This is a genomic window from bacterium Scap17 (assembly GCA_013376735.1).
Lineage (GTDB): Bacteria > Pseudomonadota > Gammaproteobacteria > Pseudomonadales > Halomonadaceae > Cobetia.
Genome location: VINJ01000001.1, coordinates 1,091,941 through 1,207,283 on the forward strand (window position 1 = coordinate 1,091,941; position 115,343 = coordinate 1,207,283).

Consider the following 115,343-nt stretch of genomic DNA (forward strand, 5'->3'; position numbering starts at 1 on the left):
AGTTGCGCTCGGACGAGCCGCGTCGCATCGTCGATGTCGACTGGGGCCAGCGTTCGCGCAACCAGTATCCGGTGGATATTGAGATCCAGGCCTGGGACCGCTCCGGCCTGCTGCGTGATGTCACCAACGTGCTGAGCGGTGACAAGGTCAATGTGCTGTCGGTGAACACGCGCACTGATCAGCTCGACAACATCGCCACGCTCAAGATCACGCTGGAAGTCGAGAATCTCGATGTGCTGGGGCGCGTATTCGCCCGCATCCAGCAGCTGCCCAACATCATCGACGTCAAGCGGCTGCGGGTCGGGGGCGACAAGGCATGAGTCGCCGATTCGATGCCAGTGTCGATGTCGATGCAGGCAGGCAAGCCGATACGCGCTACACCCTCGATGACTTGCTGACCCTGATGGCCGTGCTGCGTGATCCGCAGTACGGCTGCCCCTGGGACAGCCGCCAGGATTACGCGAGTCTGGTGCCGCACACCCTGGAGGAGGCCTATGAGGTCGCCGATGTTATCGAGCGTGCCGCGGCCGATGCCAGCGTGCTCGATGAGCTGCCGGCGGAACTGGGTGACCTGCTGTTTCAGGGCGTCTTCTACGCCCAGATCGCCAGTGAGCAGCAACACTTCGATTTCCACGACGTGATCCATGTGCTGACCGAGAAGATGCTGCACCGCCATCCGCATGTCTTCCCGGATGGCACCCTCGCGTCGCGCCGCGAGGGTATCGCCACTCATGAGGTCGATGAAGGCTCGCTCAATGCCCAGTGGGAGTCGCTCAAGCAGCAGGAGACCGCTGACGCGCCTGTCAGCCAGACTGCTGGCGACAGCGTGCTGGATGGCGTGCCACTTGGTCTGCCGGCGCTGACGCGGGCGGCCAAGCTCTCGAAGAAGGCCGCGAGTTCGGGCTTTGACTGGCCGGACACGAGTGGCGTGCTGGCCAAGATCCGTGAGGAGCTCGGCGAAGTCGAGGAAGCGCTGGCCGAGGGCGATACGGCCCATGCGCGTGAGGAGGTCGGGGATCTGCTGTTCGCGGTCGTCAATCTCGCGCGCACCCTCAAGGCGGACCCGGAGCAGATGCTGCGCGCTACCAATGCGCGCTTCGAATCACGCTTCCGCCATGTGGAAGCCGCGATCGCAGGGCAAGGGCGCACGCTTGATGAGGCGTCGCTTGCCGAGATGGATGCGCACTGGGATGAGGCCAAGCGCCAGGAGCGTGCGGCTGAGCAGGCGCGGCAGGGCGAGGGTGCGACGTCAGCCGCACGTCCGGTGACGCCGCTGGTTCGGTGATGGAGCGTCGTCGCAGCGTATTGGGAAAAGGGCATCTGGAAAAATGTAGTAAGTTTACGCGATAGTCGGATTGTGGAGCCGAGGCCCGCGGTCGTATGCTGAGGGGAAGCGATCAGGACGCGAGTCTTGTCCTGCTTTCCGGTCTGCTGCGCCGCGGGTCTTTCCGTTTCGCGCCAGTGTCTTCACCAGCGCCAGGCCGGTGTCTTCCCTCAGCCGGTTGTCATCAGGTGTCTTTGCGCAATGAGGGAATCTGTTGTCAGCTATCTGACTGTGTGCCCCTGGTGACAGGGGAAGATGACCGCGGCAGCACCGTCACTCCCAAGGAGGGTTTCATGAGTCACGACTTGCATGAATCGTTGCGCGATAACGTGCGTATTCTCGGTGACAACCTCGGCCAGACCATCGCGGCCGACCTCGGCGATGACTTCGTCGCACGCATCGAGCGCATCCGTGCCCTGGCCAAACAGGGCCAGCAGGGCGATCAGGCCGCCCGGCATGAGCTCATCGACTATCTGCGTGATCTGCCGGACGCCGATCTGCTGCCCGTCACCCGGGCGTTCAACCAGTTCCTGAACCTTTCCAACATCGCCGAGCAGCACTACCGTGGCCGCTTCAAGCGCGTCGAGGATTATCGCCCCGGCAGCCAGCCGGACCTCGGCGAGCTGATCACGCGCATTCGCGAGCGGGGCTTCAGCGCGCAGAAGATCGTCGAGGAGCTCTCGGCGATGCGTGTCGAGCTGGTGCTGACGGCGCATCCGACGGAAGTCATCCGTCGCACCCTGATCCAGAAATACGATGCCATCGAGGGCTGCCTGACCCAGATGGAAGGGGCCTGCGATCGTCCGGAACAGGCGACCCTCGCGCGTGCGCGCCTCACCGAGCTGATCAGTCAGGCCTGGCATACCGACGAGATCCGTCACGAGCGTCCGACCCCGGTGGATGAAGCCAAGTGGGGCTTTGCCACCATCGAGAACTCGCTGTGGCAAGCGGTGCCGGACTTCCACCGTCAGCTTGACGAGATGACGCTGAACGCCGCCGGTGAGCGTCTGCCGCTGGACGCCGCACCGATCTGCTTCGCCTCCTGGATGGGGGGTGACCGCGACGGTAACCCCAATGTCACCGCCAGCGTGACGCGGACCGTGTTGCTGCTGGGTCGCTGGATGGCAGCGGATCTCTACCTTCGCGACCTCGAACAGCTCAAGTCGGAGCTGTCGATGTGGAAGTGCACGGCCGCCCTGCGTGCCGAGGCCGGCGATGTGGCCGAACCCTATCGCGAGATCCTGCGCCGCCTGATCCTGCGCATGGAAAGCACCCGCGACTGGGCCAAGGCGGGCCTGGACGGCAAGCGCCACGAAGGTGTCGACATCATCGAGACCCGCGAGCAGCTGTATACGCCGCTGCTGGCCTGCTACCGCTCACTGTGCGACGTGGGGCTGGACACCATCGCCAATGGCGCTCTGCTCGACACCCTGCGTCGCGTGGCCTGTTTCGGTGTCACCCTGACCAAGCTCGATATCCGCCAGGAAAGCACGCGCCACGCGCAGGTCTTCGACGAACTGAGTCAGACGCTGGGGCTGGGCAGCTATTTCGAATGGGACGAGCAGCAGCGCTGTGACTTCCTGAGCAAGGAGTTGGCTAGCCGTCGCCCGCTGATCCCGCGCCATTGGGAATGCTCCACCGACACGCGCGAGGTGCTGGATACCTTCAAGGTCATCGCGCGCGAGCATCGCGAGGCGCTGGGCACCTACATCATCTCGATGGCCGGTCAGGCCTCCGATGTGCTGGCGGTGGCACTGTTGATGAAGGAGATCGGCGGTGATGTGCGTCTACCGATCGCGCCGTTGTTCGAGACGCTGGATGATCTGGACCGCTCAGGCCCCGTCATCGACACGCTGCTGAGCATGCCGATCTATCGCGAGCAGGCCGGTGACCGTCAGGAAGTGATGATCGGTTACTCCGACTCCGCCAAGGACGCCGGTCAGCTGGCGGCCGCCTGGGCACAGTACCGCGCCCAGGAAACGCTGGTGGAAGTCACCAAGCGTCACGGTGTCGAACTGACTCTGTTCCACGGCCGTGGTGGTACGGTCGGTCGTGGCGGCGGCCCGGCGCATGCGGCGATCCTGTCCCAGCCACCGGGCTCGGTGACCGGCTCGCTGCGTGTTACCGAGCAGGGCGAGATGATTCGTTTCAAGTTCGGTCTGCCGGACATCGCCAGTCGCTCGATGGAGATCTATGTCTGCGCGGTGCTGGAAGCCAGCATGCTGCCGCCGCCGGCGCCTAAGCCGCAATGGCGAGACGAGATGGATCGCCTGGCCGGTATCGCGCACAAGGCCTATGTGGGCGTGGTGCGTGAAGACCCGAACTTCGTGCCGTACTTCCGCTCGGTAACGCCGGAAACCGCACTGGCACGCCTGCCGCTGGGTTCGCGCCCCGCCAAGCGTCGTCAGGATGGTGGCGTCGAGACGCTGCGTGCGATCCCGTGGATCTTCGCCTGGACCCAGATTCGTCTGATGCTGCCCGCCTGGCTGGGCAGTGGCGAGGCCTTCGCCACGCGCATGCAGGAAGAGGGCGGCCTGGAAGTGCTGCGCGAGATGATGAACGACTGGCCGTTCTTCTCCACCTATGTCGACATGCTGGAGATGCTGCTCTCCAAGGCCGATCTCTCGACGGCGGCCTACTACGAGCAGCGTCTGGTCGATGAGCCGGCCCTGAAGACGCTGGGGCAATCGCTGCGTGATCGTCTCGAGCGCCTGGAGAAGGTGGTGCTGGAGATCCGCGATCAACAGGCACTGCTTGAGCATATGCCGTTGATTCGTCAGGCCATCGATGTGCGCAATCCTTACATCGACCCGCTGCATGGTCTGCAGGCCGAGCTGCTGCAGCGTAACCGCGACGCCGATGGCGCCATCTCCGCCGAGCTGTCACGCGCGCTGATGGTGACCATGGCCGGTATCTCGGCTGGTCTGCGCAACACCGGTTGAGGAGCGATTGACGCCATCGCACGTTGGCGAGTCGCTAATCACCCGCACGAAAAAAAGCCCCGACAGGCTGGCCTGTCGGGGCTTTTCGTTGTCATTAAGACAATGAGGTCATCTCGCTACAGCAGGCCGCTCGCACGCTCGCCGACCAGTGGCATCAGGAAGCGCTCGCGCTGCCAGCCTTCATTCTGATCGAGCGCCACCAGATGCAGCAGTTTGGTGAAGGCCGCCTCCAGCGTCATGTCATCGCCTGACAGCACGCCGACGGTGGCCAGACCTGCACCGGCCGCATAGTGACCGATAGTGGCCGGCCCATGCGGACATTGACTGATACCGGCCAGCAACTTGCCTTCGCCGCGTGCATCGGCCAATACCTCCAACAGCTCGCTGTCCTCCGGCAGATTGCCGCTACCCCACAGCTCCAGCACGGCGCCCTTGACCTCCGGGCGCATCAACTGCACACGCACGCTCTCGGCGCTGATGCCGGGGTAGAGCGGCAGGCGAATGATGCTGTCCTTGCCGAGGCGGGCATAGTCGGGCAGCTCGAAGGCGGGGCCTTGGTCATCCATCAGGCGGCCGGGGTAGAGCACGACACGGTCATCGACCCATTCGCCCAGCAGTGGCGCATTGGGCGTGGTGAAGCCGCGGTGGTCCTGGGTGTACCACTTGCGGGTGCACACGCCACGCAGCAACTGTCCGCCAAAGGCGACCACGACTTCATTGAGGGTCGGCTGGGCGGCGGCGGTGAGTGCCAGCTCGACATTGCCCAAGGCGTCACTGTGCTCGGCTTCCAGCGGCAACTGTGCACCACTGATGATCACCGGACGCGCGGTGCCCTTGAGCTGGAATGCGAGGCTGGAGGCCGTCCAGGCCAGAGTATCGGTGCCCTGCAGCACGACGAAGCCATCGAAGCTGTCGTAGGCATCCGCGATCTGGCTGGCGATGGTGTGCCAGTCCGCCGGTGTAGCGGAGGAGGAGTCGATCAGCTGCGGAAATTCGCGCAGGGTGAAGGCGGGCAGACGGCTACGACGGCTGGGAGGCAGCTGTTCCAGTGCTGCACGCAGACGTGCATCGAAGTCACCGGCAGGCACCAGTCCTTGCTCACTTTCCACCATGCCCAGCGTGCCGCCGGTATACAGCACCAGGATGTGCGTCTCGGGAGTCATCGTGTCCACCTGCCAGAAATGGGAAAGCCGGCATTGTAACGCATGCCGGCTTGCAGGGGAGCTGTCGGAGTCGGGCGTTCAGCCGCGACGCACGGGAGGTGCTCAGCTGATATTGCCGCCGCCGATACGCGCATCCTCCTGATGGGACATGGCGCTGACGCACATCACCCGTACGCCTTCGAGCATGCTTTCAAGGCTCATGGTCGGCAGGCGGCCATCGATACTCTGCTCGGGCAGCGCCGGGATATGCACGAAGCCGGAGCGGATGGGGCTATCCGCCAGATGGCGCTGCACCCCATAGAACAGGTGGTTGCAGACGAAGGTGCCTGCCGTGTAGGAGACGCTGGCGGGAAGGCCCGCTGCCTGGAGGTCGTTGACCATCGCCTTGATCGGCAGGGTGGTGAAGCAGCCATCCGGGCCGCCAGCTTCGATGGGCTCATCCACCGGCTGGTGGCCGCCGTTGTCCTTGATGCGATAGTCATCCAGGTTGATGGCGACCCGCTCCGGGGTGATGGCGCTGCGACCACTGGCCTGGCCGAGCATGATCACGGTGTCAGGGGCGTGCTGGCCGATGGCCTCGATGACGCTGTCAATCGCGGCGTAGCGTGTCACCGGCACCCGGCAGGTGATGATCTCGAAGCGCTCATCGGGCTGGCCTTGCATGGCCAGTCTCTGGCCATCCAGTTGCTCGATGATCTTTAGGGCAGGATTGACGCTATCCGTGCCGAAGGGCTCGAAGCCGCAGAGTAGCAGACGACGCATGATGAAATTCCTTGGCTGGCATCGATCACCGCGGGTCACTGCTGGCGGTGATCGATGCGCGGGTAAGAGTGGGAGATCAGAAGGCCAGCAGCAGCATCAGGCTGATGTTGGCGGCCAGCATGACCAGCGCAGGCAGTATCTGTGCGCGAATGATGTGGTAGCGGTCATCCAGTTCCAGCAGGGCGGCCGGCACGATGTTGAAGTTGGCGGCCATGGGCGTCATCAGCGTGCCACAGTAGCCGGACAGCATGCCCAGCACGCCGACGATGGCCGGGTTGCCGCCATGCAGCGCGATGACCAGCGGATAGCCGATGCCGGAGGTGATGACCGCAAAGGCTGCGAAGCCGTTGCCCATCAGCATGGTGAACACGGCCATGCCGACGCAGTAGGCAATCACACAGGCGATCAGGCTGGTATCCGGCACCACGCTCGAGACCAGCCCGGCGATGGTCTGGCCGACGCCGGCCTGATCGAACAGCAGGCCAAGGGCGGCCAGGAATTGCGGCAGGATGGCGGCCCAGCCGATGGCATCGGCCAGGCGGCGACCTTCCTGCATGCCGGTCGCCGGGCTCTCGCGCAGTAGCAACAATGCCACGGCAAAGGCCAGTACCGTCGCGACGCCAAGGCCGACCAGCGCACTCTGGCCTGTCGTGAGGGTGTAAAGGAAGGTGCCGACCGGAATCACCAGTGCGGGGATGAACAGGCGCGACCCGAGACGCTTGCGGCGCGCCTGACGCGCCTCATCGCTCAACTGGCCGTAGTGGCCGAACCCGAGCTGGCCGGTGGCGGCCAGCAGCGCCAGCGCCAGCATGGCAAGCCCGACCACGACATCGGGCAGCCACTGACCAAATGCCAGGCTGATGCCGAAGATCAGCCAGAAGGCACTGGTGCCGAGTCGGCGCGGGTGATCACGATCGGTGAGCGTCAGGACGGCAAAGGCCATGATGGCGAAGCCGGTAATCAGGTAGAGAGCGTCGATACCGTTCATGAGTGGCTCTCCGTTGCAGAAGTGGTGAAGGTGTCCTTGCCCGGTGTCGCGTTGGCCTGGCCGAAGGGCTGGGGGTATTCCTCGTGCAGCAGCTGTTGTTCACGGCGAATGCGCGCGTCCAGCCGGCGGCAGAGCACGAAGACCACCACCAGTGACACCAGCGCGGTGGGAATGGCGTACATTGCCATGTCGGCCAGGCTGACACTGGCGCCACTCTTGTCGAGCACGCTCTTGATCAGCAACAACCCGCCTGAAGCCACGAAGATCAGCTGACTGAAGAAGTTGCCGAAGTTCTCGCTGACGGCATTCAGAACGCGTATGCGCTGGCTCAGGGCCTTGAAGCGTGGCGAGCTCAGTGCCTCTTCGGGGAGATCACGTTCGGCGGCGCCGACTGACATCGGGGCGACCAGCGGCCGGATCATCGCCGGGTGGCCACCGAGCTGCAGGCCGAAGGCGTTGGTTGCCTTGCGCAGCACCAGGTAGCTGAAGGAGATGCGCCCGGCGCTGGCGGCCCGCAGTTTCTGGACCAGATGCTCGGCCTGATCGCGCAGGCCATTGCGCTCGAGCAGCCCGATCACCGGCAGGGTGATGATGAACAGCGAGACGGCGCGGTTGTCGGTAAAGGCCTGACCGAGCGCGGCAAGAATTTCAGTCGGTGACATGCCGGCCACCAGGCCGGAGGAGAAGCCTGCCACCAGCACCACCAGCAGCGCATTGAGGCGCAGTGCCAGGCCGATGACGATGATGGCAACGCCGATCAATGACAGCATGAGGTGTCTCCCGAGCAGGGGGAGGACAATCGGATCCTTTCGAAGGACATGAGCCTGTGCCTCTGGGTGTGAGCTTGTTGTTATGCGGGGCTCGTTGCGAAGCGGGTCGAACATTGCCTGGCCGGTTGACCATTGCCGAGCAGTTCGACATGGCGAGCTGTTCGAACATGGCGGGGCGCAATGTTCGTTGCTTTACAAAGAGAGCTCAAAGGGTAGAGCGACACCAGAGGAATCCAAATGAGACATTCGGAATATATAAATTTCAACGACATGTAGTATCGACAAAATCCATCATGCAGGCGTGAATGACAGATAATATTGATACCTTGGTGGGCCTTGCCTCACTCTGTGGGGAGATGTCAGCCGTCGACCACTTCGGTGCTGCCATCCTCGCGCAGGCAGATACGGCGACGTCTGCCGACCTGGAAGCCAAGCATGGCGGCACTCAGCAGGATCAGCGCGAACAGCGACGCGATCACGCGCAGATCGGCCGTGATTTCCAGCAGAATGCCGACGGCGAGTGGCCCGAGAGCGGCCAGCATGTAGCCGGTGCCTTGTGCCATGCCGGAGAGGGCGCCTGCCAGACGTGCATCGGAGGTGCGCAGCACCAGCAGCGTCAATGCCATCGAGAAGCTGCCCCCCTGGCCGAAACCGAGCAGCACGGCGAACAGCCAGCGCAATGACAGCGGCCCGATCATCAGTCCCAGCAGGCCGATGGCGGTACAGGACAGCAGCAGCAGGATGGCGGGGCGCTGGTCGCGCCCCATGCGGCCGATCACGGGGGCCAACAGGGCGGTAAGCACCTGTGCCATCACCGAGGCGGCCATCAGCCAGCCGGATTCGATATCGCTCAGACCGCGTTGCTGGAGCAGGAAAGGTAGCCAGCCAAAGACGATATAGGCCAGGGAAGACTGGCAGCCCATGAAGAAGGTGACCTGACGGGCCAGCGATTGATGCCACAGGCGAGGGGTAGCCTGCTGATGGCTGGTGGTCATCTCTGGCCACGGGTGGGGCATGCTCAGGCGCCAGGCGGGAAGCGCGATCACTACAAGCAGCGCCCAGCAGGCCAATGAGGCTTGCCAGCTGTCGAGAAGATTGGCCAGTGGCACGCTGAGTCCTGCGGCCAGCGCTGCACCAAGACATAGCGCCATGGTGTACACGCCGGTGAACAGATCGGCTCGTTCAGGATGCTCACGCTTGACGATGGCGGGCAGCAGGGTGCCGGCGACGCCGATGCTGCCGCCACATAACAGGGTGCCGAGATAGAGCAGCAGTGCCATGTCACTGGCCCGCAACCACAGGGCGATGCCGAGAGTGACCAAGGCAAGGCTGAGGGTGCGCTCAACCCCCAGGCGGCGGGCCAGGCGCGGGGCCAGTGGGGCGAACAGCCCCAGGCAGACGACGGGCAGTGTGGTGAGAAGGCCCGCTGCCAGCGTGCTCAGGCCCAGGTCCTGGGTGATGCGATCCAGCAGGGGTGCCAAGGATGACAGCGCCGGACGCAGGTTCAGGGCGACCAGAATCAGGATGAGCAGGAATAGGAATGCTGGCATTCGGCGCATGAGGAAACCTGAACGAGAGGACAGGTCTGTGAGAATACCGGCATATGCTCAAGCTGTCTTGCCTCGAATCGGTGCGCTTCCAGCAGGTCTTTCTCAAGCCGGGCTCTGGACAGCAGAACGCCCGGCAATTGCCGAGCGTTCTGTCTCAATGTATCTGCCTTGAGGTGCTTGCGCTCAATGCCCCGTGGTGATGGGCCGCTTGCCGGTACCGGAACGATCAGTATTTGGGTTCAAGCTCCAGCTCGTGTGTCGGGCTATCGATCCTTTGTGCTGCCGCGCGTTGACGCGTCATGGCACCGTCGGCATGCACGTCGTGGCCGCGGGGAGCGACATTGCGCCATGCGGGCGTCTTCTGCAGGCGCCCGGTATTGGCGCGTGCCGTATTGGAGACCGGCCGGCGACTCGCCTTGGCGCGAATCAGGGTCATGTCCTCGGTGCTCAGCAGCATGCCCTGGGGCGTGCGCTCCAGCACGAGGTGGCCACTGAAGTGCCAGCAGCGCATGGGGGTATGCGCGACGCGATAGCGATGACCCGCCACCTCCAGTGAGATGGCTTCCTTCGGCTGGCAGCCAAGGGGGTGCAGCGTCACTTCCTCCAGCAGCACCAGACGATTGAAGTCGTCCGGCTGAAGTACCTGGTTGCCATCATGCATGCGCACCGGGAAGGCATGGTTGTCACGCTGCAGCTCACGCCGCTTGTGACTGACGCTGCCGTTGCCTTCCAGGATGCCAGCACCACACACATGCACGAGCTCGCCATCAATCTGTTTGATGACAAGCACCTCGACGTGTCGCTGCTTGAAAAGATGATCACGCAGTGAGCGTAATGGCATGGCTGAAATCCTCATCTACACCATCCGTTGGCTGAGCATATCCGTCAGAGCCCGAGTCATCTCTCTGACTGACAGGCGCTGCCATGCTGCCTGCCAAGTGATATCTCGCTCTGATAGCCACATCATACGCCGTCTGTGAGCATTTTTCCCGAATCAAGCTCCAGCCCGAGGATAAATCATCTTGTCATGGCACGTTTTCATGACAGCTCGGTCAGGCAGATGACTGAGAACACTGCATCCCCGAGTCGGGTCACTCATACTTGCCCAGCACGGCCCGGCAGATATCAGCGAAATTGCGTGCTTCCGGCGGATGTTCCAGATCGAGCCCCAAGGCCTTGCCGACGCGGGAGGCGGCGACCAGACCGCGCACGCTCGGCTTGCCATCGTCGCCCTGCTCGGTCACCAGCAGGTGGGATTCGCCGCTCTGACGCAGCGTCTCGACCAGGTCCCCGACGCGGGCGCGCTTGAGCACGGCGAGAGGAATGCCCTGCAGCTCCGCGCGAGGTATCTGCACCATGTCGGTAGTGACTTCGTCGCGCTGGACATTGAAGCGGGTCATGGCGCGCATCACGACTCGGCCACCCTGCAGCTCACGCGAGGTCACCACACCGGTGAAGGTGCCATCATGATCGTGTACCAGCAACAGGCGCACCCCGGCCTGTTTCATGGTCGCCAGTGCCTGACCGATGGAGGCGCTGCCCTGAATGCTGCGACCGGCGGTAATGGCAAAGTCCGTCACCAGCTCACTGGCCGGGCTATCCATGGTGATGTTGCCGATCGGCTGCAAGGGCAGACGAGCGGAGGTGACATGAGAGAGCGTTTCGACGTCGAGGGTGTGGTAAGCCGACGGTGCAATGGCATTCATGGACTGACTCCTGTAACCAGATAACGAGCATATTCTGCGTACTATGAGTCAGGTGAGGGCCAGGAGTTTTCTGCACGATGGGTAACTTCAGGTTGCTACTGTCGCAACAGTGACAGGAATTTCGATCTATCAGGTCAATATCTGCCGCTGTCGGTGCGAGGTAGGAAATAAATAGATTCCATTTCGGAAACAAACACTCCTCCGGCAGGCCGGAATTGGCATGAGTCAGCAGTTTCCTTGCTCCTGACGGTAATGATGCCCACTGCACGAGGCGAGTGGGCATCATTGAGCCGATTCAGGGAGTTATCCCTTCATCAGGGGCTGGCGTACACGCCCGGGTGCGTCACACCCACTGCTTGAGGTCGCCGCGTACGGCATCCAGGAAGGTGATGAAGTCCGTCTGGTCATCGGCGTCGCAACGGTCCACCTTGCAGGCCAGCTTCATCTTGGTGCCGGCGACGATTTCGTCATACACCTCGAGCGTGAGTTTCTCGACGCTGGCATCGGCGGGTTCCTGCTCGCCATCCAGCAGGCTGAACGTCGTCATCAGCGTGCCGCGAAGACGCGTGGTGCCGCCTTCCGCGACCACTCGACGCACCTTGAGCCAGCCTTCGCGCACCATGAGCTCCCCCTGTGAATCGCGTTGCTTGTAGATGGTGCGATAGCATGCATTCTCGGAGACGCCCTTGGCGGCCATGCTTTCATAGGCCTTGATCATGCGTGTCGCCATGGTGCCAGCTTCGGCGATCTTGCGGCGGGCAGCACGATGTTCACGTTCCAGGCGGTCTTGCTTGGAGAAACGCTGCCACAGGTGGAAGTCGCGTGTCAGAGTGGTCGCGTCCATTACAGTCTCTCTTCTCTAGAAGCGGCGGGGAAAAGTGGGTGGCGGCTATTGCCATGTCCAGGCGCCGATGGTGTCACGAAGGCGGGCGATTGTCTGCCCGGTTCTTGCTTCAGACGTCAAGGAGGGCCCGAGTGCCAAGTGGTGTGGGGCATGCAGGCTGGCGACGAGATGTCAGTATTGCCATGCTCAAGAGTACCATTGACTGGTCACGGGCTTTTTCCAGCCCGGTCATCATCACGACTGAATCTAGGGCTTAAATCTTCTCTGAACTACTCTGCAAGTCACCCACAAGGCCCGCTTTGTGAGAATCTGCGACTGCTGATCCTCGAGATTGCTTATCCTCGAGATTGCTGATGCTTCACGCTCAGGCGCCTGCTGCGTGAGCCACGTCGCCGTGATGGGATTGCCAGTCTCGCAGGGGAGAATGCCTAGTATGCGTGAATCATATGCCTGACTGCGCTGCATGCCTTGAAGGATACGCAATGAAAAAGGCCGTCACGTTTCATACAGCAGCGTGAGATAGAATAGACAGGCAATATCATCAGGTAGAGCACAGCGGAGGCACACGGGAAGTGCCGTAAATGAGGAAGGAATCATGGCGAAAGCAGATCGCCGTCGCAAACCGGGAAGTCGGCTGGGTGTCTTGCGCACGGTCAACATGAAGTGGCGGTGGCCAGCTCCGGCGGGGCTGGCCGAGCGGCACCTCGCGCTTTATCAGTTGTTCATGTGGATCTATATCAGTGCGCTCGGCTGCCAGCTGGGCTACTTCGCTCTGCTGGGGCTGCAGCCTTATCCGCAGCCAGTGGTGATCAATGTCATCGGCGTCCTGCTCAACGTCCTGGCCATCCTGTTCCACCGCAAGGGCTACATGAATTCCGCGTTGCTGTTGCTGGTGGTGCCGATGTCAGCCAAGGCGGCATGGTGGGAATACCAGTTCGGCGCCGAGGGCGGCTTCGAGTATTTCCATATCGTCGCCATCTTCTTCATCTGTATTGCGTTCCTGTCACGCATTCAACGGCTATTGTTCAGTGGCGTCCTGCTGCTGTTCTATATCGGCTCCCAATATCTCACCAGCCCGGTCTATATCGTCTCCTACGAGTTCATGTCGCTGGCCAGTGTCGTCAACCTGATGATTTCCGTCACCTTCATCGCGGTGGTGGCCGTTCAGATCGGGTGGGAGGCTGAGCAGCGCGAGAAGCGCTACCGTCGTGACTTGCGCCATGACCAGTTGACGGGGGCACTGTCTCGTTTTGCCTTGCTGGAAGAGGGGCCGCGTCTGTTGAGCCGTGGTGGCCTGGGAGTGTTGATGATCGATGTCGATCACTTCAAGGCCATCAATGATACCCAAGGGCATGCGATTGGCGATGAGGTGCTGATAGAGCTGACGCAACGACTGCGTCACCATCTGCGCGGCAGTGATCAGCTGTGCCGCCAGGGGGGAGAAGAGTTCGTGGCGCTGTGCCCGACAGATGACAGGGATGGTCTCAAGCACGTCGCCGAACGTCTGCTGCTATCGATCAACAGTCGTGCCTTCACGCTGAGCAATGGACAGTTGTTGCGGGTCACCATCAGTATCGGAGCGGCCCAGGGCGGGCCAGCGGCATGTGCGGAATCGCTGTTGCCTGATCTTCTGCAGCGTGCCGATCAGGCCATGTACCGTGCCAAGCGCGAAGGGCGCAATCGGGTGGTCACCGTCTGGGATGCGCCCGATCACGGCGCAGCCAGCCTTGATCAGATCGAGCCGTCTGATCACGACCACCGCCCCGACCGCGACAGGCTGGCCATGCCAGGCATGCTGCCACCGGACACTTCAGGCGATGGATCAGGCGAAGCAGCCTCGATCCCCAGCCGCTCTGATGTCAATGACCATGACGATGTGCAGGCCGCCGATGAGGTCTATCAGTGGAAGCGCTGACGCAAGGATGATGGCTTTGCCATTTCACCTGATTGGGCGTGATATCCATGCATGATCCACGCTCTCACCAAGCGGAGAGACAAGCTGATGATGGATTCCTGTGGCAGCGTTTCACGCCGGTTGTCGCGCCGGCTCTTGCGGGGACTGCTGGTGACGGCGTTGGTCAGTGGTATGCCGCTTGCGGCGGTTCAGGCGGAGGAGTCGCCGAATGCTGCAGCGTCTTCGAGTGACGGGCAGGCGCCTCGGGCGCAAGTGATTGCCGACCCGGCGACACCCTCTCTGCCGCCTGCCGCCAAGGCCAGCAACAGCATCTTTCGCTGTGTTCAGGCAGGGGTGCCCACCTGGCAGCAGCAGCCTTGTCAGCAGGGCGATGCCCCCGTCACGCTGGATGATTCGCTGACGGTGGTGCCCGCCGCTGACGTGATAGAGAACGCCTCTGGCGAAGACCCGACCGCACAGCGCCTGGCGCGTGAGAAGGAGCGTGCCCTGGCTGCACGTGAGGAGAGCCAGCGTCAGTACCGCATCCGTTCAGCGCTGGATGATGGCTATCTGGTGCAGGGCATGAGCGAGGCTCAGGCCATCTCGTTGCTGGGCAAGCCCAGTGATATCAGCGAGACGATTGCCGATGACACATCCTGCCGTCTGCTGAATTGGTGGGAAGATGTCCGCGTGCAGTTCTGCAACGATGAAGCCGTGTCCATCACGGCCAATCAGCGGGACTGAGTGACTTGCGGTCTGGGCCATCAAGGCCAGGGCCGGTGCGAGCTGAAACGCTCGCACCGGCCCTGTTCGTTCTGTCCGACTCGTACAGTCCGAGTCAGCGCCAAAGCGGTGAGCGGAGTTTTCTCGCCGCATGTCTACTTGCCAAGAAATTGCTAATATAAGGCATGATCTAGCGTAGAAATCGGCTTTTCCACGTCCAATGTTGCGAAATGGCGACGGCCGGGTGGTGAAGTTGCCACATTACCGAGTTTATCGAACAGTGTTAGATTACTCTCCGAACGCAGCGGCAGGCCCTAGGTGTCATCCAGGGGCATGGCTGACTGGCCGACGAGCCAGGCTGCAACACTATTCGGTGAGGAGAACACGCATGAACAAGTCCATCCTGATTGGCGCGATCGTGGCTGCACTGGGTATTGGTGGTGGAGTGGCGATCGGCAGCTATACGGCCAGCAACTCAGGCCCTGAATATGCCGATATCGTGGCGGTGGATGCCGTGACGGAAACCGTGACCACTCCGCGCGAGGTCTGTCACAACGAGACCGTGACGCATCAGGCGCCCAGCAAGGACACCCATAATATCGTCGGCACGGCCGTCGGCGCGATCGTCGGCGGTGTGGTGGGCAATCAGTTTGGCGGTGGCAATGGCAAGAAGGTGCTGACAGCCGCGGGTGCCGTGGGTGGCGGTTATGCCGGCAACCAGATACAGAGCCAGATGAAGAAGGGCGACACCTACACCACGACCGAGCAGCGCTGCGAAACGGTGCAGGACGCGTCAGACAAGGTGGTCGGCTACGACGTCAAGGTCGACATGGGGGATGAGACCCGCACCGTGCGTCTCGAGGCCAAGCCGGACGTGAAGCGCTTCGAGATCCGTGATGGTGAGCTGGTGCTGCCCCAGCAAGGCTGAGGCCAGATAGCCGCCAGACACGAAGCCCCCCGACGGAATCCGCCGGGGGGGCTTCTTTTTTTGGATATTCAGCTTTCTGGGTATCTGACCGTGCTCTTTTCTATCAGGCCGTCGGGTCGTCAGCTGGCATCCGCCGTGGCGGGCAGTGCCTTGGCGATCTCACGCGCCAACTGCTCGCCGGTCACACGCCAGCCTTCGCCCAGACTATTGACCAGCGCTGGATAGCCGTCATCCGTCAGGGGAGTCAGCGTCTGGATGTCGCCTTCCTCCAGCACGCTGCCATCTACGCCGCGCAGGCGCCAGCGACCGGTGATGACGGACTGGCCATCATGGCGGCCGATGAAGCGATCCAGGCTGACTCTCAGGCGTGCGCCCTTGAGGCCGCTCAGGCTGGTATCCGCGATACGGTACTGGCTCAGCGGCTGGGCGGGGCTGGCCTTGAGCTGCGTCAGCAGCTGGCGGGTCAGCATGTCCTGCAGATCATCGGCCCACAGGTTCTGGCTGGCCTGTACCAGCGTGATGTCGTCTGTCTGATAGACCAGACTGCCGCCTTCCAGGTAGCTGGCCAGTTGCACCGGCATCACTTCCAGCACGGGGGCATCTGCGGCAACACTGCGCTGGGCGGCACTCGCCTGTGTCGTTTGTGGTAGCAGATAGGCGCCACCGGTGGCGGCAGTCGTGCAGCCCGCCAGTGTGCCGAGCATCAGCAAGCCTGCCAGCAGGCCGCCGAAGCGGCCCTTGTGGGACATTGAAGTGCGCGGCGAGGCAGACGCGCTGCACGCTTGCGGCATGGCGGCTGTGCGGGTCGAGAGACTCATGGCTGTCGTCATCATTGGGCCCTTGGAATCGGATCGCGAGTGGTCGGCTTGTCGAAGATCAGGCTGGAGGGATTCTTCTCCAGCGTATCGAGCAGCGGTTCTGCCTTCTTGAGCACACGATCCAGTCGTTCGAGATCGCCTTCCAGCTTGCGGTAGGCGGAAGAATCCGGCGTCAGGCCATCCAGGGTGCGATTGAGGTTGTCGATGCTGGTGCTGATATCGCCCGGCAGCTTCTGCACCTCGTCGGAACCCAACAGGGCATCGACATGGCCGGCGGTCTTGTCGAGACGCTTCACCAGGCTCTCGGAGGCCGACAGCGTCTTGTTCAGGTTGCTCAGTACCGGCTCGACATCGAGTGCATTGAGCTTGTCGAGCAGCGCATTGAGCTTGGCTTCCATCTGCGCGAGGCCGCCTGACACGCTCGGCATGACGTCAATATCATCGAAGGTGTCGGCCTTGTAGGGTGGCGGGTTGTCATAGAAATCGAGATCGACAAACAGGGCACCGGTCAGCAGGTTGCCGGATTTCAGCGTTGCGCGCATGCCACGCTTGAACAGTCGCTCGAGTCGCTTCTCCCACTGCTTGACGCCTTCGTCATCGACCTGCCCCTCGAGGCGTTCGGGCTCGATGCGAATCAGCACCGGAATCTCGAAGCTCGACAGCGTCCGCACGCGCTGGTGGGTCAGACGATAGGGCACGCTGACCACGGTGCCGAGACGGACGCCGCGGAATTCCACCGGCGCGCCACGCGACAGGCCACGCACGGTATCGTCGACCATGATCACGTAGTCGATGGCCTGGTGGAAGCTGCCTTCACGGGCCTCTTCCTGATCGGAGTACAGCGTGAAGGAGGTGTTCTCCACCACAGGGCGGCCACGCGGCAGGTCTTCGGGAATGCCGAAGGCCACCCCGCCGCTCAGTACGCTTTCCAGTGACCCGACATCGACCTGCAGGCCCTGGGAATCCAGGCGCAGGCTGACTCCGCTGGTGGACCAGAAACGTGTGGTGGAGGTCACCAGCTCGTTGTAAGGCGAGTCGATATAGAGGGTGTAGTGCATCTCCTTCTCGCTGGGGCTGAACTCGCTGGATTCCACGCGCCCGACCACGAAGCCTTCGTAGGTGACGGGGTCACCGTCGGAGAGCACGCTGCCATCGTTGCTGGTGAGGTCGATGCGCAGCCCCTTGGCGTCCTGCGTGGTCACCGGCGGTTGTTCCAGCGCCACGAAGTGATCCTCCTCATCGCGACTGTCGCCGGGCTGAAGCTGGATATAGGCCCCCGACAGTACGGTGTTGAGGCCACTGATCCCCTCGCGACCGATGCGCGGTTTCACGACCCAGAGCCGCGAGTCGGCATTGAGCATGCGCTCGCTGTCCCTGGACATGCGCGCGGTGACGATGGTCTTGTCGAGGTTGTCCGACAGACGCACGGATTCGACCTTGCCGACCTCGACGTTACGGGTCTTGATCAGTGTCTTGCCCGCTTCGATGCCTTCCGCCGTCTCCATTTCGATCGTGATCAGCGGGCCACGGCTGGCGTAGTTGTGCCACACCATCCAGGCGCCGATCAGCAGGGCCACGATCGGGACTATCCAGATTGGCGAAAGGCGGCGTCGGCTTTCACGACGAGCGCGAGAATCATCACTCATAAGTCATCCTGTGAGGCGGCAGCGGAAGGGGGAATGCGGGAGGCATTCGGGGTCGTGAATGGCGTCGTGAACGGAGGCGTGGCCTGCGAGGATGAGGCAAGAGACGCGGAGCCCGTCAGCGGTGTCAGCGGCAGATCACCGAACAGCGTGTTCGCCATCATTGTCTTCTCCGTCTCGGTGTCCCAGACAAGGCGCGGGTCAAAGCTCAACGCCGACAGCATCGTCAGCACCACCACGCAGGCGAAGGACAGCGCCGCAGGCCCCGGGTGCACCGACATCAGCGCACCCAGCTGGATCAACGCGGCCAGCAGCGCCACCACGAAGACATCGACCATCGACCAGCGCCCGATATATTCGGTGATGCGGTACAGGGTCACCCGCGCTCGCGCATGTTGCACCTCGGGGCGCTGGGCGCTGATGCACAGCCAGGCGATGGCGATCATCTTCGAGGCCGGCACGAGGATGCTGGCGATGAAGATGACCATCGCGATGGGCCAGTCACCATGTGACCAGAGCACCACGATGCCACCGGCAATCGTCTGCGGGTCGTTCTCCCCGAGGCTGACCGTGGTCATGATCGGGAAGACATTGGCGGGGATGTACAGAATCGCCGCCGCGATCAGCCAGGCCCAGGTGCGCTGCAGGCTCTGTGTCTTGCGCTGATGGACTGGGTCGCCACAGCGGCGGCAGTGGGTGTGCGCCTCCCGTTCGCCGCAGGCATTGATCAGGCCGCAGCTATGGCAACTGGCCAGTCCCTGCAAGGCGGCACCGATGCCCGGCAGCGTACCGCTGGGGGCGGCTGGCTCGCCCGCCAGCGCGAACCACATGCGATCCCCATCGATGCTGGCCAGCGTCTTGGTCATCAGCAGGGCGAAGGCGCAGAACGCCCAGAAGGAAGGACCGAAGCTGATATCGGCCATGCCGGCGATCTTGACCAAGCTCACCATCACGCCGACCAGAAACACATCTGCCATCATCCACGGGCGCAGGTGGCTCAGGGTGCGCGCAATGCCGCGAATGCCCGGCAAGGGCAGTTTCAGTCCGATGGCCGCATGGGTGTAGATGACACCCAGCAGGTAGAGTGCCGGCAGCATCACGATGGTCAGGATCAGCAGCACGGCCAGAGAAGGATAGGACTCGGCCGTCAGGGCGGCGGGTGTATCGATCAGGCTGAGACTTGCCGAGATGCCACTGGTAGCAAAGGCGATGAACTCGAAGGGCAGCGTCAGCACCAGCATCACCAGGCACGCCATCGCCAGTGCCAGGGTGCGTTGCACGGCATGGGCGTGGCGCTGGGCAAACAGATGGTCGCAACGCGGGCAGCGGGCGCGCTCGCCGGCCTTGAGCGCCGGCAGCGCCACGACGAGGTCGCAGCACTCGCAGGCACGCATCCGCCGCCGTGACACGCCAGACGTGACAGGCGCGAACACCTGCGGTGGATCACGGGTTTCAAAGGTACGCCGAGTGTAGCGGCGCAGGGCAGCAAGGGGTCGAGGCATGTCGCTCCAGCGGGATCGGGTGGTGTATCGCCGTGCCGCGCGTGTTCGGGGCATGCCCAGAGGCGTTGTCAGCCGCGGCTTGACCACGCCTGCGGCTGCGCTCTTGGGACAGCGCTCTCGGGGATGCGCTCTCGGGGATGCGCCGTCAGCGGCCTGGCCCCATGCACACGCGGACCTGCGAAGGTATGGGAGCTGTGGAAGCACCAGGCCTGCGCAGGCAAACAGTGTTCGATAGTAGCATGATGCCGCAAAAGGCTGATGGCACTCAATGCTTGCCGCGTGAGCGCGCCTTTTTTTGCCAGCCTGCAAACAGGCACGCCGCCCGGAGAGGGCGGCGTGCAGGGCCGTCACGCAATGTGACAGCAATGAGGCTTCTGTCGTGATCAGAGATCAGACAAGGTCATCCTCCAGGCGGGCCGCTTCGTGGGCTCGCTTGAGGTCTTTCGGCTCACCGAAGAGGCGGCGCACGACCACATAGCAGACCGGCACCAGGAAGATCGCCAGCACCGTGGCCGAGATCATCCCGCCGATCACGCCGTTGCCGATGGCGTGACGGCTGGCCGCACCCGCACCCGTCGAGATGGCCAGTGGTACGGCACCCAGGGTGAAGGCCAGCGAGGTCATCAGGATCGGGCGCAGGCGCATGCGCACGGCTTCCATGGTGGCATCGATCAGCGAGCGACCTTGCACTTCAAGGTCCTTGGCGAACTCGACGATCAGGATCGCGTTCTTGGCCGAGAGCCCGATGGTCGTCACCAGGCCGACCTGGAAGTAGACGTCATTGTCGAGTCCGCGCATCCAGGTGGCGAGCAGGGCACCCAGCACCCCCAGCGGTACCACCAGCATGACGGAGAACGGAATGCTCCAGCTTTCATACAGCGCGGCCAGACACAGGAAGACGAAGACCAGCGAGATGGCATACAGATACGGTGCCATGCCGCCACTCTGGGATTCCTGCAGCGAGATGCCGGTCCATTCCAGCGCGACGCCATTGTTGAGCTGGCTGACCATCTCTTCCATGGCCTGCATGGCCTCACCGGTGGAATAACCCGGTGCCGCCTGCCCCAGCAGTTCCATCGAGGAGACGCCATTGTAGCGTTCCAGCTGCGGCGACCCGTAGGTCCACTCGCCGTTGATGAAGGCGCTCAGCGGCACCATCTCGCCGGAGGTGTTGCGTACGTACCACTTCTTGAGGTCTTCCGGCTGCATGCGGGCACTGGCTTCCGCCTGCACATAGACCTTCTTGGTGCGGCCGTTGTCGAGGAAGTCATTGACGTAGGTCGAGCCCCACGCCGTGGAAAGCGTCGAGTAGACCTCTGACAGCGAGACACCCATCGCCGTCGCCTTGAGTTCGTCGATGTTGAGCGTGAACTGCGGGCTGTCTTCCAGACCATTGGGGCGCAGGCCGGTCACGGCCGGATTCTGGCCCGCCATGCCCAGCAGCTGGTTGCGCGCGTCGGTCAATGCCTTGTGGCCGATGCCGCCACGGTCGACCAGCATCATGTCGAAGCCGCTGGCGTTGCCCAGCTCCATGATCGGCGGCGGGTTGATGGCGAAGACCAGGGCTTCCTTCAAGGTGCTGAAGTAGCTCTGTGCTTCACTGACCACGCTGAAGGAATCGCGCTCGCGCTCATCCCACGGCTTCAGGTTGATGAAGGCCAGACCCATGTTCTGACCGCGACCGGCGAAGCTGAAGCCGGCGACGTCGAACATTTCCTGAACCGCATCTTCCTGATCGACCAGGAAGTGATGCTCGACCTTTTCCAGCGTCTCGAGCGTCTGCTCCTGAGTAGAGCCCACCGGCAGGATGACCTGGTTGAACAGATAGCCCTGATCCTCATCCGGCAGGAAGCCGGTCGAGATGCGCGTGAATACCACGCCACAGCCGACGACGATCAATGCATAGACCAGCATCGAGCGACCGGTGCGCTTGAGCATGCCGCCAACGCCTTTCTGGTAACGCGCGTTGGAGCGATCGAAGACCCGGTTGAAGAGGCCGAAGAAGCCGGTGGTCTTCTCCTTGGTCGGCTTGAGCAGGGTGGCGCACAGGGCCGGCGTCAGGATCAATGCCACCAGTACGGACAGCGTCATCGCCGAGACGATGGTCACCGAGAACTGACGGAAGATCGCGCCGGTGGTGCCGGGGAAGAAGGCCATCGGAATGAACACGGATGACAGCACCAGGCCGATACCCACCAGTGCGCCGGTGATCTGGCCCATCGACTTGCGAGTCGCTTCCAGTGGCGAGAGCTTCTCTTCGTGCATGACGCGTTCGACGTTTTCCACCACCACGATCGCATCGTCGACCAATAGCCCGATGGCGAGCACCATGGCGAACATCGTCAGGGTATTGATGGAGAAGCCCAGCACTTCCAGCACCCCGAAGGTGCCCAGCAGCACGACCGGTACCGCGATGGTCGGAATCAGGGTGGCGCGGAAGTTCTGCAGGAACAGCAGCATCACCAGGAAGACCAGTGCCACGGCTTCCAGCAGTGTCATCACCACTTCTTCAATGGAAATCTTGACGAAGGGCGAGGTGTCGTACGGGACCTTGAAGCTCATGCCCGGCGGGAAGTAGGCGGACAGTTCATCGAGGCGGTCCTTGACGGCCTCGACGGTGTCCAGCGCGTTGGCGCCCGAGGCCAGCTTGATCCCCAGACCTGCAGCAGGCTTGCCGTTGTAGCGGCTGACGGTGCTGTAGGTCTCGGCACCTTTCTCGACGCGGCCGACGTCACGCAGATAGACCTGAGAGCCATCTTCCTGAGTCTTGAGCAGGATGTTGCCAAACTGCTCCGGCGTTTCAAACAGGGTCTGCGCCACGATGGTGGCGTTGAGCTGCTGGCCTTCTTCCGCCGGCAGATTGCCCAGCTGGCCCGAGGCGATCTGGTTGTTCTGCGTGCTGATGGCCGTGGTGACGTCGCTGGTGGTCAGCTTGAAGTTGTTGAGCTTCTGCGGGTCGAGCCAGACACGCATGGCCCCCGGCGCGCCGAACAGCTGTGTCTCGCCGACACCCTGGACACGTGAGACCTCATCCTGGATGTCGGAGGCGACATAGTCGGTCAATTGCTGCTTGGTCATGCTGCCGTCGTCAGAGACGAAGGCCGCGACCATCAGGAAGCTGCCGGAGGACTTGGTGACCGAGACACCCTGGTTCTGTACGGATTGCGGCAGACGCGGAGTGGCCAGCTGCAGCTTGTTCTGTACCTGAACCTGAGCGATGTCGGGGTCGGTGCCGGTGTCAAAGCTCAGCTCGATGCTGGCGTTGCCCTGGGAGTCCGAGGTCGAGCTCATGTACAGCAGATTGTCGATGCCGTTCATCTGCTGCTCGATGACCTGGGTCACCGTGTCTTCCACCGTCTGGGCAGAGGCACCGGAGTAGGTGGCCTGAATGGTGATGCTGGTAGGGGCCAGCGAGGGGTACTGCTCGATCGGTAGCTTGAGGATACTGAAGATACCCCCCAGCATCACGATGATGGCGAGCACCCAGGCAAAGATAGGGCGATCGATGAAAAATCTGGCCATGACGTTTGAGGCTCCTGGAACGTCGTTCGGGACGGTCGCCAGTCACACGAGAAGCGTCTCTCGTCTGACTGGCGACAGTGGCGCGAAAAGCGGGGGCAGGCTTACTGGCTATCGCCGGTCCTGGCCTGTTCACTTTCCGAGGAGTCGCTGCTGGCAGCAGTCCGCGACTGAGGTGCGGCGTTCTGGTCAGTGCCTGTCTCATCCGAGGCGATCTCGACCGTGACACCCGGCTTGATCTTCTGCAGACCGCTGACGATGACTTTGTCATTGCTGTCGAGGCCGCTGGTCACCAGCCACTGATTGTCGATGGCCTGACCGATCACGACCTGCTTGGCCTCGACCTTGTTCTCGGCATTGACCGTCATCACGCTGGCCTGGCCCGTGCTGTCACGGCTCACGGCCTTCTGCGGAATCAGGATGGCATCCTTGGCGACGGCTTCGGTCAGGCGGGCACGCACGAACATGCCCGGCAACAGCAGCTCATCTTCGTTGGGGAACAGTGCGCGCAGCGTGACCATGCCGGTCCCCTGGTCGACAGTGACATCCGCGAACTGCAGCTTGCCCTTGGCGCCGTAGACGCTGCCGTCTTCCATCACCAGCTCGACTTCCGTCTGGACCGGAGCGGTGGCGGCATCGCGATTCTCGCCCAGCTCACGCTTGAGACGCAGCACTTCGGTGGCGGACTGGGTCAGATCGACATAGATGGGGTCCAGCTGCTGGACGGTGGCCAGGCTGGTTTCCTGGCTGGCCGTGACCAGTGCGCCCTTGGTGACGTTGGACTTGCCGATACGACCACTGATCGGTGAGGTGACCTTGGTGTAATCCAGGTTGATCTGCGCGCTGGATACCGCGGCCTTGGCCGAGGCGACATCGGCACGGTCTTCGCCGACGGTAGCCACGGCATCGTCGTAATCCTGCTGGCTGACCATCTTGCGCGCGACGAGGTTCTTGAAGCGCTTGGCCTTGAGGCTCGAGGTGTTGAGGCTCGCCTCGGCACGCGCCAGGCTCGCCTTGGCGCTCTCGACATCGGCGCGATAGGTGCGCGAATCGATGTGATAGAGCACCTGACCTTCCTCGACGTCACTGCCTTCGGTGAAGTCGCGCGATTCGATGATGCCGCCGACCTGCGGACGCACTTCCGCGATCTGATAGGCGCGCGTGCGGCCCGGAAGTTCGCTGGTGAGCGGTACATCCTGGGCAGTGACGGTGACGACATCGACCTGAGCGGCCTGGCTGGCACCTGCGGCGGGGCCTTGGCCAGCCTCCTCCTTGTCGCCGCTACAGCCGGCCAGCAGGGCACCGACCAGCAGCAGGCTTGCCGGAAGCAGGCCGAGGCGGCGGGCATTGAAAGCCAATGGGTGTCTCTGCAAGCGGGATTGACTGGGGGAAGTCGGGGCCATGGAGCGTCCTTTACGAAATTCAGGGGCTGAAGTGCGCCATTATCGCCACATTGTGACTCACCGCAGGTGCGGCGCGTCAAAGCAACGATGTCATGAAGAGGAAGATATTTAGCCCGCTATTCTATCGGAATGGCGAGGCGACTGTATGGTTGTTTTGTGCAGTTATTGCGCACCCTGTTGCAACAGATTGTTGCCATGTGAGCTGCATTCTGAACGTCATGGAGGGGGATGCAAGACGATGCAATTCGCTTGCCATGCCCGCAGGCGTGCACATGCCTTGCCTCACTCAAGATGCGTGCACAAGTCAGGTGAGACGAGGTCAGTGATGGTGCATCAATATGCGCAAATTCTGAATAAGTTATCAGATCGAAGTGTCTGAATGATGAACTCCCCGGCCCTGTACGCAAACGCATGTTGCCAGCACAGGGCGGATCCGAATGAGAGCGTGAGGGCGGAAGTGCTGAGGAGCATAAGAGCTTAAGAGCAGGGCAGCCTCTCGAGTCATCTGGCGCGAGCAGCGAAACCGCAAGAGGGCGCGGTAGGGACGGGTGACCAGGGGCGGAACGCCGTGAATTGCACCACCAATGGGGCAAGGCTTGCGCGGTCCTCCGGCAGCTGTGGTTGGCGCAGCAGGCGCAGGCAGGGGCGATCAGCGAAGGCCTCCTCCAGTCTGGCGGCCCAGCGTTGCTGCTGTTCTCGCCAGGTCGCGACCCAGTCAGCCTGCGGCTCGTGGGTCGCTGAGAGGGTCTTGCCAGCCTCTTGCGCGGCGGGTTCCGGCAGGCACTGATTGATGATCAAGCCGCCGACGGCCAGGCCATGAGCTTCCAGCGCCTCTCGTGTTCGAGTCGTCTCCAGACACGGCAGCTTCTCTGGCGTGCTGACCAGAATCACGCGCGCCCGGCGGGTATCGCTCAAGCGCTGACGCAATGCTGCGTAGCGCGTACGGCGTTGCTCCAGCGCCTCGCTGATCGGGTCTTCCGGCGCTTCTCCGCCTGGCGTCTCTGACGCCTGCTGACTGTCCAGCCACAGGCTGCGTTCGGCGACGGCGCGCCTGCGCTGACCCAGCATGCCCTCCAACCAGCCGCCAAGCACTTCGGGCAGGCTGAGCAGGCGAATGGTGTGCCCGCTTGGTGCCGTATCGAACAGGATGTGGCGATAATGTGAAGCTTCATCTTCCAGCGGGGCTGGCGGAGTCAGGATGATCTCCACCAGCGCATCGAAGAGCGCCGCTTCACTGGTGCCGGGAGCGTGGCGTGACAGTTCGAGCTGGCGCATCACGGTGGCACTGCGCTCGCCACTTACCAGGGGGGCGATCCGCTGGCGGACCGCCTCCAGGTAGCGGTCGCATTCCCGCTCGGGGTCCAGTTCCATCACGTCGAGTCGCGGCGCGATGTTGCAGGGCTTGCCACCGACAGCACCGAACAGATCGCCGAGATTGTGCGCGGGGTCCGTCGATACCAGCAGGGTCGCTTCGCCTTTCTCCGCCAGTGCCAGCGCCTGGGCCGCCGCGCAGCTGGTCTTGCCGACACCGCCCTTGCCACCGAAGAACCAGATCTCGGGGCGGGGGATGGCGCCTTCCTCTTGCGTATCACGCGCCATGCCGGGGTCGGAGCGGCCTTCGGCTGCATGCGTGCGGCGGGCCTCATCCTGTCGGCGACGCCGTCTGAGCCAGTTCAGCAGCATTTGATCCCTTCCAACGGTGAATGCTCGAGCCCCTGACGCAGGTGCCAGTCATGCATGCGTTCCAGCATCAGTGGCAGCATCTCCAGCGAGACGGCCGGCGCCGGATTGGGGATGCCCATCAGCTCCGCGAAGCTCATCATCATGAAGATGTCTTCCTCCTCACGGGCAAGCTGCGCCAGATCGCGCTGCTGGTTGACGCGCAGCATGGCCTCCCAGCCATCCCGCAGCTGAATGGCGCCTGTCAGCAGGCGCCTTGTTAGACTCGGCAGGCGTGGTGATGACGCCAACAGGGTATCGTCATCAGCTCTCATGAGCGCTCACCCGGGCGGGAGACGTCAGGCTGCGGCTGGCCTCGAGCAGAATCCACAGCGCAAACACCATGATAAGGCTGCCGAAGGTGAACAACAGCCATTGTGGGTCATTGCTGCCCATGCCCGACCAATCCAGCACCACCTGCTGCACCATCGCCCACAGCGTCATGATCATCAAAAAGACCATCGGGGCCAGGGTATAGATGACAGGGCGGCCCTGACGCTTGAGCCAAACCGACACCAGCATCAGCGAGATGCCCGCCAGCAGCTGATTGCTGGTGCCGAACAACGGCCACAGCAGATAGCCGCCGGAACCGAAACCCTTGGGCCCCTGCGGCAGGATGACCAGCGCGGCACTGGCGATGACGGCGATGCTGGTGGCGACATGCTTGTGGCTGAGCGCTGGCATGCCGTATTCGCTGCCCAGTTCCGCGATGATGTAGCGCATCAGGCGCACAGCGGAGTCCAGCGTCGTCGCCGCGAAGCTGACCACGATGACCGCGACCAGCGTACTGCCGACATTGGCGGGCAGGCCGAGATGCGAGATCAGCTGACCGGACCCCTGAACGAAGCTCGAGAGCCCATTGGCACCCGCCGCGGCGAAGCTTGAATAGGTCGCGCTGAAATCGGCCTGGGTGGCGAACAGGGTCGCCACCGAGATGATGGAAATCAGCGCCAGCATGCCTTCGCCCAGCGCGCCGGAGTAACCGATCAGGCGCGCATCCGGTTCATGGGACAGCTGCTTGGAGGTGGTGCCGGAGGCGACCAGCCCATGGAAGCCCGAGATGGCGCCGCAGGCGATAGTGATGAACAGCAGCGGGTAGAAGGACATCTCGGCCTCGGCGTTGAAGGCCGGTGCCGTCAGCTGTGGGCCACCCACGGCCAGCCCCAGATACAGCAGTACCAGCCCGACCACCAGCTGGTGAGAGTTGATGGTGTCGCGTGGCTGCAGCAGCTTCCAGACCGGCAGCACCGAGGCGACATAGACATAGGCCATGAGTGCGATGATCCACACCAGGAAGGCGCTGGAAATGGGCGAAAGGCCGAACAGCAGGGTGGCATCCTCGCCACCGGCCATGGCGGTGAAGGCACCGACCAGATCGATCTGCAGGAACTCGAACTGGCCAGCCAGCAGCGCGGCGGCATACATCACCATCAGCGCGAGCAGTGAGGGAATCAGCATCTTGCCGCCGCGACGATAGACGCGATGGCCGATCCATACCGCCAGCGGAATCTGGATCAGTACCGACAGCACGCTGGCCGGGAAGTTGATGAACAGATTGGCGATCACCCAGGCGAACACCGCGTTCAGCATCAGGACCAGAATCAGGATGATGAACAGAAACAGCAGCTTGGCACGCTTGCCGATCAGCTTGTCTGCCAGGGTGCCCACCGACTGGCCGCGATGGCGCGCCGATAGCGTCAAGGTGCCGAAATCATGCACGCCTGCCGCGAACAGACTGCCCAGCACGACCCACAGCACGGCCGGCAACCAGCCCCAGTAGACGGCGATCGCCGGGCCGACGATGGGGGCTGCGCCCGCCACCGAGGTGAAATGGTGGCCCCACAGCACCCAGCGATTGGTCGGCAGGTAATCGGTGTCATCGCGCAGCGCGTGGGCTGGTGTCACGAAATTCGGGTCGAGGCGGAAGATGCGTTCGGCCAGAAAGCGGGAATAGATGCGATAGCCGATAGCGAAGGCAACGCAGCCGAACAGGGCAAGCCAGATGGCGTTCATGGCAGATTCCGAGGGGCGTGGTGATGGATTGAGTAGAGCGTGCTGGCGTGTGCCGGTTGTCAGCTCGACATGCCGCTGTCGAGCGCCCGCCGAGCAAGACCTTCCGTCAGGGTTTTCAAGCAAGACTTTCAACACACTGGTGCAGATCGGCGTGACGCTAACATCGATAAATGCGCATATAACTTCGCCATTGGTCGCCCCGACGCGCGCCGGCATGTCGCCAGCAAACCTGCAGGACATTCCTGAAACGCCGCCTCTCTGCGTGGACTGAACGCAGAAGCGCGCCGCTGCCTTGTGCTCAGGCGGCATCACGCGCGGGGTAGCCGTTTTTGCCTCGCTCTGCCTTGCGACCAAGGAGTATCAGTGGGTTGATCCACGCGACCTTGTGTTCCGCCAAGCTCTTCTATACTCGAAGCAAGTCGGAGCACGGGGAGCCGCTCAGCGCCGTCACCTGGGTGAGGCTCTCGATAACAATGACAAGGAGGCGCCGATGTCATGGATCGCGGAATGCCTTTCCCGTGTCACCAGGCCAATGCGTCTGCGCTTGCGGCGTACAGTGACGCCCCTGTCACTGACGACCTTGTCACTGACAGCCCTTTCCCCTTCGGTGCTGGCAGTCGAATACAACATGCCGGTCGGGGTCACCGCGGTCAGCCGCGAGATCCACTCGCTGCACATGATCATCTTCTGGATCTGTGTGGTCATCGGCATCGTGGTGTTCGGTGTGATGGGCTACGCGATGATCAAGCACCGCAAGTCACGCGGTGCGGTATCGGCAAGCTTTCATGAAAATACCCGTATCGAGATTCTGTGGACTGCCATCCCGCTGCTGATCCTGGTGGTGATGGCGGTGCCTGCCACCGCCACGCTCAAGGACATGTACGACGCCTCCGAGTCGGCGCTGGACGTGAAGATCACCGGCCATCAATGGCGCTGGCAGTACGAGTATCTGGGCGAGGATGTCGCCTTCACCTCAAGCCTCGCGACCCCGCGCGAGCAGATCAACAACACCGCCGCCAAGGGCGAGCATTACCTGCTGGAAGTCGACAACCCGCTGGTGTTGCCCATCAATCGCAAGGTGCGCTTCCTGACCACCTCCGCCGATGTCATCCACTCCTGGTGGGTGCCGGACTTCGGCGTCAAGAAAGACGCCATCCCCGGCTTCATCAATGAGGCCTGGACGCGTATCGAGACCCCCGGCACCTATCGTGGCCAGTGCACCGAGCTGTGCGGCAAGGACCACGGCTTCATGCCGGTGGTCGTAGAGGCGTTGCCGGAGGCCGAATTCGACGAGTGGCTGATCGCGCGCAAGGCCGAAGCCGAGGCCGCGCTCAACGATGCCGGTCGTGACTGGAGCATCGAGGAGCTGATGGAGAAGGGCGAGAAGACCTACGCCACCATCTGCGCCTCCTGCCATCAGCCGGACGGCCAGGGCATGCCGCCGGCGTTCCCCTCGCTGGTGGGCAGCGCCATCGTCACCCAGGACATGCAGGCGCACATCGATATCGTGGTCAACGGCAAGGCGGGCACGCCCATGGCGGCCTTCGCCGATGTGCTGAGTCCGGTCGAGCTGGCGGCTGTCATCACCTATGAGCGCAACGCCTGGGGCAACGATACCGGTGAGCTGGTGCAGCCAGCCGTCATCAAGGAACAGCTGTCTCAATAGCGTGCAAGCGACGCATTCAGGAGGCGTGTCATGGCCAGCGAACAGCCACGCAAGGCGGTACTTCAGGCCAGCGAGAGCGAGGGGGCCACCGCAGGTGGTGCTCATGTGGGCGAGGGCCACGGTAGCGCGCCACGCGGCATGCTGCGCTGGCTGTTGACCACCAATCACAAGGATATCGGCACCCTTTATCTGATCTTCTCGCTGAGCATGCTGTTCATCGGCGGCATCATGGCGCTGGTGATCCGCACCGAGCTGTTCCAGCCCGGCCTGCAGATGGTGCAGCCGGAGTTCTTCAACCAGATGACCACCATGCACGGGCTGATCATGGTGTTCGGCGCCATCATGCCGGCCTTCACGGGACTGGCCAACTGGATGATTCCGCTGCAGATCGGTGCGCCCGACATGGCACTGCCACGCCTCAACAACTTCAGCTTCTGGCTGTTGCCGGTCGCCTTCCTGTTGCTGCTTTCCACCCTGCTGATGGAGGGCGGTGGCCCCAACTTCGGCTGGACCTTCTACGCGCCGCTGTCCACCACCTATGCGCCGCCTTCGACCAGCTTCTTCATCTTCTCGCTGCACATCGCCGGCATCAGCTCGATTCTCGGCGCCATCAACATCATCGCCACCATCCTCAATCTGCGTGCCCCGGGCATGCGCCTGATGGACATGCCGCTGTTCGTCTGGACCTGGCTGATCACCGCCTTCCTGCTGATCGCGGTGATGCCAGTGCTGGCGGGCGCCATCACCATGATGCTGTTCGACATCAACTTCGGTACCAGCTACTTCAATGCCGCCGGGGGTGGCGACCCGGTGCTGTTCCAGCATCTGTTCTGGTTCTTCGGGCATCCCGAGGTCTACATCATGATCCTGCCGGCCTTCGGCATCGTGTCCGCCATCGTGCCGACCTTCTCGCGCAAGCGGTTGTTCGGTTACGCCTCGATGGTCTACGCCACCGGCTCCATCGCGATCATGTCCTTCCTGGTCTGGGCGCATCACATGTTCGCCGTCGGCCTGCCATTGGTGGCGGAACTGTTCTTCATGTATACGACGATGCTGATCGCGGTGCCGACCGGGGTGAAGGTCTTCAACTGGATCGCCACCATGTTCCGCGGCTCCTTAAGCTTCGAGCCCCCGATGCTGTTTGCGATCGCCTTCATCGTCCAGTTCACCATAGGCGGCTTCTCGGGCCTGATGCTGGCCATCGCCCCGGCGGATTTCCAGTATCACGACACCTACTTCGTGGTGGCGCATTTCCATTATGTGCTGGTGCCCGGCGCGCTGTTCGCGATTCTCGCCGGAGCCTACTACTGGCTGCCCAAGTGGACCGGCTTCTATCCCCACGAGGGGCTTTCCAAGTGGCATTTCTGGCTCTCGGTCATCGGCGTCAACCTGACCTTCTTCCCGATGCACTTCTCGGGGCTGGCCGGTATGCCGCGCCGCATTCCGGATTACGCGCTGCAATTCGCCGACTTCAACATGCTGTCCAGCATCGGCGCCTTCCTGTTCGGTATCTCGCAGCTGCTGTTCCTGGTCGTGATCGTCAAGTGCGCGCGCGGCGGCGTCAGGGCGCCGGCGTGTGCCTGGGAGGGCGCGGTGGACCTGGAGTGGAGCGTGCCGAGCCCGGCGCCGCTGCATACCTTCGAGATTCCTCCGCAGACCCGCGATGGCCAGATCATCCGCTGAGCGATGGACAGCGGCCAGGAGAGTGACATGCCCTCACGCGATCACGCAGCACAGCAACAGGCAGTGGCACGTACCGTGCGGCGCACGCTGCTGGCGCTGGTCGCGATGCTGGGCTTCGCCTTCGCGCTGGTGCCGCTCTATGACGTCTTCTGCAATCTCACCGGGCTGAATGGCAAGGCCGCCAGTCAGGCCAGGGCCGCGGTGGCGATGGAGATCGACGAGAGCCGCTGGGTGTCGGTGCGCTTCATCACCCAGCAGGGGCAGGGTCTGCCGTGGACACTCGAGGCGCTGGATGAACAGTTCCGCATCCATCCCGGTGGCCAGTACCGCGCGCGCTTCGTGTTCACCAATCACGCCGATCATCCGGTGCGTGGCCGCGCGGTTCCAAGTGTCAGTCCTGCCGAGGGCTCACTGCATCTGCGCAAGATCATGTGCTTCTGCTTCCAGGAGCAGACGCTGGCAGCAGGCGAGCGGCGCGAGCTGCCGCTGGTCTTTCAGGTCGACCCTGACCTCCCGGAGGGCATTCGTGATCTGACCCTGGCCTACACGCTCTATCCGGTCACGACGCCGTCATCCGCGGGGGACGATGGTGCAGAGCATTCTGCAGGAGGTGAAACATGAGCAGTGGCAGCTATTACGTCCCGGCCCATAGTGCCTGGCCCATCTTCGGCGTGCTGGCGGTGGGCGGCATGATGATCGGCACCGGAATCTGGATGGTGCACGGCAGCGCCGCCTGGTTGTCAGGCATCGGTCTGCTGGCCGTGGTGCTGGTGATGGCGGGCTGGTTCCGGGATGTGGTGCGCGAGTCGATGGGCGGCCTCTACGATGATCAGATGGACCGCTCGTTCCGCTGGGGCATGGCCTGGTTCATCTTCTCGGAATTGATGTTCTTCGCGGCCTTCTTCGGGGCGCTGTTCTATCTGCGAACCTTCGCGCTGCCTTGGCTCGATGGTGAGGGCGCCAAGGGAGTGACGGCGCTGCTGTGGCCGGACTTCACTGCCAGCTGGCCCCTGATGACGCCGCCGGATGCCAGCATCGCCGGGCCCAGAGAACTGCTGTCGCCCTGGCAGCTGCCGCTGGCCAACACGCTGTTGCTGGTCAGTTCCAGCGTTACGCTGACGGTGGCGCATGAAGCGCTGAAGATGGAGTTTCGGCGCACCGCGCGCAACTGGCTGGCGGGCACCGTGGTATTGGGGCTGTGCTTTCTGACCCTGCAGGGCATCGAATACTACGAGGCGTGGCACCACCTGGGGCTGACGCTGCAGGCGGGGGTCTATGGCGGCACCTTCTTCCTGCTGACCGGTTTCCATGGTCTGCATGTCACCATCGGTACCCTGATTCTGATCGTGATGCTGGTGCGCGTGATGCGCGGCCACTTCTCGAGTGAACATCACTTCGCCTTCGAAGCGGCTGCCTGGTACTGGCACTTCGTCGATGCGGTGTGGATCGGTCTGTTCCTGTTCGTCTATGTGTTCTGACAGCACGCGGTGTGATGTCAGTCCAGCATTCCGGTGGAGAAGCCAATGACCAGCAGAATCACCAGACACACTGCCAGGCCAACCCGCCATTTGAGAGAGGTCAGCAGGCGTCGACTGCGGCTGCCATCGCGCAGCAGAAAACCGGCGCCGGCGACCAGGCTTGCCAGCATGCCGATGAAGACCAGTGCGATCAGCGATTTGAGCAGCATGTCACCTCCCGGGGCGCAGACAGTGGCGGGTGAGCACGGCGCGGCACTCGCTTGTGACAGTCGAGCTCATCCGGCTGACAAGCGCAAGTCAGCGCCAGCGGCGCAGGTGCCATCCACAGCGGCGCAGGCGTCTTCAACGGCGGCGACGCAGGAGCGCCAAGTCGGACGTGCCTGGTGGCTGTTCTGGGGATGCCTGATCGTGCTCGGCCTGTGCCTGTGCAGCTGGCAGGTGATGCGTGGCCAGGCGCGTGCCCAGCATCTGGAGGACACCGCCAGCGCGCCGGAGCTAGTGATGCCGACGGCACCGCCTGCCAGTGCCAGCCTGATCGAGCTACGCGGCGAGTGGCTCGCGGAGCACAGCCTGCTGCTGGACAACCGAACGCTGGACAAGCGCCATGGCGTGGCGGTGCTCACGCCCTTTCGAACGCTGGATGGCCGCTGGTGGCTGGTGGAGCGTGGCTTCGTGGCATCGCCGGCCCCGCGCAGCGACCCGGAATTCACGACCCCGACAGGCGCCGGGGTGATCAGTGGTCGCTGGCAGTGGCTGAACGGTCAGGGCAACAGCGGTGGCCCACTGTTCGGCCCCAACCGCGAGGGGCAGCGCCTGCAGCAGGTCGATCTGAGCGCCTGGCAGGCGCTGGGCACACCGGCCTTTGCGGGTGTCCTACACCAGACGAGCGGGGAGGGGCGATTCCTGCCCTGGTGGCAGCCGAGCAACATGACGCCTGAGCGTCATTACGCCTATGCGCTGCAGTGGCTGGGGCTCAGCCTGGGGGCGGCGGTGGTCATGATTCTGGGCGCGCGCCGTCAACGCCAGTCCGCGCTGCGTCAGCGCCAGGCCTAGCGCCCGGTGCTTGTGTCTTGAGTCTGTTGTCCGCACACCCGGGCAAGCAGGGAAGCCGTCGTCAGGAGGAGAGCGATGACACACGTGATGCGACAGCGTCTGAAACTCGTGGCCTTGCTGGGGCTGTTGTCCGCCCCGTTGCCCTTGGCGTGGGCCATGCTGAGCGCACAGGTCGGGATTCCCGAGGGGCGGGTGGCAAACGGTGCCTTGCTGCCAAAGGTCAAGCCGCTTACGGACTGGTCGCTCGACTACCTCGTGACAGAAAACGCCACTGACACCGTCACCGAAAACGCCACAGAAAACGCGACTGACGGCGCTGTTAGCGCGAAGGAGGCCCCCGGCATGCCGCCGCTGGCTGCCCGAGGCGCGGATGAGCAGCGTTTCTGGCTCAGCTGGCCGGAGCCGAACCAGCCGCAGCTGGCCGCGGCGCAGGCCGAGCGCTGGTGGCGCCTGCATCGCGCACTTGGCAAGGAGGCGCCGCGCCTGGGCCGTCTGGTGGTGGCTGAAAAGGCCTTTGTGCATCCCCAGGTGCCGGGCGAGCAACGGGCGCTCGGGCGCTGGCCAACGCAGAACGACACCACTTCCGCGCCGCACCAGTTGCGCCTGATCGACCCTCACGGGCAGGTCGTGGTCGCCTACGGGCCCGAGATCACCCCGCAGGCCGTGATGAAGGATGTGCGCCGGCTGCTCAAGCGTAATCCGGTCGGACCTCGATAGGTCGCGCCTCGTCGGGTCGGGCCTCGCCAGGTCGTGCCTCGCTAGGTCGCGCCTCGCCAGGTCGGGCCTCGATAGTTAGCGCCTAGCCAGGTCGCACGTGATCTTCTTTCGCTTCACCAGGGAGATATGCCATGTCTCGCCTCGCCATGCAGAAGCGCTATCCACCGCAGGCCCGCCAACGAGGGGCGGCGTTGCTGCCTCGCCCGCCATTTCTGCGCCACGCCACCACGGATGAAGCCTCAGCTGCGCAGGCCTTCTTGATGGCGACGCCTGAGTTGACGTCTGAGCTGACGCCTGGTCTGAAGAGTGGTTCTGCCGACCGGCAGGCTTTGAGCCGGCGGGTAACGGCACGACTGTGGCGCAGCAGTCAGCGACTGGTTGCCAGCATGCTGGGATTGGTCATCCTGGTGATCGGGCTGGGAGCCTGGACGCGGCTGGTGGACGCCGGGCTGGGGTGCCCCGATTGGCCGGGCTGTTATGGCGCTCTGGTCGTGCCGGATGCCCAGACCGCGAGCTTGCATAGCCCGCATCATCCGCTTGAAGGCTACAAGGCGTGGGCAGAGATGATCCATCGCTATGCGGCGAGCCTGCTCGGGCTTGCGGCGATCGCATTGCTCGCGCTGGGTTGGAGGATACGCCGTCAGGAAGCTCATCAGTCGCAGACCTTCGAGGGTGGCAGCGGCGAGGCAAAGGTGACTGATCACTGGGGCGCGGAGGCGCGCGCTCGTTTTCCGATGGCCGGCTGCTGGCTGTTGTTGGGCATGTTGTTGGTTCAGGGCGCGTTCGGGGCCTTTACCGTGACGCTGAAGCTGTGGCCGCAGGTGGTGACGCTGCATCTGCTGGGCGGTCTGAGCGTGTTGAGCCTATTGCTGTTGCTGTGGCTATCACTCAGACGGCGGGCGGCGCACCTCAAGGTGACGGCTGAGCAACAGAATGCGGACGCTGATGCAGCGCACATACGGCGTCAGCCCTGGTTGACCACTCTGGCCGCGGCTCTGCTGCTGGGGCAGCTGGCCCTGGGAGGCTGGACCTCGAGCAATTATGCCGGGCTTGCCTGTGAAGGTTTCCCGACCTGCAATGGTGCCGCATGGCCGGCGATGGACTGGGGAGAGGGCTTCCACCTCAGCCAGGATGTCGGCCCCAGCTATTTGCATGGGCAGCTGCATGGTGAGGCGCGCACGGCCATCCACATGGCGCACCGTGGCGGGGCCGTGCTGCTGGGGGCGGTGCTGTTGGCGCTGTATTGGCGGCAGCGCCGCCACTTGCCGGGGCGGACGACAGCGCGCGACAACCCCTGGCGCTGGGCGCTGGGGTGTTGGCTGGTACAGGCAGGCCTGGGAGTCGCCAATGTGCTGTGGTGGTTGCCGCTGGATCTGGCGCTGGCGCATACCCTGGGGGCCGTCGCGCTGACGCTGGCGATGGTATGGGCGCTGGATCAGATGCGCCAGGCGGCTCGCCGCAAGCAGGCACCCGTCTCGCAGGCGCTGGCCTGATGAGAGGCGAAAGAGGGGCTCCCAAGCGCGTGATCGCGCTCACCAGACCGCAAGAGGCCGCTCATGAGAGCGGCCTCTTGCGGTCTGCGTCGTATCAGCCGGCATCTTGTCAGGCCGCGCTGCCGAAGCGCTCCTGCAGGTAGGCATTGATGGTGTCGGATTCGTACATCCACTCTTCGCGACCATCGTCATGGGTGATCAGCAGGCACGGCACCTTGACGCGACCGCCACCCTGTTCGAGGGCCTGGCGGTGAGTGGCATTGTGCTGGGTGTCGCGCTGCTCGACGTTCAGGTTCAGCTGATGCATGCGCTTGCGCACCTTGATGCAGAACGGGCAGGTCGAGAACTGATACAGCGCCAGCTTGGCCGTCTCGGCGTCCACCCCGGCCTGCTGGGCGGGGCTGCGCTCGAGCGCAGTGCCGCGGGTCAGCTTCTCGCTGAGCAGCATGAAGGGAGCCAGCACCAGACGCAGGGTGCGGAAGAACAGGCGGATGATGGAGCGCATGGCAGAACCTCATGGGACGTGCGGGTATCGGCGCCAGTGCCGCAGGGCGGGTGGCGAATTTACAATGGGGCCATTCTAGAGCTCAGCGGCCTCGGCGTCTTCCCCATGCGCGTTGCGGATATGCGTCAGCAGGGACTGTCGCAACCAGCGGTGCCCGGGGTCCTGCTCGTGGCTGGCATGCCAGATCAAGCGGTAGCTGAGCGCGGGCAGGCGCATCGGTAGCTCAAGGATCGCCAGCCCATGCAGCTCGCTGCTGGCCTGGGCAAAGCTTCTGGGGGCACAGAACACCAGCTCGCTGTGCGCGACGATGCTCAGGGCATCGCGGAAATCCGGCACCAGCACACTGATGCGGCGTGGTGCGCCGTGCTGCTCCAGCCGCTCATCCAGCGACCAGCGTGAGCGCCCCTCGCAGGTGGCCTGCACATGACTCAAGGCCGCGAATTCGCTCAGCGTCATCGGTGTCTGGCGCCGCGTGAGCGGATGATCACGCCGCACCAGAATCACATGGTCGTCGCGCCACAGCAGGCGCGACTGGAAGCCAGCGGGGAGGGCTGGCGGCTCGCCCGGGGTCTCGGCGCTGTGATCGTGTCCGGCAAGCCCGATATCCAGCTGGCCCTTTTCCATCAGGCTCAGGCAATCGGCCTGCCAGCGGCTGATCTCGAGGCTGCCATGCGGCAGCGCATCGGTCAGTGCGCGCGTGCAGGACGGCATCAGGGTCGCCCAGGCGCTTTCCAGCACCGCCAGTTGAAAGCGCCGCTGGCTGGTGGCGGGGGTGAAGGTGGCAGGGGCGCTCAGATTCTCGAGACGCGAGAGCAGCTCGGCCAGTTCACCACGCAATGACAGGGCCCGCGCCGTGGGGCGCAGACCGTGGCGTTCGCGAATGAAAAGGGCGTCATCAAACATCACGCGCAGGCGTGCCAGACTCTTGCTGACGGCAGACTGCGAGAGGTGAAGACGGCCCGCCGCGCGCGTCACGCTGCACTCTTCCAGCAGCACCTGCAGCACCTGCAGCAGATTGAGGTCGATGCGCGTGTTGAAGGGCGTGGACGCTGGCGCTGAGCCCGAAGACGCAGGCAGCGAAGACGCGGCTGGGGACTGGGCACCAACCGGCCTTGCGGGTGTCTGCGGAGCTGTCGCGCTCATGAGTTTCTCCAGTGGAATATCAGGCCTGAAATAATATCATTTTGCTTCATAAGTCGCAGGCGCTAGGCTCTGCGGATTCTTGATGGCCCCTCTGTCGGGCCGCCCTTGGCTTCTGACTCTCGAGATTATCCATGTCCGTGTCTTCCTCTGCTGCCGCAAGGCCCATGCCCAACGCACGACTATTGCTGTTGCTGCTGGTCGGCTGCGTGATGTTCTCGCCGCTGGCAATCGATATCTATCTGCCCTCGCTGCCGGCGATGGCGCGCGAATTCGCCCAGCCCACCGATGTGATGCAGATGACGGTGACGCTGTTTCTGGGCGCTGTGGGTGTCGGGCAGATTCTGGTCGGCCCGTTGACGGACCTCTACGGACGGCGCCCGGCGCTGTTGGGCGGCGCGACGGTCTATCTCGTCGGCGCGATGGTCGCCGTGCTGGCACAGGACATCAGCATGCTGTATCTCGGGCGTATCCTGCAGGGGCTGGGAGCATGCGCCACGGTGACGGTGGCCTTCGCGGCCGTGCGTGACTGCTACACGCCGGAGCAGGGCGCCAGGATGTACAGCTATCTGAATGGTGCGCTGTGCATCATTCCGGCGCTGGCGCCGGTGCTGGGCGGCCTGCTGGCGGTGCAGTTCGGCTGGCGCTCCAACTTCCTGTTCATGGCCGCCTTCGCGCTGTGCGTCGGCTTGATGGCGTGGAAGAGCTTTGGCGAGACGCGTCCTGCCACGACGGTCGTGGAGCGTCCGCTGTACAACTGGGCGCGTTACCGCCCCGTGTTGACCAGCTGGCGCTTCCTGTATCAGGCGCTGGTCGCGATGGCTGCAATGAGCGCCATCCTGCTGTATGTGTCGTCGTCCTCCGAACTGCTGGTCGAGCGCCTCGGTCACTCCGAGCTGGTCTTCAGTGCCCTGTTCGGTGGCAATGCCGTGATCAATATCATCACCTTCTTCTTCGCACCGCGCGTGATCACGCGCCTCGGCCGTCAGCCCACCGTGCGTCTGGGGCTGGCGATCATCCTGCTCTCCGGCCTGATGCAGGGCGCGGCCTTCGCCTGGCTGCCACTGTCGGCCGCTGCCTTCATGGTGCCGGTGGCAGTGCTGTCGGTCGGCTTCTCGCTGGCACTCGGGGCGGCATCAAGCCTGGCGCTGGAGGCCTTCGCTGAGCGTGCCGGCACCGCGGCGGCGCTGCTCGGCAGCATCCAGCTCGGCGGTTCGGCAGTGGTGGCAACGGCGCTGCTCAATACGCCGCTCGCCCCTCAGCAGGGTCTGCTGCTGATCAGCGTGGTGATGGTGCTGCCGTTGCTGCTGTTGGGCGCGCGACGTCAGCCGGGCGTCTAGTCGGCAGGGCTTGCCGGTGCGGCTGAACGGGCATGAAGGATTCGCTGGCTGACAACCGCGGCGGGTCGCAGGGCAGAGATGGTTCATTGAAGGCCCCCGACCAGAGTATGCTTGTCGCTCGATCCGCATGTCGCCAAGGAGGCACCATGGAATCAGCGGCGCGTGTGCGCGTGATACTCAACGGGGACAAGGCTCAGCAGCCGGAGCTGCGTGAGGCCATCTTCGCTCAGCGTGAGCGTATGGCAGGGCTTGAAGCGCGGTTGACCTTCGAGGGTGATGACGTCGCGAGGCTGGTGCGCGAGGCAGTCGATGAAGGCGTCACGAGGCTGGTCGTTGGTGGCGGTGATGGCACCCTCAACCTGATCGCCAATGCATTGATGCAGCATCCACTCGCGAAGCGCCCGGAAGTCGCGATCCTGCCGTTGGGCACCGCCAATGATCTGGCGACCTCGCTTGGCATCCCCGAGCCGGTGACGGAATCGCTGGCGCTGGCCTGCGAAGGGGCGGCGCGAGCCGTCGATGTGGTGCAGCTGGATGATGCCTACTTCCTCAACATGGCCTCGGCGGGCTTCGGTGCCGAGGTGACGCGCTCGACGCCCGGGGGCCTCAAGAAGCTGTTCGGTGGCGGGGCCTATTCGCTGATGGGCGTGCTCAAGGCGTGGGACTTCCGCCCCTATCGTGGCAGCGTGACCCTCAACGGAGTGGAGGAGGAGCTGGCGTTGTTCGTGCTGGCGATCGGCAATGGTCGTCAGGCGGGCGGCGGGCAGGAGCTGGCACCGCGGGCGCTGCTTGATGATGGCTGCTTCGATGTGCTGGTGATTCGCGACTTTCCCATCGCGCGCGTGGGCGAGGTGATCGAGGAGCTGGAGTCGCTCCCCGAGAGCGGCCATTTCGTGCGGTATGTGCGCACTGACTCGCTGCACTATCGTGGTGAGTCGCTGCCGGTGAATCTCGATGGCGAGAGCTACTTGATCGAAAACAGCGAATTCCAGCTGATTCCCGGCGCTCTGCGTCTGGTCGCCCCGCAGGACGCTGTCCTGCTGACACACTCATGAGCCCGCAGTCGGGCCATTGTGCGCTGACTGAGCCATGAGAGCTGGCTGGTACACGAGCGCAGTCTGAGGTTTACTCAGGCTGCGCTCGTTGCGTTGGTGGCAGCGTTTTCTTCCAACCTCTCGGCCGCACAGGGCGAGAATCAGGACCTCAGGGAGTGATTGCATGGTCGGTTTGGCAGCGTGGCATATCTGGGTCATCCTCGCGTTGATTCTGGCGGGGCTTGAGTTGCTGGGTGCGCAGTTCGTGCTGCTGGCGCTGGGTGTCAGTGCCTTCGGGGGCGCTCTGGCGGCGGGGTTGGGGGCGGGTCTCAACATCCAGTTGATCAGCGTCGCGATCACGGCCCTCGTGCTGGTGCCGCTGTTCGTGCGCAAGATCCATCCCTATCTGTTGCCCAAGACGCCCTACGGCACCCTGGGCAGTGGCGCGGAGACCGGGCAGCTGGCCAAGGTGATCATCGGCAACGGCGGCAAACCTGCTGTGCGCGTGTCAGGCAATGAGTATCCGCTACGCTGGGAGGGGGAGACGCCGCCGGAAGCAGGGGACACGGTCAGGATTGTCAGCGTCGAAGGCATTACCGTCTGTGTCGAGCCTGTCTCGAAGGAATCGGTCTCGAAATAGTCTGTCTAGAATTAGTCTTTCTCGAAGGAAACTGCACAAAGACGTCATGAGATCGCGGCTCGACGGCGCGGTCGTGGTGGCAGCGGGTCAAGCGTGATCGGATATCTCACAAGGGCTTGCGGATACGGCCCAGTTCAAGGGAGTTGAGCAATATGATTATCAGTCCGGGACTCATCATCATTCTTTTCATACTGGCGCTGGTGGTAATCCTGCTGGCCAAGGGATTGATGATCGTCCAGCAGTCGGAAGCCGTCGTCATCGAACGCCTCGGCAGCTACAGCCGCACACTGGAGTCCGGCGTGAATCTGGTGATTCCATTCATCGACAAGCCGCGCTCCATCACCATCCGCCGTTATCGTGAGGTCAAGGGCGACAACCTGCCCTTGGTGGTGGAGGAGACCCGCATCGATCGCCGCGAGACGGTAATGGACTTCCCCGGCCAGAGTGTGGTGACGACGGACAACGTCACCGTGACCGTCAACGGGGCGCTCTACTTCCAGATCGTCGATCCCAAGCGCGCCGTCTATGAAGTCGAGAACTTCACCCAGGCCATCGAGGTCCTGGCCAAGACCAGCCTGCGCTCCGAGATCGGTCGCATGGAGCTCGACAAGCTCTTCGAGAGTCGCAAGGAGGTCAACGACGCCTTGCAGATCACCATGGATGAGGTCGGTGACAAGTGGGGCGTCAAGGTGACGCGCGTCGAGATCCAGGACATCAGCATGCCCGAGGAAGTCGAGGATGCGATGCGGCTGCAGATGGCGGCCGAGCGCAAGCGTCGCGCTACGGTGACCGAGGCCAACGGCCAGCGCGAAGCTGCCATCGCGACCGCCGAGGGCGAGAAGCAGTCTTCGGTACTGCGCGCCGAGGGTGACAAGCAGGCCGCGATTCTGCGCGCCGAAGGTGAGCGTCAGGCCATCTATCAGCTGCGCGATGCCATCGGTGCGCAAGACCCGCAGCTGGTGGTCGGCTACATGCTGGGCCAGAAATATCTGCAGGTGCTGCCGGACATGGCGAGGGAAGGTGATCGCGTCTTCATCCCCTATGAGGCTTCTGCCTTGCTGGGTGCCATGGGCAGTTTTCGCGAGCTTGCCACTGAAGTCGGCGAGCCCACCAACGCCAGCAATGAAGGGCTGAGACGCGCCCGTCAGATGATGACCGGCGAAGCGGGCCTGGGCTGAGTGTATTGTGCCGAGCAGTAAGTGGCAGTAGGCTGCCGCTCCACTGAATATTCACCGCATCTGGAGCAAGACGATGACAGCAATGACTACCGATCATGAGCGCTTCCTGCAGGCCGCCATTGAAGAGGCGGAAAAGGGTTATGCGGCAGGCGGCGTGCCGATCGGCTCGGTACTGGTCCATGATGGCAAGATCATCGGTCGTGGCCACAATCAGCGCCAGCAGAAGGGCAGCACGGTATTGCATGGCGAAATGGATGCACTGGAGAACGCCGGTCGCCTGCCGGCCAGCGTCTATCGTGAATCCGTGCTCTACACCACGCTGTCACCGTGCCCGATGTGCAGTGGTGCCATCCAGCTCTACGGTATCCCGCATGTCGTGGTCGGTGAAAACCACACCTTCATGGGCGCGGAAGACCACCTGCGGGGTCTGGGCGTCAAGGTCGATGTCGTCGACAACGCGCGCTGCCGCGAATTGATGGCGACTTTCATTCGCGAGCAGCCGGACGTCTGGAACGAAGATATCGGCGAGTGATCACGGCGCGATTGTTGGTGGTAGCTGATGGAAAATGGTGTTCGTTAACACTATTCTGCTGTGAAAAGAGCGAAATTCTTGAAAAGCTGTCGGTCTGGCACCATGTCTTGCGTATCAGGCGCCAAGCCACGCTTTCGCTTGCATGACTACACGACCTTTGTTGCAATGCCACTTGCAGGAAACAGGGGCTGGCAACTCCCCACCTATCATGGAGAAGACGATGAAACTCAAGCAATGGATGATTCCCGCACTGGCCGCTGGCCTGTCTATGGCCATCGCTGGTTGCGATAACGGCGATACTGACAAAGCTGTCCAGAACGCCGAGACCTCTGCCGAGCAGAGCGCCGAGCAGGCTGAACAGAGCGTCGAACAAGCGACTGATGCCGCTGCCGAGAAGATGGACCAGGCTGCTGACGAAGCGGCCGCAGAGATGGATGCTGCTGCTGACAAGGCCGACAACATGGCTGACGACGCTGCAGAATCTGCCGATGCCATGGCTGACGACGCTGCAGAATCTGCCGATGCCATGGGTGATGATGCTGCCGCCGAGAGCGAAAGTGCCCTTGAAGCAACCAAGAACGCTGCTTCCGAGACCTATGAGTCTGCCAAGGAAGGTGTCAACGATGCTGCTGACGCTACTGCCGATGCTGCCAAGAATGCCTATGAATCCACCAAGGAGCAGGCTGCCGAGCTGACCGACTCCGCTGAGCAGTCTGGCGACAACGCTGCTGCCGAAGTGAACGAGAAGATCAACGCTGCGCAGCAGGAAGCCAACGAGTCCATCGACGAAGCGCAGCAGTAATCACTGGCCAGCGAATGCTGGCGTGATGCATGTCGCAAGCTGTGTCACTGGCTGAGTGCGAGTGACACGGCCGCCGAGATGAGAACGCCGTGACCCCTTGGGTCGCGGCGTTCTTGTTGCTGACGATTCTTCGTCACGCGTGAGTCAGGCCAAGGCCTGTCCACAAAAAAGCCCGCCAGAAGGCGGGCTTTTCCATGACTGTCTTGCTGCCATCATCAGAGCGCCGGTGAGGGCGGCCTGACCAGGCTGATCGAGAAGATCAGACCGGCTTGATGTTTGCGGCCTGAAGGCCTTTCTTGCCCTGGGTGACGTCGAAGGAAACCTTCTGGCCGTCTTGCAGGGACTTGAAGCCTTCCGCCTGAATTTCAGAGAAGTGCGCGAACAGGTCGTCGCCGCCGTCGTCCGGAGAAATGAAGCCGAAACCTTTGGTGTCGTTAAACCACTTTACTGTGCCAGTTGCCATGATTCTTTCCTTGCTTACGAGATGATGTTGGTGGTCTGCCCATCAGACCAGAGTGCGTTGGTGCGGCTAGGGGGAATTCCACCAGAGAGACGCGTTACGTCCTGCGACGACATCCTTTCCTGTTTGACCTACGCATGCAGCCAAGGCTGCACATGCTCGCTTCCATTCGAACAGAAAGTTGCCGTATTGGCGACTCCTTCCGGCTCAAGTAGGATGCTCACACAGAGCCAACATAGATGGAAATGCCATGAAGGTCCAGAACGTAGATTACCGCTCGGCCGACGCCGCCGAAAAATTTGTCGAATCCCTGCGTACGACGGGCTTCGGTGTCATCCGCAATCATCCGATCTCTCATGAATTGGTCGAGAAGATCTACGCCGAATGGGCCGAATTCTTCTCCAGCGCCGACAAGCTTGACTGGCGCTTCGACCCCAAGACCCAGGATGGCCTGTTCCCGGCAGATGTCTCCGAGACCGCCAAGGGCCATACGGCGCGTGATCTCAAGGAGTACTACCACATCTATCCGTGGGGCAAGATTCCTGACAGCCTGCGCGAGAATGCCATGGAGTATTACCGCCAGGCCGAAGCCTTCGCGGCGGAGCTCTTGAGCTGGGTCGAAGTCCATTCACCTGCCGAGGTGGCGGAGCTCTACCGTGAGCCGCTCTCCAACATGATCAAGGACAGCGGCCAGACGCTGTTGCGTGTGCTGCATTATCCGCCGATGACCGGCAGTGAAGAGCCGGGCGCCGTTCGTGCCGCGGCGCATGAAGACATCAATCTGTTGACCGTGCTACCGGCAGCCAACGAGCCGGGCCTGCAGGTGATGGACGTCAATGGCGAGTGGATGGACGTGCCCTGTGATCCGGGTCAGCTGGTCATCAATGTCGGCGACATGCTTCAGGAGACCAGCGGTGGCTATTTCCCGTCGACCACGCACCGCGTGATCAACCCGACCGGCGAGGGCTCCAGCCAGTCACGTCTGTCGCTGCCGCTGTTCCTGCATCCGCGTCCCGAAGTGGTATTGTCTGACAAGCACACGGCGGACTCCTACCTCAAGGAGCGTCTGCGCGAGCTGGGTGTCATCTAGAGACCGACTCGCACTCGACCGGCAGATATCTGCCCATCAGACGCCATCCGCGCCAGTGCGTGGATGGCGTTGTCGTTTTCGGGTGCGCAGTGGTGATGGACGGCTTGATTCAGCATCGCCACGACCGCATTGACTGTATTCGCAATCATGATCTGCCGCATCGCGGCTAAGGCTTAACTGATGACCCCATCGCCTGTTGTACAGGACACGCATTCCAAGACCATGGGCTATCTGCTGTGGATCTTCGGTTTCCTTGGCGCGCACCGCTTCTACTATGGCAAGCCGGTCACCGGCACCATCTGGCTGTTCACCTTCGGGTTGCTGGGCATCGGCTGGTTGATCGACCTGTTCCTGATTCCGGCGATGGACCGCGAGGCGGACTTCCGTTTTCGGGAAGGCCCGATCAATTACTCGCTGAGCTGGATTCTGCTCACCTTCCTGGGCGTGTTCGGCATCCATCGCATGTACATGGGCAAGTGGCTGACCGGCTTGCTCTACCTGTGCACCGGTGGGCTGTTCTTCATCGGCGTGCTGTATGACTTCTGGACACTCAATGACCAAATATCGCTGCGTCATGCCGAACAGGCCCCGGCCACCCAGCGCTAGAGATCACGCCTGCGTTGCATCCAGCGGGATGGAAGTGACGTAGCAGGAAAGGCAGTGCCGAGTTTTCGCATGCTCTAATGTGATGGGGCTCGGATGTTTTCATCAACATGACGACAAGGAAGTGAACAATGATCTGGTTGAAAGCCTTCATCGCCGCCTTTCTGGCGACTCTGATCTTCCATCAGGGCCTCTTCGGGCTCTTCTATCTGGCCGATATCCTGCCCAAGGCGCCCTACAACATGACGCCTACCGGGCCGCTGGGCGTCCCTTCAGTGCTCTCGCTGGCCCTCTGGGGCGGGCTGTGGGGGCTGCCGCTGTGGGCATTGGTACGACGCAGAACGGGCGTCAGCCATTGGCTGATCAGCCTCGTCTTCGGTGCAGTCGGCCCGACGGCAGTGGCCATGCTGGTCGTCTTTCCGCTCAAGGGGATCGAGGTCGTGCCGCTGATGGTGGTCGGTGGCCTGGTCCTGAATGGCGCCTGGGGCGTCGGCACCAGCCTGTTGATGCGTGTCCTGGGAGCGCGACCGAGTCCTGTAGCCCCGACGACAGCATGATGGCATCGATTCCGTGGCCCATGGTGGCGCTCGCCTGGGCTGCCGGGTTGTGCATGCCGCTGGGTGGCGTGATCGCCCAGCTGGAGCGCAGTCACGAGAGTCACGTCAAGCGCAGCTGGCTGGCGGGGATCACCGCGCTTGGCGGCGGGATTCTCTACCGCGTCTTCCAGGATATTGCGCCCCAGTCGCGGGTGGCGCATCACTGGTCACCGCCGTTGGGTGCCTCGCTGGGGTTCATGATCGGCATGCTGGGCGATCGTCTGGTCGGCTGACAATCAGCTGACGATTCACCGTGGCGGGGCGGCACCAGCTGACTCGCCATGGCTCGAGACCCTCACACCCTCTGTCATCTTCCCGATAGGGAGCTCGCATGAGCAAGCACGCCAATGAAGGCAACCTCACGGGGTTGCTGGAAGAGCTGGACCGCGAGATCGAAGGGGATATCTCGCTGGGCGACATTCTGGAGCACTTCAACTCCCGAGGCTTCGGCCCCTTGCTGGTACTGCCTGCCTTGCTGGTACTGCTGCCGACCGGGGCGATCCCTGGCGTGCCGACGACCTGCGCGCTGTTCATCGTGCTGATCGCGGGTCAACTGTTGCTGGGGCGCAAGATGCCGTGGTTGCCACGTCGGCTGGCGCGCTTCAGTTTCGAGCATCGACGCCTGACCCATGGCGTCGAGCGGGCAAGGCCCTGGACGCGACGCCTCGATCGTCTGCTCAAGCCACGCCTGAGCTTCATGACGCGCGGCCTTGCCTATCGCGGTATCGCGATGCTGACCATCCTGCTGGCCACGGCCATGGTGCCGCTGGAGCTGGTGCCCTTCGCCGCGGCCTTGCCGGCGGCAGCCTTGCTGCTGCTGGGCCTGGGGCTGATCGGGGAGGATGGCCTGGTCATCCTGCTGGCCTTGCTGGTGCTGCTGCTGGATATCGCCACGGGGTTCTGGTTGGTAGGTTGAAGGCTGCGTTGGTCGCTCAACAGCGACGCAGCGTATTTTAGGAGTCGAGGCTCGTATCCTTGATGACGTGACATGGCTCTCGCGTGCCATCAGTTGCGGGCTCAGGAGAGCGCCTGCACCGTTGTGTCGCAACGCCGTAAGACCAAAGACTGAAGTGCACCATTCAGAGACAAACCAGGCTGTCATCTTGATGGGGATGGCTTTGCAGGCTGGCCGTGCTCGCCTAGACTGGTCGCCTGTTCAGTGCCATGGGGGCACGAATTCGGCTACTGAAGCGGGTCTGTCGCAAGGACGTTCGTCATGTTTGATTTCATCCAGTTCGATGCTGCCTTCTGGTCCTTCGTGGTGGCCATCACCTTGCTGACGGTCACGCCCGGGGTCGACACCCTGCTGGTGATTCGCAATACCTCGCGCGGCGGCCTGCGTGACGGCGTGCTCACCAGTCTCGCGATCTGTGCCGGCCTTTTCGTGCACGCCTTGGTGTCGTCGGCGGGCATCTCGCTGATCCTGTTGCAGTCGGCATGGGCGTTCTCGGCCCTGAAGCTGGTCGGAGCGGGCTATCTGATCTGGCTGGGCATCAAGAGTCTCAAGAGTGCGCGGCGCGCACGCGGGCTGAATGTCGACGTCACCGTGACACGCCAGCAGGTATCGTGCTGGCAGCCGTTGCGAGAGGGCTTCCTGTCCAATGTGCTCAACCCCAAGACGGTGGTGTTCTACATGGCCTTTCTGCCGCAGTTCATCGCGCCGACCGACCCGGCCGTGCTCAAGTCATTGTGGCTGGCGGGTGTCCACTTCGTGATCGCCAACCTCTGGCAGATCAGCGTGGCGCTGATGGTCGGCGGTGCAGGGCGCTGGCTGGCAAGGCCGAGAGTCGCCTGCTGGATGGAGGGCATCACCGGATCCGTCATGGTGCTGCTGGGGGCGCGGCTGGCGCTAGGTCGCTAGGGATGAGCGGCCACTCCCGACATTGCAACGGAGCGCATGGGATGACGGTTCGTATCCTTGATGACACATGGACCCTGTGACATTGACACTGGCGACCTTTCTCAAGGTCGTCACGCACCTGGAGGCTCGGGATGTCAGCGATGTCTACGATTCCCGCGTACAGCAGGTACGGGTGCTTTACTACGGTTACACCATCGACTTCCGCCACCAGCTGTGGCGCATCGATGATGAGTCTGTCTGTGCACATCTGGAAAAGACCGGTACCGCCGTCGAGCAGCGCGAGTGCTCGCGCATGGCCAGCCGACTGTTCGTCGAGACCTGCCATGCCTTGCAGCGCCGGGGGCGGGCGGCGCATATCGACACCCGCACCATGTATTGCAAGGCCGCAGCGACCTTCAAGCCCCGGCGCGACCCCTATGCGGGCATGACGCCGAAAGAGCGCAAGGCGCGCAAGGCGCTGGAAGCGGCGCATCGAGAAGCCGAGCAGGCCTGCAACCGCTACGTGCTGGATGCCCTGTCCTCGAATTCTCTGGAGATCCTGCGCCTGCGGCAACGCTACTGCGACAAGAGCAATCGATTGGCAGCACGGCTCGAACAACAATGATGCCCGGGCCGGTGCTAATGCCTGCCCGAGCCAACGACAGCAGCGGTACAGTGCTGCATTCATGACATGAAGACCGGCCCATCAAGGCTGGCATTGGCAGGGAACGCAATCGGATGAGTCTTTCACATACCCTTCGTCGCCGTCTGGGCGGGTTGAGTGCCGTGGTGCTGGTGGTCGCCGGGATAGCGGCCTGGCTGTACGCCGTCGATGAGGGGCGCTGGGTCGGCCGCGTGACCACGCGCCCCGAAACGCTGAATCTCGAGTCGGTGGAGCAGGGCAACCTGCCGGTCAATCAGTTCGTCTCGCTGCGCAATCACTGGGCAGTCTATCGCGAGCATACCGAGACCTTTCGCCTCGATGCCGATGCAGACGGGGGTCGCCGCATCGAGACGCTCTATTATCCTGTCATCTCTGACATGAACCCCTATCTGCTGGAGTTGGCCGGTCTGTCACGCGCCTTCGGGGGCATTGATGGCATCCCCTCGGAAGAATGGCCGCGCATCGAGCGCATAGGCGTGCTGGTGCGAACCGACTCCGTGCAGAGCCTGGAAAACGTGCCGCCGCTGATCGAGTTCCCCGATGGCCTGTTCGGCACCGTTTTGCATGCCGAGACGGACCTGCCGGGCGATGAGCGCTCACTGCTGGCCGAACGCTGGCCTGACATCGATCTGTCGCGTGTGATCATCATCAATGCAGGCCACCGCCCCGGTAATGCCTGGGCGATGATCGTCTATGGCGTGCTGGGTACGCTCTGCTGGGGCCTGGCGGTCTGGCTGATGGTGCGATTGATGCGTACACCGCGCGTCACGCGCTTCCAGCCTCTGGCCCATTCCGCCCGAGCGGCATCGGAGCCGGTGGTGTCGCAGGCATACCCGGGTAGCGAGGCAGAGGGCGACGGGACATCTCAGCGCCATGCTGCACAGGTCCATGCGGCATCTCAGGCGCATGACGACGCATCACGGCCCCGGGGCGCTGCCGGCAAGCGCCAGGGCTGGCGTGGCAAGGGCAAGAGGAGCGACGAAGGGCGACCCCTGAGTTATGCCGAGGCGCTGGGACGGTATACCCCTCAGCAGAAGCCGCCGTTCGGCAATGGCGTGGCTGCCTCGCGACCGGGCGAAGCCAAGGGCGAGAGCCAGTCCGGGTCCTCGCCCGCCATTCGTCCACGTCGCGATGACTGAACGAACGAATGGCTGAAAGAATGGCTGAAGGGCGCGATGAGCTCTGTCGCCATGGGCCCTGATGCCATGAAAACGAAAACGCCAGCCCCATAGGGCTGGCGTTTTCGTTGCGGGATGCTGCTCGGCTCAGCGGCGATCCACCAGGGCGGTGGTGTAACGCTGGCTGACTTCGCGGTCGCTGACCACCTTGACGCCCTCGCTGGTGCCCTTGGCCAGGCTTTCGAAGATTACGCGGTAGGCCAGCACGGCCTTGACGTATTCGCGGGTCTCCTTGAAGGGGATACGCTCGACGAAGCGGTCGTATTCTCCCGGGGTGTCGGCGAGCCAACGATCGACGCGTCCCGGCCCGGCGTTGTAGGCCGCGGCGGCGGCCAGGCGGTTGCCGGAGTAGCGGTCCAGCATCTCGCGGATGTAGGTGCTGCCAAGGCGGATATTGGTGACCGGGTCCCCCAGCGCCGCGTTGCTGGGCGTGGGCAGTCCCAGGCCGCGACTGACCTGAGCGGCGGTGCCCGGCATCAGCTGCATCAGGCCACGTGCACCCACCGGCGAGGTGGCGGTGGGGTTGAAGGCGCTCTCGCGACGCGCGAGTGCCATCAGCATCCACGGGTCGACGCCGGCATCGGCACCGAAGCGCTGGAAGTCCTGCTGCCAGGCCGGCGGGAAGCGCCAGGAAAGGCCATCCCACAGCTGGCCACGGATGGTGGCAAAGACGGTCAGGTCATACCATTTCTGCTGGAGCGCGTAGGCTGCAAGACGGCGAGCCCCGGCGTCATCCGCCTGGGTGACGGCGTTGAACCACTCGGAGCGAGCCAGACCGATCTCGTCAATGTTCATCAGTGCTCTGACGCGCTTGACGGCCGGCGTCTCGGCGACCTCGGCCAGTTCCGCGTCGGAGAAGTCCTGGTCATCACGATTGAGCGAGTAGGCCTGGCCGATACGGTCGGCGGCCAGGAAGCCGTAGAAGTTGCGCTCAGTCGCGGCGCGCGTCCAGGCGGTGCGTGCTTCCTGCGGGCGACCCAGGCTGTCATCGGCACGCCCCAGCCAATACTGGTAGCGGGCTTCGTTGCGGAAGCGGTCCGGCATCTTCAACACCCATTCACGCACCTGCGGCCAGTCGCCAGCACGCACCGCGTTGCGCATGCGCAGATCGAACAGCTCCTCGTCATCGAGGATGGTCAGGCGCTGATCGACCCAGCCGCGGTTGTTGGGGATGTCGCGCACCAGTGAATACCAGGCGAGGTCGCGCTCGACGGTGTGGCGCTGTTCATCACTCATCGGCATGTGCGGATTCACCTTGCGCCAGGCTTCCAGCGCGGCCTCGGTGTCGGCACGCACGAAGCCATGCATGGCGGCGACGCTCAAGGCGGCGAAGGCATGACCGCCGTGGCCGAGATTGGTCGGCAGGCGCGTGATGGCGGCAAAGTTGCCCTCAAGCTGCTCGCGTGCCGCGATGGCCCGCTGCCAGCTGCTGGGCAGCTGGCGCTCGAGATAGCTGACCATGCCACCCTGGCCGGCAGCCCAGGCGAGCATGGCGCGCTCCCAGATGGCTTGATCATCGATCACGCCACGCTCGCGCAACGCCGAGAACAGCGGGTCACAGGCCGAGTCCTGCGAGCTGGAGACATGCCAGAGCTGCAGGCCGCCTTGCGATGCGCTCGCGACATCATTGCCCAGCTGCGCCGTGTAGTAATAGCACTGGCGCTGCGCGCCGGCCGGCACGCCATCGCTGACTTCCAGCAGGGCATCATGACGGCCGGTACGCCCGTAGGCTGAGATCGCCTGGCCTCGCATCCACTCGGCCAACGGCGAGTCTGCATGGCGCTCGATGAAGGACAGCACTTCCGCGGCGGTGGCGTACGGCAGGCGGGCCTTGAGCTGGTGATACTCGATGTAGCCTTCCAGCACGTGGCCATTGACGGCGACCTGCTGAATCTCGTCAAAGCGCTTGGCGCGCGCATCATCGAAGGCGGCGCGGAAGCTCTGGTCACTGGGAGTGGCGGCCTGCAGGGGCAGGCTCAGTCCCAACAGCAGGCCTAGGCCGGTGAGGTGCCGCAGCGCCGCGAAGCGACGGCTGCCACGGGGTCGGAGTGTTTGCTTGCCTGGTGTCACCTGGGACTCCTGCGACTGTCGGTAAAGGGGGCGTGGACTGGCTGCGACCTTGTGGTGGCGGTTCAGTGCCCCGATGTTGAACAAGTGCCCCGATATTGGCTATCAGGGGTTGCCGATTCAGTAACGATAGTGGCTATCGTGGCAGTGGTCGGCGCTGAATAACAGCACCATCTGATACTGATAGTGAATTATCCGAGAGTGATATCGCGGCTGTGCTGCCGGGAAGATGAAAAGCTCAGTGAATGAAATTTGTGCTACCCGTGAGGAGTCCACTATGGGCAAGGCATTATGGTTGACGCGATTGTTTGGCCGCCGACATGTGCTGGGCAAGGCAGGCGCCGCCTTGCGCACCATGGGGCCCTTGCTGCGCGACGTTGTGAGCGGACGTTATCGCCCGGTGCCGTGGAAGGCGCTGGGGTTGGCGGCCGGCGCCTTCATCTATCTGGTCTCGCCGCTGGATCTGATCCCGGATCTGCTGGTGGGGCTGGGGATCCTCGATGATCTGGTGATCGTGACCTGGTTGCTCGGCAAGCTCGATGATGCGCTGGTCGACTATCGCCTGTGGCGTGGCGAGATTCCCGAACCTGATCCCTCCGATCCGCCGGCACCCTGAGGGCGTCCAGCGTGGAAATGCCATTCATCTGCCAGCCTGGATATAGGTACTGGCCATTGGCCGCATGGCAGGCACGCTGCGACCCTGCCATGCTCGTGATACGCTATCAAACACCAGTTTGAATGGCGTGCCGTCAGTGTCTGATCTGTCGTCTATCACAGGGCGGTGCGCCGTTTTATCCCAGGCGGTGCGTCGTTTTATCAAGGTAAGGCGCGCCGCTATGGCAACGCCCTGAACAACGCCTTTCAAGGAAATTCTGCATGCTGATCTATGCCTGCCTGCTGTTTGCGGCACTGATGCTGGTGCTGACCAAGGCTCCGGTCGCCTGGGCGCAACAGCGAACCGGTCGCTACGACAACCACGATCCGCGCGCACAGCAGCGTGAGCTGACGGGCTTCGGGGCCCGCGCGCTCGCCGCGCACCAGAACACCATCGAAGCCTTTCCGCTGTTTGCCGCCGGGGTGCTGGTCAGCCTCATCGCTGCACCGGGCGCCCCCATCGCGACCACGCTGGCGGTGGTCTTCGTGCTGGTGCGTCTGGGCTATTGGGGCTGCTACCTGGCCAATATCGCCTTGCTGCGATCACTGCTGTGGGGCGTCGGCTATCTGGTCTCGCTGGCGCTGATGGCGATGCCGCTGTGGATGTGATGCCTGCAGTGCCGCAGAGCCTGCTGGGGCTGGCCGTCAATCCCGCTGATGTGCCGGCCGCGGGTGGCGTATTGGATGACGCCAGCTGGGCGCGGGCGCTGACCGGATTCCTGAGCTTCATTCCGCACACGGCGCGCTTGAACGTCAGGGTCGAGGAGGTCGCCGCGCCGGCCATCCGCATGCAGCTGCCGTGGCAGCCGGCCTGGATCGGCGATCCACATCGCAGGCTGGTACATGGCGGCGTGTTGACCATGTTCGCCGATACGCTGTGTGGCAGCGCCGTGCTCACGGGGCTGTCGGCACCGGAAGTCTGCCCGACGCTGGATCTGCGTCTCGATCACTACCGACCCGGCGTCGAGGGGCTGGCGTTGGTGGGCGAGGCGCGCGTGCTGCGGGTCACGGAATCGATGGTGTTTACCGAGGCACAGATCTGGCAGCAGCCGGGCAAGATCCTGTGTCGTGCGATCGGCAACTTCGTCAGGCTCGGCGAGCGCAATACGCCCAGCGGCTTTGCCGAGGCGCTGCTGGCGGCGGCCAACGCTCAAGCCCCCGCGAATCCCTCCATGCCCGAGTCCGGACCGCACGGGCAGTCATCACAGGCTGCACAGCCAGCAGGCGAGAAAACCGAGCCGCAGGCTACGCGTGATGCCCGAGACCCGCGCGGGCTGCTCAGTGCACGGCGTTTCGTCGAAGGGCAGCGCACTCACGCCGACCTGGCGGCGCTGCTGGCGAGTCTGCCCTACGCGCAGGCGATCGGGCTTGGGCTGTGTGCCATTGATGGGCAGCAGGCGGGCGCGGCCTGTGATCTCGACCTGCATCCCGAGCAGGCGCTGAGCTATTCCATGGCGGCGATGCCCGACAATGTCGGCAACCCGATGCTGCCTGCAGTGCATGGCGGTGTGCTGGCCGCGGCGATGGAAACCGCCGCCACGCTTGAGGTGCTCAGGCGGCATGGGCGCGGCGGTCGTGAAGCACGCCTGCCCAAGCTGATCGATTTTTCCATCGACTATCTGGCCACGGCGCACGGCGATCAGGTGACGCGCATCGACTGTGAAGTGATGCGTGAAGGTCGGCGCATGACCAATGTGCGCGTCAGCGCCTGGCAGAAATCCCGCGAGCAACCGGTCGCCAGCGCGCGCATGCACTTCGTGCTGGAGTCACTCGCCTCCCCATGATGGGCAGGCGATATCTGCTCTGCAGGCATCACACCTGAGAGCACCTCCCTGAATGCCAGCGCTTCGTTGGCTCCCTCCGTTGTCTCCTTTCATTGCTACCCCAGGGAGCCGCTTGGGTGTTTCTATGGCACACGCCTGGCGCGTATGGCGCAATCATCTGTCGCTAGTGCCTTGAAATCCCTCACCCTTGCCCCATATCTGATCCACGAGTGCTTCCTGCGATCTGCCGCCCAAGAAAGGCAGGCGTCGGCGAGCCGGTTCCATTGTTGCGGGGGCGCTCTGGCCACCGCGAATCTTCTTTTCAGGCATCCACGACATAGAGGTCCTTTTCGATGACGACCGCCACTCACACCGAAACGCATGGCTTCCAGACAGAAGTGAAGCAGCTGCTTCACCTCATGATCCACTCGCTGTATTCCAACCGCGAGATCTTCCTGCGCGAGCTGGTCTCCAACGCGGCGGATGCCTGCGACAAGCTGCGTTACCAGGCGCTGGACAACGACGCCCTCTACGGCAACGACAGCGAACTGCGCATCGAGATCGAGCACGATGCCGAGGCGAAGACCATCACCCTGCGTGACAACGGCATCGGCATGAGCCGTGACGATGTGGTCGCCAATCTGGGTACCATCGCACGCTCCGGCACTGCCGAGTTCATGAAGAACCTGTCTGGCGACCAGCAGAAGGATTCGCGTCTGATCGGTCAGTTCGGTGTCGGCTTCTACTCCGGCTTCATCGTCGCCGACGAGATCACCGTGCGCACCCGTCGCGCCGACCTGGGCGCTGATCAGGGCGTCGAGTGGAAGTCCCGTGGCGAGGGCGAGTTCAGCGTCGCCGACATCGAGCGTGCCGAGCGCGGTACCGAGATCGTGCTGCACCTCAAGGACGATGCCGTCGAGTTTGCCGACGATTATCGCCTGCGCAGTCTGGTCACCAAGTACTCCGACCATATCGAACTGCCGGTGCGCATGAAGCGCGTCGAGAAGGACGAGGAAGGCAACGAGCAGGTCCACTGGGAAACCGCCAACTCCGCCACTGCGCTGTGGGTGCGCTCCAAGTCCGAGGTCAGTGACGAGGAGTACAAGAACTTCTACAAGCACGTCTCGCATGACTTCTCGGACCCGCTCAGCTGGAGCCACAACAAGGTCGAGGGCAAGCTCGAGTACACCAGCCTGCTGTTCGTGCCGGGCCGTGCGCCGTTCGATCTCTACCAGCGCGATGCCGCGCGTGGCCTGAAACTCTACGTGCAGCGCGTCTTCATCATGGACGACGCCGAGCAGTTCCTGCCGCTGTACCTGCGCTTCATCAAGGGCGTGCTGGACACCAATGACCTGTCGCTGAACGTCTCGCGTGAACTGCTGCAGCAGGACCCGCAGGTCGACAAGCTCAAGTCCGCGCTGACCAAGCGTGGCCTGGACATGCTCAAGAAGCTGGCCAAGGACCCCGGGCAGTACCAGACCTTCTGGAACCAGTTCGGCTCCGTGCTCAAGGAAGGCCCGGCGGAAGACTTCGCCAACCGTGAGAAGATCGCCGAGCTGCTGCGCTTCTCCACCACCGAGACCGACAGCGCGACCCAGGACCAGTCACTGGCCCAGTACGTCGAGCGCATGAAGGAAGGCCAGAGCAAGATCTACTACCTGGTGGCCGACAGCTTCAATGCCGCCAAGTCCAGCCCGCACCTCGAGATCTTCCGCAAGAAGGGTATCGAAGTCCTGCTGCTGACCGACCGCATCGACGAGTGGCTGATGAGCCACCTCACCGAGTTCGACGGCAAGTCCTTCGCGGATGTCGCCAAGGGCGATCTCGATCTCGGCGATGTCGAGAACGAAGAAGAGAAGAAGGCCCAGGAAGAGACCGCCAAGGCCAAGGAAGATCTGGTCAAGCGCGTCAAGGAAGCGCTGGCCGAGAACGTTCAGGAAGTGCGCATCACGCACCGTCTGACCGATTCCCCGGCCTGCGTGGTGCTGCCGGAGCACGAGATGGGCTACCAGATGCGCAAGATGATGGAAGCCGCTGGCCAGCCGCTGCCGGAAGTGAAGCCGATTCTCGAGCTGAACCCGGAGCATGCTCTGGTCACGCGTCTGGAAGGCGGTGAAGGCGATTACTTCACCGACCTGGCACACGTGCTGCTCGATCAGGCCATCATCGCCGAAGGCGGTGCGCTGGAAGATCCGGCCGCCTACGTGCGCCGCCTGAACAGCATGCTCAGCGCCTGAGACGGCGGAACGATCGAGTCACTGGCTTGATCAGGCATGTCCGCCACGACGCCCTCGCAGCCTGTGCTGCGGGGGCGTTTTGCGTTGGGTGTGTCGTCAGCGATAGCGTCCAGTGCGAGGTGCAGAGCGTGAAGGGCAGGAAGGCGGCAGGGTAGGAAGGGATGAAGGGAGGAAGGGGAAAGGAAAAAGAAAAAAGAAAAAAGAAAAAGGTGAGGATGCGCAGGGAGCGCAGAGCGCGCCGCGTCAGTAGAGCGAAAAGGCGGGCACCGTCTGGCGGTCTGTCGGTGACGGACGACAGGGCTTGCCGTGTCTTTCCTCGCTTGGCCGACCGCGCCATCTTCTCGCGTACGCGTTTTTAGGGTTTCATGCAGCCTCATGAGATACGCTGATGGTATCTCGCGTCTTGCTACTGCATCCCTCTCGATGAGCGCAGCACATGACTTACCTACCTTTCTCTGCGGGTTGGCTGACTGGCGGAGTGCGTGGCATGCCACGCCTGGCTCGCCTGCCACGCCTGCCACGCCTGCCCGCGTGGACGTGGGCCTGGCCGCGGCGCTCGTGGCGCCTGAGCCCTGTTCGTCTGGGCTCTGTCCGTCCGGGCTCTGTTCATCTGAGCCCTGCTCGCCTGTTCATCGCTGCCTTGCTGCTGGTGATGGGGCTGGGCTCGATGGCGCAGGCGGCACGGCTGGATGATGAGCTGCTGGCCCGTGACAGGACCCATCAGATGCCGGACCTGCGGCCCTATCCCGCGGGCAACCAGCGCAAGGTCGCCTTCTTCGAGCTGATGATTCCGCTGGTGGTGGCCGAGAACCAGCGCATCGCCGAGCAGCGCGACTGGTTGCTGGCGATGCGCAAGCGCGCCGGTGATGGAGGGCGTGACTACAGCGAGCGCGAGCAGGAGCGCCTCAATGGCCTGTGTGATCAGGTCAATCTGCCCTGTGATGTCACGCGCGAAGACATCGGCGTCAGCTGGACGCGCCTGCTGCTGCGCATCGATACCCTGCCGCTGGACATGGTGCTGGTGCAGGCCATCGAGGAGTCGGGCTGGGGGACGTCGGGTCATGCCCGTGAGGCCAACAATCTGTTCGGCATGCGTTGCTTCTCGCGCGGCTGCGGTATCGGGCCGCTGGGGCGTGAATATCGGCGCTTCGAGAGCCTGGAGGCGGGTATCGCCGCCTATTTCGACAATCTCAATTCCCAGCGCAGCTACGCCGAGCTACGTGAGCTGCGCGGGCGTCTGCGCAACGCGGGCCAGCCGGTGCGCGCCGAAGACCTCATCCCGACGCTGAGTGCCTACTCGACGCGGGGCAACGCCTACTTCACCACGCTCTATGAACTGTTGCGTTGGAATCGTGGCCTGATGCGTACCGTGCGTGAGCGCCTCGCGGCCAATGGCGCGCTGTCCTAGTCATGATCGCGCAGCGAAGGTCTTGCCCCCCGCGCTGACAGGGGGGATCATGCCGCCATGCATCTGAGCAATGATCAACGGCGAATTCTCGCCCATCCCTTTCCCTCGCGCCTGCGCGATCGCACGCCGGCCAACAGCGCCGAGCACAGCGATTGCGTGGTGGTGCGTGCCTGCGCCGGCAGCGGCAAGACCGTACTGATGGTCGAGCTGGCGCGTACCTACGCCGACGAGACTCTCATCTATACCTCACTCAACCCGGCGGTGGCGGGGCGGACCGCCAGTCAGCTGCCCGCCAATGTCCAGTCGCTGTCGCTGCATCAGCTGGCGCGCCAGGCCTTGATGGAGGAGTACGGCGACAAGCTCAAGCGCCAGCCCGACATCACGCGCCGCCTGGCGCCGCAGAGTCTCAGCTGGCTGGGCAGTCTTTCCAGCCAGTCCCGCAGCCTGATCGCCCAGGGCCTGAACACCTTCTTCGCCGAGAGCGACGCGGTGCCGATGCCTGAGCACCTGCCCGACGGCGTGGCACAACGGCTGAGCGCCAATGAGCTGCGCCAGCTGGTCGAGAGCATGCGACTGGTGTGGGAGTGCCTGCTGGACCCCGCCGATCACCAGCAGAGCCTGTCGTTCAACGCCTTGCTCAAGCTGTGGTCGCAGCATGGCCAGTCGCTGGAGGCCGACCTGGTGATGCTGGATGAGGCGCAGGACGCCACGCCAGCGTTGCTGGCCATGTTGCGTCGCCAGCGCTGCGACCTGCTGCTGATCGGCGACCCGCATCAGAGCCTGTCGCGCCAGGTGGAAGGCATGAGTTCGCTGGATTCGCCGCTGCTGGCCGATGCCACCGTCTACTCACTGCCCGGCGCCTGGCGCTTCGGGCCGGCATTGGCGGCGCTGGGCACGCGGTTGGCGGCCTGTTCGCCCACCGCGCGTGAACAGGCCATGAGCGGCCTCGGTCCGGCGACCCGTCTGGCGCTGCCCGCAGTGCGTGAAGCATTGCTGCACTCCGGCAGGCGCCACGCTGTGATCAGTGCCGGCCCGGTGGCGGCGTTGAGGGAGGCGCTGGCACTGCACCAGCGCGGCATTGCGGTGGCCTGGCTGGATGGCATCGAGGGCTATCCGCTGGCGGGGCTGCTGGATCATTGGCGACTCTGGCGCGCACATCAGCTGGCCGAGCAGGGCGACAGGGCCAGTCAGCGTGAGTGCTGGCGACTGCTGCCCCCCTCCCTGACGCGGCTCGGACAGACTCCGGCGCAGGTACTGGGGGCTCTGGCGCGTCTCGAGGATCATCAGGCGCGCAGTCTGCATGAGTTGGCCTCCTGGTATGCCCAGGCGCCACTCGATCAATGGATCGGGGAGTTGCGCAAGCACGATGGTGACCTGCAGGCCGCCATCGTCAGTGCTCACTCGCGGGGACAGTCGGTCGAGCTACCCACAGTCATGCTGGGGACGGTGTTCCGCGCCAAGGGTCTCGAATTTGATTGCGTGGTGCTGGCCGATGATCTGGCATTGCCAAGCGAGCGCCAGCAATTGCCCAATCAGGTGCTGGTCACCAATCTCAGCTACACCGCCGCCACGCGGGCACGCCAGCTGCTGGTACTCAATGAGCGCCTGAGCCACTGGTGGCAGGCGCAGGGCGAGAGTGAGCGCTTCCCTCTGCTCGAGGCACTGCCGCAGGCCTGGCTGAGCGAGTCCACGCATGGCGTGCAGGCGCCGCACCCGTGGTGGGGCAAGGCGCGCCTGTCGGAGTTGGCACTGACACCGCGCAAGCGCCTGCTGCTGCGCCGTCATGAGACCTCGCTTGAGAGCACGCCTGCTGCGGTGTCGCCCGCGGCTGGCACGCGCGAGCAGGCGCAAGCCTCGGGCGACCCTGTCAGCCATGCTCAGCACCTGGACCATGATCAGCACCTGGGCCATGCCCGGGACTCCGACGATGCCCTGCAGGCGCTCAAACGTCAGGCGCGCACCGATACGACGGCGCGCAAGCTGTATGAGATGGCCAGCAAGCTGCCACCCGGGCGGCCCTCCGGCGGTCTGCGCAGCCTGTTGACCCCGAGTGATGCCGCCGCGTCCACTTCTTCCCCCAGCGGGTCGCCGACCCCCGGTGGCCCGACGGAGCCTCTTGATGAGTGAGTTTTCCCCTACGCACGCCGCGCACGTGCATGACCTGGCGGCGCTGCGCTTCAACAACCGTTATGCCCGCCTGCCTGAGTACTTCTTCACGCGTGTCGCCCCAGAGCCGCGACAAGGCACGCGCCTTGCCGATGTGAGTCCTGACTGCGCTCGTCTGCTGGGGCTGGAGGCGCCCTTGGACTCCGACGCCTCCAGCGAGGAGGCGCTCGAGCAGCTGCGACTCTTGATGGCCGGTGAGCAGTTGTTACCAGGCATGGACGCATTGGCCCAGAAATACACCGGTCATCAGTTCGGTCACTACAATCCGCAGCTCGGCGACGGGCGAGGCATTCTGCTCGGCGAACTTGAGATCGAACACGGCAAGACCTTCGATCTGCATCTCAAGGGCGCCGGTCGTACGCCTTACTCGCGCTTCGGCGATGGTCAGGCGGTGGTGCGCTCCAGCGTGCGCGAGTATCTGGCCAGCGAGTACATGGCGGCGCTGGGCATTCCCACCAGCCGCGCGCTGGCACTGGCGGTGAATGGCGAGCGGGTCCAGCGCGAGACCGTCGAGCCCGGCGCTACCGTGTTGCGCGTCTGCGAGAGCCACCTGCGCTTCGGGCACTTCGAGTGGCTGGCCCACTCCGGCCGGCATGAAGACCTCAAGACGCTGATCGATCACGCCCTGCGGGAGCACTTCCCCGAGTGCCTGCCCGAGATGTCGGAAGAGCCTTCCGACATGGGCGACATCGGGCGCGAGCCGCTGGATGAAGCGACACGCATCGCCGCCGCGCTGGGCATGTTCGAGACAGTGATCACTCGCACCGCGAAACTGATCGCGGCCTGGCAGGCCTACGGCTTCGTGCATGCGGTGATGAACACCGACAACATGTCACTGCTGGGGCTGACCTTCGATTACGGGCCTTACGCTTTCCTCGATGGCTATGAAGAGAATCTGGTACCGAATCATACCGATCAGGCCGGGCGCTATGGTTTCGCCCAGCAGCCGGGCATCGGGCTATGGAATCTGGAGCGTCTGGGCGTCGCGCTGTCGCCGCTGATCGACGTGGACGCACTCTCCACTGCGCTGGGTGCCTACGAGGGCGAGTTGCAGCGTGAATATGCCCGCCTGATGCGCGCGCGTCTCGGGTTGCCGGATGCTCGCGATGAGGACATGACGCTGGTGCAGCAGTGGCGCGAGCTGCTGGCGGCCGGCAAGGTCGACCACACCCATGCCTACCGCCTTCTCAGTCATTGGGATGTCGCGCAGCCCGCGCCGGAAACGCTGGTCGTGCGCCTGGCCGGCGAGCGTGGGCCGCATGGCAATTCGGCCCGGGCGCGCGATGAAGCCTCGGCGTGGCTTGAGCGCTATCAGGCGCGCGTCATGGCCATCGGGCTCTCTGCCGAGAATGAGCGCCAGCGTCGTCTGGCCATGCTCGGCTGCAATCCGCTCTATGTGCCGCGCACGCATCTGCTGCTGGAGGTGATCGCACGGGTCGAGCAGGGCGATGACACGACACTCAAGGCCTTGCGTCAGCGTCTGACGGCACCCTTCTTCCGCCCCGAGGAGGGTAGTCTGGAGGCGGCGCAGGAGCTGGGGCAGGCGCAGGGCGTCGATGCCGAGCTGGTCGATGACTGGACACGGCCACCGGCGGCGAATGCCGCGCCGATCTGCATGAGTTGCTCGTCCTGAGCGGCTCTGTCAGAGCCGCTCTCATTGAGGGGGCCTGAACTGCTTCGCTGACAGCGCAAGCCAAGGACTAACATCCGCTTTGTGCAATGCGGGAATCACGCGCTGACACTCAAGTCATCGTCATGAATATGGGATGCTGCTGCTGCGGTATCCCATTTTTCATGGCAGGCACTGTCACAGCCATAAGCTCGAGATTATGCGATGCATAACACAAAGCTGAGCTATTCTTGGTGAGGTGCCTTTTGTAAACTCATTGAAAATCAGTGACTTGGTAGTGTCGCAAGGCGCCTGTCAGCATAAGGCGGCTGTTATGACTGTCATAACGATAGCTTTATGCTTGATTTTATTGCTTTTTTTGCAATGCAGCGCTTGACCCTGATGCACCGTCAAGAAAAGACTGATGCTGGACACTCATCGTGTCGCGGGTGATGTCAGGCCTTCTGGCCATGCGTGAGTCACGGCTTGCGATTCAGGCAAGTCTCACCTGTGACAGGCAATAACGTCGCTGAAAGCGCCTCCGGCAGGCAGGATGGCGCGAATCAGCGCTCAACAGGAACGACGCCATGAATCTTTCAAGGCTGGCAGCCTCAGGCATGAACACGGACGTGAAACGAGGTGCGCGATGCTGAATATTCTAGTCGTGCGCGAGATGCGTGCACCGGACCTGGTGACACCCGACGAGGGCGTGAGCAGCACACTGGCGCGCGGGGAGTGCCGCGTCGCGCTGGACCCGGTGACGGCCGGCAAGCTCGCACGTCACCTGGACAGCAGCGTCAGTGACACCAGCGACGCCATCGTGCACGTGGAGAGCGGTGCCGGACGTCATGCGCACTTCGATGATGCGGCCTACGCCGCCCAGGCCGGGGTGGCGGTCGTCGCCGAGGCCGATATCGCAGCGGCGCGTGCCGCGGCGGATCTCGTGCTGTGCGTGCGCACGCCCAGCGAGTCACAGATCAGCGAGTTGCGTGAGGGCGCGGTGGTGGTGGCATTGATGACGCCATACCAGAATCCGCAGCTGATCAGCAAGCTTGCCAGTCAGGGGCTGACCAGCCTGTGCATGGAATTCGTGCCGCGTATCTCGCGGGCCCAGAGCATGGACGCCCTGTCCTCGCAGGCGGGTGTCGCGGGCTATCACGCCGCGCTGCTGGCGGCCAACGAGTCCTCGGTGTTCTTCCCGATGCTGACGACTGCCGCCGGTACCGTGCGTCCGGCGCGTGTCGTGGTGGTCGGTGCCGGCGTCGCGGGTCTGCAGGCCATCGCGACTGCCAAGCGTCTCGGCGCCCAGGTGTGGGCCTATGACATTCGCGCTGCCGCGCGTGAGCAGGTCGAATCGCTGGGCGCCAAGATGATCGATACCGGCGTCGATGCCTCCGGCGAGGGCGGCTACGCTCGCGAGCTGACCGATGACGAGCGCGCCCAGCAGGCCGAGGCACTGGCACGTCACATGGGCGACGCGCATGTGGTGATCTCCACCGCCGCGATTCCGGGGCGTCCGTCACCGCGCATCATCAGCCGCGAGATGGTCGAGGGCATGAAGCCTGGCGCCGTGCTGGTCGATCTCGCCGCCGAAGGCGGTGGCAACTGTGAACTGACCGAGCCTGGCAAGCGTGTCGAGCACGCCGGTGTCACGGTACTCGGCCCGCTGGACATGGCCTCGAGCCTGGCGGTCAATGCCAGCGAGATGTACGCCAAGAACCTTTTCAACCTGCTGACCCCCTACATGAAGGATGGCGAACTGACGCTGGACTTCGAGGATGCGGTGCTCGGCCCGATGCGTCTGACCGATGGCGGCCGCATCACCCACGATGACGTACGCGCTCGCGCGGAGGACGCCGCATGATCGAAGGACTTTCTGCCGTATACATCCTGATGCTGGCGGCCTTCGTCGGCTACGAGGTCATCTCGCGTGTGCCGGTGATTCTGCACACGCCCCTGATGTCCGGTTCCAACTTCATCCACGGCATCGTGCTGGTCGGGGCGATGATCGCCCTCGGTCAGGCCGAGACCGGCATGCAGCAGTTCATCGGCTTCATCGCCGTGCTGCTGGGCGCCGGCAACGCGGTCGGCGGTTATGTGGTCACCGAGCGCATGCTGGAAATGTTCAAGACCAGTGATCGCAGCAAGGGCACAGACGCTGCCAATGGCATCAACGACAAGGAGGCTCGCTGATGAACTGGCTGGTCGAAACAGGGTATTTCGCGGCGGCGGTGGTCTTCATCCTCGGCCTCAAGCGCATGTCACATCCTTCCACGGCACGCAGCGGCATCCATTGGGCCGGTATCGCGATGGTCGTGGCCACGCTGCTGACCTTCCTGCATCCGCAGATTGATGGTCGTTATGGTCTGATGCTGCTGGCCATCGTCATCGGTGGCGGTATCGCCTGGTACTCCGGCAACAAGGTCGAGATGACCGACATGCCGCAGATGATCGCCATCTACAACGGCATGGGTGGCGGTGCGGCAGCGGCGATCGCTGCGGTCGAGCTGATGCGCATGAGCGACAACCCGGCATTGATCGAGCAGCACGGCTCGCTGGCGCTGTGGCTGGGCGTGCTCGGGGCGATGATCGGTGCGGTGGCCTTCTCCGGTTCCATCGTCGCCTGGGCCAAGCTGGATGGGCGCCTCAAGAAGGCGTTCAACTTCCCGAGTCAGCAGCTGATCAACATGATCGTGCTGGGTCTGACGGTCTATCTGGGCGTCGTGATCGCGGCGGTGGAACCGTCCGGCTCGCTGGTGCTGGTGTTCTTCGTGCTTGCGTTGCTGTTCGGCGCGATGCTGGCACTGCCCATCGGTGGCGCCGACATGCCGGTGATCATCTCGCTGTTCAATGCGCTGACCGGCCTTGCGGTGGCAATGGAAGGCTTCGTGCTCGGCAATGCCGCGATGATCATCGCCGGTACTGTCGTCGGGGCGGCCGGTACGCTGCTGACCCAGCTGATGGCCAAGGCCATGAATCGTCCGCTCCGCAACGTGCTGTTCAAGCAATTCGGCGGCGCCTCCGGTGTCGAGCAGGGCGAGATCGAGGGCAGCATGAAGGCTTCCGATCCGATGGACGCCGCCGTGCAGCTGGCCTTCGCCGAGCGCGTCATCATCGTGCCGGGGTACGGCATGGCGGTGGCACAGGCGCAGCACAAGGTCTGGGAGATGGTCGAGCTGCTGGGTGAGCGTGGCGTCGAAGTGCGCTTCGCGATCCACCCGGTCGCCGGTCGCATGCCGGGCCACATGAATGTGCTGCTGGCGGAAGCCGGCGTGCCCTACGATATGATCGCGGACCTGGACGAGATCAACAACGACTTCGAGACCACCGACGTCACGCTGGTCATCGGCGCCAATGACGTGGTCAATCCGGTCGCCAAGAACGACGCCTCAAGCCCGCTGTACGGCATGCCGATCCTCAATGCCGACCAGTCCCGCAACGTGCTGGTGATCAAGCGCGGTCAGGGCTCCGGCTTCTCCGGTGTCGAGAATCACCTCTTCTATCTTGACCACACGCGCATGGTGTATGGCGATGGTCAGAAGGTGGTCGGCGACATGATCACGGCCCTCAAGACGCTGTGATCTGACGCCTCGGCGTGATGGGTCAAGTCTGCCGCCATCCCGCCAGCGCTGAACAGACCGGCAATTTCTGCGCCTCAGGGGCAGGGATTGCCGGTTTTTTATGCATATCGATTGTTCATGCACATCGAGAGTTCATGCGTATCGATGGTTCGTGTAGGTCGATTGCGCGCGAGGCGCGCATGGCAGTCGCGTCACTCAGTCGCGTCAACCAGGCGCAGCCCCTGCGTTGGCCATGAAGCCTGCGCAGACATCTCTTGTTCAGCATTCTCTGACAAACTATGAGTACAATGCCTGCCATTCACTGAGCACATCGTCATCCAAGGAGTCAGCATGTCTGCCACTACCCCTTCACCTCGTCGGGCCATTCGTGATCGCGAGGTAAGCGAAACGACCCCTCAGGCGGTGGGACTCAATGTCTGCGTGCTGGGTGGCGGCAGCTTCGGGACCGCGATCGCCTCGATTGCCGCCGACAATGGTGCCAGCGTCACCCAGTGGATGCGTGATGCCAGCCAGGCCGAGGAGGTCAACACCCGGCACCGCAACTCGGGCTATCTGCCGGGCTTCGAGATCAATGCCTCGGTGCGTGCCACCACCGACATGGCCGATGCACTGGCCGAGGCCGAGCTGGTCTGCGTGGCGATTCCTTCCAAGGCCTTCCGTACGGTGGTCCGCCAGGCGCGCGCCCACCTGCGTGAAGGGCAGATACTGGTGGCTACCACCAAGGGCATCGAGAGCGAAGGCTTCACCCTGATGAGCGAGGTGCTGGAGCAGGAAACCGGCTTCACGCACATCGGCGTGCTGTCTGGCCCCAATCTGGCGGCCGAGATCGCCCAGCGGCAGCTGACAGCCACGGTGATCGCCTCCGACGACGCCTACACCCGCGCTCGCGTGCAGACGGCCTTCGGCTGCGACTATTTCCGTGTCTACGCCAGTAATGACCGCTACGGCGTCGAGCTGGGCGGGGCGCTGAAGAACATCTATGCCATCGCGGCCGGCATGGCCGCGGCCCTTGGCATGGGCGAGAACACCCGTGCCATGCTGATGACCCGCGCGCTGGCCGAGATGAGCCGCTTCGCCGTGGCCAAGGGCGCCAATCCGATGACCTTCCTCGGCCTTGCCGGTGTGGGCGATCTGATCGTGACCTGCTCCTCGCCGCTGTCGCGCAACTATCGGGTCGGCTACGCACTGGGAGAAGGGCGCACCCTCGACCAGGCGGTCGAGGTGCTGGGCCAGGTCGCCGAGGGTGTCAATACCGTGCGATTGGTGCAGGATGAATCCGAGCGACTGGGCATCTACATGCCGCTGGTCAGTGGCATGGCCAAGGTGCTGTTCGAGAATGTCGACCCGCATCACATGGCCCGCGCGCTGATGGGCGGTGAGCAATCCAGCGATGTAGAGTTCGTGCTGTCGCGTGAGTCGGTGCAGCAGGCGCGGCAGTTGGAACCCGACGGCTCCTGAGGACTCATAGCAGGTGATGGAACGTGTTTCGCCATCCCCTTGTCTGACTCGTGCAACGCTCCGGTTGGCGAGCCCCTGGTCATCGGCCGCAGCGATGGAGCCATTCGTGACGTGCTCGGGCTGCGGCAGTCATCTTTTCAGGAGAATGTCATGAGTGTACTGATCATGCGTCACGGCGAGGCCCTGGCTGGCACGCCGGACCCCGAACGCGAATTGAGCGAGAATGGCCGCGAAGAGGCGCGCCGCATCGGTCGCTGGCTGGCTCATCAGCTGCCCGCCGAGCGTCGTGCGCGTCTGACGCTGGTCGTCAGTCCGTTTACCCGCGCCCAGCAGACCGCCCAGGAGATCTCCTCGGCGCTTGAGTTGAGTGGTGAGCAGCAGACCACGCTGGAGATCATCACCCCGGATGACCCGCTGACACCGGTGCTCGACTGGCTGCAGACCCATGTGCCGCCCACTTCTGAGGGATGCGAACCACGCGACTGGCTGATCATCAGCCACAATCCGCTGGTCTCGAATCTGGCCAGCGCTCTGGTCGATGGCCCCGGCAGCACCCAGCTGGCCTTTGCCACCGCAAGCCTCGCCTGGCTGGACGCCGATGTCTGGGCCGCTGGCCTGGCGGATCTGTACCAGTTCGTGAGCCCGGCGGAGCTGGCGTAAGTCACGCGCGGCTGTCATGAACCACAACCATTGAGCCGCAACCATTGAGTCACAACGAAACGCCCCCGCCAGTCTGCACTGGCGGGGGCGTTTCGCTTTGGCCTGCAGCCAGACCGCTGCTGCTAGACCAGACCGCTCAACTTGAGCACGAAGATGCCGGTCGTGATGGTGATACCTGCCATCAGGGTGCTGATGGCGATGATATTGGCGGCCAGGCGGTCATTGCCGCCCATTGCCCGTACCATCACGAAGCTTGCCGCCGCCGTCGGTGAGGCGAAGAACAGGAACAGCACGCCGAGTTCGGTGCCGCGGAAGCCCAGCAGCACGGCGACGGTGGTCGCCAGCAGTGGCACGCTGATCATCTTCATCAGACTGGCACTGAGGGCCAGCTTGCGGCCTTCACGCAGCGAGCGCATCGACAGGGTACCGCCGATGCAGATCAATGCCAGCGGCAGCGTCATGCGTGCGAAGTAATCACCGGAAGTCTCCAGCCACTCGGGCAGCTGCCAGCTGAAGGCCGCGAAGGGCAGGGCGGCCAGCACGCCGAGAATCAACGGGTTGGTGATGATACCGCGCGCGATGCCAGTCCAGCTGGTACGGCCATCGCCGAGATAGCTCGACAGCACCACTACCGACAGCATGTTGTAGGACAGGATGACGACGCCCATCAGGATGCCGCCCATCGACAGGCCAAGATCGCCATAGAGATTGGCGGCCAACGCCAGTCCGACGATGGCGCAGTTGCCGCGAAATGCTCCCTGGACCACCTCGCCACGCTCCTTGCGTGGTACGCGCAGAATCGCCCAGCCCCACAGCAGCAGGAAGGTGGCCAGTGTCGCGCAGGCGAAGTAGATCAGCATGTCCGGACGCAGGGCGTGATCGAGATCGGCCCGCACGATGGAGAGGAAGACCAGCGCCGGCATGGTGCCCTTGAACACCAGCGATGAGGCGGTGCTGATGAAGGTGTCGTCGATCCAGCCGAGTCGCTTGAGCCCCAGGCCCAGAAATACCATCGCGAAGACCGGGACGGTGACGTTCAACGTCGCGACGAACAGTGCCAGCATGTCGTTCATGAAGTCGTCTCGCTCATGTTCACCCTTGTCGTGTGCAGGTTGTGGTGTGTCTGATCAGGCCTGATGCCGGTGGTTGCGCCGCTGACGATAGTAGTGCGTGATGTAGCGGCGCGTGATGTAGTGGCGCGTAATGTGGCGGCGCGTGATGTGTCGGCGCAAGGAGCGCCTTCAGGCCAGCCAGAAGCCCGTGATCAAGGCCGCTGCCAGCAAGGCCCAGAACAGCCCGTTGCGCAGACGGGTATCGCGGCGCGGCCTGGAAGACGGCGAGGAGGTAGCGGACTGCTTGTCATGCTTGGGCATCGAGGGGTCCTGTCCAGCAAGATTAAATGAAGGCTCACAGAATGAAGGCTCAACGTGTGAAGGCTCTGGCAGGCAGACCGCCGGCCAGCAAGGCGCTCTGACAACGGCGCGTGCCTGTCATCCGCCCAGCATATCAGGCTTTCCTTAGACTCAGGGATAGTCGTTCAGTTCTGGGCTAGTGGTTCAGCTCTGGTATCAGGTTCTGCTGTGCGAATGCCGCCAACCAAGGGCGCGTGTGGGCGTGATGATCGAGAAGACAGGCGCCACGATACGCCTTGAGGGCCGGCAAAGGGCGGAATAGACGCCATAACCGCGCGAGTGGTGACTGCGCGCGTACTCCTGCTTGGCGAGCGCAGGCTGTCGGCTTACCCTGTGCGCTGCATTGTCATCTGTCACGGCCATCTCTCAAGATCAGCCGCCGGAGCCACGATCATCTTCCGGCCTCATGATCACCTGCCGGAACCATCAGTCCCGGCTACGCATTGCCCCTATCAGGAAAAGTACAAGGAGCGGGTATCTTGCAGGACCCATACACGACCTCTGCGTCATCCTCTGCCGCGGCGTCCTCTGCTGTGACTCGCTCTGCGGCAACTCGATCTGCGTCAATCCCCGAGCGCGCGTCTGACGATCCGTCCGCTTCCCCGGCGTTGTTGGTCAGTCGCGGGCTCGGGCGTCAATTCGGTCAGCAACAGGCCGTCACCGGGCTGACCTTCACGGCCTCGCGTGGTGAGGTCATCGGCCTGCTGGGGCCCAATGGCGCCGGCAAGACCACCAGCCTGCGCATGCTGGCGGGCACGCTCGCCGCCACCCAGGGGCAGCTGGAGCTGGAAGGCGAAGCCTTCGATGGTCGCGCCAGTCAGCGCCAGCTCAATCGCCTCAAGCGTCGCATCGGCTATCTGCCGGAGGGCGCACCCCTGTGGCCGCAGCTGACGGTGCGCGAGAGTCTCGAGTGCGTGGCGGGTCTGCATGGGTTGTCGCGCAAGGTGCGTAATGATCGCCTTTCGGCATTGATGGATCGCCTGGATATCACGCCTTTCGCCAATCAATTGTGCGCTGTGTTATCCAAAGGCTATCGGCGTCGCGTGGCGCTGGCGATGGCGTTGACCCATGATCCGGACGTCCTGCTGCTCGATGAGCCCACCGATGGGCTGGACCCGCTGCAGAAGGACAGCGTGCGCGTCTTCATTCGTGAGCTGGGTCGCGAGCGTCTGATCATCGTCTCCACTCATCTTCTGGAGGAAGTGCCTCGCATCTGTGACCGCGTACTGGTCATGGCCAATGGCCAGCTGGGCTTCGATGATACGCCGGAGGCGCTGGCCGCGACCTCCGTCAGCGAAGGCATCCTGGGGGGCAGTCGTTCGCGCTACGGCGCGGGGTATGGCGCGAGTTCCAGTCTGCCGGTATGGCGAGTGACGTTGAGTCGGGCCTTGAGCGAGCGCGAACTGGCCAGTGTCTCGCGTCTGCCGGGCGTGGCGGCCATCACGCCCGTCAAGCCCGGCGATGCCATGGCGCTTGACAAGTCGCCGCTGGTGATCTCGACCGGTGCCGTGCTGCGACTGGCCGGGCGTCTCCATCAGGACCCGCGCCCCGCGCTGGCACGCTGGTGCAGCTACATGGAAATCCGCCTCGATGAATGTGTCCACGAACGGGGCGATATCGAGGTCGCGTTCCGCCAGCTGGTGACGCGCATGGCGGAGCAGCCCTCGCCGCTGCCGATGCGCAGGCAGGCACCGCGCGCAGATCAGGAGGTGTCGTCATGAGGGCCGTTCTCGCGCTGGTCCGCCGTGACCTGCATCAGGCACTGACACAAGGCGCCAGCTGGTCGCTGCTGGTGGTGATGGCGGTGCTGGCGCCGCTGGGGGCCTTCGAGGTGGGCGATCTGCTGGCACGTGATCGCGCCGATCTTGGCTCGCTTTGGCAGGTGTTGCCCTGGTTGCTGGTGCTGTGGACGCCGCTGCTGGCCCTGCGCGGCTGGCCGGAAGAGCGTGCCAACGGCCTGCTCGAATGGCTGTCCGGCCTCGGGCTGGGGGCCTGGCGACTGGCCAGCGCACGCTTGATCAGTGCCAGCGTGCTGGGCTGGCTGGGGCTTGCGATGACGGCGCCGCTGGTGGTGTTGGTCCATTGGCTCGGCACGCCGGATCTCGGCCTGATGCTCAGCGGCTATCTGGGCATGGTGCTGCTGGTGATGGCGCTGGCCAGTCTCGGTCAGGCGCTGGCGGTGCGCGCGCCTTCTGCGCTGTCGGCGTGGCTCGGGGCGCTGGTGCTGGGCCTGGCGCTGATGCTGCCGGGCACACCTGCGGTGACGAGCCAGCTGGCTCAGCATCTGGCACCGCACTGGGTGCAGCTGCTCGATCTGATCAGCTTGCCGGCGCATCTGACGCCTTTCAGTGAAGGCCGGCCGATCTGGCTCGATGCCAGCTACTTCCTGCTGCTGACTCTGGCCGGGCTGGTGCTGCAGGCGCGCGGCCTCAGTCAGGAACGCCATGCACGCAAGCAGGCGCCACGGTGGCTGGTCACGGCGGCACTGGCGGCTGCGGTCACCGCGCTATTGCTGGCTGGCGTGCGCCTGCCGCCGCTGCTGACGGCCGACGGCCACAACCCGCTCACCCGCGCGCATGATCTGACCGCCACGCGTCAGCACAGCCTGAGCCCTGCCAGCCGTGCGGTGCTCGGTGGCCTCGAGGCACCGGTGACATTGACCTTCGCCTACAGCGAACGCTTCGCCGCCGACCTGCCGCAGCTGCGTGAACTGGCGACACGGATCGAGACGCGTCTGGCCGCCTTCGCGCGTGAGCCGCAGATACGCCTCAAGCGTGTCGACCCTGCGCCGGACAGTGCAGACTTCGCGGATCTCGAGGCGCAGGGCTTGACCGCGCTGTCATTGCCGGGCGGTGAAGAGATGCTGTTCGGGCTGGTGGTGGATGGCCCCTACGCCGAACGCCGCGCCATTCCGCTTCTCAAGGCGGCGGATATCGGCGGGCTGGAAGCGCGGGTGACACGCCAGATCCAGGAAGTCTCGCGCACCGAGCCACCGCGCCTGGGTGTCGTCTCGCGTTTGCCGGTAATGGGGAAGCCCAGCCTGGAGCAGGGCAGAGCACTGGGCAGCTGGGGCCTGATGGAGCATCTCAATGCACGCCTGCGCATCGACTGGCTGTCGGCCGGTGATGATGCCTCGCGCCCGATCGCCGATCAGGATGCGTTGCTGGTGATTGCGCCGCGGCTGTTGCCGGTCAAGACGCTGGAGGCCATCACGGCCTATCTCGAGCGTGGCGGCCGGGTGTTGATGCTGGTGGACCCGCTGCCCGAAATGCTCGATCAGCCGGCGCCGGCTTCCGAGGCGCTCGAGGCCTTGCTGGCGCGCGCCGGGCTTGAATCACGCGCGGGCGAGGTGGTGGCGGATGCACAGCTGGCCTTGCCGATCGGCTTGCTGGACGGCACCCGTGCGCTGAGCCCGACACTGCTCGGGTTAAGCGCTGCGCAGCTGTCGGACGCCGCGCTCAACCTCAATGTCGAGCAACTGGTGATGTCCAGCGCGGGCTGGTTGGCGCCGCTGTCTGATGCAGCAGACGCATCATCGAAAGGCCCGGGAGCGCAGGAAGCGCCGTTGCAGTGGCTGATTCGTGCCAGTGATGAGGCGCGCCTGATTCCGGCCGCGCGTGTCCATGCCAGTCGCATGGACCCGCGTCCGCTGTCGGGGCTGGCGGGGGAAGCGCCGCCGGCTGGTGGCCTGGCGGTGTTGGCGCAATGGCCCTCGACAGGCGCGCAGGGTGGCCAGTTGCTGGTGGTCAGCGATGTCGACATGGCTAGTGACCGTCTGTGGCGGCGCACGGCAGCGGATGGCAGCGAGCAGGCCCTCAATGCCAATGCGCGCTGGCTGGAAAATGCCGTGGACCTGCTGGCGGGCAGCCCCGAGCTGGTCGCCCTGCGTGCGCGTGCCCATCAGGTGCGCGAGCTGACGCGCCTGCATCAACTGGCCGATCGTCAGGCCGCCGAGGAGACCCGGCTGCGCAATGACTGGCAGACGCGTCTGAGTGCGCTCGGCGCGACGCCGGTATCTGGCAAGGCCGAAGCCGCGCAGCAAAGCGACGCCCTGGCGGCGATGCAGAATGACTTCGAGGACGCGTTGTCACGCCAGCAGCGTGAGGCGAATGCCGAGCGTGATGCCCTGCGCCGCGAGCTGCGCCTGTGGACGCTGCTGGCCTTGCCGGTGGCGTTGAGCTTGCTCGGCGAGCTGATCTGTTGGCGCCGCTATCGCGCCAGCCGTCGCGCGGGCTATCAGTCGACAGGGCGTCTGTCAGGGCACGGTCAGCCCAGCGGGAAGCGCAACGCCGAACGAAATGAACAGCGTAAGGAACAACGCAATGAGCAGCGCAATTCACAGCACAGCGCCCGCTCCGCGAGTGACGCCGCCACAAGCACTTCGACAGGCTCTATCAAGTCGACCGCAGGCAAGGCAGCTTCAGGCAAGGCGGCTTCAGGCAAGACAAGACCGAGCGATACTACTCAGTCGGGAGGTGATTGATGGGGCGCTTCAATCGGGCGGGATGGGCACTGACGGCGCTGGTCTCCGTAGCTGCGGCGACGGCGCTCACCGCAGGGCCGTCACTGCTGGAATCGCTGCGCTCAGGCGCCGCCACGGGCGGAGCAGACCCTGCCCAGTGGCAAAGTGATTCGCTGATGACAGTCGCTGCGGGTCAGTCAGGCGTCTTGCAGCCCTTGCCGCTGCTGTCGCAGGTGGCCGCTTCGGCGCAACGTATCGGCATTCGGCGTGGCGCAGAGGCCAGTCAGGACTGGTTGAGTCTGGCGCGTGGGCCCGCAGGCGACTGGCAGATCACCTCATTGGCCGGCTGGCCTGTCCGCCAGGGCAAGGTGGAGGCGTTGGTGAGTCAGCTGGGCGAGGCACAACTGCGCACGCGCAAGCCGGCCACGGACGAGGCACTTGAAGCGCTGGGCTTCAGCGCGCAGTCACCGCTGCTGAGCGTGAAGGGCAATGGCGCTCAGGTGAGTCTGCAACTGGGCGCCAGGCCCGCGGCGGCAACGCAGGTGAACGGCGCGGGCAATGCTGAGTTGGCGGGGCGTTACGTGCGATGGGTGCCGTCGCCCTCGGACGTGAAAGTCAAAGGCTCCTCCACCATGAATGGGGCGGATGGCGCGCCGGTCTGGGAGTTGACGCGCGATGTCGGGTTGCCGGATTGGCGCGGCGGCATGGCGCCCAGTGAAGTGCTGGATGTCACCGAGCTGCGCAGTGACGCCGCGGTATACAAACCGCTGAGTCGCCTGGATATCTCGCTGGCGGCGTCTGCGCTTTCGTCTTCAGTCCGAGGTGCGTCAGCACGGCAAGCGCCGCTGGTGCGAGGCCTGGCACCTGACAGCGACGCTGCCCATGAGATTCTCGCTGCGCTGTCGCCACTGACGCAGAATGACCTGCGCCCCCGCGCCTCCACGCCTGAAAGCGGCGCAGCCCAGCCAGACGGCTGGCAGCCCGCCGTGACGCTGACCCTCAACTGGTCGCGCCCCTCGCTCCATTACCGTCAGCATGAGCAGCTCAGTGATCGCACCCAGCTGGTGCTGGCCATCGCGGCGGGCAGCAAGCCCTGGGCGCGGCTGACGCTCTCCGGCAAGGGGTGGCCACCTGAACTGGTCGCGCGCGTGAATGCCGTCGAGATACAGGTCAATGGCGCGCTGCGTAATCATCTGCTGGCACTGGGCGCGAGGGCGTTGCAAGACGAACCCATTGAGCTCACGGCTGTCGCGATTCAGGCGGCACTGGCGGTCAGTCGTGCCTTGGCGCTGCCTGAGCCGGAAGCCGCCGAGCCGAGCACGGAAACCGCCGCTGCGCTGGTGCCGGCGGCCATGGAGGAGGAGTGAGGTGTTCCATGGGCCAAAGGGAGGAGTGGCGCCCATGGGGCGGGGCTGGCATGCTGTTGACTATATTTAAACAACCGTTTGTCTGGTCGCGTCAGGGACGGCGGCCCGTGGTAAGGAGACCTTGCGATGAATGCCACCTCACGGCAACCCCGGCCCGGGCAGCACTTGTCCGAACCTTCCATGTGCGAAAAGACCTTGTCCGAACAGGACGGCACTGACCCGGCCAGCTTGAATGCGGACACCGAGCGTCCGGTACTGGCCTTCGCGCATGCCAATGGCTTCACCGGTGCCTGCTACAAGAGCCTGTTGGCGCCGCTGGCCGAGCACTTCAATCTGCTGCCGGTGGACCGACTGGCGCATGACCCTGCCTATCCGGTCGGCAACAATCTGATCTCGCTGCGTGATGAGTGGCTGGCATGTCTGGACGCCGCGCTGGGGCCGCTGCCCGCGGCGGGCGGCACCGGGCGCAAGGTGATCGGGGTCGGCCATTCGCTGGGAGGCATCGTCAATTACATGGCGGCGCTCAAGCAGCCGGAGCGCTTCCACTGCCTCGTGCTGCTCGACCCGCCGTTGATGCTGGGCCGCGATGCGCTGGGCATGAAGGTCGCCAAGCGCTTCGGCTTCATTGATCGTGTCACTCCGGCGGGCCGTACCCGTGGGCGTCGCGCACGCTGGGACTCCCGTCAGGCCATGCAGGATTACCTGCGCCGTCGCTCGCTGTTCGCCAACTTCACGCCAGAAGCGCTGGACGACTACATCGACAACGCCACCCATCGTCACGCGGATGGCAGCCTGTCGTTGAGCTTCGATACCCGTCATGAGGTCGAGATCTTCCGCCACCTCAGCGATCACCTGTCAGGCTCACCGGCGAAACTGGCGGTGCCGGTCAGGATTCTGGCCGGCGCCCAGTCTGATCTGCTCACGCCGGCGCGTCAGGCACGCCTACGCCGCGCCGGGCTGACGGTGGAGCATGTCCGGGGAGGACATATGTATCCCTTTGAATACCCACAAGAGACGCGCGCCGCGCTGCTGGCGGCCATCGCCGACCTCGCGCCGCCGAATATACTTCCGCCAGGCCTGCTGGCCGAGAGGCAATCATGAGCACTGATCAATCCGTTCAGGACATTGCAGAGGCTCCCCTGAGCGCCAACGTTACGCTGCGTGAGCGTCGCTTCCCACGTCGCACTGGCGGAGAGCTGGCGGCCCTGGAGTGGGCGCCTGCCGAGCACGCCGAGCAGGCACCGACGTGGCTGGCGCTGCATGGCTGGCTTGACAATGCCGCCAGCTTCAGTCGCCTGGCGCCGCTGTTGTGTGAGCGGCTCGGCATTCGTCTCATCGCCATCGACATGGTCGGTCACGGGCGCTCGAGTCCGCTGGGTGAGCACGGTGATTATGCGGTGTGGGATTACTGTCACGATGTGATCGAGGCGCTGGAAGGCCTGTATGACGAGGGGCTGCCGCGCGCGCCGGTCACGGTGATGGCGCACTCGCTGGGGGCGGCGGTGGCGGGGCAGGTGGCTGCGGCGCTGCCGGAATATATCGCGCGCCTGGTGCTGATCGATGGCATCGGCGCGCTCTCCACGCCGGCATCGGAGGTGGTCGATCAGCTGCGCCGCGGATTGCTGGCACGCCACGCGCAGCCGGCCAGACGCGCCGCTACGCGACGTGCCCATTATCGTCATGTCGAGGACGCCGTGGTGGCGCGGGTTGCGGGAGGTGTCACGCCCATTGATGCCGATACGGCGCGGCCGATCGTCGAGCGCAACCTCGAGGTGCTGGAAGACGGTGGCCTGCGACTGAGAAGTGACCGTCGCCTGCTGCGGCCTTCATTGATGCGCTACACCCCGGAGCAGGTGCTGGCGTTATTGGCGGCGTTGACCCAGCCGGTACTGCTGATCGAGGGCGAGCAGGGTATTCTGACCATAAGGCACGAAGCACAGCAGGCGCGTGATGCCGTGAAGCGGCTCGAGCGTCGCGTCTTGCCGGGTGGCCACCACCTGCATCTGGAGCCACCGCATGTGGCGGCGGTCGCCGATGCCATCGTCGAGTGGGTCAGCTCGCAATGAGTGATGCACCCTGTGCCGTATCCGTTCATCTATCATCATCTGCAGCGGGAGACATGCCATGGCCAAGCGCAAGACCATCGCCCTGGCACTGGGGAGTGGCGGGGCCCGAGGCTATGCCCATATCGGCGTCATCGAGGAAGTGCTGGCGCGCGGTTACGACATTCGCGCGATTTCGGGCTGCTCGATGGGGGCACTGGTCGGGGGCATCCATGCCGCCGGCAAGCTGGATGCCTATCGTGACTGGGTCTGTGAGCTGGATTACTTCGACGTGCTGCGGCTGGTGGATGTCACCTGGAGCCCGATGGGCGCCATCCGCGCGCGCCGCATCATGGATGAGCTGGAAGCCCTGATCGGTGATACGCGCATCGAGGATCTGCCGATTCCGGTCACCACCGTCGCCACCGACCTGATCGCCCAGAAGGAGGTCTGGTTCCAGAGCGGCAATCTGCTCGAGGCGATCCGGGCCTCCATCGCGGTGCCCGGGGTGATCACGCCGGTGCAACGCGACCGCAAGGTGCTGGTGGATGGCGGCCTGATGAATCCCTTGCCGATCACGCCGCTGGTCGCCGCCCACGTTGACCTGGTGCTGGCGGTCAATGCCACGGCGCATTCGCCGCGCAACCAGACGCTGGAACAGATGCTGCCACCGGCCGATGCCGCCGAGGAAGAGGCGCGCGAAGCCGCCCTGGAAGCGCGCGGCGGTGGTTTCAGTGACTGGCTACGGGGAGTGCGTCGCGGGGCCGAGCGCATCTTCTCTGCCGAGAAGGAGCAGGCGCTGGAGGACCAGCAAGGTATGGCATTTGCCAGTCCGGTCGGCGGTGTTCCGCTGCCACCGGGCGATGCCTCGCGCTTGAAGTTCGAGGCACTCAAGAGCAGCGATGCCGAGCCAGTGCCGGGCACGGAAGCGTTGGCAGAGCCGCAGGCAGAGGCTGGTGCCGTGACCCAGGGCAAGCAGCCGCCTGCGAACGACGTCGAGCCTGAACGGGTCGATGAAAACGCGCCGGAGCTTGCCTGGGGAAAGCTGGACATGATGATGCGCTCCTTCGATATCACCCAGGCGACGCTGGCCAAGTACAAGATCGCCGGCTATCCGCCGGATATCCTGGTCGAGATTCCCAAGACGGTATGTGGCGCCTATGAATTCCACCGCGCGGCGGGTCTGATCAAGCTGGGGCGCCACCTGGCCGCCGAAGCGCTGGATCGCTACGAGAAGGGTAGCGACGGCTAGCCTTTTTTGAGTTGCCCTTTAATGAAAAAGCCCCCGCCAATCGGCGGGGGCTTTTCGTTGCAGTGCTTTTCAATACAGAGCTCTTCAATACAGAGCGCTTCTTTGCAGTGCGTGTGACCGGAGCCTGAGCGAAGCGTCGTCTCAGCTGTTGATCCACTTGTCGAAGATGGCGGCCTGCTCACCGGTACCCTGCATCTGGGTCAGCCACTGATCGACGTAGGCCTTCCAGATGTTGTCACCCAGCGGCAGCAGATAGCCTTTCTGGGAGAAGGTGAACGGCGAGTCCGGGTGCACGCTGCACAGCTCCGGGTGACGGCTGGCCTGCAGCTGGGTCTCGATGGCGTCGGTGACCATCACATCGGCACGGTCTTCGATGATGTTGTTGAAGATGGTGCGGTTGTCGTCGTGGGCGAGGCGCGTGGCATCGCTCAGGAATTCATTGGCGAAGCGCTCGTTGGTGCCGCCCGGATTGACGGTGATGCGCACGCTGGGCTGATTGATCTGCGCGACGGTCTGGTACTTGTCGACGTCTTCGCAGCGCACGATGGGCGTCTTGCCGCCGGTCTGGTACGGCTGGCTGAAGTAGGCCTGAGCCTGGCGGTCCAGCTTGACCGAAATGCCGGACATGGCGATGTCGCACTTGCCTGAGGTGAAGTCTTCCATCAGCGTCGGCCAGCTGGTCGGCACGGTCTCGACCGTCGCGCCCAGGCTCCTGGCCAGTGAGGCGGCCATGTCGATGTCGATGCCTTCGAAGTCGCCATTGTCTTCACGGTGGCTGAAGGGCGCGTAGTCACCGGTGGTGCAGACCTTCAGCACCTGTCCTTGTTGCACACGCGAAAGGGTGCTGTCGGACAGCGCATCGCTGGCGGCGGCCGGCATGGCGAAGGCCAGTGACAGGCCAGCGGCGGTGGCACCGCCGAGAATGGCAGCGGAAAGGGTGCGGCGTGAAGAAGTGCGCATTGGCTGTTCAGCGTTGGGTGTCATCAGGGTGTTCCCTTGTCGTTATGGTTCAGGCCCAGCGAGCGGCCTGCTTGTGGTAGTGATTCAATCAGTGGTGGTGACTCAATCTGTAATGGTGGCTCACTCCAGCAGCGGATCACGGCCCTTGCTGCGCAGCAGGACATAGACCGCGCCGCTGCCGCCATCCAGCTCCAGTGACGAAGTAAAGGCCAGCACGTCAGGCCATTGGCGCAGCCAGGCATTGACGTGGCTCTTGATGATGGGGTGATCGGCCATGCCGGTCCATGCCTTGCCGTGCACCACCAGCACGCAGCGTGAGCGACGGGCGATGGCATCGTCGATGAAGGACTCGAGCTCGATGCGGGCCTGCTCCAGCGTATAGCCGTGCAGGTCGAGACCCGCCTCCCAGGCGATCTCGCCGCGCTTGAGACGCTGACGCTGGCGGTAGGGGAGATCGGGCACCGCGAAGTCGAGCAGCTGGCTGGGCGTGACCGGCTCGACCTGCCCATCGGTGGTGCGCGATGGCGTGCCGAGTGAGTCGGTCGAGGCTTCGCTGGCGGCTGCGCGGCGCGCCGCCAGACGCGCCTGCTCTTCCTTGTCGAGGGGCTTGCGGCCGGGGTCGGCGCGGTTGGTGGTGATCTTGCGTACGCCGGCCTGCTTGAGGGCGGCACGGAAGGCGTTGAAGTCGTCGCCGGTATCCGAGCTGTCGTCGTGGTTGGGTGGCATGACCGGGCTCCGCGGGCAATAAAATGGCAAGTCGCGCAGTATAGCGCGGCTGTCGGTGCTGTGAAGCACCAGGCGCCCATGGCGCGAGCAAGGGTCGCCGCCACGCCTCGTGAACGCTACAATGCCTGCGCGAGACGCCATCGGCCCCTCACGACTGGCGGCGCTCGTTGTCCATCTGTCCGCTTACAGGAATCACCGTGTCCACTACTTCCGCGTCCGACCTGCGCCACCCTTCCAGTCTCAGTGAGCCGGACTCCCGTCTCGTCGAGGAGCTGGTGACCCTGCGCGATCTGATCCGCTGGGCGACCAGCGAGTTTCACGCGCATCGCCTGCACTTCGCCCATGGCACCGATTCTGCCTGGGACGAAGCGGTGGCGCTGGTGCTGGGTGCGCTGCATCTGCCATGGGACACGGACCCCGCCGTGATCGACGCGCGCCTTCTGACCATGGAGCGTGCGCGCATCGTGGCGCTGGTGCGTGAGCGCATCACTACCCGCAAGCCGCTGCCGTATCTGCTCGGCGAGGCCTTCTTCACCGGCGTGCCCTTCGATGTCGATGAGCGCGTGCTGATTCCGCGCTCGCCGATCGCCGAGCTGATCGAGAGCGGCTTCTCGGCCTGGTTCCCGGAACTGCCGCCGACCCGCGTGCTGGACATGTGCACCGGTTCCGGCTGCATCGGTATCGCCACCGCGCTGGTGATGCCGACCGCCGAGGTCGATCTGGTCGATATCAGCAGCGAGGCGCTGGAAGTCGCGCGTCGCAACATCGAACGCCACGACGTGGCAGGGCGTGTCATCGCCGTGCAGTCGGACCTGTTCGCGGGCGTGGCGGGCAAGCGCTATGACCTGATCGTCTCCAATCCGCCCTACGTGGATACCTTCGATCTCTCCAACATGCCGCAGGAATTCGGCCATGAGCCGGCACTGGCGCTGGGCGCCGGTGACGACGGCCTGGATATCGTGCGCCGTATCCTGCGCGAGGCGCGTGACTACCTGACCGACGATGGCGTCTTGATCGTCGAGGTCGGCAATTCCGAACGCCACCTGATGGAAGCCTTCCCGGAAGTGCCCTTCATGTGGCTGGAGTTCGAGCGCGGCGGCAACGGCGTCTTCGCCATCGATGCCCAGACGCTGGAAGTCTGCGCGCCTGAATTCGCTTGAGCTGGCGGGCGCCTACCCCGGTGGGATTCGTCTGAGCTGGCGGGATTTGCCAGAAGCACGGGCGCAAGCCGTCAGACTCTGCAACGCTTACGACAACTATTATCAGAACGCCGTCGGCCATGACCGGCGGCATCGCCTGAGGACCCCCTGAATGTCCGGAAATACCTTCGGCAAGCTGTTCACCGTCACTACCTTCGGAGAAAGCCACGGCCCGGCACTGGGCGCCATCATCGATGGTTGCCCACCGGGCATCGAGATCAGCGAGGCGGATCTGCAGATCGATCTGGACCGCCGCCGTCCCGGCACCTCGCGCCACACTACCCAGCGTCGCGAGCCGGACCAGGTGCGCATTCTCTCGGGCGTGTTCGAGGGTCGCACTACCGGCACCGCTATCGGCCTGATGATCGAGAACACCGATCAGCGTTCCAAGGACTACGGCAAGATCAAGGACCAGTTCCGTCCGGCCCACGCCGACTACACCTATCACCACAAATATGGTGAGCGTGACTATCGTGGTGGCGGCCGAAGCTCGGCCCGCGAGACCGCGATGCGTGTCGCCGCCGGGGCCATCGCCAAGAAGTATCTGGCGGGTCTGGGCGTGCAGGTGCGTGGCTACCTGTCCCAGCTTGGCCCCATCGAGCTTGAGGTCAAGGACTGGTCGCTGGTCGACACCAATCCGTTCTTCTGTGGCGATGCCGATCGCCTCGAGGAGCTGGAGCAGTACATGGACGCCCTGCGCAAGGAAGGCGATTCCGTGGGTGCCAAGGTCACCGTCGAGGCGACTGGCGTGCCGGTCGGCCTGGGTGAGCCGATCTTCGATCGTATCGATGCCGAACTCGCACATGGCCTGATGAGCATCAATGCCGTCAAGGGTGTCGAGATCGGTGATGGTTTCGCTGTGGTCAGCCAGAAGGGCACCGAGCATCGTGACGAGATGACGCCGGAAGGTTTCCTCTCCAATCATGCCGGCGGTATTCTGGGCGGCATCACCAGCGGCCAGACCATCCGTGCCAGCATCGCCCTCAAGCCGACCTCCAGCCTGCGGCTGCCGGGGCGTAGCATCGACGTCAACGGCGAGGCGGTCGAGGTGATCACCACTGGCCGTCATGATCCGTGTGTCGGCATCCGTGCCACGCCGATCGCCGAGGCGATGGTCGCGCTGACGCTGATGGATCACCTGCTGCGCCATCGTGGTCAGAACGCTGACGTCAAGGTCGATACGCCCGTGCTGCGCGAAGTGTAAGCCGCATGCGGCGCGGCTGAACTTGTAACGCTGCCAAGCCGCTGAATTTGTAAAAAGACACGCCCCAGCCGTGGAGTGATGCCCAGCATCCTTCATGGCTGGGGCGTCTTGCGTAGTGGGCTGGCTTGCACAAAGTAAATAAGAAAAGGCGTAAGTAGCAGGCTGCCCCCGTGTCATTCTCGCTGCTAGACTCGAATGGCATGCATGCCAGCGGACTCGCGCACCACGCCGTGCGCGGGCAGACAACACAAGGAATCTGCCATGAAGATCAATGTCGAATTCGACCTCACGCCGCAGGAATTTCGCCAGGCGATGGGCCTGCCGGACGTGGAAGCCTTCCAGCAGGAATTGATGGAGCGCTTTCGTCGCCAGATGGAGGCGGGTGCTGAAGGTTACGACCCCATGAGTCTGCTCAAGCCATTGATGGCACCGGGCGCGGGCACGCCGTTTGCCAGGTTCATGCCGCCGGGCATGGCCGAGGGGATGATGGGTGGCGCGTCTGGCGCTGGCAATGCCGGGCAGGGGGTAGTGGGCGGCATGCCGGGCGATATGGGCGAGAGCATGGCCCAGGGCATGGCCGCCTTCAATCAGTATCAGAAGATGATGCTGGATACCCTGCAGCAGTTTGGTCAGGGCGGCGCGGAAGGCAAGGAGGCTGACAAGCCGGAGCCTGCCGCACGCAGGAGTTCGGGGCCCAGTGGTGATCAAGCCGCGGATCAGAAGGCAGAGCAAGGCGCCAGCCGGGCGGATGATGCGAAACCGGCCTCTGCGGCCAGTGCGCGCTCACGCGCCAAGCGCAGTTGATGCTAGGCGCGATGAAAGTCCTTGGCTGATATCGGTGTGAGGCATGCCCGGCCAATCCCGTGACAGAGAATGTCGTTTGACAGTTTTCTGTCATGGGATTGCAACCACCTGAGGAGCAGACTAGTCTTTGTGCAGTGCAGCATATTGCTGTGCTCCACAGGTGGCGCAGAGACTTCTGCGCGCTGTCCCGGTACGGAATCCATGGGAGGAACCGTCATGCAGCAGGATCAGATGTTCAACGCCTTTGCCGAGCAAGCCCGCAGCTTCTACCAGCCGATGCGCAAGCTCAACACTCTGATGCTCGACCATATGGGCAAGATTGCCGATTATCAGATGGACGCTGCCAAGCGCTATACCGAGACTGGTCTCGAGCGTGCGCGTGCTGCCACTGAAATCAAGGGTATGGAAGAGTTCAGCGAGTTCAGCAGCCGCCAGCTGGAAGTGGCGACCGAGCTGTCTCAGCAGATGATGGATGATTCCCTGAAGCTGGCCGAGATGGGCAACGACATGCGCGCCCAGCTCGAACAGGCCTACTCTGACGCTGGCAAGGAAGCCAACGACAAGGCGTCCGCTGCCGTACAGAAAGCCGCTTCGGCAGCAGAGGACAAGGCATCCTCCGCTGCCAGCAACAAGCCGGCTGCCGCGACAAGCCGCGCCAAGCAGAACTAAGGTATACCCCGAAAAGGCTGGCGCTTGCGCCAGCCTTTTTTGCCGTTGTCTGGCATTGCCCCTGCCGTGCTGAAAGGCGCATGCTGGAGGTGAGCACGCTGTCGAACAGGCTGTTTTGCTCTCGTATTTGCCGCGCGCGAATCCGACGGAAAGCAGTCCTTGCAGTGGAGCATTCGATCGCCCCGTGGCGGTCAGTCATGAATTGCTGGACAACCTTGAAAACGATGTCCGTCGCCAGTGAAGGCGCTCATCTCGGTGAAGATGGCATGACATCGCTCAGTGCTCAGGAAGGATTCGATTCGATGAAATCGTGCCGCCGACAGGCGTTCGGCAGCCAAGCTTCGATAGCCAATGACGTGATGGTCAATGACAAGGAGGAAGGGCGATATGGACTCAGCCCAGCAGCAGGCGTTCTCACAGACATTCTCTCAGGCCTTTGCCAGTCTGTTCCCCGACGGTGCTGAAGGCACGGAGTGGGCCAGCGTCGTGCAGCAGGCCAGTGCCCAGTATCAAGCCTTGATGAGTGACATGCTGGAGCGCCTATGGCCCAGCGCCGCCGCTTCCACCATCTATGACGAGATGGGTCGTTGCTTCCAGGCGGGAGCCGAGGCTCTGGCACGCGACCCGCAACTGCTGCTGTCGACCCAGACTCGCCTCTTCCAGGACCAGATGGCCCTGCTGCAAGGCACGCTGCGCGAGCTGAATGGCGAGAGTGTCGAGCCGGTGATCACGCCCGCGCGCTCTGACCGCCGCTTCCGCGATGAGGCCTGGCAGAACGAGCCCTATTACCACTTCCTCGTGCAGCAATACCTGCTGTTCTCGCGTGCCGTGGACGATATGCTGGCCGGCATTCAAGGCCTGCCGGAGAGCCAGAAGCGCAATCTCGAGTTCTACGCGCGCCAGTACGTCAGCGCCTTCTCGCCCTCCAACTTCGCCTCCACCAACCCGGAAGTGCAGCGCGTGACCCGCGAGACCGGCGGCCAGAACCTGCTCGACGGCCTGAAGCGTCTGCGTGAGGACCTGGCCAACTCCGCCGAAGGCATCAATGTCGCGATGACCGATACCGAAGCCTTCCGTCTCGGCGACAACATCGCCGTCACGCCGGGTGATGTGGTCTTCGAGAACGAGCTGATCCAGCTGATCCAGTATCGTCCAGCGACCGAGAAGGCCTTCAGCACGCCGTTGCTGGTCGTGCCGCCGTGGATCAACAAGTACTACATTCTCGATCTGCGTCAGGACAATTCGATGATGCGCTGGCTGGTGGAGCAGGGCCACACCGTGTTCCTGATCTCCTGGCGCAATCCGGGGCCCGAGCAGAGTGATCTCACCTGGGCCGATTACATGCAGATGGGGCCGCTGGCCGCGATGGATGCCATCGAGCAGGCCACCGGCGAGAAGCAGGTCAACATCCTGTCCTACTGCATCGGCGGCACGCTGACGGCCAGCACCATGGCCTATCTGGCGGCCGAGAAGCAGGCGGATCGCGTGCGCTCGGTCAGCTACATGGCGACGCTGCAGGACTTCTCCGATCCCGGTGAGATCGGTGTCTTCCTCAACGAGCCGGTGCTGCAGGGTCTCGAGAAGCAGATGGCGCAGGACGGCTATCTGGATGGCCGCGTGATGGCGTTCTCCTTCAATCTGCTGCGCGAGAATGACCTGTTCTGGTCGTTCTACGTCTCCAACTATCTCAAGGGCGAAGCGCCGACCGCGTTCGACCTGCTGTACTGGAACACCGACGGCACCAACCTGCCGGCCGGGACCCATGCCTGGTATCTGCGTCACATGTATCTGGAAAACCGCCTGGTGCAGCCCGGCGGCATCGAGCTGGACGGCGTGCCGATCGATCTCTCGCAGATCGAGACACCGAGTTACTGGGTCTCCGCGCGCGAGGACCACATTGCCAAGTGGCAGACCACCTACAACGGCACCCAGCTGCCCAAGGCCTCCATCAAGCGCTTCGTGCTAGGTGGCTCTGGTCATATCGCGGGCATCGTCAATCCGCCGCACAAGAACAAGTACGGCTACGCCACCAATGACAGCCTGCAGGCAACCCCCGACGAGTGGCTCGCGGGTACCGAGCTGCATGAAGGCTCCTGGTGGAATGACTGGCAGGCGTGGATGACCGGCAATGGCTTCGTGGAGCCGGAACCGGAGGTCGCTGCACGCACGCCGGGTGAGGGCAAGCTCGACGTGATCGAAGCGGCGCCGGGGCGTTATGCGCGCCAGACCATTCCCGAAGTGCTGGGGCAGAGCGTGCCGGAAGAGATCACCAGCGTGGCGGATGCGCAGCTCAAGGCCGTGCGTGATGTCCAGCAGACGGTCGAGAAGAGCGTGAATGAAGCGCTCAAGCAGGTGACACTGCCGCTGGAAGAGGCCATGACCGCGATGACCGAAGCCGTCACCGGCAAGGCCGCCAATGATGCCAGCAGTGCCTCTGCTGCCAAGTCGTCTACCGCCAAGCCTGCCGCTTCCAAGGCCGCATCAGCGTCTACTGAGTCAGCAGCACCGGCGAGCAAGCGCGCTGCTCCCAAAGGCGCAGCCTCCAGGAGCACTGCTGCCAGGAGCACTGCTGCCAAGAGCACTGCAAAACAGAGCACGGCAAAACCGAGCACTGCGAGCACGGCGGCCAGCAGCACCGGTAGCTCAGCGGCGAAGACCACCACGGCGAGAAAGACCTCCACGCCGCGCAAGACGGCTGCCAACAAGACGACCACAGCCAACAAGACAACGGCGGCCAAGACGACGGCAAGCAAGTCAGCCTCTGACAGCAAACCGTCTGCCTCCGGCACCTCGAGCAGTGGCACTTCTTCCGCGGCCTCCGGCTCCAGTGCTGCGAAGCCCGCGACGACGCGCAAGACTCCGGCGAGCAAAAGCACGGCGAGCAAGGCGACTGGAACCAGCAATAGCACTGCCAGCTCGACAGGAAGCACGAGTACTGCCAAGACGGGCAGCAGCACCGGGGCTTCCAATCAGGGGGCTTCCCGCTCGAGCGCTTCAAGCTCTGGTGCTTCCACTACCACCGCCAAGAGCGACACCGGCAGCCAAGCGCCCAAGCCGCGCCGTGGCCGTCCCTCCAATGCTAGCAAGGCCGCCGCCGCCAAGGCAGCGGAAGAGGCTAAGAAGGACGATGCCAAGCCTGCGGCCAGCAAGACGGATGGCGCGTCTGGCAATGCCAAGGATAGCGACAAGAGTTGATCCGCGGCGCCACAAGTTGTGAGTCAGAATCGCAACGCCAGCCCTTCGGGGCTGGCGTTGTGGGTTCAGGCGGTATTTCCAAAGTGGGCTTTCGAGCGCGCTAGAGGCTTCTCGATGCCGCGTCCCTTGCCCCTTCCAGCAGTTCGATCATCGCGCTGGCGGCGTTCGAGAGGGTGCGGTTGTTGTGGTAGAGGTAGCCGAGCTGGCGTTCGATGGGGCGGTGGTCGATGGGCAGGATCTCGATCTCGTCGTCGATCATGCTTTCCGGCAGTACGCTCCAGCCCAGGCCGATGGCGACCATCATCTTGAGGGTCTCGAGGTAGTTGGTGGACATCGAGACTTCCACCGAGAGGCCGTCACGCGCGAAGGTGTCGATGACGATGCCGCGCGTGAAGGTCAGGTGGCCCGGCAGTACGGCGTCGTGCTGTGAGAGGGCGGCCAGCGGCAACGCCTTGTGCCCCGCCAGCGGATGGTCCCGTCCGCACACGAAGCGCATCTCATCCAGCCACACCGGCACCACCGTCAGATTGGGATCGCGATGCGGTGCCAGGGTGACGACGGCCAGTTCCAGCTCCCCATCGAGTACGCCCTGATAGGCCTGTTCCGAATCCAGAAAGCGCATGTCCATGCGCACCTCTGGGTGGGCCATGGTGAAGGCCTTGAGCAGTGGCGGCAGCCGGTGCAGGCCCACATGGTGGCTGGTCGCCATCGTCAGGCTGCCTTTTACCTCGCCGGACAGATTGCGCAGCGCACGCCGGGTGTCATCGTGCATCACCAGGATGGCGCGGGCCCGCGGCAGCAGGATGTTGCCGGCCTCCGTCAGGGTGACGCGCCGTCCGATGCGATCGAACAGCCGTGCGCCATGCAGTTGCTCCAGCTGGGCAATGCGCTTGGAAACGGCCGGCTGGGTGAGGTGCAGCTGCTCGGCGGCCAGCGAGAAGGAGGCGGTTTCGGCGACGGCGACGAAGGCCTGCAGAGAGGGTGTGTCCATGTGGGCCAGCTATCCTGTGATGACGGCGTTCAGAGAGGCATTCAGAGGCGCATCAAGCGGGGCGGTTATGCCGTCCCGGGCGGATGAATTCCTGATCAAGACCTGATGAGTCATGGTATTCCTTTTGGGAATCCAAAGCATGAAAAACATGAATTGCTTTTATTCATGGTCGCCGAGTACTCTTGATGGCACAGGACGCGGCGGCGATGCTGGAGCCTGCAAGCAAGTGGTCACTCTCCACAGGCTCGCACGACCGCCCCGCCATCAACACTGGACGACACACCCTCATCAAGGGGCCGTTACGAGCCCCGAGGCAGCAAGCGCGCTCTTACCGTAAGGCGCCACGAGGAGACACGACATGGCTAGCCAGACCCTTTATGACAAGTTGTGGGATCAGCACCTGGTCAAGCAACGCGAAGACGGTACTGCACTCATCTACATCGACCGTCACCTGCTGCACGAAGTCACGTCGCCGCAGGCATTCGAAGGGCTGCGTCTGGCCGGCCGCAAGCCGTGGCGTCTGGATGCCAACCTGGCAACGCCGGATCATAACGTGCCGACGTCTCTCAAGGAGCGTGCTGCCGGTATCTCGGGCATCGAGGACGAAACCTCACGCATTCAGGTGCAGACCCTCGACGACAACTGCAACAGCTTCAACATCGAGCAGTTCACCATCAATGATGCGCGTCAGGGCATCGTGCATGTGGTCGGGCCGGAGCAGGGCGCGACCTTGCCGGGCATGACCGTGGTGTGTGGCGATTCCCACACCGCGACCCACGGTGCCTTCGCGGCGCTGGCCCACGGGATCGGCACCTCCGAGGTCGAGCACGTGCTCGCCACCCAGTGCCTGATCCAGCGCAAGATGAAGAACATGCTGGTGCGCGTCGATGGGCGTCTCGGCACTGGCGTCACCGCCAAGGATGTCGTGCTCGCCATCATCGGCGAGATCGGCACCGCCGGCGGTACCGGCTACGCCATCGAATTCGGCGGCTCTGCCATCCAGGACATCTCCATGGAAGGCCGCATGACCATCTGCAACATGGCGATCGAAGCCGGTGCGCGGGTCGGTCTGGTCGGTGTCGATGACATCACCATCGATTACCTGCGCGATCGTCCCTATGCGCCGAACGCCCAGCAGTGGGAAGCGGCCGTCGCCGACTGGCGCAATCTGGTCTCCGATGCGGACGCCGAATTCGACAAGGTTGTCGTGCTCAAGGCCGAGGACATCGCGCCGCAGGTCACCTGGGGCACCAGCCCGGAGCAGGTCACCAGCGTCAATGGCGTGGTGCCGGACCCGGCAGCCGCCAGCGATGACACCGAAGCGCGTGGCATCACCCGTGCGCTCGAATACATGGGCCTCAGCGCTCAGCAGAAGATCACCGACATCAAGCTGGACCGTGTGTTCATCGGTTCCTGCACCAACTCGCGTATCGAGGATTTGCGTGAAGCGGCGCGCGTGGCTGAAGGCCGCAAGGTCGCCAAGAGCCTCAAGCAGGCGATGGTCGTGCCGGGCTCTGGCCTGGTGAAGGCACAGGCGGAAGCCGAAGGGCTGCACGAGATCTTCCTCGCCGCGGGCTTTGAATGGCGCGAGCCGGGCTGCTCCATGTGTCTGGCGATGAACGCCGACAAGCTGGGCGCCGGTGAGCATTGCGCTTCCACCTCCAACCGCAACTTCGAAGGCCGTCAGGGCTTCGGTGGGCGTACGCACCTCGTCAGCCCGGCCATGGCCGCCGCTGCCGCGATTGCGGGTCACTTCGTTGATGTTCGTGACTTTGCCCCCATCCCTACCAACAACACTCAAGTCGCCTGAGGAGGCCCGACATGGAAAAGTTCATTCGCCAGCAGGGCCTCGTGGCACCGCTTGATCGCGCCAACGTCGATACAGATCTGATCATCCCGAAGCAGTTTCTGAAGTCGATCAAGCGTACCGGCTTCGGCCCGAACCTCTTCGATGAGCTGCGCTATCTCGATGAGGGCTATATCGGCCAGGACATCAGCAAGCGTCCGCTGAACCCGGACTTCGTGCTCAACCAGCCGCGTTTCGCGGGTGCCAGCGTATTGCTGGCGCGTCGCAACTTCGGTTGCGGCTCCTCGCGTGAACACGCGCCCTGGGCACTGACCGACTTCGGCTTCCGCGTGGTCATCGCGCCGAGCTTCGCCGATATCTTCTACAACAACTCGTTCAAGAACGGTCTGTTGCTGATTACCCTTGACGAGGACACGGTGGACCGTCTGTTCAAGGAAGCCGAGGCGGTGGAAGGGTATCGTCTGGATATCGACCTCGAAGCACAGACGGTCATCACGCCGTCCGGTGAGTCGATTCCCTTCGAGGTCGACAGCTTCCGCAAGCACTGCCTGATGGAAGGCCTGGACGATATCGGTCTGACCCTCAAGGACCAGGACGCCATCGACAGCTTCGAGAAACGCCACCGCACCGAGCGTCCGTGGTTGTTCCGCAATGGCAAGACGGCCTGATCTGTCCAGCATCGCGTCAGTCAGCACCGAAGTCGCAACACATTCGTCATGGCTCGCCGTCCAGAGTGGCAGCGAGCCCAGTCTCAGCACCGGCGGTGAACCGTCGGTCTCGCCGGAAGCTCTCCGGCCCAAGGAGTTCCAGATGAGCCGCAATATCCTGATTCTGCCCGGTGATGGCATTGGCCCGGAAATCACTGCCGAAGCCGTGAAGATCCTTGAAGCCGCCCGCAGCGAAGGTCTGGACATCACTCTGAGCGAAGGCAAGGTCGGTGGTGCAGGGTATGACGCGGCCGGCCACCCGCTGCCGGCGGAAACGCTGGAGGCGGCCAAGGCAGCGGACGCCATCCTGCTAGGTGCAGTCGGCGGCCCGCAGTGGGACAGGCTCGAGGACATCTCGCTGCGCCCGGAACGCGGCCTGCTGGGGCTGCGCAAGGAGCTCGAGCTGTTCGCCAATCTGCGTCCGGCGATTCTCTACCCGCAGCTGGCCGAGGCCTCCAGCCTCAAGCCGGAAGTGGTGTCCGGTCTGGACATCATGATCGTGCGTGAGCTGACCGGCGGCATCTACTTCGGTCAGCCGCGTGGCATCGAGACGCGTGATGGCCAGCAGGTCGGCTACAACACCTACGTCTACTCCGAGTCCGAGATCGAGCGCATCGGTCGTACCGCCTTCGAGATGGCGCAGAAGCGCAACAAGAAGCTGTGCAGCGTCGACAAGGCCAACGTGCTGGAAGTCACCATGCTTTGGCGTGACGTGATGGAGCGTATTTCCGCCGACTACCCGGATGTCGAGCTGTCGCACATGTACGTCGACAACGCCGCCATGCAGCTGGTACGTGCCCCCAAGCAGTTCGACGTGGTGGTCACCGGCAACATGTTCGGCGATATCCTGTCAGATGAAGCCGCGATGTTGACCGGCTCCATCGGCATGCTGCCGTCCGCCTCGCTGAATGCGGGTGGTCAGGGCATGTACGAACCATGCCACGGCAGCGCGCCGGACATCGCAGGGCAGGGCATCGCCAACCCGCTGGCGACCATCCTGTCGGTGGCCATGATGCTGCGCTACTCGCTCAACGAAGCGGCCTGGGCCGAGCGCATCGAGAAGGCGGTCGGCGTGGTGCTGGATGAAGGGTTGCGCACTGCCGATATCGCCTACGCCGGGACGCGCAAGGTCTCCACCTCCGAGATGGGCGATGCCGTGCTGGCTGCCTTCAAGGCCCAGGCGTAAGGCAATACCCGCGTGAACGCCGCAAGCCCGCGGCGTTCACGCGATGATCATGGGGGAGCTCGGCGTGCGTCGCCGAGTTCTCATGTCAAGACCTGCGGCTGGAGCGTTGGGCAAGGCTCGCCTCGTCTGAGTTGCCTGTGCTCGCTGCGGGTCATTCCTGTGTCGGGAGCGGTGGTGTCTTCCCTGCTCCCGGCCGTGCATGAACAAGGAGAACAAGCATGTTGAAAGTCGGATTTGTCGGTTGGCGTGGCATGGTCGGTTCCGTGCTGATGCAGCGCATGCGTGATGACAACGATTTCGCCGGTATCGAGCCGGTATTCTTCTCCACCTCCCAGGTCGGTCAGGCCGGTCCTGATGTGGGCACGCCGGTACCGGCGCTCAAGGATGCCAATGACATCAATGAACTGAAGGCACTGGATGTCATCGTCACCTGTCAGGGCGGCGACTACACCAAGCAGGTGTTCGGCCCGTTGCGCGAAGCCGGCTGGAAGGGCGACTGGATCGATGCCGCCTCCACCCTGCGCATGGAAAAGGACGCCGTGCTGGTGCTGGACCCGGTCAACCGTCATGTGATCGATGAGAAGATCGGCGCCGGTGCCAACACCTTCGTCGGCGGCAACTGTACCGTCAGCCTGATGCTGATGGGCCTGGGCGGCCTGTTCGAGGCTGGCATGGTCGAGTGGATGACCTCCATGAGCTACCAAGCAGCGTCCGGCAGCGGTGCGCGCCACATGCGTGAACTGCTGACCCAGATGGGGCAGCTCAATGGCAGCGTGGCCTCCGAGCTGGCCGACCCGGCCAGCGCCATCCTCGACATCGACCGCAAGGTGACCGCCACCATGCGCGGCGATGACTTCGCGACCCAGCAGTTCGGTGCTCCGCTGGCCGGTTCGCTGCTGCCGTGGATCGATTCCGCGATGGAATCCGGCCAGACCCGCGAGGAGTGGAAGGCCGGTGTCGAGGCCAACAAGATTCTCGACAGCCAGGGCAACCCGATCATGATCGATGGTCTGTGCGTGCGTATCGGTGCGATGCGTTCCCACTCCCAGGCCTTCACCGTCAAGCTCAAGCAGGACGTACCGCTGGACGAGATCGAAGACCGCCTGGCCAAGCACAATGACTGGGTCAAGGTTGTCGCCAACACCAAGGAAGACAGCCTCAAGCATCTGACACCAGCTGCCGCCACCGGTACCCTGACGGTGCCGGTCGGCCGTCTGCGCAAGCTGGCGATGGGCGGCGAATATCTCTCTGCCTTCAGCGTCGGTGACCAGCTGCTGTGGGGGGCCGCGGAGCCGCTCAAGCGCATGCTGACCATCCTGCGTGAACATCGCGCGGCCTGATCGTACTGCGTAGCGGCATGTCGTCGGGCTCGTTGCGAGCCTGACCTGAAAGCGCCCTCGACTCCAGAGAGTCGAGGGCGCTTCGCTTTTGCACGTTACGTCGTGGATGGTCGGTGATTTCAGGTGGGAGATAGGTCACTGATGTTACGGCTAGTACCAGATATCTCAGTCCTTGCTGCGCATTTTTTGCGATTTTGGCTGGCGCTTTTGATCCATGATGGCAGAGTGGTGTTTTTTACGGGTATCGTTATGGGGGTGTCGTCGAGCTGGTCACTCGCGATATGTCGCCTCTGCGGCCCTAATCGATCGTGGGCCGATACTCTATCGTTGAAACTCTTTCCACTTTGCCGATGGCTTCCCGCACTCCTGGGACGGACTCTCTGGTATCTTGTGTAAGTATACGTAACATAATGCGCGGGCCGGGCAATGATTCGGCCGCATACGAAGGGACACTCAATGGGACGCAAGCTTCCTCTCGCACTGGCGGTGTCGTTCGCCGTCTACAGTGCTCAGGCCTTGGCAGTCGGCATGGAATCGCCGCGGTTGCGCTCGAATCTGAATCAGCCACTGGACGCGCGCATTGGCCTCACGGATACCTCGGGCCTCGATGCCAGCCTCATCAAGGCCGGCGTTGCCGATTCTGCCGCCTTTACGCGAGCGGGCGTCGATCGCAGCTATGTCAGCGATGAGATCAAGGTTGCCGTCAAGCAGCAGGGTGGACGCTACTACCTCCAGCTGTCCACCAATGGCGCGGTACGTGAGCCCTATGTGGACCTGCTGCTGGATGTCGAATGGCCCAATGGCAAGCTGCAGCGCCAGGTGACCCTGTTGTTCGATCCGGCGGGCTATTCGAGCCAGCCGTCATTGGTGACACCTGCAGGCGCGCGCTCGCGCCCGTTGGCCACCAACGATTCCTCGCCGACACGTTCCGTGGTGTTCCGCGACAATGCCCAGCCCAGCCAGGCCTCCTCGCGCAGCGCGTCATCCGGCACGCCGCCGTCCAGCATCAAGGTGCGCAACGGTGATTCGCTGTGGACGATCGCGCGTCGCGTGCGCCCGGATGCCAGTGTCAGCATCCGTCAGGCGATGCTGGCGATTCAGGAAGCCAACCCCAGGGCCTTCCCGGGTGGCAACATCAACAAGCTGCGTGCGGGAGTGGTGCTGAGTGTGCCGGACCGCAGCACCATGTTGGGACGTTCGCGTACCGAGGCCGACAGGGAAGTGCGTCAGCAGTATCAGCAGTGGGTCGCAGGCGCGCAGGGCAAGACCGTGCCGGCTCCGCCCAGCAAGAAAACCGCCGCGGCCAGCACGTCGAACGAGCCTTCTTCCAGTGCTGCGCCCGCGCCGAGCGGGCCCGCCAGCGCGGGCGCCGATGGCAAGCCGCGTCTGACGCTGCTGGATGAAGACGGCAGCAAGCCCAAGGCGGCAGCCAGTGGTCAGATCTCGGCGGGTAGCCAGCAGGCGATCGATGAACTGTCCGATCGCCTCGAGTCGCTGGAAGATCAGCTGCTGACCAATCAGCAGCGCCTCGATCAGCTGGAGCAGGAGCGTGATGACCTGCGCAGCGAAGTGGCCTCCCTGCGCAACGAAGTCGGCGAGCTGCGAGCGTCGCTGGCAGAACGTACCGAGCAGCTCGAGACGGCCAAGGTGCTGCTCGCCAAACAGAATCGCCTGCTCGTCAACAGCGGCATCTCGCCGTTGGCGTTGCCGGAAAGCCTGATCGCCGCCGGGGTGGATCTCGGTCAGCCGCGCGACGGCGAGGGCAACCTGGTGTTACCCAAGCAGCCGTGGCCCCAAGCGACCTGGCAATGGGTGCAGGACAACCTGGCCATCGTCGGCGGGGCGGCTGGGGCATTGTTGCTGCTGTTGCTGCTGTTGCTGCGTCGCCGCTCCGGTTCCGGGGGCGATGAGAACATGAGCTTCGCCGATGCGGTCCGCGGCAATGAAGCGCCCGACCAGGACAAGCCCCGCGTCTTCCCGGATACCTTTGCAGCCTCGACTGCCGCAGCTGCCGCGGGTCACAAGTCATCCGCGTCTGAAGATGACAATGTGGCGGCGCGCCGGGGTTCCAGTAGCCTCGAGCCGCTCTCCCAGCCGGAAGCGGCTGCGATCAGCGAGGCGGACATCTTCATCGCCTACGGCCGCTTCGATCAGGCCCAGGCCCTGCTGGAAGCCGGTCTTGTGGAAGACCCCGCACGCCAGGATCTGCGCCTCAAGCTGATGGGAGTCCATGGCGAGCTTGGCAATGCTGAAGCCCTGCATCATGAAGGTGAGCAGGTGCTGGCGGCCGGCAATGAGGAAGAGCGCTTCGAGGCTCAGGCGCTGCTGGATCGCTATAGTGCCTCAAGTAGTGCGCTGCGTGCTGTCGCTGGCGGTGGCGTGAGTCCGGTGGGGCGCAAGGTCTCCTATCTGTCAGGAGTGGCAAGCCAGCAGGCGGCAGCGCCTCGCGCGCCGCTTGAAGGTCGCGACAAGACCGATGATGCGGCTCGCGGCCCGGCAGATGCATCCGCCACGGGTGCTGACACCTCCCTTGATGACCAGGAAGATATCAGCGCGGTGCCTGACAGCGAACCGCATGCCGGTGACGGCGTGAGCGAGCCGCTGGTCGAGCGTGCTTCCGACCAAGGTGTCGCCTTCGAGCCGGGCCTCAAGGGCGTGGATCACGAGAAGGTGTCCGTGCGTGAGAGTCACTTCAACAGCGACAACGTGATCGATTACCAGGCGCCGGAATTGACGCTGGGAGATGCTGGTCAGGCTGATGACGAGAAGGGCACTGACACCGCGGCATCCAATGCGGCGGATAGTGCGCTCAAGGGCGAGTCCGTCGAGTTCACCTCACTGCGTGAAGAGCTGGATGACAACGCTGCGATCGAGAGCAATGCAGCGAGCCAAGCGCCGCATGAGGCGTCCAGCAAGTCGTCAACTTCAGTCGATGGCATGGAGGAGTTACCGTCACTGGATAGCATGACGCTGGAAGAAGTGGACGTGCCGCGGCGTGATATCTCGGAATTCGAGGTCGAGGAAGTGGCGTTCGAGTCTGGGGATCAGGATAATGCCTATCCCTCTGTCGAGTCGGCAGGGTTTGGGGCTGGCGCCCAGGATACCAAGGCATTCCAACAGCTCGAGGAAGCCCGTCAGTTGTTGGTGGATGGCGATGATGATCAGGCGGCTGCGCTGCTTGAGCCGCTCGCTACTGCCAGTGATGACATGGTCCGTGAAGAGGCGCTGGCGTTGATGGAGCGCTTTGGTCTGACCTGATGCCCTTTTTTACACCGCTGGATGATAACGAGAAACGCCCGGGGCGCATTGCTCTGGGCGTTGAATATGATGGCAACCGCTATTGTGGCTGGCAGCGTCTGAGCCACGCCCCCTCCGTGCAGGAAGCGCTCGAGAAGGCCTTGTCCAAGGTCGCCTCCACGCCGATTACCGTGCATTGCAGTGGCCGCACCGATTCCGGTGTGCATGCCGTGCGTCAGGTCGTGCATTTCGATACCCCCGTGGGCCGCAGCCGCAAGGCCTGGCGCATGGGCGGTAACGTCAACCTCCCCCCCGATATCGGGATTCATTGGGCCGTGCCGGTGCCCGATGATTTCCATGCGCGTTTCAGCGCCATCGCCCGTCGTTATCGCTACATGATCATCAACCAGCCGTTTCGGCCGGTGATGGAGCGCAACAATGTCACCTGGTGTCGCGAGCCGCTCAATGTCGCCGACATGCAGGCCGCAGCGGCGCACCTGGTGGGTGAGCTGGACTTCTCAGCGTTCCGCGCGGCAGGCTGTCAGTCGCGTTCGCCGCGCCGCCACGTGCACTTCATTGAAGTCAGTCGCCATGGTCATATCGTCATGATCGATATCCAGGCCAATGCCTTCCTGCATCACATGGTGCGCAATATCGCGGGCACCTTGATGGCCATCGGGCGTGGCGAGAAGCCTGTCGAGTGGATCGTCCAGCTGATGCGCGAGGGAGATCGCACGCGCTCGAGCGCGACGGCAGCGGCGACAGGGCTTCACTTCGTCGATGTCATCTATCCGCCGCGCTATGCGCTGCCCAAGGAACCCTTGGGGCCTGGTCTGGTCGCACATCTTGGCGAGTGGACGGGTGAGCGCCCGTTGCCGGACTGCCCGATGGTGCGCTCACGCATGGCACGCGCCGAGGCCGAGAGTGCCGAAGAGGCGCGCGCGGCAGGCAAGCTCAGTGAGCAGGAGGCCATCCGGCTGGCCAATGTAGCCCGTGAGGCCGAGCGCCTCAGTCGTGAGCATGAACAAGCGATTCCTGCGGCAGGCGATCCTGCGGCAGGCGATCCTGCGGCAGGCGATCCTGCAGCAGGCGTCGAGGATGACACGCTGACGACTGCCACCCAGAATGAATCCTCACGTTGAACGGAGTGATCCCATGATCGAGATGAGCGCTCGAGCGAGCCAGCGTACCCGGATCAAGATCTGTGGCCTGACACGTGAGCAGGATATCCGCGACGCCGTGGCGGCAGGTGCCGATGCGCTGGGTTTCGTGCTGTGGCCGGGCAGCAAGCGTGCGGTCGATGTGGTGCGATTGGCCGAGCTTGCCGCGTGCGTACCGGCCTTCGTGACGCGGGTCGGCCTGTTCGTGGATGCCAGCGGCGAAGAGATTGCCGCAGCGGCACCGCACCTCGATCTTCTCCAGTTGCATGGCAATGAGACGCCAGAGCAGTGCCGAGCGGCTGGGCGGCCCTATATCAAGGCGTTGCGCATGCGTGACGGGATCGATCTCGACGCGGAGGCGGCGCGCTACCATGACGCGCGTGGCTTGCTGCTGGATGCCTATCGTCCTGGCGTGCCCGGTGGCACCGGCGAGACCTTCGACTGGTCGCGCATCCCGGCCGATCTGCCGCTGCCGGTCATCCTGGCCGGTGGTCTCGAGTCAGGCAATGTCGCCGCAGCGGTGGCGCAGGTCGCCCCTTACGCGGTCGATGTCTCCGGTGGTGTGGAAGCCGCGCCCGGCGAGAAGAGTGCCGAGCGCATGCAGGCATTCTGTCAGGCAGTCCGCCAGCAGCGCTGATTTGCCGGCAAGCGTTGCGACCCTTGCGTTGCTTTCGTCCCGGGCGGCGAGGGCCGCAACGCTCAATTGGCATCTCGCACTACCCGCAAGGGGGGCGAAGCCGCTACAATGACCTCCAGAATTCGGAAAAGTGGCCGTACGACCAATGGGTTGCACGGTCTTTTCCATTGGCACTGCCCTGTGATGGTAGCTGCCCGCCATATTGCCGGGGCGTGAACGCTCTGGAATATGTGCCAACTCGCATGGCCGCCGACAGTCGTCGAGCGGTGCCCAGAACAGCAGCAAAACGGAAGCCTCCCCACCATGAGCTGGCTTGACAAGATTGTGCCGTCAATGAGCCGTATCCAACGCAAGGATCGGCGTACCTCCATTCCTGACGGCCTGTGGCGTAAATGCCCCAAGTGCGAAGCAGTCCTGTACCTTCCGGAGCTGACCAAGCACGACAACGTCTGCCCCAAGTGTGACCACCACCTGCGTCTCACTGCGCGTGCGCGTCTGTCCTGGTTCCTCGACAGCGAAGGTCGCGAGGAAATCGCGGCGGATCTCGAGCCGGTCGATCGCCTCAAGTTCCGCGACTCCAAGAAGTACAAGGATCGCCTGAGCGCTGCCCAGAAGCAGACCTCCGAGAAGGATGCACTGGTCGCCATGCGCGGTGCTCTCTCCGGTCAGCCGGTCGTGGCCGTGGCCTTCGAGTTCAGCTTCATGGGTGGCTCCATGGGTGCCATCGTCGGCGAGAAGTTCGTGCGTGCAGCAGAGCTTGCGCTGGCCGAGAACATTCCGCTGGTCTGCTTTGCCGCCTCAGGTGGTGCTCGCATGCAGGAAGCCTTGTTCTCCCTGATGCAGATGGCCAAGACCTCCGCGGCGCTTGAAAAGCTCAAGCAGGCTGGCGTGCCGTACATCAGCGTGCTGACCGATCCGGTCTTCGGTGGCGTCTCTGCGTCGCTGGCGATGCTGGGTGACCTGAATGTCGCCGAGCCGAATGCCCTGATCGGCTTTGCCGGTCCGCGTGTCATCGAGCAGACCGTGCGCGAGAAGCTGCCGGAAGGCTTCCAGCGCTCCGAGTTCCTGCTCGAGCATGGCGCCGTCGACATGATCATCCACCGTCGCGAGATGCGTGAGCGCCTGTCCAGCATCCTGCTCAAGCTGCAGGGCATGCCGGTCAACGCCGCCAACCTGCCGGTCGCGGATGCGGTCGTCGAAGAAGAATCCGTCGAGGCGGATGCGCCTGTCGAAGCACCGGCCGAGCCGCGCTCCGCCGTGGACAGCGTGCTCGACGAGACCTTTACCAGCGAGAAGCCGCAAGGCGAACGTCGCGATGGCTGAGCAGGGCTCCGCCCCGGCAAGCTGCAGCACCGACGAGGTGCTGCAGTCTTCCTCACTCCCTCCGCTGGATGCCGCTTCGTGGCAGCTTTCCCCTCTGCATGATGCTGTGCCGCGCGGCCTCTCGCTGGATGAGTGGCTGACGCGCCTCGAGCATCAGCACCCCGTCAGTATCGATATGGGCCTTGCCCGAGTGCTGTGCGTGGCCAGGCGTCTCGGTCTGGTCGGGGCGGGCGCGCGTCGACTCGGTGGCCGCATCATTACCGTGGCGGGCACCAACGGCAAGGGATCGACGGTTGCCATGCTCGAGGCGCTGGGGCGTGCCCATGGGCTGAGCACCGCCACCTATACCTCTCCCCACCTGCTGCATTACAACGAGCGTCTGAGCTTCAATGGTCACGACGTCGATGATGCCGCATTGGTCACGGCCTTCGAGCAGGTCGATTCCGCGCGCCACTCCGGGCTGTCAGCCAGTGGTGAGCCGGTGGATGACGAGGGCGTGATCAGCCTGACCTACTTCGAGGCCGGTACACTGGCAGGGCTGTGGTTGATCGCTCAGCAGCAGCCGCAGCTCGCGATTCTGGAGGTCGGCCTGGGCGGGCGTCTGGACGCCGTCAACATCATCGATTGTGATGTCGCGATGATCATCACGGTCGCACAGGACCATGCCGCGTTTCTTGGCACCGATCTCGAGAACATCGGCTTCGAGAAGGCCGGTATTCTGCGCGCCGGCAAGTCGGCCGTGTTCGGCTCGGATGTGCTGCCGTCCAGTTGCGCGGCGCACGCTCGCTCACTGGGCGTCACGCCGCAGGTGCTGTGGCAGGACTTTCGCTGGCAGGCCGCGGCTGACCTTGTGGGTAGCAGTTCAAATAGCAGCCTGGATGGCAGTACGAGCAATTCGGCTACCTCGCGATGGCAATGGCAGCGCCTGTCGGCGCCGGCGCTGACATTCGATGCGCTGCCAGATCCGGGCTTGCCGCGCGACAATGCGGCCAGTGCGCTGAATGCGCTGGTCGAGGCCGGTATCGAGCTCAACGCCGAATGCGTGCGGCAGGCCATGGCGAGCGTCAAGCTCAAGGGGCGCATGCAGTGGCTGACCCGCCACGGGCGTGACTGGTGTCTGGATGTCGGTCATAACCCGCATGCCGCGAGTTATCTGGCCAGTCGTCTTGCCGCTCATGACCTGCGTTGCGCGCGGAATTCTGCCACCCAGCCGCGGCGGGCATTGCTCGCCATGCTGGGCGACAAGGATGCCGCTGGCGTGATTCAGGCGCTGGCGCCGGTGGTGGACGGCTTCGTCGTCGCCACCCTGGATGGCGAACGTAGTCGCCAGGCCAATGAGCTTGCCGCCGTGGTCCGCCACTGTGGTGGTGAGGTGCTGGCGGAGTGCGAGACGGTCACCGCCGCAGCCGAATGGCTGGCACGCGAGACGAGCGCTGGAGAAGTATTGGTCTGTGGTTCCTTCTTCACGGTCGGTGAAGCATTGATGTGGCTCGACGCCCAGGCCTGATGCAGGCCGGCGGCGGGTCCGGGATTTCGGGTGCAAGGGAGATGTCACAATGAAATATGGCAAACGCGAGCGAATCAGCGGTGCGGTCATCCTGCTGGCGTTGGGGGTGATCTTCATCCCGATGCTCTTCGATGAGCCGCCGGCCCGTGATGAGCGCCCGAGTCCGGTGATGACGCTTGGCAAACCGGTGGATATCGATCGCTCCAACGTCGATGAGCCGCAGCCGCCCAGCGAGCTGAAGATCGGCACGGATGTGCCGATCACCTTCGTCGACAGCAACGGCAAGGTGCGGGACAGTGACCCGGGTGCTGGCAGTGACAGCGGTTCCGAGTCCCCAAGCCGTGTCGCCGAGGCCGAGCAGTTGTCGCCGACCCGCTCTGTGGCCAGCAGCGAGCCGCAGTCAAAGCCAAAGCCGGAACCGGCACCCGCTGCCAAGCCGGAGCCCAAGGCTGAACCCAAGCCCGCGCCCAAGCCTGAACCGAAGCCTGCGGTGGCCTCGAATGCGCCGTCGTCTTCCGCCGGTGGCTGGGCCGTGCAGGTCGGCAGCTTCGGTGACCCGGCCAACGCCGAGCGTCTCCAGAAGGAACTGCAGGGCAAGGGGTTCGCGGCATACCGGATTCCGCGTGGCAGCAAGTTGACCGTTGTCTTCGTCGGTCCGTATAAGTCCTCCGAGATCGGTGAGTCCGCACGCTCGCGCCTGCAGCAGCAGGTTAATATCAAGGGCCTGCTGGTACGACGCAAGGAGGGTGAGTGAACGAGCTGGTCTGGATCGATTGGCTATGTCTGGGCCTGATCGGGATCTCGGTACTGCTGGGGCTAATGCGGGGCCTGCTCAGCGAGGCCCTGGGCCTGGCGGGCTGGCTGGTGGCTCTGGTTGCGGCACGCCAATTCGGCGCCGAGGTGGGTGGCCTGCTCGATGAGGTGATCGTCTCGCCGGGCATTCGCACCGCAGTCGGCTTCGTGCTGGTGGTGATCGCGAGTGTGTTGATCTGGGGGCTGATGCTGCGCCTGCTGGAACGCTTGATTCATGCAGTCGGCATGGGCGGCTTCAATCGTCTGCTCGGCGGTGTGTTCGGTGCCTTGCGTGCGGCGGTCATACTGGTGCTGATCACCGCCGTGGTGGGGCTGACCCCCCTGCGTGACAGCGCCGACTGGCAGGCCGCGCAGTTGCGGCCGACGCTTGAGCAGCTGCGCGACTGGTCTTTGGCTCGCTATCGTGAATGGGATACGGGCGGTGACTGGGGCCAGAGCGTGTCGCTGCCGGATTCCACCAGCGGCACCCGGCTCAAGCAGCAGGCCAGCGGTCTGATCGACAGCGCCCAGCGAGAAGGGCGTGCGTTGAGCGACAGCCTCAGCCAGCAGGCGCTGCAGTCGTTCACGCGCCAGGATGCCACGCAGGACCAGCCCTCGCTGGAGGCGTTGCTCAGGGGCAACACCGCTGACGAGGCCACAAGCCGCAATGCGGGTGATGAGTAGTGACAGGCAGGATTTTCAGCGCCGGGCATCGTGGCCCGGCGTTGTCGTTTTCAGCATTCGGCACGTGTTGCTGAAGCCTCATGCCGGCCAGTCGAAGGGGTTGACCCATCGGTCAGGTGTTGCCTGCATGGGGGGCAGGCCTGACAATTGCGCCGTGTGAGCACTCATATTGCCATATGGACGGGCGCCGGCAGCCGCCAGCGTGCGCTTCCCTATCCAAGTGTGTATTAGTGAGGTAATGACGGGATGTGCGGGATTGTAGGTTTGATGGCCAACGCCTCGGTCAACCAGGCGCTGTATGACGCGCTGACCGTATTGCAGCACCGCGGGCAGGATGCCGCGGGCATGATGACCTGGCACGAAGGTCGTTTCCTGCTGCGCAAGAGCAATGGTCTGGTGCGTGATGTCTTCCGCACTCGTCACATGCAGCGTCTCAAGGGCAACATGGGGATCGGCCATGTTCGCTACCCGACCGCCGGTTCCTCCAGCGAGGCGGAGTCACAGCCGTTCTATGTCAACTCGCCTTACGGCATCACGCTGGCGCACAACGGCAACCTGACCAACTCCGACCAGCTCAAGCAGGAGTTGTTCTCTTCTGATCTGCGTCACATCAACACCAGCTCCGATTCGGAAGTGCTGCTCAACGTCTTCGCGCACGAGCTGGGCAAGCAGGGCATGCGTCTGGGCGCCGGTGATGTGTTCGATGCCGTGCGTCGTGTGCATCGTCGCTGCAAGGGCGGCTACGCGGCTGTCTCGATCATCAACGGCACTGGCCTGGTCGCTTTCCGTGATCCGTACGGTATCCGTCCGGCGTGTTTCGGCAAGCGTGACTCCGCCGAAGGCGTCGAGTACATGATCGCCTCCGAGTCCGTGGCGCTCGACGTCGCCGGCTTCGAGCTGATCCGTGATCTTGCCCCGGGCGAAGCGGTATTCATCGATATGGAGCGTGAGCTGCACACCCTGCAGTGCGCGGATGACCCAGTCCTCAAGCCTTGCATCTTCGAACACGTCTACCTGGCGCGTCCTGACTCCCTGCTCGACGGCGCCTACGTCTATGGCACCCGCATGCGCATGGGCGAGAAGCTGGCCGACAAGATCGTGCGTGAATGGCCGGAACAGGACATCGATGTCGTGATTCCGATCCCCGATACCTCGCGCACCTCCGCCCTCGAGCTGGCCCAGCATCTGGGAGTGACTTACCGCGAAGGCTTCATGAAGAATCGCTATATCGGCCGTACCTTCATCATGCCGGGTCAGACACTGCGCAAGAAGTCGGTGCGTCAGAAGCTCAATGCCATCGATATCGAGTTTGCCGGCAAGAACGTGCTGCTGGTGGATGATTCCATCGTACGCGGCACCACCTGCAACGAGATCATCCAGATGGCGCGTGAAGCGGGCGCCAAGAATGTCTACTTCGCCTCGGCAGCCCCGGCGGTTCGCTACCCCAACGTCTACGGCATTGACATGCCGGCGGCGGAAGAGCTGATCGCCCATGGCCGTACCGAGAAGGAGATCACGGACCTGATCGGCGCTGACCGTCTGTTCTATCAGGACCTCGATGACCTGAAGGACGCCTGTCGTGAAGTCAATCCGGCGCTGGATGAGTTCGATTGCTCCGTGTTCGACGGTGTCTACGTGACCGGCGATATCGACGAAGCCTATCTGAACGACCTGCGTGCCTCGCGCAATGATGGCGCCAAGAGCGCTGGCGAGACCCACGCGGTGGTGGATCTGCACAACGATTCGGAAGATATCGACTGATCCGGCTGCCTGTCATCCTCGGCAGGCAATCACGCGATGAGCGAACCGCAACGGGCTCCGGAGAAATCCGGGGCCCGTTGCGCGTTCAAAACCGGTAACATTGGCGCATCGCTTTTCCTTCTCCTTGCTGTCGACGCGACCGAAATGTTGAAGACGCGACATGTCACAGCGGCGCGTGACGCTGGATCGTGATTCACAGGGCAGTAGATTCCATCAGTAGAGGTACTGGACACCATGCACGACGACAATCTTTCCCGCGCCGGTCTTTCCCGCGATGAGCTGGGCCTCGAGACGCTCGCCATCCGTGCCGGTCACCTGCGCGGTGCCGAGCAGGAACACGGCGAGCCCATCTACACTACCTCAAGCTTCGTCTATGGCAGTGCCGCTGAGGCCGCGGCCAAGTTCGGGGGCGATGAAGCTGGCAACATCTACTCGCGCTTCACCAATCCGACGGTGCGCTTCTTTGAGGAGCGCCTGGCGGCGATGGAAGGCGGTGAGCGTTGCGTGGCGACCAGTTCCGGCATGGCCGCGATCATGTCCACCGTGCTGGCATTGCTGGAATCCGGTGATGAAATCGTCGCATCGCGTTCCATCTTCGGCTCGAGTGTCAGCCTGTTCACCAAGTACTTCGGCAAGCTGGGCATCACCACCCGCTTCGTCGAACTGAAGGATCTGGACGCCTGGCGCGAGGCGATCACGCCGGCCACCAAGCTGTTGTTCGCCGAGACGCCGTCCAATCCGCTATCCGAGCTCGGCGATATCAAGGCATTGGCGGCGCTGGCCCATGAGAATGATGCCTGGCTCGCCATCGACAACTGCTTCTGTACGCCGGCCCTGCAGCGCCCGCTGACGCTGGGTGCCGATATCGTCATCCACTCCGCCACCAAGTATCTCGATGGTCAGGGCCGGACGCTGGGTGGCGCCGTGGTCGGAAGCTCCTCGTTGATGGAGGAGGTCTATGGCGTGGTGCGGACCTGCGGGCCGTGTCTGAGCCCCTTCAACGCCTGGGTCTTCCTCAAGGGCCTGGAGACGCTGAACATTCGCATGGAAGCCCACTGTGCACGCGCGCTGACACTGGCACATTGGCTGGAGGCGCATCCGGCCATCGAGCGGGTGCATTACTCCGGGCTTGAGGGTCATCCGCAGCATGAACTGGCCAAGGCCCAGCAGAAGGCCTTCGGTGCAGTGCTGGGAGTGGTGGTCAAGGGCGGCCGCGAGGCGGCCTGGTCTGTGGTCGATGCGACGCGCATCCTGTCGATCACCGGCAACCTGGGTGACGTGAAGACCACCATCACGCACCCGGCCACCACGACTCACGGTCGCCTCAGCGATGACCAGAAAGCGGCCGCCGGCATCGAAGAGGGCCTGCTGCGTATTGCCGTCGGTCTGGAAGATCTCGATGACATCAAGCGTGATCTGGCGCGCGGGCTTGATCGTCTCGCGAGCTGAGCCCCGTAACGCCTGCTTTGCATACCAACGCCCGGTTCTGCCGGGCGTTGGTGTCTCTGGACAATTTCCCCCGGTGTTGCCCGCAAGGGTTGGCGTCCGTCCGGGCACTGGTTAAGCTCTTGCTCAAAGAACCTGCCAGCTCGATGGTCAGGTGGAGACTGTCATCAGGAGCACTTCATGTGGCGTAACTCTCGACGGGGCTGGGGCTGGCCTGTCATCGTGATGCATTGGCTGTCGGCGCTGGCCATCGTCGGGCTCTTCGCGCTGGGCTGGTGGATGACGTCGCTTGGCTATTACGATGCCTGGTATCAGCTCGGCCCGTGGTGGCATCGCTCGGTCGGGGTGATATTGCTGGTACTGACGCTGGCGCGGCTTGCCTGGCGCTGGCGCCAGACGACCCCGCAGGCTCATGGTACGCGCAATGAGCAGCGCGCTGCGCTGGTCGGGCATGTGCTGCTCTACGTGCTGATGCTGGTGGTGATGATCTCGGGTTACCTCATTTCCACCGCTGACGGGCGTGGCATCAAGGTATTCGATCTTTTCGAGGTGCCAGCAGTGATCTCGGGGCTGAAGGATCAGGCATCGCTGGCAGGTGAGGTGCATTGGTATGCTGCCTGTGTGCTGATCATCCTGTCGCTGGGGCATGCGGCGGCAGCATTCAAGCATCACCTGCTGGATGGGCAGGACACGTTGCGGCGCATGATTCGGCCGCTGCGCTGACGAAAAGGAAGGCGTTGGGTACGCTCGAACGCCAGATGTGACGAAACCTCATAAGGAGCACCAACATGAACAAGACATCCTTCCTCGGCAAGTCACTGGTGGCAGGTCTCATGGCGGCGTCGTTGCCGCTGATGGCGGGTCAGGCACAGGCCTCCGATTACACGATCGATACCGATGGCCAGCACGCCTTCATCCAGTTCAAGATCAGCCATCTGGGCTATTCCTACGTGCTGGGGCAGTTCAAGGAGTTCAGCGGTGATTTCTCCTATGACCAAGGCAAGCCGGAAGATGCGAAGGTGTCGGTAGAGGTCGATGTCGATAGCCTGGACAGCGCCCACGCCGAACGCGACAAGCACATCAAGTCGGCCGACTTCCTGGATGTCTCCCAATATCCGACGGCGACCTTCACCTCGACCGGCTTCGAGTCCACTGGCGATGGTTCCGGCAAGCTGAAGGGTGACTTGACGCTGCACGGCCAGACTCAGCCCGTGACCCTGGATGTGGATCATATCGGTGGCGGTGAAGACCCGTGGGGCGGCTACCGTCAGGGCTTTGAAGGCACTACCACGCTGAAGCTTGCCGACTATGGTATCGATACATCCAAGCTTGGTCCGAATGCGGCCACCGTCGATCTGTACCTGGTCATCGAAGGTATCCGCCAGTAAGGACGGCAAGTGCAGGCAACTGATGCTTACTTGAGCTGTCAGCGTGCACTGACGCCGTGGATTGATGGCAAGCGCTGTGCAATCCCACCCCATACCTCTCGACAAAAACGCCCCTGCCAATCGGCAGGGGCGTTTTTGTTTGTGCAAGGCGTTCGTGTTTGTGCAAGGCGCTCGTGTCACATGGAGTGTCGTTCAGGCGTCAGCCGCGCAATGCCAGATAGCCGCCCGCTCCGATCATCAGGCCGCCGGCGCTGCGATTGAGGCGTTTGACCGCCTTCGCCGAGCGCAGATAGCGGCGGACACGGCCCGCGAGATAGCCCACCGGTACCACGCCCAGCAGCAATGCGCTCAGGTTGAGTCCGGCGGCGATCACGATATCGCTGCCGGACAGCTGGGTGATATCCATGAAGGTGGGCAGGAAGGCGATATAGAACAGGATGACCTTGGGGTTGGAGGCCGAGATGAGAAAGCCCTGCAGAAACCCTTTCCACCAGTTGCCGCGTAACCTGGGAGCATCAGTCTCATCCAGCGTCGGTGAGCTCGTCCATAACTGGTAGCCGAGATAGAGCAGGTAGGCGGCGCCCAGGATACGGATGACCACGAAGACCTCGCCCCAATGCGTGGCCAGTGCCGACAGGCCGAACACCGCCGCCAGCATGTAGCAGACATCACTGAGACTCATGCCCACGGCCATCGGCACGCAGGCATTGCCACCCTGGCTCATGCCGCGCGCCAACAGCGCCAGGATGCCAGGCCCGGGGGTGATGCCAAACAGGAAGATGGCAATGAAGAAGGTCAGCCCGCTTTCAAAGGTCATGAGAGGTCCCTGATTTATAGAGGGGAGGGCAGCGCCGCCACAGCGACGATGCAAACAAGCGCGTCGCGACGACAGGCGAGAGTGCCAAGCGCGAGACACCAGAGTAATGCAAAGCGCGGCGGTGCGGGAGAGCAGAACAAGAGGAAGGGATGAAGGAGGAGAAAGCGAGAACAAGGAACGGCTGAAGAGATCAGAATGAAGAGAAGAGAGAAGAGAGAAGAGAGAAGAGAGAAGAGAGAAGAGAGAAGAAGGAAGAATCGGGTAACAGGACAGATGCATGATTCAAGGCAAGCGCGAAGCGGGCGCACTGTGGCATATGAAAGCGCCAGCCGGTGGCCCGGCTGGCGCTGGGTGCTGCACATGCACGTTTTCGTCGGCGCGCATCTTGTGACAGTGCGTCACCTGATGGCAGGTTCTCCTTCTTCTTTCCTGTGTCTGTCGCCATGAGGCTCGGGCGCTCAGGTACTCAGGCACTTGGGTACTTAGATACTCAGGTACTCTGGCACTTGGGTACTTAGATACTCAAGTACTCTGGCGCTTGGGCGCTCAGGGATGCAGGCGCTCAGAACAGGGTTTCACGTATCGGGGGGCATCGGCATCGTGGCTTCTGCGCGGCGGGGCTTCAGATGAGACGACGCCGCAAGTTGCGATGCGTCTCGCTGCGATGGCTCGCGAGCAATCCGTTGCTCACTCACAGTCGTTGAGGACGGCGTCCGGGAAATGACGACGCAGCATGCGGTTCTGGAACTCGTCGATGAACGAGCAGTTGATGATGATGATGAAGCGCTCGAAGTGCTCGCCGGCGTTCTCCTGGGTGATGGAGCTGACACTGTGGAACAGCTGGTCATCGTGGATATGCAGGACCTCGCCCGGTGCCAGTTCCGTGGTAGTCAGCAGCTCTTTGCCTGCCTTGTCCTGATAGAGGGTGTTGATGGCGCCGCTGACATTCTCGCGATTGAGCACCAGGATGCTCAGGTACTTACAGCCATCGGCGTGGATGCCCTGGCCCTGGAGAGGGTCGATGGTGCCATCACCGCGCACGCCGGTGATCTGCATCAGGATAGGCTCACGTGGGCCGATACCCCACATGTCGGCCCAGGCCTTCACGAAGGCGCGCACATCCTCGCGCTCGGTGAAGCTCTCTTCCAGCGGTGCGTAATAGCGCAGACGGTCAGCCATGCTGGCGGCGTCATTGAACTTGCCGCCCTGTGCCATCGGACATTCGCCCAGCGTCTCGACCTCATGCTGGTCGTTCAGGTGCAGCCAAGACATGCGCTTCCAGCGGGTGTTGACGTAGGGGTCACGCGGCAGGTCCTTCAGGAAGCCCTGCCAGGCCTCGAGGTCGATCTGGGAGGTGATGGAAGCCTTGCTCCAATGCTGGCGTGCCAGCTCCTCGTGGACTGCCTTCGGCCAGTACTGCGAGGCAAGCGGCAGGCGCAAGGGGGCGGTGTCCGTCTTGGGGGCCGGGTAGTGCTCCACCAGGCCGCCCTGTTCCAGGGTGATCTTGCGGGAAGAGTCGGCCAGTTGACGTACGCCACGATTTGCGATGTTCATATGAAATTCCTCGACGTTTTGTGCGCTTGGGCGCAGATGGAAGGTGTTGCGTTGGCAACGTCGAGGAGAATGGGAAGGTGCGCACGAGATAGTCAAACCCGTACCATGGCGGTAACACGCTAATCTCGCGAAGTATCATCAATATGGGTACATGGCCAATATCGAGGTGTGAGTAATCTAATCGACTGGTACTATGTAAGTCATTAGCGCTATTCTTCGCCCTTTGCAGACGAGCCGCGCAACGCAGGTTCAGGCCGTCTGGCACTGAATGAAGCGTTGAGGATAATGATCGAGAGGCGCTGCAAGACGCTGGGTTTACGCGCAGCAGACCCTTAGACTTTTCTCATGACGACAAGAACTCGTTCTGTGTGTGAGAGAACTCGTTCGAAGTGACATTCCGTCACGAGTTGATCTGCCCCGCCGAAGTCCGGCGAACAGGCGAAGGACGGCAGCGGAGGTATCCTTCAACATGGCTAAAGGGTTCCGCCAGGTCAGCAGGGCCGTCGGAATATTGTGCTCTCGTCCCGTCATCATTGCCGTGGTACTGACGTTGATGGTGGTGGTGATGTGGGGCCAGAGCATGCTGGGTCGATGGCCAACCGCGTTACTGATGGTGATTCTTGGCGCAACTGCGGGCATCATGCTATCTCGCAAGCGTCAGGTGTCACATCATCAGCATACGCAGGAGGCGGTCATGCAGACGAGTATGGTTGGCCTCTCGACCAGCAAGGGACTTCCCGTCAGTGATCAGCGCTTTCGAGAGCTGCTGGAAAGTCTGCCGCGCGTCGCCGTTCAGGGTTATGACAGCCAGCGCCGCGTCATCTACTGGAACGAGGCCAGCGAGCGGCTATACGGCTATAGCGAGCAGGAAGCTCGTGGACGATGCCTGGAAACTCTGGTGATCCCGGAGACGATGGCAGATGTCGTGGTGGACGCACACCATGCCTGGGTCTCTCAGGGTATCGAGATCCCCTCCAGTGAACTTGAGCTCAAGCACAAGTCAGGCGCCCCCGTGCCTGTCTTTTCCCACCATGTGATGCTGGGAGAGCGCACTGACAACCCGCTGATGTTCTGTATCGACATCGATCTGGCGGGGGAGCGCAAGGTCCAGCGTGATCTGGATTACATGACGCGTTTTGACCCCCTGACGGAGCTGCCCAATCGCCAGACCTTCGAGAGCGAGCTCGGTGAGGCGCTCAGTGAATGTCAGCGTCATGACGACACCCTGATGGTGCTGTTTCTCGATATCGATCATTTCACCGAGATCAATGACACCCTCGGTTACGAGATGGGTGACCGCGTCATCCGTAGCGTGGCCAAGCGTCTGCAGGGCTTCCAGCGCAATCAAGATCTGCTCTCGCGCTTTGGTGGCGATGAATTCGTGCTGGCGATGCCACGACTGGATTACGAGAGTGATGCCCTATCGGTGGTCGAGCGCATTCGTCAGGACTTCCAGCGACCCTTCGAGATCGAAGGGCGCCAGTTGCTGCTGCGCATGAGCATCGGCATCAGCCTGTATCCCGAGAATGGGAGCGAGGCGGCCGAGCTGGTGCGCAATGCCGATGTCGCCAAGCATCGTGCCAAGCTGGCCGGGCGCGATGGCTATCAGTTCTTCAATCAGGAAGTCCGCAATGAGATGCTGCATCAGCACCATCTGGCCGGACGTCTGCAGGCGCTGCTGAATCAGGATGGCGGTGGGGAATTGTCGCTGCATTATCAGCCGCAGGTGGCGGCGCGCAGTGAGCGCATCGAATCCTTCGAGGCGCTGCTACGCTGGCATTCTCCCGAGGGTTATATTCCGCCCTCCGACTTCGTGAAGGTCGCCGAGCGCACCAACCTGATCGAGCGTCTGGGAGACTGGGTCATCCGCCAGGCGTGTCGTCAGCAGGCCGAATGGCGTGCCATGGGACTGAAGGGCTACCGGATCGACATCAACATCTCCGGACGCCAGGCCATCAGTTCGGACGTCTTCACCCGCCTTGAGGCCTATGTCGAGGAATACGGACTGACCCCGCGGGACATCGGTATCGAGCTGACCGAGAACGTGTTGATCGATGCCGATATCAAGGTGCGCGACAGCCTGCGGGCGCTCTACGACCGTGGCTACAAGATCGCCATCGATGACTTCGGCACCGGCTATTCCTCGATGAGCTATCTCAAGTTGTTGCCCGTGACGGCGCTCAAGATAGATCGCTCCTTCGTGATCGAGTGCGCCCAGGAACCCAAGGACCGCGCCATCATGGAGGCCACGGTCTTCCTCGGTCATCGCCTCGGGCTGGAGGTGGTCGCGGAAGGGGTCGAGAACGAACAGCAGCTGGAGTTGTTGCGCGAGATGCGTTGTGACTTGATCCAGGGCTATTACTTCTACAAGCCGATGGCGGCCACGGATATTCAGCGTCTGTTACTCGGCGGCAACAATCCGCCGAATCGCGCCTCGGGGGCCCTCGCCTCGGACAAGGGTGCTGCAGCCCCTGGCTGTCACTGATACCGATCGTAATGCGAGCGATTGATGGTGCTTCTCCAGCAAAGGTCTGTTGCTGTTTGGGCCCTTTTTTGTTCGCGGACTAAAAGATATGATGCTGACAGTTGAAGCGCGTCAGGCCGTCACTCTTCATCTCGAGTCCTCCATCTCGGATAAGGACTGGTCACCTGACGTGAAGTCTTCGAGTCGAGCCTGCCATGGCTCCTCGATCATTTCTGCCGAGGATGGCTGCGTCGTTCAATGCGCAGGGCTGTTCGCCCATCTTCGCTTCCAACCTGTGCTGCAGGTTGCGATGGTTCCTTGAGCGGATTCACGATCTTTCCGGCGTTATCCTTTGGATACATGGCCGGGCAAGCCAGTCCTTGTGACTGGCTTTTTTTATGCCCGTCACAAAGTGTGGCTAGTGAGGCGGAGTCGTCGCCAGCTCCCGGGCGAGCCATTCGCCCAGCGCTTCGGCATGCGGATGGCGAGCACGAGCGCGGCCGACCTGTGGCAATGTCAGTGTCAGGCATGCCTCGGTCTCGACGAAGCCCCAGGGGGCCACGAGGCGCTTGCTGCGCAGGTCTTCCTCCACCAGATAGTCCGGCGCGATGCCGACGCCCAGCCCGACCAGTGTCGCCTCGAGCAGGTAGTTGAGGTGCTCGAAGCCTTGCGCGTAATCAAGCCCCTCACTGGATAGCCCCTGGCGTGAGCACCAATCCGGCCAGGCTTGCGGGCGTGATCGGGTATGCAACAGGGGCAGGCCCAGCAGTACCTCCGAGGAAGGGGGGCTGGAGGCCTTGCCCAGCCACTCGCTGTCGGGCCGCAGGACAGGGCCGATGCGCTCGGTGCCCAGTACATGCGTTTCCTGATGATCGGCGTCATCAAAGGGCGGCGTCTGGAAGCGCAGGACACCGTCCACGCCATTGCGCAGTCCTTCGTTGTCATCACTGGCGGTCAGGTGCAGCTCGAGTTCCGGCAGAGCGTTCTTGAGCGCCCCCAGCCGGGGAATGAACCAGCGTGCCAGAAACGACCCCGGGCAGCTCAGTACGAAGGGCGCCCGCGCATCACTGCGGGCCAGTGCCCCGCACACGCGTGCCAGACCGCCAAGATGATGACGGGTCGCGGTCGCCAGCTCACGGCCGGCCTGTGTCAGTGTCAGGCCACGCCCGGCACGATCGAACAGGCGTGTGCCGAGTGCGTCTTCCAGCTGGCGGATCTGACGGCTGACGGCGCCGTGGGTCACATGCAGTTCCTCTGCGGCGCGCGAGGCGCTCTCATGGCGAGCCGCCACATCGAAGGTACGCAGGGCATTTAGGGGAGGCAGTAGCTCGGTGCGCTCCATGGTGTGTCTCCTGAGCAAGTGCTGGACGTGTCATTGGCAGGGAAAGGGTGGATGCGCGGCAATGACCGTCTCGACTATATGTGAGGTTTTCTCACACATCTTGGCGATTTTATCGTTTTTCTTCCAGTGCCTGCAGCGCTAGGATGATCACCATATCGCTGGCCCCGCAGATGCCTTGCGCAGTATGTGAGACCAGCCACTGACATGATTCGAGGAGTTCAGCATGAGCCAGACGACTGCTACCCCCAGCCTGCGCCAAGGGCCTGATGCCAAGGGTTTCTTCGGTGATTTCGGCGGCCGCTTCGTTGCCGAGACGCTGATGCCGTTGATCCTGCACCTGCAGCGCGAGTATGAAGCCGCCAAGCAGGACCCGGCATTCGCCGAGGAGCTGGCTGGCCTGTCCGCGGACTATGTCGGTCGCCAGAGCCCGCTGTATTTCGCCGAGCGCCTGACCGAGCAGCTGGGCGGCGCCAAGATCTATCTCAAGCGTGAAGACCTGATGCATACCGGGGCTCACAAGATCAACAATGCGCTGGGCCAGGTACTGCTCGCTCGCCGCATGGGCAAGCAGCGGATCATCGCCGAGACCGGTGCCGGCATGCACGGTGTGGCGACTGCCACCGTGGCGGCGCGTTTCGGGCTGGAGTGCGTGATCTACATGGGTTCCACCGATATCCATCGCCAGCAGCCCAATGTGCAGCGCATGCAGCTGCTGGGGGCCAAGGTCGTGCCTGTCACCGCCGGTGATGGCACGTTGAAGGACGCCATGAACGAGGCGCTGCGTGACTGGGTCACCAACGTCGATGACACCTTCTACATCATCGGTACCGTGGCCGGGCCGCACCCGTATCCGCAGCTGGTGCGTGACTTCCAGTCCATCATCGGTCAGGAAGCCCGCGTGCAGCTGCAGGAGAAGGAAGGGCGTCTGCCGGATTCGCTGGTCGCCTGCATCGGCGGCGGCTCCAACGCCATGGGCCTGTTCCACCCGTTCCTCGATGACGAGAGCGTCGAGATCATCGGTGTCGAAGCCGCTGGTGAAGGCCTGGAAACTCCGCGTCATGCCGCCAGCCTCAAGGGCGGCCTGCCAGGCGTACTGCATGGCAACCGCACCTTCCTGCTACAGGATGAAGAAGGTCAGATCGGCGACGCGCACTCCATCTCCGCCGGTCTCGACTATCCGGGTATCGGTCCGGAACACGCATGGTTGCATGACATCAAGCGTGCCGAATATGTCGCCGCGACCGACCAAGAAGCGCTGGACGCCTTCAAGATGCTGTGCCGTCTGGAAGGCATCATTCCGGCGCTGGAGTCCTCCCACGCGCTGGCGGAAGTCATCAAGCGTGCGCCGGGCCTGCCGAAGGACCACCTGATGGTGGTCAACCTGAGCGGCCGTGGTGACAAGGACATGGCCACCGTGACTCATCACCTGGCCGACGAACTGGGCCTGAACCCTGACGGCGAGTAAGTCCGGGTCTGTCACGTGTTGCCCGGCGTCAGGTTCGTCAGTCGCTGATCGAATCTGAGCGCCCCATGTCTTCTTTGCCTGCAGGTGTCATCGATGCCTGCAGGCCAGCAAATTCGGAGTCTATTGATGAGCACTTCCGCTATCGACACTACTGCCAGCCGCCGTCTTGACCGTCGTTTCGCTGCTGTGCGCGCCGAGAATCGTGCCGCGCTGGTGACCTACATCACTGCGGGCGATCCCGGCTACGATGCCAGCCTCGCGACCTTCCTCGGCATGGCGGACGCCGGCGCCGATGTCATCGAGCTGGGCATGCCGTTCACGGACCCGATGGCCGATGGCCTGGCCATTCAGCATGCTACCCAGCGTGCCCTGAAGGCCGGTCAGACCATGGACCGCACCCTGGCGATGGTCAGCGAGTTCCGCAAGCGCGATCAGGACACCCCCATCGTGCTGATGGGCTACTACAACCCGATCTATCGTCGTGGCGTGAGCCGTTTTCTCGAGCAGGCGAGCGAGGCCGGTGTCGACGGCCTGATCGTCGTCGATCTGCCGCCGGAGCACGATGACGAGCTGTGCGTCCCGGCCAGCGAAGCGGGCATCAGCTTCATTCGCCTCGCCACACCGACCACCGACAGCGAGCGCCTGCCGGGTGTGCTGGCCAACACCTCGGGCTTCCTCTACTACGTCTCCAGCAATGGCGTGACCGGCGGCGCGGCACCGACTGCCGAGAAGGTCGAGGCCGAGGTCGGTCGTATTCGTGAGCATACCGATATTCCGGTCGCGGTCGGCTTCGGTATCCGTACCGCGGAACAGGCAGCACGTATCGGGCGCTTCGCTGATGGCGTGGTGGTCGGTTCCGCCCTGATTGACCTGCAGGCCAATGCCGAGACGCCGGAGCAGGGCACTCAGGCAGTGCATGCCCTGACCCGTGAATTGG

General features: G+C 63.4%; 95 protein-coding genes and 2 pseudogenes (2 of these 97 only partly in view). 69 read left to right on the forward strand and 28 right to left on the reverse strand.

Annotated features, from left to right (window positions below):
* The 3 genes from relA to FLM52_04720 all read left to right on the forward strand — a co-directional run.
* On the forward strand, positions 1–320 hold the 3' end of the coding sequence (relA, locus tag FLM52_04710) for a GTP diphosphokinase (protein NVN55099.1). The gene continues 1,945 nt to the left of window position 1, outside the view; the window shows 320 of its 2,265 coding nt (coding positions 1,946–2,265); the start codon falls outside the window, past its left edge; the stop codon is at positions 318–320.
* Positions 317–1,285 carry a nucleoside triphosphate pyrophosphohydrolase gene (gene mazG, locus FLM52_04715; protein NVN55100.1) on the forward strand — a complete coding sequence of 323 codons (969 nt, stop codon included), beginning with the start codon at positions 317–319 and terminating at the stop codon, positions 1,283–1,285. The genes relA and mazG overlap by 4 nt, the downstream gene beginning before the upstream one ends.
* Before the next feature lie 332 nt (positions 1,286–1,617).
* On the forward strand, positions 1,618–4,266 hold the full coding sequence (locus tag FLM52_04720; GenBank protein ID NVN55101.1) for a phosphoenolpyruvate carboxylase: 2,649 nt from the start codon (positions 1,618–1,620) through the stop codon (positions 4,264–4,266).
* A gap of 116 nt (positions 4,267–4,382) precedes the next feature.
* Here the strand turns inward: FLM52_04720 and FLM52_04725 are convergent, their stop codons facing one another.
* The 8 genes from FLM52_04725 to FLM52_04760 all read right to left on the reverse strand — a co-directional run bounded on the left by FLM52_04725 (position 4,383) and on the right by FLM52_04760 (position 12,049).
* Positions 4,383–5,429: an asparaginase gene (locus FLM52_04725; protein ID NVN55102.1), complete on the reverse strand. Its 1,047-nt coding sequence runs from the start codon at positions 5,427–5,429 to the stop codon at positions 4,383–4,385.
* 102 nt (positions 5,430–5,531) lie between these two features.
* Positions 5,532–6,191 carry a pyroglutamyl-peptidase I gene (pcp, locus tag FLM52_04730; protein NVN55103.1) on the reverse strand — a complete coding sequence of 220 codons (660 nt, stop codon included), beginning with the start codon at positions 6,189–6,191 and terminating at the stop codon, positions 5,532–5,534.
* A 76-nt stretch (positions 6,192–6,267) separates the two neighbouring features.
* Positions 6,268–7,179, reverse strand: coding sequence for a DUF979 domain-containing protein (locus tag FLM52_04735; GenBank protein NVN55104.1), 912 nt, complete (start codon positions 7,177–7,179; stop codon positions 6,268–6,270).
* On the reverse strand, positions 7,176–7,949 hold the full coding sequence (locus tag FLM52_04740; GenBank protein ID NVN55105.1) for a DUF969 domain-containing protein: 774 nt from the start codon (positions 7,947–7,949) through the stop codon (positions 7,176–7,178). Before FLM52_04740 ends, FLM52_04735 begins: the two co-directional genes overlap by 4 nt.
* Positions 7,950–8,308: 359 nt before the next feature.
* Positions 8,309–9,508, reverse strand: coding sequence for an MFS transporter (locus FLM52_04745; protein ID NVN55106.1), 1,200 nt, complete (start codon positions 9,506–9,508; stop codon positions 8,309–8,311).
* A 217-nt stretch (positions 9,509–9,725) separates the two neighbouring features.
* A complete protein-coding gene (locus FLM52_04750; GenBank protein ID NVN55107.1) occupies positions 9,726–10,340 on the reverse strand; it encodes a hypothetical protein in 615 nt (204 codons plus the stop codon).
* A gap of 250 nt (positions 10,341–10,590) precedes the next feature.
* Complete coding sequence (locus tag FLM52_04755; GenBank protein NVN55108.1) at positions 10,591–11,205, reverse strand: CBS domain-containing protein; 615 nt, start codon at positions 11,203–11,205, stop codon at positions 10,591–10,593.
* Positions 11,206–11,548: 343 nt separating this feature from the next.
* Positions 11,549–12,049 carry a hypothetical protein gene (locus FLM52_04760; GenBank protein NVN55109.1) on the reverse strand — a complete coding sequence of 167 codons (501 nt, stop codon included), beginning with the start codon at positions 12,047–12,049 and terminating at the stop codon, positions 11,549–11,551.
* 595 nt (positions 12,050–12,644) lie between these two features.
* On the opposite strand from FLM52_04760, the gene FLM52_04765 reads away from it, so the two are divergent.
* The 3 genes from FLM52_04765 (at position 12,645) to FLM52_04775 (ending at position 15,594) form a co-directional block, all read left to right on the forward strand.
* A complete protein-coding gene (locus FLM52_04765) occupies positions 12,645–13,964 on the forward strand; it encodes a GGDEF domain-containing protein (protein NVN55110.1) in 1,320 nt (439 codons plus the stop codon).
* A gap of 87 nt (positions 13,965–14,051) precedes the next feature.
* Positions 14,052–14,687, forward strand: a complete 636-nt coding sequence (locus FLM52_04770) for a hypothetical protein (GenBank protein NVN55111.1) — start codon at positions 14,052–14,054, stop codon at positions 14,685–14,687.
* Between the two features lie 367 nt (positions 14,688–15,054).
* Positions 15,055–15,594: a glycine zipper 2TM domain-containing protein gene (locus FLM52_04775; protein NVN55112.1), complete on the forward strand. Its 540-nt coding sequence runs from the start codon at positions 15,055–15,057 to the stop codon at positions 15,592–15,594.
* Positions 15,595–15,713: 119 nt separating this feature from the next.
* Here the strand turns inward: FLM52_04775 and FLM52_04780 are convergent, their stop codons facing one another.
* The 8 genes from FLM52_04780 to FLM52_04815 form a co-directional block, all read right to left on the reverse strand.
* Entirely contained in the window at positions 15,714–16,427 is a 714-nt protein-coding gene (locus FLM52_04780; GenBank protein NVN55113.1) for a hypothetical protein, read from the reverse strand.
* Complete coding sequence (gene pqiB / locus FLM52_04785; protein ID NVN55114.1) at positions 16,424–18,058, reverse strand: intermembrane transport protein PqiB; 1,635 nt, start codon at positions 18,056–18,058, stop codon at positions 16,424–16,426. The genes FLM52_04780 and pqiB overlap by 4 nt, the downstream gene beginning before the upstream one ends.
* Positions 18,055–19,557 (reverse strand): paraquat-inducible protein A, encoded by a 1,503-nt coding sequence (locus FLM52_04790; GenBank protein NVN55115.1) that lies wholly within the window; start codon positions 19,555–19,557, stop codon positions 18,055–18,057. The genes pqiB and FLM52_04790 overlap by 4 nt, the downstream gene beginning before the upstream one ends.
* A gap of 390 nt (positions 19,558–19,947) precedes the next feature.
* Positions 19,948–23,079: an efflux RND transporter permease subunit gene (locus FLM52_04795; GenBank protein ID NVN55116.1), complete on the reverse strand. Its 3,132-nt coding sequence runs from the start codon at positions 23,077–23,079 to the stop codon at positions 19,948–19,950.
* A gap of 101 nt (positions 23,080–23,180) precedes the next feature.
* Entirely contained in the window at positions 23,181–24,479 is a 1,299-nt protein-coding gene (locus tag FLM52_04800; protein ID NVN55117.1) for an efflux RND transporter periplasmic adaptor subunit, read from the reverse strand.
* A 501-nt stretch (positions 24,480–24,980) separates the two neighbouring features.
* A complete protein-coding gene (locus FLM52_04805) occupies positions 24,981–26,162 on the reverse strand; it encodes an AAA family ATPase (GenBank protein NVN55118.1) in 1,182 nt (393 codons plus the stop codon).
* The gene (locus FLM52_04810) at positions 26,153–26,368 is read right to left on the reverse strand and encodes a hypothetical protein (protein NVN55119.1); all 216 of its coding nucleotides are present in this window, start codon (positions 26,366–26,368) and stop codon (positions 26,153–26,155) included. Before FLM52_04810 ends, FLM52_04805 begins: the two co-directional genes overlap by 10 nt.
* A 94-nt stretch (positions 26,369–26,462) precedes the next feature.
* Entirely contained in the window at positions 26,463–28,211 is a 1,749-nt protein-coding gene (locus FLM52_04815; GenBank protein NVN55120.1) for a carbon starvation protein A, read from the reverse strand.
* Positions 28,212–28,743: 532 nt separating this feature from the next.
* Between FLM52_04815 and coxB the strand changes: the two genes are divergently transcribed.
* From coxB to FLM52_04835, 4 genes are read left to right on the forward strand one after another with little or no spacing between them, the layout of a single operon-like run.
* On the forward strand, positions 28,744–29,877 hold the full coding sequence (gene coxB / locus FLM52_04820; GenBank protein NVN55121.1) for a cytochrome c oxidase subunit II: 1,134 nt from the start codon (positions 28,744–28,746) through the stop codon (positions 29,875–29,877).
* Positions 29,878–29,907: 30 nt separating this feature from the next.
* On the forward strand, positions 29,908–31,560 hold the full coding sequence (ctaD, locus tag FLM52_04825) for a cytochrome c oxidase subunit I (protein NVN55122.1): 1,653 nt from the start codon (positions 29,908–29,910) through the stop codon (positions 31,558–31,560).
* 27 nt (positions 31,561–31,587) lie between these two features.
* Positions 31,588–32,181: a cytochrome c oxidase assembly protein gene (locus FLM52_04830; protein NVN55123.1), complete on the forward strand. Its 594-nt coding sequence runs from the start codon at positions 31,588–31,590 to the stop codon at positions 32,179–32,181.
* Entirely contained in the window at positions 32,178–33,038 is an 861-nt protein-coding gene (locus tag FLM52_04835; GenBank protein ID NVN55124.1) for a cytochrome c oxidase subunit 3, read from the forward strand. Before FLM52_04830 ends, FLM52_04835 begins: the two co-directional genes overlap by 4 nt.
* A 17-nt stretch (positions 33,039–33,055) precedes the next feature.
* Here the strand turns inward: FLM52_04835 and FLM52_04840 are convergent, their stop codons facing one another.
* On the reverse strand, positions 33,056–33,247 hold the full coding sequence (locus tag FLM52_04840; GenBank protein NVN55125.1) for a DUF2909 domain-containing protein: 192 nt from the start codon (positions 33,245–33,247) through the stop codon (positions 33,056–33,058).
* Here FLM52_04840 and FLM52_04845 point away from each other — a divergent pair.
* From FLM52_04845 to FLM52_04855, 3 genes are all read left to right on the forward strand, one after another.
* Positions 33,246–34,091, forward strand: a complete 846-nt coding sequence (locus tag FLM52_04845) for an SURF1 family protein (protein ID NVN55126.1) — start codon at positions 33,246–33,248, stop codon at positions 34,089–34,091. The genes FLM52_04840 and FLM52_04845 overlap by 2 nt on opposite strands.
* A gap of 75 nt (positions 34,092–34,166) precedes the next feature.
* Positions 34,167–34,808 (forward strand): hypothetical protein, encoded by a 642-nt coding sequence (locus tag FLM52_04850; GenBank protein ID NVN55127.1) that lies wholly within the window; start codon positions 34,167–34,169, stop codon positions 34,806–34,808.
* A gap of 260 nt (positions 34,809–35,068) precedes the next feature.
* Positions 35,069–36,301: a heme A synthase gene (locus FLM52_04855; GenBank protein ID NVN55128.1), complete on the forward strand. Its 1,233-nt coding sequence runs from the start codon at positions 35,069–35,071 to the stop codon at positions 36,299–36,301.
* A 109-nt stretch (positions 36,302–36,410) separates the two neighbouring features.
* On the opposite strand, the gene FLM52_04860 is transcribed toward FLM52_04855, so the two are convergent.
* Together FLM52_04860 and FLM52_04865 are read right to left on the reverse strand one after the other, a co-directional pair.
* Complete coding sequence (locus FLM52_04860) at positions 36,411–36,806, reverse strand: glutaredoxin (GenBank protein ID NVN55129.1); 396 nt, start codon at positions 36,804–36,806, stop codon at positions 36,411–36,413.
* A gap of 75 nt (positions 36,807–36,881) precedes the next feature.
* Entirely contained in the window at positions 36,882–37,949 is a 1,068-nt protein-coding gene (locus FLM52_04865; protein ID NVN55130.1) for a LysR family transcriptional regulator, read from the reverse strand.
* 164 nt (positions 37,950–38,113) lie between these two features.
* On the opposite strand from FLM52_04865, the gene FLM52_04870 reads away from it, so the two are divergent.
* The 6 genes from FLM52_04870 to FLM52_04895 all read left to right on the forward strand — a co-directional run bounded on the left by FLM52_04870 (position 38,114) and on the right by FLM52_04895 (position 43,472).
* On the forward strand, positions 38,114–39,286 hold the full coding sequence (locus tag FLM52_04870) for a multidrug effflux MFS transporter (GenBank protein ID NVN55131.1): 1,173 nt from the start codon (positions 38,114–38,116) through the stop codon (positions 39,284–39,286).
* A 146-nt stretch (positions 39,287–39,432) separates the two neighbouring features.
* On the forward strand, positions 39,433–40,341 hold the full coding sequence (gene yegS / locus FLM52_04875; GenBank protein ID NVN55132.1) for a lipid kinase YegS: 909 nt from the start codon (positions 39,433–39,435) through the stop codon (positions 40,339–40,341).
* Between the two features lie 163 nt (positions 40,342–40,504).
* Positions 40,505–40,960, forward strand: coding sequence for an NfeD family protein (locus FLM52_04880; protein NVN55133.1), 456 nt, complete (start codon positions 40,505–40,507; stop codon positions 40,958–40,960).
* Positions 40,961–41,112: 152 nt separating this feature from the next.
* A complete protein-coding gene (locus FLM52_04885) occupies positions 41,113–42,138 on the forward strand; it encodes an SPFH/Band 7/PHB domain protein (GenBank protein ID NVN55134.1) in 1,026 nt (341 codons plus the stop codon).
* An 82-nt stretch (positions 42,139–42,220) separates the two neighbouring features.
* Positions 42,221–42,670, forward strand: coding sequence for a nucleoside deaminase (locus FLM52_04890; protein NVN55135.1), 450 nt, complete (start codon positions 42,221–42,223; stop codon positions 42,668–42,670).
* 220 nt (positions 42,671–42,890) lie between these two features.
* On the forward strand, positions 42,891–43,472 hold the full coding sequence (locus FLM52_04895; protein ID NVN55136.1) for a hypothetical protein: 582 nt from the start codon (positions 42,891–42,893) through the stop codon (positions 43,470–43,472).
* Between the two features lie 259 nt (positions 43,473–43,731).
* Here FLM52_04895 and FLM52_04900 read toward each other — a convergent pair whose 3' ends face one another.
* Positions 43,732–43,935 (reverse strand): cold-shock protein, encoded by a 204-nt coding sequence (locus FLM52_04900; protein NVN55137.1) that lies wholly within the window; start codon positions 43,933–43,935, stop codon positions 43,732–43,734.
* Between the two features lie 247 nt (positions 43,936–44,182).
* Between FLM52_04900 and FLM52_04905 the strand changes: the two genes are divergently transcribed.
* From FLM52_04905 to FLM52_04940, 8 genes and pseudogenes are all read left to right on the forward strand, one after another.
* Positions 44,183–45,022, forward strand: a complete 840-nt coding sequence (locus FLM52_04905; protein ID NVN55138.1) for an isopenicillin N synthase family oxygenase — start codon at positions 44,183–44,185, stop codon at positions 45,020–45,022.
* Between the two features lie 180 nt (positions 45,023–45,202).
* Positions 45,203–45,628 (forward strand): TM2 domain-containing protein, encoded by a 426-nt coding sequence (locus FLM52_04910; protein NVN55139.1) that lies wholly within the window; start codon positions 45,203–45,205, stop codon positions 45,626–45,628.
* Positions 45,629–45,756: 128 nt separating this feature from the next.
* On the forward strand, positions 45,757–46,182 hold the full coding sequence (locus FLM52_04915; GenBank protein NVN55140.1) for a hypothetical protein: 426 nt from the start codon (positions 45,757–45,759) through the stop codon (positions 46,180–46,182).
* A 143-nt stretch (positions 46,183–46,325) separates the two neighbouring features.
* A pseudogene (locus tag FLM52_04920) lies at positions 46,326–46,454 on the forward strand (divalent cation transporter).
* Positions 46,455–46,552: 98 nt separating this feature from the next.
* Positions 46,553–47,137: an exopolysaccharide biosynthesis protein gene (locus FLM52_04925; GenBank protein NVN55141.1), complete on the forward strand. Its 585-nt coding sequence runs from the start codon at positions 46,553–46,555 to the stop codon at positions 47,135–47,137.
* A 300-nt stretch (positions 47,138–47,437) separates the two neighbouring features.
* The gene (locus FLM52_04930; GenBank protein NVN55142.1) at positions 47,438–48,082 is read left to right on the forward strand and encodes a LysE family translocator; all 645 of its coding nucleotides are present in this window, start codon (positions 47,438–47,440) and stop codon (positions 48,080–48,082) included.
* A 67-nt stretch (positions 48,083–48,149) separates the two neighbouring features.
* A complete protein-coding gene (locus FLM52_04935; GenBank protein ID NVN55143.1) occupies positions 48,150–48,686 on the forward strand; it encodes a hypothetical protein in 537 nt (178 codons plus the stop codon).
* Positions 48,687–48,799: 113 nt separating this feature from the next.
* Positions 48,800–49,864, forward strand: coding sequence for a hypothetical protein (locus FLM52_04940; protein NVN55144.1), 1,065 nt, complete (start codon positions 48,800–48,802; stop codon positions 49,862–49,864).
* 126 nt (positions 49,865–49,990) lie between these two features.
* On the opposite strand, the gene FLM52_04945 is transcribed toward FLM52_04940, so the two are convergent.
* On the reverse strand, positions 49,991–51,895 hold the full coding sequence (locus FLM52_04945) for a lytic murein transglycosylase (GenBank protein NVN55145.1): 1,905 nt from the start codon (positions 51,893–51,895) through the stop codon (positions 49,991–49,993).
* Between the two features lie 352 nt (positions 51,896–52,247).
* Between FLM52_04945 and FLM52_04950 the strand changes: the two genes are divergently transcribed.
* The 13 genes and pseudogenes from FLM52_04950 to sixA all read left to right on the forward strand — a co-directional run bounded on the left by FLM52_04950 (position 52,248) and on the right by sixA (position 67,506).
* Complete coding sequence (locus tag FLM52_04950; protein NVN55146.1) at positions 52,248–52,586, forward strand: DUF1232 domain-containing protein; 339 nt, start codon at positions 52,248–52,250, stop codon at positions 52,584–52,586.
* 260 nt (positions 52,587–52,846) lie between these two features.
* Positions 52,847–53,233: an MAPEG family protein gene (locus FLM52_04955; protein NVN55147.1), complete on the forward strand. Its 387-nt coding sequence runs from the start codon at positions 52,847–52,849 to the stop codon at positions 53,231–53,233.
* Positions 53,233–53,757, forward strand: a pseudogene (locus tag FLM52_04960) (PaaI family thioesterase). The gene FLM52_04955 and the pseudogene FLM52_04960 overlap by 1 nt, the downstream one beginning before the upstream one ends.
* Before the next feature lie 39 nt (positions 53,758–53,796).
* The gene (locus FLM52_04965) at positions 53,797–54,408 is read left to right on the forward strand and encodes a PaaI family thioesterase (GenBank protein NVN55148.1); all 612 of its coding nucleotides are present in this window, start codon (positions 53,797–53,799) and stop codon (positions 54,406–54,408) included.
* 332 nt (positions 54,409–54,740) lie between these two features.
* Entirely contained in the window at positions 54,741–56,624 is a 1,884-nt protein-coding gene (gene htpG, locus FLM52_04970; GenBank protein NVN55149.1) for a molecular chaperone HtpG, read from the forward strand.
* Between the two features lie 436 nt (positions 56,625–57,060).
* Positions 57,061–58,032 carry a mannosyl-glycoprotein endo-beta-N-acetylglucosamidase gene (locus FLM52_04975; protein NVN55150.1) on the forward strand — a complete coding sequence of 324 codons (972 nt, stop codon included), beginning with the start codon at positions 57,061–57,063 and terminating at the stop codon, positions 58,030–58,032.
* A gap of 57 nt (positions 58,033–58,089) precedes the next feature.
* Complete coding sequence (locus FLM52_04980) at positions 58,090–60,159, forward strand: AAA family ATPase (protein ID NVN55151.1); 2,070 nt, start codon at positions 58,090–58,092, stop codon at positions 60,157–60,159.
* A complete protein-coding gene (locus FLM52_04985) occupies positions 60,086–61,831 on the forward strand; it encodes a YdiU family protein (GenBank protein NVN55152.1) in 1,746 nt (581 codons plus the stop codon). Before FLM52_04980 ends, FLM52_04985 begins: the two co-directional genes overlap by 74 nt.
* Before the next feature lie 649 nt (positions 61,832–62,480).
* On the forward strand, positions 62,481–63,671 hold the full coding sequence (locus FLM52_04990) for an NAD(P) transhydrogenase subunit alpha (protein ID NVN55153.1): 1,191 nt from the start codon (positions 62,481–62,483) through the stop codon (positions 63,669–63,671).
* The gene (locus FLM52_04995) at positions 63,668–64,000 is read left to right on the forward strand and encodes an NAD(P) transhydrogenase subunit alpha (GenBank protein ID NVN55154.1); all 333 of its coding nucleotides are present in this window, start codon (positions 63,668–63,670) and stop codon (positions 63,998–64,000) included. The genes FLM52_04990 and FLM52_04995 overlap by 4 nt, the downstream gene beginning before the upstream one ends.
* Positions 64,000–65,388 (forward strand): NAD(P)(+) transhydrogenase (Re/Si-specific) subunit beta, encoded by a 1,389-nt coding sequence (locus tag FLM52_05000; protein ID NVN55155.1) that lies wholly within the window; start codon positions 64,000–64,002, stop codon positions 65,386–65,388. The genes FLM52_04995 and FLM52_05000 overlap by 1 nt, the downstream gene beginning before the upstream one ends.
* A 330-nt stretch (positions 65,389–65,718) precedes the next feature.
* Positions 65,719–66,846, forward strand: a complete 1,128-nt coding sequence (locus FLM52_05005) for an NAD(P)H-dependent glycerol-3-phosphate dehydrogenase (GenBank protein ID NVN55156.1) — start codon at positions 65,719–65,721, stop codon at positions 66,844–66,846.
* Positions 66,847–66,996: 150 nt separating this feature from the next.
* On the forward strand, positions 66,997–67,506 hold the full coding sequence (gene sixA, locus FLM52_05010; protein NVN55157.1) for a phosphohistidine phosphatase SixA: 510 nt from the start codon (positions 66,997–66,999) through the stop codon (positions 67,504–67,506).
* A gap of 122 nt (positions 67,507–67,628) precedes the next feature.
* Here the strand turns inward: sixA and FLM52_05015 are convergent, their stop codons facing one another.
* Positions 67,629–68,579: an AEC family transporter gene (locus FLM52_05015; GenBank protein ID NVN55158.1), complete on the reverse strand. Its 951-nt coding sequence runs from the start codon at positions 68,577–68,579 to the stop codon at positions 67,629–67,631.
* Positions 68,580–69,343: 764 nt separating this feature from the next.
* Between FLM52_05015 and FLM52_05020 the strand changes: the two genes are divergently transcribed.
* The 6 genes from FLM52_05020 to FLM52_05045 all read left to right on the forward strand — a co-directional run bounded on the left by FLM52_05020 (position 69,344) and on the right by FLM52_05045 (position 78,041).
* Positions 69,344–70,639: an ABC transporter ATP-binding protein gene (locus FLM52_05020; GenBank protein NVN55159.1), complete on the forward strand. Its 1,296-nt coding sequence runs from the start codon at positions 69,344–69,346 to the stop codon at positions 70,637–70,639.
* A complete protein-coding gene (locus FLM52_05025; GenBank protein ID NVN55160.1) occupies positions 70,513–73,401 on the forward strand; it encodes a hypothetical protein in 2,889 nt (962 codons plus the stop codon). Before FLM52_05020 ends, FLM52_05025 begins: the two co-directional genes overlap by 127 nt.
* Positions 73,401–74,747 carry a DUF4340 domain-containing protein gene (locus FLM52_05030; GenBank protein ID NVN55161.1) on the forward strand — a complete coding sequence of 449 codons (1,347 nt, stop codon included), beginning with the start codon at positions 73,401–73,403 and terminating at the stop codon, positions 74,745–74,747. Before FLM52_05025 ends, FLM52_05030 begins: the two co-directional genes overlap by 1 nt.
* Before the next feature lie 180 nt (positions 74,748–74,927).
* Entirely contained in the window at positions 74,928–75,848 is a 921-nt protein-coding gene (locus FLM52_05035) for an alpha/beta hydrolase (protein ID NVN55162.1), read from the forward strand.
* Complete coding sequence (locus FLM52_05040) at positions 75,845–76,813, forward strand: alpha/beta hydrolase (protein ID NVN55163.1); 969 nt, start codon at positions 75,845–75,847, stop codon at positions 76,811–76,813. Before FLM52_05035 ends, FLM52_05040 begins: the two co-directional genes overlap by 4 nt.
* A gap of 58 nt (positions 76,814–76,871) precedes the next feature.
* Positions 76,872–78,041, forward strand: coding sequence for a patatin (locus FLM52_05045; protein NVN55164.1), 1,170 nt, complete (start codon positions 76,872–76,874; stop codon positions 78,039–78,041).
* A 141-nt stretch (positions 78,042–78,182) separates the two neighbouring features.
* Here FLM52_05045 and FLM52_05050 read toward each other — a convergent pair whose 3' ends face one another.
* Both FLM52_05050 and FLM52_05055 read right to left on the reverse strand, forming a co-directional pair.
* Complete coding sequence (locus FLM52_05050; GenBank protein ID NVN55165.1) at positions 78,183–79,001, reverse strand: transporter substrate-binding domain-containing protein; 819 nt, start codon at positions 78,999–79,001, stop codon at positions 78,183–78,185.
* 120 nt (positions 79,002–79,121) lie between these two features.
* A complete protein-coding gene (locus FLM52_05055; protein ID NVN55166.1) occupies positions 79,122–79,727 on the reverse strand; it encodes a DNA mismatch repair protein MutS in 606 nt (201 codons plus the stop codon).
* Positions 79,728–79,924: 197 nt separating this feature from the next.
* Between FLM52_05055 and prmB the strand changes: the two genes are divergently transcribed.
* The 5 genes from prmB to phaC all read left to right on the forward strand — a co-directional run bounded on the left by prmB (position 79,925) and on the right by phaC (position 86,798).
* Entirely contained in the window at positions 79,925–80,887 is a 963-nt protein-coding gene (prmB, locus tag FLM52_05060; GenBank protein NVN55167.1) for a 50S ribosomal protein L3 N(5)-glutamine methyltransferase, read from the forward strand.
* Between the two features lie 151 nt (positions 80,888–81,038).
* A complete protein-coding gene (gene aroC, locus FLM52_05065; GenBank protein ID NVN55168.1) occupies positions 81,039–82,130 on the forward strand; it encodes a chorismate synthase in 1,092 nt (363 codons plus the stop codon).
* Positions 82,131–82,391: 261 nt separating this feature from the next.
* Positions 82,392–82,934, forward strand: a complete 543-nt coding sequence (locus tag FLM52_05070) for a hypothetical protein (GenBank protein NVN55169.1) — start codon at positions 82,392–82,394, stop codon at positions 82,932–82,934.
* Between the two features lie 69 nt (positions 82,935–83,003).
* Complete coding sequence (locus tag FLM52_05075; protein NVN55170.1) at positions 83,004–83,603, forward strand: phasin family protein; 600 nt, start codon at positions 83,004–83,006, stop codon at positions 83,601–83,603.
* Positions 83,604–83,990: 387 nt separating this feature from the next.
* Entirely contained in the window at positions 83,991–86,798 is a 2,808-nt protein-coding gene (phaC, locus tag FLM52_05080; protein ID NVN55171.1) for a class I poly(R)-hydroxyalkanoic acid synthase, read from the forward strand.
* 100 nt (positions 86,799–86,898) lie between these two features.
* On the opposite strand, the gene FLM52_05085 is transcribed toward phaC, so the two are convergent.
* Positions 86,899–87,789, reverse strand: coding sequence for a LysR family transcriptional regulator (locus FLM52_05085; GenBank protein ID NVN55172.1), 891 nt, complete (start codon positions 87,787–87,789; stop codon positions 86,899–86,901).
* Positions 87,790–88,147: 358 nt separating this feature from the next.
* Here FLM52_05085 and leuC point away from each other — a divergent pair, with 358 nt between their 5' ends.
* From leuC to FLM52_05160, 15 genes are all read left to right on the forward strand, one after another.
* Entirely contained in the window at positions 88,148–89,599 is a 1,452-nt protein-coding gene (gene leuC, locus FLM52_05090) for a 3-isopropylmalate dehydratase large subunit (protein NVN55173.1), read from the forward strand.
* Between the two features lie 11 nt (positions 89,600–89,610).
* Positions 89,611–90,264 carry a 3-isopropylmalate dehydratase small subunit gene (gene leuD / locus FLM52_05095; protein NVN55174.1) on the forward strand — a complete coding sequence of 218 codons (654 nt, stop codon included), beginning with the start codon at positions 89,611–89,613 and terminating at the stop codon, positions 90,262–90,264.
* Positions 90,265–90,406: 142 nt separating this feature from the next.
* Positions 90,407–91,489 carry a 3-isopropylmalate dehydrogenase gene (gene leuB / locus FLM52_05100; GenBank protein NVN55175.1) on the forward strand — a complete coding sequence of 361 codons (1,083 nt, stop codon included), beginning with the start codon at positions 90,407–90,409 and terminating at the stop codon, positions 91,487–91,489.
* 218 nt (positions 91,490–91,707) lie between these two features.
* Positions 91,708–92,829, forward strand: coding sequence for an aspartate-semialdehyde dehydrogenase (asd, locus tag FLM52_05105; GenBank protein ID NVN55176.1), 1,122 nt, complete (start codon positions 91,708–91,710; stop codon positions 92,827–92,829).
* Positions 92,830–93,255: 426 nt separating this feature from the next.
* Positions 93,256–96,087, forward strand: coding sequence for a hypothetical protein (locus FLM52_05110; GenBank protein ID NVN55177.1), 2,832 nt, complete (start codon positions 93,256–93,258; stop codon positions 96,085–96,087).
* Positions 96,087–97,208 (forward strand): tRNA pseudouridine(38-40) synthase TruA, encoded by a 1,122-nt coding sequence (truA, locus tag FLM52_05115; protein ID NVN55178.1) that lies wholly within the window; start codon positions 96,087–96,089, stop codon positions 97,206–97,208. Before FLM52_05110 ends, truA begins: the two co-directional genes overlap by 1 nt.
* A 13-nt stretch (positions 97,209–97,221) precedes the next feature.
* Positions 97,222–97,863 (forward strand): phosphoribosylanthranilate isomerase, encoded by a 642-nt coding sequence (locus tag FLM52_05120; protein NVN55179.1) that lies wholly within the window; start codon positions 97,222–97,224, stop codon positions 97,861–97,863.
* A 303-nt stretch (positions 97,864–98,166) separates the two neighbouring features.
* On the forward strand, positions 98,167–99,186 hold the full coding sequence (locus tag FLM52_05125) for an acetyl-CoA carboxylase carboxyltransferase subunit beta (protein NVN55180.1): 1,020 nt from the start codon (positions 98,167–98,169) through the stop codon (positions 99,184–99,186).
* Positions 99,179–100,693, forward strand: coding sequence for a bifunctional folylpolyglutamate synthase/dihydrofolate synthase (locus tag FLM52_05130; protein ID NVN55181.1), 1,515 nt, complete (start codon positions 99,179–99,181; stop codon positions 100,691–100,693). Before FLM52_05125 ends, FLM52_05130 begins: the two co-directional genes overlap by 8 nt.
* A 49-nt stretch (positions 100,694–100,742) precedes the next feature.
* Positions 100,743–101,447 (forward strand): acetyl-CoA carboxylase subunit beta, encoded by a 705-nt coding sequence (locus FLM52_05135; protein ID NVN55182.1) that lies wholly within the window; start codon positions 100,743–100,745, stop codon positions 101,445–101,447.
* Positions 101,444–102,169 carry a CvpA family protein gene (locus FLM52_05140; protein NVN55183.1) on the forward strand — a complete coding sequence of 242 codons (726 nt, stop codon included), beginning with the start codon at positions 101,444–101,446 and terminating at the stop codon, positions 102,167–102,169. The genes FLM52_05135 and FLM52_05140 overlap by 4 nt, the downstream gene beginning before the upstream one ends.
* Before the next feature lie 246 nt (positions 102,170–102,415).
* Positions 102,416–103,930, forward strand: a complete 1,515-nt coding sequence (gene purF / locus FLM52_05145; GenBank protein NVN55184.1) for an amidophosphoribosyltransferase — start codon at positions 102,416–102,418, stop codon at positions 103,928–103,930.
* 234 nt (positions 103,931–104,164) lie between these two features.
* A complete protein-coding gene (locus FLM52_05150) occupies positions 104,165–105,379 on the forward strand; it encodes an O-succinylhomoserine sulfhydrylase (GenBank protein ID NVN55185.1) in 1,215 nt (404 codons plus the stop codon).
* Positions 105,380–105,556: 177 nt separating this feature from the next.
* The gene (locus FLM52_05155) at positions 105,557–106,099 is read left to right on the forward strand and encodes a cytochrome b (GenBank protein NVN55186.1); all 543 of its coding nucleotides are present in this window, start codon (positions 105,557–105,559) and stop codon (positions 106,097–106,099) included.
* Positions 106,100–106,164: 65 nt separating this feature from the next.
* A complete protein-coding gene (locus FLM52_05160) occupies positions 106,165–106,764 on the forward strand; it encodes a YceI family protein (GenBank protein NVN55187.1) in 600 nt (199 codons plus the stop codon).
* A gap of 199 nt (positions 106,765–106,963) precedes the next feature.
* Here the strand turns inward: FLM52_05160 and FLM52_05165 are convergent, their stop codons facing one another.
* On the reverse strand, positions 106,964–107,581 hold the full coding sequence (locus FLM52_05165; GenBank protein ID NVN55188.1) for a LysE family translocator: 618 nt from the start codon (positions 107,579–107,581) through the stop codon (positions 106,964–106,966).
* 687 nt (positions 107,582–108,268) lie between these two features.
* Positions 108,269–109,135, reverse strand: coding sequence for a hypothetical protein (locus FLM52_05170; GenBank protein NVN55189.1), 867 nt, complete (start codon positions 109,133–109,135; stop codon positions 108,269–108,271).
* A gap of 640 nt (positions 109,136–109,775) precedes the next feature.
* Between FLM52_05170 and FLM52_05175 the strand changes: the two genes are divergently transcribed.
* Positions 109,776–111,620 carry an EAL domain-containing protein gene (locus tag FLM52_05175; protein NVN55190.1) on the forward strand — a complete coding sequence of 615 codons (1,845 nt, stop codon included), beginning with the start codon at positions 109,776–109,778 and terminating at the stop codon, positions 111,618–111,620.
* A gap of 397 nt (positions 111,621–112,017) precedes the next feature.
* On the opposite strand, the gene FLM52_05180 is transcribed toward FLM52_05175, so the two are convergent.
* The gene (locus FLM52_05180; GenBank protein NVN55191.1) at positions 112,018–112,941 is read right to left on the reverse strand and encodes a LysR family transcriptional regulator; all 924 of its coding nucleotides are present in this window, start codon (positions 112,939–112,941) and stop codon (positions 112,018–112,020) included.
* A gap of 223 nt (positions 112,942–113,164) precedes the next feature.
* Between FLM52_05180 and trpB the strand changes: the two genes are divergently transcribed.
* Together trpB and FLM52_05190 are read left to right on the forward strand one after the other, a co-directional pair.
* On the forward strand, positions 113,165–114,406 hold the full coding sequence (gene trpB, locus FLM52_05185) for a tryptophan synthase subunit beta (GenBank protein NVN55192.1): 1,242 nt from the start codon (positions 113,165–113,167) through the stop codon (positions 114,404–114,406).
* 126 nt (positions 114,407–114,532) lie between these two features.
* Positions 114,533–115,343: the 5' portion of a tryptophan synthase subunit alpha gene (locus FLM52_05190; GenBank protein ID NVN55193.1), read on the forward strand. The gene runs 29 nt beyond the window's last position; only the first 811 of its 840 coding nucleotides appear in the window; it begins with the start codon at positions 114,533–114,535; its stop codon lies beyond the right edge, outside the window.

Excerpts from the sequence above, each read along its gene's own strand:
- FLM52_04835 (NVN55124.1), top strand. The coding sequence starts at position 32,178 with ATGAGCAGTGGCAGCTATTACGTCCCGGCCCATAGTGCCTGGCCCATC.
- FLM52_05025 (NVN55160.1), top strand. The coding sequence starts at position 70,513 with ATGTGTCCACGAACGGGGCGATATCGAGGTCGCGTTCCGCCAGCTGGT.
- yegS (NVN55132.1), top strand. The coding sequence starts at position 39,433 with ATGGAATCAGCGGCGCGTGTGCGCGTGATACTCAACGGGGACAAGGCT.
- FLM52_05110 (NVN55177.1), top strand. The coding sequence starts at position 93,256 with ATGATTCGGCCGCATACGAAGGGACACTCAATGGGACGCAAGCTTCCT.
- FLM52_04755 (NVN55108.1), bottom strand. The coding sequence starts at position 11,205 with ATGAATGCCATTGCACCGTCGGCTTACCACACCCTCGACGTCGAAACG.
- FLM52_04995 (NVN55154.1), top strand. The coding sequence starts at position 63,668 with ATGATCGAAGGACTTTCTGCCGTATACATCCTGATGCTGGCGGCCTTC.
- FLM52_04895 (NVN55136.1), top strand. The coding sequence starts at position 42,891 with ATGAAACTCAAGCAATGGATGATTCCCGCACTGGCCGCTGGCCTGTCT.
- trpB (NVN55192.1), top strand. The coding sequence starts at position 113,165 with ATGAGCCAGACGACTGCTACCCCCAGCCTGCGCCAAGGGCCTGATGCC.
- FLM52_04990 (NVN55153.1), top strand. The coding sequence starts at position 62,481 with ATGCGTGCACCGGACCTGGTGACACCCGACGAGGGCGTGAGCAGCACA.
- FLM52_04885 (NVN55134.1), top strand. The coding sequence starts at position 41,113 with ATGATTATCAGTCCGGGACTCATCATCATTCTTTTCATACTGGCGCTG.
- FLM52_04950 (NVN55146.1), top strand. The coding sequence starts at position 52,248 with ATGGGCAAGGCATTATGGTTGACGCGATTGTTTGGCCGCCGACATGTG.
- FLM52_04855 (NVN55128.1), top strand. The coding sequence starts at position 35,069 with ATGGCGACGCCTGAGTTGACGTCTGAGCTGACGCCTGGTCTGAAGAGT.
- FLM52_04980 (NVN55151.1), top strand. The coding sequence starts at position 58,090 with ATGCATCTGAGCAATGATCAACGGCGAATTCTCGCCCATCCCTTTCCC.
- phaC (NVN55171.1), top strand. The coding sequence starts at position 83,991 with ATGGACTCAGCCCAGCAGCAGGCGTTCTCACAGACATTCTCTCAGGCC.
- truA (NVN55178.1), top strand. The coding sequence starts at position 96,087 with ATGCCCTTTTTTACACCGCTGGATGATAACGAGAAACGCCCGGGGCGC.
- FLM52_05120 (NVN55179.1), top strand. The coding sequence starts at position 97,222 with ATGATCGAGATGAGCGCTCGAGCGAGCCAGCGTACCCGGATCAAGATC.
- FLM52_05175 (NVN55190.1), top strand. The coding sequence starts at position 109,776 with ATGCTATCTCGCAAGCGTCAGGTGTCACATCATCAGCATACGCAGGAG.
- FLM52_04935 (NVN55143.1), top strand. The coding sequence starts at position 48,150 with ATGGACCCTGTGACATTGACACTGGCGACCTTTCTCAAGGTCGTCACG.
- pqiB (NVN55114.1), bottom strand. The coding sequence starts at position 18,058 with ATGAGTGATGATTCTCGCGCTCGTCGTGAAAGCCGACGCCGCCTTTCG.
- FLM52_04880 (NVN55133.1), top strand. The coding sequence starts at position 40,505 with ATGGTCGGTTTGGCAGCGTGGCATATCTGGGTCATCCTCGCGTTGATT.
- FLM52_04930 (NVN55142.1), top strand. The coding sequence starts at position 47,438 with ATGTTTGATTTCATCCAGTTCGATGCTGCCTTCTGGTCCTTCGTGGTG.
- FLM52_05070 (NVN55169.1), top strand. The coding sequence starts at position 82,392 with ATGAAGATCAATGTCGAATTCGACCTCACGCCGCAGGAATTTCGCCAG.
- sixA (NVN55157.1), top strand. The coding sequence starts at position 66,997 with ATGAGTGTACTGATCATGCGTCACGGCGAGGCCCTGGCTGGCACGCCG.
- FLM52_04985 (NVN55152.1), top strand. The coding sequence starts at position 60,086 with ATGCCGCCGCGTCCACTTCTTCCCCCAGCGGGTCGCCGACCCCCGGTG.
- FLM52_04900 (NVN55137.1), bottom strand. The coding sequence starts at position 43,935 with ATGGCAACTGGCACAGTAAAGTGGTTTAACGACACCAAAGGTTTCGGC.
- FLM52_04795 (NVN55116.1), bottom strand. The coding sequence starts at position 23,079 with ATGGCCAGATTTTTCATCGATCGCCCTATCTTTGCCTGGGTGCTCGCC.
- htpG (NVN55149.1), top strand. The coding sequence starts at position 54,741 with ATGACGACCGCCACTCACACCGAAACGCATGGCTTCCAGACAGAAGTG.
- FLM52_04780 (NVN55113.1), bottom strand. The coding sequence starts at position 16,427 with ATGATGACGACAGCCATGAGTCTCTCGACCCGCACAGCCGCCATGCCG.
- FLM52_04745 (NVN55106.1), bottom strand. The coding sequence starts at position 9,508 with ATGCGCCGAATGCCAGCATTCCTATTCCTGCTCATCCTGATTCTGGTC.
- FLM52_05050 (NVN55165.1), bottom strand. The coding sequence starts at position 79,001 with ATGCGCACTTCTTCACGCCGCACCCTTTCCGCTGCCATTCTCGGCGGT.
- FLM52_04735 (NVN55104.1), bottom strand. The coding sequence starts at position 7,179 with ATGAACGGTATCGACGCTCTCTACCTGATTACCGGCTTCGCCATCATG.
- FLM52_05170 (NVN55189.1), bottom strand. The coding sequence starts at position 109,135 with ATGAACATCGCAAATCGTGGCGTACGTCAACTGGCCGACTCTTCCCGC.
- FLM52_05040 (NVN55163.1), top strand. The coding sequence starts at position 75,845 with ATGAGCACTGATCAATCCGTTCAGGACATTGCAGAGGCTCCCCTGAGC.
- FLM52_04770 (NVN55111.1), top strand. The coding sequence starts at position 14,052 with ATGATGGATTCCTGTGGCAGCGTTTCACGCCGGTTGTCGCGCCGGCTC.
- FLM52_04750 (NVN55107.1), bottom strand. The coding sequence starts at position 10,340 with ATGCCATTACGCTCACTGCGTGATCATCTTTTCAAGCAGCGACACGTC.
- FLM52_04805 (NVN55118.1), bottom strand. The coding sequence starts at position 26,162 with ATGCTGCTGAACTGGCTCAGACGGCGTCGCCGACAGGATGAGGCCCGC.
- FLM52_05030 (NVN55161.1), top strand. The coding sequence starts at position 73,401 with ATGGGGCGCTTCAATCGGGCGGGATGGGCACTGACGGCGCTGGTCTCC.
- FLM52_05150 (NVN55185.1), top strand. The coding sequence starts at position 104,165 with ATGCACGACGACAATCTTTCCCGCGCCGGTCTTTCCCGCGATGAGCTG.
- FLM52_05130 (NVN55181.1), top strand. The coding sequence starts at position 99,179 with ATGGCTGAGCAGGGCTCCGCCCCGGCAAGCTGCAGCACCGACGAGGTG.
- FLM52_05125 (NVN55180.1), top strand. The coding sequence starts at position 98,167 with ATGAGCTGGCTTGACAAGATTGTGCCGTCAATGAGCCGTATCCAACGC.
- FLM52_04845 (NVN55126.1), top strand. The coding sequence starts at position 33,246 with ATGTCACCTCCCGGGGCGCAGACAGTGGCGGGTGAGCACGGCGCGGCA.
- FLM52_04850 (NVN55127.1), top strand. The coding sequence starts at position 34,167 with ATGACACACGTGATGCGACAGCGTCTGAAACTCGTGGCCTTGCTGGGG.
- FLM52_04760 (NVN55109.1), bottom strand. The coding sequence starts at position 12,049 with ATGGACGCGACCACTCTGACACGCGACTTCCACCTGTGGCAGCGTTTC.
- FLM52_04720 (NVN55101.1), top strand. The coding sequence starts at position 1,618 with ATGAGTCACGACTTGCATGAATCGTTGCGCGATAACGTGCGTATTCTC.
- FLM52_04765 (NVN55110.1), top strand. The coding sequence starts at position 12,645 with ATGGCGAAAGCAGATCGCCGTCGCAAACCGGGAAGTCGGCTGGGTGTC.
- pcp (NVN55103.1), bottom strand. The coding sequence starts at position 6,191 with ATGCGTCGTCTGCTACTCTGCGGCTTCGAGCCCTTCGGCACGGATAGC.
- FLM52_04905 (NVN55138.1), top strand. The coding sequence starts at position 44,183 with ATGAAGGTCCAGAACGTAGATTACCGCTCGGCCGACGCCGCCGAAAAA.
- FLM52_04810 (NVN55119.1), bottom strand. The coding sequence starts at position 26,368 with ATGCTGCGCGTCAACCAGCAGCGCGATCTGGCGCAGCTTGCCCGTGAG.
- leuB (NVN55175.1), top strand. The coding sequence starts at position 90,407 with ATGAGCCGCAATATCCTGATTCTGCCCGGTGATGGCATTGGCCCGGAA.
- coxB (NVN55121.1), top strand. The coding sequence starts at position 28,744 with ATGCGTCTGCGCTTGCGGCGTACAGTGACGCCCCTGTCACTGACGACC.
- FLM52_04740 (NVN55105.1), bottom strand. The coding sequence starts at position 7,949 with ATGCTGTCATTGATCGGCGTTGCCATCATCGTCATCGGCCTGGCACTG.
- FLM52_05135 (NVN55182.1), top strand. The coding sequence starts at position 100,743 with ATGAAATATGGCAAACGCGAGCGAATCAGCGGTGCGGTCATCCTGCTG.
- ctaD (NVN55122.1), top strand. The coding sequence starts at position 29,908 with ATGGCCAGCGAACAGCCACGCAAGGCGGTACTTCAGGCCAGCGAGAGC.
- aroC (NVN55168.1), top strand. The coding sequence starts at position 81,039 with ATGTCCGGAAATACCTTCGGCAAGCTGTTCACCGTCACTACCTTCGGA.
- FLM52_04775 (NVN55112.1), top strand. The coding sequence starts at position 15,055 with ATGAACAAGTCCATCCTGATTGGCGCGATCGTGGCTGCACTGGGTATT.
- purF (NVN55184.1), top strand. The coding sequence starts at position 102,416 with ATGTGCGGGATTGTAGGTTTGATGGCCAACGCCTCGGTCAACCAGGCG.
- FLM52_05015 (NVN55158.1), bottom strand. The coding sequence starts at position 68,579 with ATGAACGACATGCTGGCACTGTTCGTCGCGACGTTGAACGTCACCGTC.
- leuD (NVN55174.1), top strand. The coding sequence starts at position 89,611 with ATGGAAAAGTTCATTCGCCAGCAGGGCCTCGTGGCACCGCTTGATCGC.
- FLM52_05045 (NVN55164.1), top strand. The coding sequence starts at position 76,872 with ATGGCCAAGCGCAAGACCATCGCCCTGGCACTGGGGAGTGGCGGGGCC.
- FLM52_05005 (NVN55156.1), top strand. The coding sequence starts at position 65,719 with ATGTCTGCCACTACCCCTTCACCTCGTCGGGCCATTCGTGATCGCGAG.
- FLM52_04910 (NVN55139.1), top strand. The coding sequence starts at position 45,203 with ATGACCCCATCGCCTGTTGTACAGGACACGCATTCCAAGACCATGGGC.
- FLM52_05085 (NVN55172.1), bottom strand. The coding sequence starts at position 87,789 with ATGGACACACCCTCTCTGCAGGCCTTCGTCGCCGTCGCCGAAACCGCC.
- FLM52_04830 (NVN55123.1), top strand. The coding sequence starts at position 31,588 with ATGCCCTCACGCGATCACGCAGCACAGCAACAGGCAGTGGCACGTACC.
- FLM52_04955 (NVN55147.1), top strand. The coding sequence starts at position 52,847 with ATGCTGATCTATGCCTGCCTGCTGTTTGCGGCACTGATGCTGGTGCTG.
- FLM52_04865 (NVN55130.1), bottom strand. The coding sequence starts at position 37,949 with ATGAGCGCGACAGCTCCGCAGACACCCGCAAGGCCGGTTGGTGCCCAG.
- FLM52_04890 (NVN55135.1), top strand. The coding sequence starts at position 42,221 with ATGACTACCGATCATGAGCGCTTCCTGCAGGCCGCCATTGAAGAGGCG.
- asd (NVN55176.1), top strand. The coding sequence starts at position 91,708 with ATGTTGAAAGTCGGATTTGTCGGTTGGCGTGGCATGGTCGGTTCCGTG.
- FLM52_05165 (NVN55188.1), bottom strand. The coding sequence starts at position 107,581 with ATGACCTTTGAAAGCGGGCTGACCTTCTTCATTGCCATCTTCCTGTTT.
- FLM52_05155 (NVN55186.1), top strand. The coding sequence starts at position 105,557 with ATGTGGCGTAACTCTCGACGGGGCTGGGGCTGGCCTGTCATCGTGATG.
- FLM52_04815 (NVN55120.1), bottom strand. The coding sequence starts at position 28,211 with ATGAACGCCATCTGGCTTGCCCTGTTCGGCTGCGTTGCCTTCGCTATC.
- FLM52_04965 (NVN55148.1), top strand. The coding sequence starts at position 53,797 with ATGCCCGAGTCCGGACCGCACGGGCAGTCATCACAGGCTGCACAGCCA.
- FLM52_04790 (NVN55115.1), bottom strand. The coding sequence starts at position 19,557 with ATGCCTCGACCCCTTGCTGCCCTGCGCCGCTACACTCGGCGTACCTTT.
- FLM52_04925 (NVN55141.1), top strand. The coding sequence starts at position 46,553 with ATGAGCAAGCACGCCAATGAAGGCAACCTCACGGGGTTGCTGGAAGAG.
- FLM52_05180 (NVN55191.1), bottom strand. The coding sequence starts at position 112,941 with ATGGAGCGCACCGAGCTACTGCCTCCCCTAAATGCCCTGCGTACCTTC.
- FLM52_05000 (NVN55155.1), top strand. The coding sequence starts at position 64,000 with ATGAACTGGCTGGTCGAAACAGGGTATTTCGCGGCGGCGGTGGTCTTC.
- FLM52_04840 (NVN55125.1), bottom strand. The coding sequence starts at position 33,247 with ATGCTGCTCAAATCGCTGATCGCACTGGTCTTCATCGGCATGCTGGCA.
- FLM52_04975 (NVN55150.1), top strand. The coding sequence starts at position 57,061 with ATGACTTACCTACCTTTCTCTGCGGGTTGGCTGACTGGCGGAGTGCGT.
- FLM52_05075 (NVN55170.1), top strand. The coding sequence starts at position 83,004 with ATGTCGTTTGACAGTTTTCTGTCATGGGATTGCAACCACCTGAGGAGC.
- FLM52_04725 (NVN55102.1), bottom strand. The coding sequence starts at position 5,429 with ATGACTCCCGAGACGCACATCCTGGTGCTGTATACCGGCGGCACGCTG.
- FLM52_04800 (NVN55117.1), bottom strand. The coding sequence starts at position 24,479 with ATGGCCCCGACTTCCCCCAGTCAATCCCGCTTGCAGAGACACCCATTG.
- leuC (NVN55173.1), top strand. The coding sequence starts at position 88,148 with ATGGCTAGCCAGACCCTTTATGACAAGTTGTGGGATCAGCACCTGGTC.
- FLM52_04940 (NVN55144.1), top strand. The coding sequence starts at position 48,800 with ATGAGTCTTTCACATACCCTTCGTCGCCGTCTGGGCGGGTTGAGTGCC.
- FLM52_05160 (NVN55187.1), top strand. The coding sequence starts at position 106,165 with ATGAACAAGACATCCTTCCTCGGCAAGTCACTGGTGGCAGGTCTCATG.
- FLM52_05055 (NVN55166.1), bottom strand. The coding sequence starts at position 79,727 with ATGCCACCCAACCACGACGACAGCTCGGATACCGGCGACGACTTCAAC.
- FLM52_04860 (NVN55129.1), bottom strand. The coding sequence starts at position 36,806 with ATGCGCTCCATCATCCGCCTGTTCTTCCGCACCCTGCGTCTGGTGCTG.
- FLM52_04870 (NVN55131.1), top strand. The coding sequence starts at position 38,114 with ATGCCCAACGCACGACTATTGCTGTTGCTGCTGGTCGGCTGCGTGATG.
- FLM52_05035 (NVN55162.1), top strand. The coding sequence starts at position 74,928 with ATGTGCGAAAAGACCTTGTCCGAACAGGACGGCACTGACCCGGCCAGC.
- FLM52_04915 (NVN55140.1), top strand. The coding sequence starts at position 45,757 with ATGATCTGGTTGAAAGCCTTCATCGCCGCCTTTCTGGCGACTCTGATC.
- mazG (NVN55100.1), top strand. The coding sequence starts at position 317 with ATGAGTCGCCGATTCGATGCCAGTGTCGATGTCGATGCAGGCAGGCAA.